91 protein-coding genes, 1 rRNA gene, 1 pseudogene, 1 riboswitch and 1 other annotated feature (1 of these 95 running past the window's edge) are annotated in these 109,281 nt (G+C 45.8%); of the genes and pseudogenes, 20 read left to right on the top strand and 73 right to left on the bottom strand.

Going from position 1 to position 109,281, the window contains the following annotated elements; translation table 11 throughout:
* Both J2Z66_RS12195 and J2Z66_RS12190 read right to left on the bottom strand, forming a co-directional pair.
* Positions 1-180: ribosomal RNA gene (locus J2Z66_RS12195) — 16S ribosomal RNA — on the bottom strand; the annotation flags it as partial.
* A 1,197-nt stretch (positions 181-1,377) separates the two neighbouring features.
* On the bottom strand, positions 1,378-2,247 hold the full coding sequence (locus J2Z66_RS12190; RefSeq protein WP_209971665.1) for a nucleotidyltransferase-like protein: 870 nt from the start codon (positions 2,245-2,247) through the stop codon (positions 1,378-1,380).
* A gap of 128 nt (positions 2,248-2,375) precedes the next feature.
* On the opposite strand from J2Z66_RS12190, the gene J2Z66_RS12185 reads away from it, so the two are divergent.
* Entirely contained in the window at positions 2,376-2,780 is a 405-nt protein-coding gene (locus tag J2Z66_RS12185; RefSeq protein ID WP_209971664.1) for a DUF2614 family zinc ribbon-containing protein, read from the top strand.
* Positions 2,781-2,867: 87 nt separating this feature from the next.
* Here the strand turns inward: J2Z66_RS12185 and J2Z66_RS12180 are convergent, their stop codons facing one another.
* The 28 genes and pseudogenes from J2Z66_RS12180 to uptA all read right to left on the bottom strand — a co-directional run.
* Complete coding sequence (locus J2Z66_RS12180; RefSeq protein WP_245375477.1) at positions 2,868-4,601, bottom strand: glycosyl hydrolase family 18 protein; 1,734 nt, start codon at positions 4,599-4,601, stop codon at positions 2,868-2,870.
* Between the two features lie 81 nt (positions 4,602-4,682).
* On the bottom strand, positions 4,683-5,117 hold the full coding sequence (gene perR / locus J2Z66_RS12175; protein ID WP_209971663.1) for a peroxide-responsive transcriptional repressor PerR: 435 nt from the start codon (positions 5,115-5,117) through the stop codon (positions 4,683-4,685).
* Between the two features lie 111 nt (positions 5,118-5,228).
* Positions 5,229-5,852: a hypothetical protein gene (locus J2Z66_RS12170; RefSeq protein WP_209971662.1), complete on the bottom strand. Its 624-nt coding sequence runs from the start codon at positions 5,850-5,852 to the stop codon at positions 5,229-5,231.
* Between the two features lie 33 nt (positions 5,853-5,885).
* Positions 5,886-6,209, bottom strand: a complete 324-nt coding sequence (locus tag J2Z66_RS12165) for a hypothetical protein (RefSeq protein ID WP_209971661.1) — start codon at positions 6,207-6,209, stop codon at positions 5,886-5,888.
* A complete protein-coding gene (locus J2Z66_RS12160) occupies positions 6,160-6,762 on the bottom strand; it encodes an RNA polymerase sigma factor (protein ID WP_209971660.1) in 603 nt (200 codons plus the stop codon). The genes J2Z66_RS12165 and J2Z66_RS12160 overlap by 50 nt, the downstream gene beginning before the upstream one ends.
* 87 nt (positions 6,763-6,849) lie before the next feature.
* Complete coding sequence (locus tag J2Z66_RS12155) at positions 6,850-7,542, bottom strand: MgtC/SapB family protein (RefSeq protein WP_209971659.1); 693 nt, start codon at positions 7,540-7,542, stop codon at positions 6,850-6,852.
* 201 nt (positions 7,543-7,743) lie between these two features.
* On the bottom strand, positions 7,744-8,226 hold the full coding sequence (locus J2Z66_RS12150) for a GNAT family N-acetyltransferase (RefSeq protein ID WP_209971658.1): 483 nt from the start codon (positions 8,224-8,226) through the stop codon (positions 7,744-7,746).
* A gap of 174 nt (positions 8,227-8,400) precedes the next feature.
* Positions 8,401-8,619 carry a hypothetical protein gene (locus J2Z66_RS12145; RefSeq protein WP_209971657.1) on the bottom strand — a complete coding sequence of 73 codons (219 nt, stop codon included), beginning with the start codon at positions 8,617-8,619 and terminating at the stop codon, positions 8,401-8,403.
* A gap of 192 nt (positions 8,620-8,811) precedes the next feature.
* Complete coding sequence (gene gatB / locus J2Z66_RS12140; protein WP_209971656.1) at positions 8,812-10,263, bottom strand: Asp-tRNA(Asn)/Glu-tRNA(Gln) amidotransferase subunit GatB; 1,452 nt, start codon at positions 10,261-10,263, stop codon at positions 8,812-8,814.
* 63 nt (positions 10,264-10,326) lie between these two features.
* Positions 10,327-11,784: an Asp-tRNA(Asn)/Glu-tRNA(Gln) amidotransferase subunit GatA gene (gene gatA / locus J2Z66_RS12135; RefSeq protein WP_209971655.1), complete on the bottom strand. Its 1,458-nt coding sequence runs from the start codon at positions 11,782-11,784 to the stop codon at positions 10,327-10,329.
* Positions 11,785-11,814: 30 nt separating this feature from the next.
* Positions 11,815-12,102, bottom strand: a complete 288-nt coding sequence (gene gatC, locus J2Z66_RS12130) for an Asp-tRNA(Asn)/Glu-tRNA(Gln) amidotransferase subunit GatC (RefSeq protein WP_209971654.1) — start codon at positions 12,100-12,102, stop codon at positions 11,815-11,817.
* A gap of 243 nt (positions 12,103-12,345) precedes the next feature.
* Positions 12,346-12,726, bottom strand: coding sequence for an ATPase (locus J2Z66_RS12125; RefSeq protein ID WP_209971653.1), 381 nt, complete (start codon positions 12,724-12,726; stop codon positions 12,346-12,348).
* Between the two features lie 125 nt (positions 12,727-12,851).
* Complete coding sequence (locus J2Z66_RS12120) at positions 12,852-14,114, bottom strand: M24 family metallopeptidase (RefSeq protein WP_209971652.1); 1,263 nt, start codon at positions 14,112-14,114, stop codon at positions 12,852-12,854.
* A gap of 243 nt (positions 14,115-14,357) precedes the next feature.
* A complete protein-coding gene (locus tag J2Z66_RS12115; protein ID WP_209971651.1) occupies positions 14,358-14,840 on the bottom strand; it encodes a hypothetical protein in 483 nt (160 codons plus the stop codon).
* Between the two features lie 9 nt (positions 14,841-14,849).
* Positions 14,850-15,275: a hypothetical protein gene (locus J2Z66_RS12110; RefSeq protein ID WP_209971650.1), complete on the bottom strand. Its 426-nt coding sequence runs from the start codon at positions 15,273-15,275 to the stop codon at positions 14,850-14,852.
* Entirely contained in the window at positions 15,272-15,418 is a 147-nt protein-coding gene (locus tag J2Z66_RS12105) for a hypothetical protein (RefSeq protein ID WP_209971649.1), read from the bottom strand. The genes J2Z66_RS12110 and J2Z66_RS12105 overlap by 4 nt, the downstream gene beginning before the upstream one ends.
* A gap of 24 nt (positions 15,419-15,442) precedes the next feature.
* Complete coding sequence (locus tag J2Z66_RS12100; RefSeq protein ID WP_209971648.1) at positions 15,443-15,592, bottom strand: hypothetical protein; 150 nt, start codon at positions 15,590-15,592, stop codon at positions 15,443-15,445.
* A gap of 15 nt (positions 15,593-15,607) precedes the next feature.
* Entirely contained in the window at positions 15,608-16,513 is a 906-nt protein-coding gene (locus J2Z66_RS12095) for a hypothetical protein (RefSeq protein WP_209971647.1), read from the bottom strand.
* Between the two features lie 12 nt (positions 16,514-16,525).
* The gene (locus tag J2Z66_RS12090; protein ID WP_209971646.1) at positions 16,526-17,455 is read right to left on the bottom strand and encodes a hypothetical protein; all 930 of its coding nucleotides are present in this window, start codon (positions 17,453-17,455) and stop codon (positions 16,526-16,528) included.
* Complete coding sequence (locus J2Z66_RS12085) at positions 17,455-18,879, bottom strand: ATPase, T2SS/T4P/T4SS family (protein ID WP_312894513.1); 1,425 nt, start codon at positions 18,877-18,879, stop codon at positions 17,455-17,457. The genes J2Z66_RS12090 and J2Z66_RS12085 overlap by 1 nt, the downstream gene beginning before the upstream one ends.
* 22 nt (positions 18,880-18,901) lie before the next feature.
* The gene (locus tag J2Z66_RS12080; protein WP_209971645.1) at positions 18,902-20,089 is read right to left on the bottom strand and encodes a CpaE/TadZ family protein; all 1,188 of its coding nucleotides are present in this window, start codon (positions 20,087-20,089) and stop codon (positions 18,902-18,904) included.
* A gap of 59 nt (positions 20,090-20,148) precedes the next feature.
* Positions 20,149-20,850 (bottom strand): CpaB family protein, encoded by a 702-nt coding sequence (locus tag J2Z66_RS12075; protein ID WP_209971644.1) that lies wholly within the window; start codon positions 20,848-20,850, stop codon positions 20,149-20,151.
* 615 nt (positions 20,851-21,465) lie between these two features.
* Positions 21,466-22,431, bottom strand: coding sequence for a PfkB family carbohydrate kinase (locus J2Z66_RS12070; RefSeq protein WP_209971643.1), 966 nt, complete (start codon positions 22,429-22,431; stop codon positions 21,466-21,468).
* 217 nt (positions 22,432-22,648) lie between these two features.
* Positions 22,649-23,017: a hypothetical protein gene (locus J2Z66_RS12065; RefSeq protein WP_209971642.1), complete on the bottom strand. Its 369-nt coding sequence runs from the start codon at positions 23,015-23,017 to the stop codon at positions 22,649-22,651.
* Between the two features lie 250 nt (positions 23,018-23,267).
* Complete coding sequence (locus tag J2Z66_RS12060) at positions 23,268-23,891, bottom strand: MBL fold metallo-hydrolase (protein ID WP_209971641.1); 624 nt, start codon at positions 23,889-23,891, stop codon at positions 23,268-23,270.
* A gap of 25 nt (positions 23,892-23,916) precedes the next feature.
* Positions 23,917-24,483 (bottom strand): thioredoxin family protein, encoded by a 567-nt coding sequence (locus tag J2Z66_RS12055; protein ID WP_209971640.1) that lies wholly within the window; start codon positions 24,481-24,483, stop codon positions 23,917-23,919.
* Positions 24,484-24,548: 65 nt separating this feature from the next.
* On the bottom strand, positions 24,549-25,037 hold the full coding sequence (locus J2Z66_RS42605; RefSeq protein WP_281068828.1) for a nuclease-related domain-containing protein: 489 nt from the start codon (positions 25,035-25,037) through the stop codon (positions 24,549-24,551).
* Positions 25,038-25,046: 9 nt separating this feature from the next.
* Positions 25,047-25,646: pseudogene (gene uptA, locus J2Z66_RS42600) on the bottom strand (undecaprenyl phosphate transporter UptA); the annotation flags it as partial.
* A gap of 289 nt (positions 25,647-25,935) precedes the next feature.
* Here uptA and J2Z66_RS12045 point away from each other — a divergent pair.
* Together J2Z66_RS12045 and J2Z66_RS12040 are read left to right on the top strand one after the other, a co-directional pair.
* Entirely contained in the window at positions 25,936-26,382 is a 447-nt protein-coding gene (locus J2Z66_RS12045; protein ID WP_209971638.1) for a cupredoxin domain-containing protein, read from the top strand.
* Positions 26,383-26,458: 76 nt separating this feature from the next.
* Positions 26,459-26,773, top strand: coding sequence for a dehydrogenase (locus J2Z66_RS12040; RefSeq protein WP_209971637.1), 315 nt, complete (start codon positions 26,459-26,461; stop codon positions 26,771-26,773).
* Positions 26,774-26,868: 95 nt separating this feature from the next.
* Here the strand turns inward: J2Z66_RS12040 and J2Z66_RS12035 are convergent, their stop codons facing one another.
* The 3 genes from J2Z66_RS12035 to J2Z66_RS12025 all read right to left on the bottom strand — a co-directional run bounded on the left by J2Z66_RS12035 (position 26,869) and on the right by J2Z66_RS12025 (position 29,679).
* Positions 26,869-27,888, bottom strand: a complete 1,020-nt coding sequence (locus J2Z66_RS12035; RefSeq protein WP_209971636.1) for a Gfo/Idh/MocA family protein — start codon at positions 27,886-27,888, stop codon at positions 26,869-26,871.
* 229 nt (positions 27,889-28,117) lie between these two features.
* Positions 28,118-28,831, bottom strand: a complete 714-nt coding sequence (locus tag J2Z66_RS12030; protein ID WP_245375476.1) for a Rossmann-fold NAD(P)-binding domain-containing protein — start codon at positions 28,829-28,831, stop codon at positions 28,118-28,120.
* Between the two features lie 50 nt (positions 28,832-28,881).
* Positions 28,882-29,679, bottom strand: coding sequence for an RDD family protein (locus J2Z66_RS12025; RefSeq protein WP_209971635.1), 798 nt, complete (start codon positions 29,677-29,679; stop codon positions 28,882-28,884).
* A 140-nt stretch (positions 29,680-29,819) separates the two neighbouring features.
* Between J2Z66_RS12025 and J2Z66_RS12020 the strand changes: the two genes are divergently transcribed.
* Positions 29,820-30,821: a stage II sporulation protein M gene (locus tag J2Z66_RS12020; RefSeq protein WP_209971634.1), complete on the top strand. Its 1,002-nt coding sequence runs from the start codon at positions 29,820-29,822 to the stop codon at positions 30,819-30,821.
* Here the strand turns inward: J2Z66_RS12020 and J2Z66_RS12015 are convergent.
* The 6 genes from J2Z66_RS12015 to J2Z66_RS11990 all read right to left on the bottom strand — a co-directional run bounded on the left by J2Z66_RS12015 (position 30,788) and on the right by J2Z66_RS11990 (position 37,859).
* Positions 30,788-32,230: a DUF58 domain-containing protein gene (locus tag J2Z66_RS12015; protein ID WP_209971633.1), complete on the bottom strand. Its 1,443-nt coding sequence runs from the start codon at positions 32,228-32,230 to the stop codon at positions 30,788-30,790. The genes J2Z66_RS12020 and J2Z66_RS12015 overlap by 34 nt on opposite strands.
* Complete coding sequence (locus tag J2Z66_RS12010) at positions 32,181-33,101, bottom strand: AAA family ATPase (protein ID WP_209971632.1); 921 nt, start codon at positions 33,099-33,101, stop codon at positions 32,181-32,183. Before J2Z66_RS12010 ends, J2Z66_RS12015 begins: the two co-directional genes overlap by 50 nt.
* 5 nt (positions 33,102-33,106) lie before the next feature.
* Positions 33,107-34,486, bottom strand: coding sequence for a DUF4350 domain-containing protein (locus J2Z66_RS12005; protein WP_209971631.1), 1,380 nt, complete (start codon positions 34,484-34,486; stop codon positions 33,107-33,109).
* Positions 34,404-35,045, bottom strand: a complete 642-nt coding sequence (locus J2Z66_RS12000) for a DUF4129 domain-containing protein (protein WP_209971630.1) — start codon at positions 35,043-35,045, stop codon at positions 34,404-34,406. The genes J2Z66_RS12005 and J2Z66_RS12000 overlap by 83 nt, the downstream gene beginning before the upstream one ends.
* A complete protein-coding gene (locus tag J2Z66_RS11995) occupies positions 35,038-36,156 on the bottom strand; it encodes a glycerophosphoryl diester phosphodiesterase membrane domain-containing protein (RefSeq protein ID WP_209971629.1) in 1,119 nt (372 codons plus the stop codon). The genes J2Z66_RS12000 and J2Z66_RS11995 overlap by 8 nt, the downstream gene beginning before the upstream one ends.
* Positions 36,157-36,230: 74 nt before the next feature.
* On the bottom strand, positions 36,231-37,859 hold the full coding sequence (locus J2Z66_RS11990; protein ID WP_209971628.1) for a sensor domain-containing diguanylate cyclase: 1,629 nt from the start codon (positions 37,857-37,859) through the stop codon (positions 36,231-36,233).
* Between the two features lie 723 nt (positions 37,860-38,582).
* Between J2Z66_RS11990 and J2Z66_RS11985 the strand changes: the two genes are divergently transcribed.
* From J2Z66_RS11985 to J2Z66_RS11975, 3 genes are all read left to right on the top strand, one after another.
* Positions 38,583-39,104 carry a CcdC protein domain-containing protein gene (locus J2Z66_RS11985; RefSeq protein ID WP_209971627.1) on the top strand — a complete coding sequence of 174 codons (522 nt, stop codon included), beginning with the start codon at positions 38,583-38,585 and terminating at the stop codon, positions 39,102-39,104.
* Between the two features lie 347 nt (positions 39,105-39,451).
* The gene (locus J2Z66_RS11980) at positions 39,452-40,006 is read left to right on the top strand and encodes an SMI1/KNR4 family protein (protein ID WP_209971626.1); all 555 of its coding nucleotides are present in this window, start codon (positions 39,452-39,454) and stop codon (positions 40,004-40,006) included.
* Between the two features lie 170 nt (positions 40,007-40,176).
* A complete protein-coding gene (locus J2Z66_RS11975) occupies positions 40,177-40,338 on the top strand; it encodes a hypothetical protein (RefSeq protein ID WP_209971625.1) in 162 nt (53 codons plus the stop codon).
* Here the strand turns inward: J2Z66_RS11975 and yyaC are convergent.
* Positions 40,335-40,865 (bottom strand): spore protease YyaC, encoded by a 531-nt coding sequence (yyaC, locus tag J2Z66_RS11970; protein ID WP_209971624.1) that lies wholly within the window; start codon positions 40,863-40,865, stop codon positions 40,335-40,337. The genes J2Z66_RS11975 and yyaC overlap by 4 nt on opposite strands.
* Positions 40,866-41,004: 139 nt before the next feature.
* Between yyaC and J2Z66_RS11965 the strand changes: the two genes are divergently transcribed.
* A complete protein-coding gene (locus J2Z66_RS11965; RefSeq protein WP_209971623.1) occupies positions 41,005-42,516 on the top strand; it encodes a phosphodiester glycosidase family protein in 1,512 nt (503 codons plus the stop codon).
* Between the two features lie 222 nt (positions 42,517-42,738).
* Here J2Z66_RS11965 and J2Z66_RS11960 read toward each other — a convergent pair whose 3' ends face one another.
* The 10 genes from J2Z66_RS11960 to J2Z66_RS11915 form a co-directional block, all read right to left on the bottom strand.
* Entirely contained in the window at positions 42,739-43,614 is an 876-nt protein-coding gene (locus J2Z66_RS11960) for a C40 family peptidase (RefSeq protein ID WP_245375475.1), read from the bottom strand.
* A gap of 1 nt (position 43,615) precedes the next feature.
* A riboswitch (cyclic di-AMP (ydaO/yuaA leader) is annotated at positions 43,616-43,770 on the bottom strand.
* A 212-nt stretch (positions 43,771-43,982) separates the two neighbouring features.
* Positions 43,983-45,842 carry an ABC transporter ATP-binding protein gene (locus J2Z66_RS11955; protein ID WP_209971622.1) on the bottom strand — a complete coding sequence of 620 codons (1,860 nt, stop codon included), beginning with the start codon at positions 45,840-45,842 and terminating at the stop codon, positions 43,983-43,985.
* A 13-nt stretch (positions 45,843-45,855) separates the two neighbouring features.
* On the bottom strand, positions 45,856-47,622 hold the full coding sequence (locus J2Z66_RS11950; RefSeq protein WP_245375474.1) for an ATP-binding cassette domain-containing protein: 1,767 nt from the start codon (positions 47,620-47,622) through the stop codon (positions 45,856-45,858).
* A gap of 860 nt (positions 47,623-48,482) precedes the next feature.
* Positions 48,483-51,575, bottom strand: a complete 3,093-nt coding sequence (gene ileS, locus J2Z66_RS11945) for an isoleucine--tRNA ligase (RefSeq protein ID WP_209971621.1) — start codon at positions 51,573-51,575, stop codon at positions 48,483-48,485.
* 46 nt (positions 51,576-51,621) lie between these two features.
* Positions 51,622-51,883, bottom strand: a binding site (T-box leader).
* A gap of 86 nt (positions 51,884-51,969) precedes the next feature.
* Complete coding sequence (locus J2Z66_RS11940) at positions 51,970-52,701, bottom strand: AIM24 family protein (protein ID WP_245375473.1); 732 nt, start codon at positions 52,699-52,701, stop codon at positions 51,970-51,972.
* 91 nt (positions 52,702-52,792) lie between these two features.
* Entirely contained in the window at positions 52,793-53,311 is a 519-nt protein-coding gene (locus J2Z66_RS11935) for a DUF3450 family protein (protein WP_209971620.1), read from the bottom strand.
* Positions 53,312-53,392: 81 nt separating this feature from the next.
* On the bottom strand, positions 53,393-56,440 hold the full coding sequence (locus J2Z66_RS11930) for a DEAD/DEAH box helicase (RefSeq protein ID WP_209971619.1): 3,048 nt from the start codon (positions 56,438-56,440) through the stop codon (positions 53,393-53,395).
* Positions 56,437-58,164, bottom strand: a complete 1,728-nt coding sequence (locus J2Z66_RS11925; protein ID WP_209971618.1) for a hypothetical protein — start codon at positions 58,162-58,164, stop codon at positions 56,437-56,439. Before J2Z66_RS11925 ends, J2Z66_RS11930 begins: the two co-directional genes overlap by 4 nt.
* A gap of 51 nt (positions 58,165-58,215) precedes the next feature.
* Positions 58,216-59,223 carry a hypothetical protein gene (locus J2Z66_RS11920; protein ID WP_209971617.1) on the bottom strand — a complete coding sequence of 336 codons (1,008 nt, stop codon included), beginning with the start codon at positions 59,221-59,223 and terminating at the stop codon, positions 58,216-58,218.
* 180 nt (positions 59,224-59,403) lie between these two features.
* Positions 59,404-60,690 carry an adenylosuccinate synthase gene (locus J2Z66_RS11915; RefSeq protein ID WP_209971616.1) on the bottom strand — a complete coding sequence of 429 codons (1,287 nt, stop codon included), beginning with the start codon at positions 60,688-60,690 and terminating at the stop codon, positions 59,404-59,406.
* 122 nt (positions 60,691-60,812) lie between these two features.
* Between J2Z66_RS11915 and J2Z66_RS11910 the strand changes: the two genes are divergently transcribed.
* Positions 60,813-61,721 carry a LysR family transcriptional regulator gene (locus tag J2Z66_RS11910; protein WP_209971615.1) on the top strand — a complete coding sequence of 303 codons (909 nt, stop codon included), beginning with the start codon at positions 60,813-60,815 and terminating at the stop codon, positions 61,719-61,721.
* A gap of 17 nt (positions 61,722-61,738) precedes the next feature.
* Here J2Z66_RS11910 and J2Z66_RS11905 read toward each other — a convergent pair whose 3' ends face one another.
* From J2Z66_RS11905 to J2Z66_RS11895, 3 genes are read right to left on the bottom strand one after another with little or no spacing between them, the layout of a single operon-like run.
* Complete coding sequence (locus J2Z66_RS11905) at positions 61,739-63,103, bottom strand: ABC transporter substrate-binding protein (protein WP_209971614.1); 1,365 nt, start codon at positions 63,101-63,103, stop codon at positions 61,739-61,741.
* Between the two features lie 20 nt (positions 63,104-63,123).
* On the bottom strand, positions 63,124-63,978 hold the full coding sequence (locus tag J2Z66_RS11900) for a hypothetical protein (RefSeq protein ID WP_209971613.1): 855 nt from the start codon (positions 63,976-63,978) through the stop codon (positions 63,124-63,126).
* Positions 63,911-64,510 carry an RNA polymerase sigma factor gene (locus tag J2Z66_RS11895; protein WP_209971612.1) on the bottom strand — a complete coding sequence of 200 codons (600 nt, stop codon included), beginning with the start codon at positions 64,508-64,510 and terminating at the stop codon, positions 63,911-63,913. The genes J2Z66_RS11900 and J2Z66_RS11895 overlap by 68 nt, the downstream gene beginning before the upstream one ends.
* Positions 64,511-64,796: 286 nt before the next feature.
* Between J2Z66_RS11895 and J2Z66_RS11890 the strand changes: the two genes are divergently transcribed.
* The 4 genes from J2Z66_RS11890 (at position 64,797) to J2Z66_RS11875 (ending at position 70,170) form a co-directional block, all read left to right on the top strand.
* Entirely contained in the window at positions 64,797-65,456 is a 660-nt protein-coding gene (locus J2Z66_RS11890; RefSeq protein WP_209971611.1) for a hypothetical protein, read from the top strand.
* 16 nt (positions 65,457-65,472) lie between these two features.
* Positions 65,473-66,576: a toxic anion resistance protein gene (locus J2Z66_RS11885; RefSeq protein ID WP_209971610.1), complete on the top strand. Its 1,104-nt coding sequence runs from the start codon at positions 65,473-65,475 to the stop codon at positions 66,574-66,576.
* Between the two features lie 216 nt (positions 66,577-66,792).
* The gene (locus J2Z66_RS11880; RefSeq protein WP_209971609.1) at positions 66,793-68,922 is read left to right on the top strand and encodes a S8 family peptidase; all 2,130 of its coding nucleotides are present in this window, start codon (positions 66,793-66,795) and stop codon (positions 68,920-68,922) included.
* A gap of 18 nt (positions 68,923-68,940) precedes the next feature.
* Positions 68,941-70,170, top strand: coding sequence for an LCP family protein (locus J2Z66_RS11875; RefSeq protein WP_312894509.1), 1,230 nt, complete (start codon positions 68,941-68,943; stop codon positions 70,168-70,170).
* Positions 70,171-70,224: 54 nt separating this feature from the next.
* Here the strand turns inward: J2Z66_RS11875 and J2Z66_RS43415 are convergent, their stop codons facing one another.
* Both J2Z66_RS43415 and J2Z66_RS42590 read right to left on the bottom strand, forming a co-directional pair.
* Positions 70,225-71,385, bottom strand: a complete 1,161-nt coding sequence (locus J2Z66_RS43415) for an anti sigma factor C-terminal domain-containing protein (RefSeq protein WP_209971608.1) — start codon at positions 71,383-71,385, stop codon at positions 70,225-70,227.
* The gene (locus J2Z66_RS42590; protein ID WP_245375472.1) at positions 71,375-72,301 is read right to left on the bottom strand and encodes an RNA polymerase sigma factor; all 927 of its coding nucleotides are present in this window, start codon (positions 72,299-72,301) and stop codon (positions 71,375-71,377) included. The genes J2Z66_RS43415 and J2Z66_RS42590 overlap by 11 nt, the downstream gene beginning before the upstream one ends.
* A 743-nt stretch (positions 72,302-73,044) precedes the next feature.
* Between J2Z66_RS42590 and J2Z66_RS11860 the strand changes: the two genes are divergently transcribed.
* On the top strand, positions 73,045-73,284 hold the full coding sequence (locus J2Z66_RS11860) for a hypothetical protein (protein WP_209971607.1): 240 nt from the start codon (positions 73,045-73,047) through the stop codon (positions 73,282-73,284).
* Between the two features lie 195 nt (positions 73,285-73,479).
* Here J2Z66_RS11860 and J2Z66_RS11855 read toward each other — a convergent pair whose 3' ends face one another.
* Entirely contained in the window at positions 73,480-74,553 is a 1,074-nt protein-coding gene (locus tag J2Z66_RS11855) for an AI-2E family transporter (RefSeq protein WP_209971681.1), read from the bottom strand.
* Between the two features lie 277 nt (positions 74,554-74,830).
* Here J2Z66_RS11855 and J2Z66_RS11850 point away from each other — a divergent pair, with 277 nt between their 5' ends.
* The 4 genes from J2Z66_RS11850 to J2Z66_RS11835 are packed head-to-tail and all read left to right on the top strand — an operon-like array spanning position 74,831 to position 79,084.
* Positions 74,831-75,937 (top strand): tetratricopeptide repeat-containing glycosyltransferase family 2 protein, encoded by a 1,107-nt coding sequence (locus tag J2Z66_RS11850; protein WP_209971606.1) that lies wholly within the window; start codon positions 74,831-74,833, stop codon positions 75,935-75,937.
* Positions 75,921-77,456: a glycosyltransferase gene (locus J2Z66_RS11845; protein ID WP_209971605.1), complete on the top strand. Its 1,536-nt coding sequence runs from the start codon at positions 75,921-75,923 to the stop codon at positions 77,454-77,456. The genes J2Z66_RS11850 and J2Z66_RS11845 overlap by 17 nt, the downstream gene beginning before the upstream one ends.
* 22 nt (positions 77,457-77,478) lie before the next feature.
* Entirely contained in the window at positions 77,479-78,333 is an 855-nt protein-coding gene (locus J2Z66_RS11840; protein ID WP_209971604.1) for a glycosyltransferase family protein, read from the top strand.
* A gap of 25 nt (positions 78,334-78,358) precedes the next feature.
* Complete coding sequence (locus tag J2Z66_RS11835) at positions 78,359-79,084, top strand: class I SAM-dependent methyltransferase (protein WP_209971603.1); 726 nt, start codon at positions 78,359-78,361, stop codon at positions 79,082-79,084.
* Between the two features lie 114 nt (positions 79,085-79,198).
* On the opposite strand, the gene J2Z66_RS11830 is transcribed toward J2Z66_RS11835, so the two are convergent.
* From J2Z66_RS11830 to J2Z66_RS11765, 13 genes are all read right to left on the bottom strand, one after another.
* Complete coding sequence (locus tag J2Z66_RS11830; RefSeq protein WP_209971602.1) at positions 79,199-80,290, bottom strand: S-layer homology domain-containing protein; 1,092 nt, start codon at positions 80,288-80,290, stop codon at positions 79,199-79,201.
* A gap of 373 nt (positions 80,291-80,663) precedes the next feature.
* Complete coding sequence (locus J2Z66_RS11825) at positions 80,664-84,653, bottom strand: DUF4838 domain-containing protein (protein ID WP_209971601.1); 3,990 nt, start codon at positions 84,651-84,653, stop codon at positions 80,664-80,666.
* Positions 84,654-85,503: 850 nt separating this feature from the next.
* Positions 85,504-87,000 carry a tagaturonate epimerase family protein gene (locus J2Z66_RS11820; protein WP_376774389.1) on the bottom strand — a complete coding sequence of 499 codons (1,497 nt, stop codon included), beginning with the start codon at positions 86,998-87,000 and terminating at the stop codon, positions 85,504-85,506.
* 30 nt (positions 87,001-87,030) lie between these two features.
* Positions 87,031-87,771 (bottom strand): 6-phosphogluconolactonase, encoded by a 741-nt coding sequence (locus tag J2Z66_RS11815; protein ID WP_209971599.1) that lies wholly within the window; start codon positions 87,769-87,771, stop codon positions 87,031-87,033.
* 49 nt (positions 87,772-87,820) lie between these two features.
* Positions 87,821-89,035, bottom strand: a complete 1,215-nt coding sequence (locus J2Z66_RS11810; RefSeq protein WP_209971598.1) for a Gfo/Idh/MocA family protein — start codon at positions 89,033-89,035, stop codon at positions 87,821-87,823.
* A gap of 137 nt (positions 89,036-89,172) precedes the next feature.
* Positions 89,173-90,333: an N-acetylglucosamine-6-phosphate deacetylase gene (locus J2Z66_RS11805; RefSeq protein ID WP_209971597.1), complete on the bottom strand. Its 1,161-nt coding sequence runs from the start codon at positions 90,331-90,333 to the stop codon at positions 89,173-89,175.
* A gap of 48 nt (positions 90,334-90,381) precedes the next feature.
* Positions 90,382-92,370, bottom strand: a complete 1,989-nt coding sequence (locus J2Z66_RS11800) for an alpha/beta hydrolase family protein (RefSeq protein WP_209971596.1) — start codon at positions 92,368-92,370, stop codon at positions 90,382-90,384.
* A 145-nt stretch (positions 92,371-92,515) separates the two neighbouring features.
* Positions 92,516-93,553, bottom strand: a complete 1,038-nt coding sequence (locus J2Z66_RS11795) for a LacI family DNA-binding transcriptional regulator (RefSeq protein ID WP_209971595.1) — start codon at positions 93,551-93,553, stop codon at positions 92,516-92,518.
* Between the two features lie 584 nt (positions 93,554-94,137).
* Complete coding sequence (locus tag J2Z66_RS11790) at positions 94,138-95,391, bottom strand: N-acetylglucosamine-6-phosphate deacetylase (protein ID WP_209971594.1); 1,254 nt, start codon at positions 95,389-95,391, stop codon at positions 94,138-94,140.
* Positions 95,384-97,060, bottom strand: a complete 1,677-nt coding sequence (locus J2Z66_RS43785) for a TIM barrel protein (RefSeq protein WP_312894506.1) — start codon at positions 97,058-97,060, stop codon at positions 95,384-95,386. Before J2Z66_RS43785 ends, J2Z66_RS11790 begins: the two co-directional genes overlap by 8 nt.
* Entirely contained in the window at positions 97,053-98,099 is a 1,047-nt protein-coding gene (locus tag J2Z66_RS11775) for a Gfo/Idh/MocA family protein (RefSeq protein WP_209971593.1), read from the bottom strand. The genes J2Z66_RS43785 and J2Z66_RS11775 overlap by 8 nt, the downstream gene beginning before the upstream one ends.
* 797 nt (positions 98,100-98,896) lie before the next feature.
* Positions 98,897-100,759 (bottom strand): leucine-rich repeat domain-containing protein, encoded by a 1,863-nt coding sequence (locus J2Z66_RS11770; RefSeq protein WP_209971592.1) that lies wholly within the window; start codon positions 100,757-100,759, stop codon positions 98,897-98,899.
* Between the two features lie 109 nt (positions 100,760-100,868).
* On the bottom strand, positions 100,869-101,717 hold the full coding sequence (locus tag J2Z66_RS11765) for a helix-turn-helix domain-containing protein (RefSeq protein ID WP_209971591.1): 849 nt from the start codon (positions 101,715-101,717) through the stop codon (positions 100,869-100,871).
* Positions 101,718-102,472: 755 nt separating this feature from the next.
* Between J2Z66_RS11765 and J2Z66_RS11760 the strand changes: the two genes are divergently transcribed.
* Together J2Z66_RS11760 and J2Z66_RS11755 are read left to right on the top strand one after the other, a co-directional pair.
* Positions 102,473-102,691, top strand: coding sequence for a hypothetical protein (locus J2Z66_RS11760; RefSeq protein WP_209971590.1), 219 nt, complete (start codon positions 102,473-102,475; stop codon positions 102,689-102,691).
* A gap of 466 nt (positions 102,692-103,157) precedes the next feature.
* Entirely contained in the window at positions 103,158-103,952 is a 795-nt protein-coding gene (locus tag J2Z66_RS11755) for a DeoR/GlpR family DNA-binding transcription regulator (protein WP_209971589.1), read from the top strand.
* Between the two features lie 189 nt (positions 103,953-104,141).
* Here the strand turns inward: J2Z66_RS11755 and J2Z66_RS11750 are convergent, their stop codons facing one another.
* The 4 genes from J2Z66_RS11750 to J2Z66_RS11735 all read right to left on the bottom strand — a co-directional run.
* On the bottom strand, positions 104,142-104,594 hold the full coding sequence (locus tag J2Z66_RS11750) for a hypothetical protein (protein ID WP_209971588.1): 453 nt from the start codon (positions 104,592-104,594) through the stop codon (positions 104,142-104,144).
* A gap of 128 nt (positions 104,595-104,722) precedes the next feature.
* Complete coding sequence (locus J2Z66_RS11745) at positions 104,723-106,867, bottom strand: hypothetical protein (protein ID WP_209971587.1); 2,145 nt, start codon at positions 106,865-106,867, stop codon at positions 104,723-104,725.
* Positions 106,868-106,905: 38 nt separating this feature from the next.
* Complete coding sequence (locus tag J2Z66_RS11740; protein WP_209971586.1) at positions 106,906-109,050, bottom strand: alpha-galactosidase; 2,145 nt, start codon at positions 109,048-109,050, stop codon at positions 106,906-106,908.
* A 118-nt stretch (positions 109,051-109,168) separates the two neighbouring features.
* Positions 109,169-109,281, bottom strand: the end of a protein-coding gene (locus tag J2Z66_RS11735; RefSeq protein ID WP_209971585.1) for a family 10 glycosylhydrolase. Its footprint extends 1,108 nt past the window's final position; 113 of the gene's 1,221 nt are visible here — the last part of the coding sequence; its start codon lies off the right edge, out of view; its stop codon occupies positions 109,169-109,171.

Raw genomic sequence — 109,281 nt, 5'->3', positions numbered from 1 at the left:
GCCAATTATCCGGTCTTAGCTATCGTTTCCGATAGTTATCCCAGTCTTAAAGGCAGGTTACCTACGTGTTACTCACCCGTCCGCCGCTAACTTGTCCCCGAAGGAACAAATCCGCTCGACTTGCATGTATTAGGCACGCCGCCAGCGTTCGTCCTGAGCCAGGATCAAACTCTCCAATAAAGTTGCGCATAGGACCGAGGTCTTACACGACTTTTTATTCTCAAGCTTAACAGCTCAAAATTCGAAACTGACGAGATTTACATCTCATTTTAAAACTTTTGTGATCACATGTGCGCTTCATTTCCGTTAGGATTTGAGGCCTCATCAGGCGATCTCTTCTTCACTCGTTATTCAGTTTTCAAAGAACAATTTCTCTTCTTATTTGCTCACCGCTTGTTTAGCGGCGACTTTTATAATATAACACATTCGAATCATTTGAGTCAAGCTTTTTTTAAAATTCTTTTTTTCATTTCTTTCAGTGCTTTTTTCTAGCTTGTCCTACACGCCACTGTTTTTAGCGGCGAAAACTAATTTATCACAGAATCATGTTTAAAGTCAAGCATATTACTACATAAATTTTCAAAAGTTTTTAATAGGGGTATTTGGCCGTGGAGATTTACTATAAGAACAAAGCTTTAACACTTAAAAATCCTTTTGAATACAAGGACACTTAACCCGAAAATTCCCCTTTCAACTTATTTAAAGACCGCATAAGACTACAAAAGACTGCATCGCTTCATCAAAAACTCCTCCTCTCATTTGGTCAGTAAAGATAAACGCCTTGTGGCGCCCTCTGAGGAGCGTGTTAGCGTCCTTGGTGCTAGGGAGGGAATGACTGTGGGCTCCAGCCTCCAACCGCTGTTAAGATTTGTTCCCTTGAATGGTATAGATGAGGAGGTAGAAACAAATATATAAAGGCTGACGCTATCGCTCTTCCTCCCATAACAACTCCCTCTCTTTAGCTACAATCGCACGAACAGCAAGCTCAAAAGGACAGCAAGCAAAGGCTTTTCCCTTGATTAGAGGAGATTTAATAGCAGGCGCAGCCCTAGAAATGAAGAAAACGCAGCTTTAACGATGATTTTCATCGTTAAAAGCACTGGGTCCTCTTCTAATACTTGCTTTAACAATGAAAAACATCGTTAAAATCCCTTTTATCCACCCTGAGAGGCCATCCGTCCTCTTTTAACGATGAAAATCATCATTAACGTGACCGATTGGCCAGGAACTCTTACTTTAACGATGAAAAAATTCATTAAGTGATTAGCACGCTCAAAAAGACTGCCTATAGAGGTTGGTTTCTGAGAGAAGGGGATAATGGCTTACTTTCTATCTAGGTTCAAAAAAAGAACCAGCTATTAGCTGATTCTTGCATCCTTATGTAGAAGTATATTTAAGCTCTATTTCCGTAATTTCATCATCTATAGGTATGGCCACTTCTTTTATGAGTGATTTTTTCACCAACTTATTAAGCAGCAGCGGCAGCTCCACTTTGATCTCCGCCAGCTGGGGGTGATTCTGAAGTTCGTCCGGGCTCCATGGCAGCTCCCTTAAGCCCATGATGTCGATGAGCGCAATACAGCATCGTTCCATCTTGGACATCACTGAGAACTCGCAGGCAAGCAATACAAGCTGTACACGCTGCTTTAGAGTTTCTTTGCTTGTGGTCAGCTCCTCATAGAGCTTGTATATCCCGGGATTAATCGCACGAATTTGTCTCCACACCGTAATTTCGGGATGAAAGCCCTCTTCAATAATAACAATTCGCGCCCAATGATGAAGAGCTTCGAGAATATTGTTATAAGCATCGAGAAGATGATCATCCAACAGATGTTCCTTGCTCTGCAAATATTTGCGAAGAAACAAGGAGAACTCAATGAGCAATTTTTGCTCCCTCAGATCTCCAGGAAACTCTAACATTCTATGACGAAGCCCTTCTAAATAAGTGTTCTGGTCCAGAAGAATCTCCCCTTTTAAGAGCCAATGAATGATGTTCCGGTTATCCCCGTTACGAATCCATTGCTCCAGTGCCGACGGGTCCACCCATCTTTCTTGTATACGCACATCGTCTTTTATATAATTAGTGATATGATTGTTTAGGCGCAGGTCATTAGTTACGATTAAAAGTAGGATATCGAATCCGTCGGTAAGTGCCGGAAGCTGTTTGGGATTCTCCACCAGAGTAATACTTATTATTTTCGGATCGTCTCGGTACTTGTTAGCTAGTCGGTCTTTTGCGATTTCCATGGCACCTGCTGCCTCCGTCTTCATTATGGATATCTAAGTATTTCTACACGGCCGTTCGAGTTTCCTGCTGATCCTGCGACAATTCTTACAAAAGGTTTAATCCATTATAAGGGAAGGAAGCGAAGCAATTGCGTTACAAATCAAGCAAGGTAAATGAGTTCCGTTTGTGGGGACTGTTGATGACTATGGGAGGCATGCTGCTAATGATTTTAGGGCTTGCCGGCGTTGTTTTTGATTGGGGGACTATCGGTAGAGTCATTGCTGTGACTTGTATGATAATCGGTATGCTCGCGATGCTCGTCAGCATGGGCATTTATTTCTGGGCTGGGATGCTATCCACCTCTTCGACTGTAATCGAATGCCCGGAATGCGGAAAAGTTACGAAGATTTTAGGAAAAACTGATCGCTGCATGTATTGCAAAACGATTCTTACTCTGGATCCAAAGCAGGAGAAAAATGTTGTTCATGCACAGAATGCATCTCAAACGGACACTTCCATTCATAAAGCTGAAGCAGATCACAAGTCTCATTAAGGCTTAACAGCCTGCTTAGGTTTGATAAGAACAAGCAAAAGCCGATCCGGCTGTGATGTATAAGCGGATCGGCTTTTATTGATTTGTCTACGGCATTTTTTGCAAAGATTCCTCAATGGTACCCCAAATATTCGGTGTCTCAAAGCCTCTTCTCCACGACGCAACTCCTGCCAAATCATACTTCTTAACAAGCTCTATACGGGCTTTAACAGATGTATCATCCTCCAGCCAAATTCGCTTTAGCTGCTTATCTTCTTTGTACTCAACATAGTTTTGTCCACTTTCAGGTGAGAAAACAGGCGTTAATTGCTTCTCTTTAATGATAGACTGCACAGTTTCCATGGAAAGAGCCTTAGAGCTAACGTCGGTTTTCCCGTCTATAACCTCTTCTGTCCATAGCCTTGTATAGAAAGGAATACCAAGCACCAGCTTAGAGGCAGGCACCTTATCTTCCTCCAGAAGCCGTAATACAGCCTTTTCTACCCAAGGGAGGGAACCGACAGAGCCAGAAACCGGGCTTGTTGCCCAATGCTCGTCATAACCCATTAGCATCATGTAATCAGCAATTCCTGAAAGAGCAGGACGGTCATAGAAAAGAGACCACATCTCGCTGTTCGATTTAGGTGTGACGTCCAAAGAAACAACAAGGTTCTGCTCATGCATAAGAGGGGTCATTTCTCTGAAAAATTGCACGAGATTTTCCTTTTCCGTTGTCCGGACATTCTCAAAATCAACATTGAACCCATTAAGCTGATACATTTGTGCAAAAACAAGCAGTTGCTTAATGATTTTCATCCGTGAGTCATAGCTGGCCAGCGCCTTCGCTGTTCGATCAGGATCGAAGCCATTGCTGAAAATAGGCCAAATTTGATACCCCCGGTCTTGCGCCCACTTTACATATTCCATATCAGCTATGTTTCTGATCTTTCCTTCGCCATCAGCTATAGAAAACCAAGTAGGACTAATTACATTCAATCCCGGCATAGCCGTAATTTGAGATGTGTTCGGATTTTTAGATATAACATGCTCCCATGTCATATTGATTTTGCCGCCGATGGGCTTCCACGGAATGAAAGGAGCGACTATTTCTTGCTCAGGAACAGCTTCAACATGATCAAGCACTACATCAGCTTTGGATACATAGCCTGTAAATCCAGAAGTTTGCTGAACCTTATACCACCCCGCCTCTTCTCCCCAAATCATTAACTGTTCGCCTGGGGTTACTTCGGAAACGATCGGATAACGAATAGCGGCTCCAGTGCGGAGCGGAATTTCCTTCTTCTCATCCATCCGGCCCCACTCCACGGAATCTCCCTGCTTGACCAAAATAACAGCCCCGCTCTGCTCAGAAACTCTCAGGTCAATTTGATATAATTGAAGCAGAGGTGCTATCGGAACATAGACAGCTTCATCCTTTTTCTCTACAGGAAAATCAAGCGTGTAAGGCCTCTCATTCATCATTGCTGATAATTGGCTGGTTTTAAATCTTAGTACTTTATCTTTAGTAGTAATAATGACGGAATCGCTAGATTGCTCATAGATAATAGATGGATCTATCCATTCCTGTACAAGGGAAAGTGGAAGCTTAAGTCCTTCTCCCTCACCGAGGGCACTTACAGGAAAATAAGAGCCTTTATAAAAGACGGGCTTCTCGAGCTCATGAAACTCTGCCTCCACATGCTCACGGTTTGGGACAAGCTTGTCCCAGAAGAAAAATGCAGAAGCTCCGCAAGCTATTAAAAACAGAGCAAAACAAAGCATTAAAAAACGGGCGAAGCAGCCCCTTCGGGCTTTACGGCTTACCTGATTGTTTTTGTCCAAGTTGTCACTTCCTTTGCAAAAAGAAAAACGCGCTCAACTTCCTGTACAAGAAGCCTGGAACGCGTTTATTGTACTTTACTGCTAATGTTTGGTTATTCCAATGCATTCTGGACATGTTCCATATATTTCGAGCCGGTGGCCACGTACCTGAAAGCCCGTTTGTTCCGCGGCAATTGCTTCTACATTGGTCAGCGGGGAATACTCAAAATCAACGATTTTGCCACAGATCTCGCATAATGCATGATAATGATCCGTCATGTCGGCATCGAAACGACTGGATCCATCTCCATAAGCAAGCTCTTTGACCAAGCCTACTTCGATAAATACCTTAAGATTATTGTACACAGTTGCAACACTCATATTAGGAAACTTGGCTTCCAAGGATTTATATATATCGTCAGCAGTAGGATGAGTCATCGAGTCCAGCAAGTACGATAGAATCGCGTGCCTTTGCGGTGTCATACGAACGCCTGTCATTTTCAATTTTGCCAAAGCCTGCTCCAAATGTAATGCCATGATTCTCACCACCTGACTGAATGATCATTCCTTCTCCTTTCATTGTACGTTTTAAGATTCAATTTTGTCAATTACTACACCAGCCTTGATTTCCTCTTCAGACCAGTGCTTTTATTTTTTACGGGCTTCCAGAAAGAATATAACTGCCCCCGCCGCGATAAGCAGAATAGATCCTACATATGATCCCATCAGATCAAAGATACTTACGAACCATTTCGGCTTCGTGCTGACCATAAAAATAATTACGCCTACGGCAATTAGAATCGTGCCCAAATTATTTCCACGCACCAGTTTTTGCAGCGGGTCCTTAAATCCGTCTGGGCTGCCAGGCATAAGATCCCCTAGCTCGTAGCGCCTGTTAATATAATCGGTGGACTGCAGAGCATCAAAAATACTGTAAAAATAAATAATAGGAAGAAAGAGAATGAACAATGTCATTAGCGGCACGCTGACTTCGTCTGCTGTTCCGAAATTAACGATAATAAAAATATCGAGAATAATCGGCAGCATAATCCATAGGCCTCGTTCCATAAGCCCCAGGTAAAATTGGCCGGTGCCGGGCACAAAAATAGAAAACAAGCCTGCTATCCATTTTCTTTTTCTTGGAATACGTGAATAGGGCTGGTGCTGCAGCCGCTGATAAGGATCTGAATGCATCGAACCGAACGGTTCTCCGATCAAGTCTTCATGGCGGGTAAACTCGGGCCTATACTGCGCTTCATTTGATTGGCTCATTTGGAAACTCCTCCTAGTTTGTTTGAAAGCTGATTACGAGCTCAGCAAGTGGGACAGCTTCTCGATATAAGCGGAAAGCTGCACAATTCCTGAATCGATCGTTAGTATTTTGTGGAAAACCCCGGAATGGATAAGCAAAAAGGTAGCTGCCATCGCAACAACGCCATGAATATACGGCTGCCTCCGGCTGACTGTCCCAGCTCCGGCTTCGTTGTGTGAGGATTCCCTATTCGGCTGCTGAATACTTTTCATGACCTCATCAGTCAATCCTGAGTTCGCCTCCAACAGCGGCATATCATCCAAAAGCTTATTTAAGTACTGCTGAAGTTGGTTGTCTTCCTGTCCGTTCTTTTTCATGAGGTACCTCCTTCAACCACTTTTCTTTGAGCAAAGCCCTTCCGCGGTACAGCCTGGTTTCCAGTGTTTTGACCGGTAATCCTGTCACTTGCGACATTTCCTGGTAAGTAAGCTGCTTATAATGATGCAAATATAGAATGAGCCGGTATTTATCAGGCAGATCGGCCAGCAGCCGCTGCATTTGCTCCTGCTCCTCTTTTATAAGTATCGCTGCCTCCGGCTGCTCCTTGGACTCGCTAAACCAGCTTTTCATTTTATCCAGAAGAGCTTCATAAGGCTTGCGCTGCTGAGAGCGGCGATAATCCGTAACTAAATTTATCGTCATTCGGTACAGCCAGGTCGTAAACTTGGAATCTCCACGAAAATGGGCAAGCGAGCGAAAAAGCTTCACGAAAACTTCTTGGGTCAAGTCTTCAGCCGTTTCCGGATGCTGAACCATGCGGTAAGCAAGTGTGTAAATATAATTTTTATGTCGATCTACTAGTTCCCTGTAGGCTTCGGTCCTGCCTTGACGGATCTGTTCAATCAACTGCTCATCCGTCAATTGCTCCATGGCTCAGCTTCCCCCCTCTCTTTTGACTCCTAATGTTAGACGACTGTTCTGGTAATATCCCTTCATTATTTAATAAATTATTTTCCGCTATTCCAAAGTAACCCCAATAATGCCCGGGAGCTTGCTGATTTCTTCCAACAAAGTATGAAGCAGTGCAGGCTTGGATAAGGTAACGGTGAAAGTCATTTGAACCGTCTTTACGTCCTCCCCGCGCACTTCCTCTATCGCTATTTTGCGGATATCAATGCTATTTTTTCCAAGCAATGCCGAAATAAGTCCTAAGCTGCCTGGCTGATCAAGCGCATGGATTTTGAGAAACTGGGTCTTTTTGGCACCAAAATATTTATGCTCTGCCTTGTTGAGGACCCATAGACTGGCCAGAACCATCACACAGCAAAGTGCTGCCGCATAGTAAAACCCGGCTCCAACAGCGAGCCCAATCCCGGCAACAACCCAAAGTGAAGCTGCTGTCGTCAGTCCCGTTATGGATCTGCCATTGAAAAGTATCGTACCGGCACCAAGAAAACCGATCCCGCTAATAACCTGCGCCGCGAGCCTTGATGGGTCTATCCTTACATTTATTTCATTCACAAAAGCGCTGAATCCATACATGGATAACAGCATGATCAGGGTGGAGCCCAAGCAAACCAATATATGAGTGCGCAAACCTGCCGCATGACTGCTAACCTCTCTTTCGACGCCAATCAAGCCGCCAAGCAGAAGTGAAAGAAATAATCGGATGCTGATTTGCAGCTCGTCAATAACCCATGGACTCTCCATCGAACCATCGCCCCTCTCTAAGTTGTTTCATATTGTACCACGCTTTTTCACTGAGAAAAGTACTTTCTAAAAATTTTGTAGAGAAGCTGTGAGCATGGTTTAAGGGACATTCCAGGTAGGACAAAAAGCTGTAGCGAAACTGGTGATCGCTACAGCCCAGACTTACTTCTATTAGATTACTCAAGAGCTTATAACACTATGCTAACTGTCAGCAGAACGCTCAAAGGTGGTCAGTGTAATGTTTGACTTTATGGTGATTGTTCTACGTTCTACAAAGCCACTGCTTGTATAAAGTTGAACCGCTGGCAAATTCGCCGCACAAGCAGACACAACGAAACGGGAGGCTCTCTTGGCTCTTTGATCAGCAAGCACATAATCGAGCAAGCTTCTGGCAATGCCTTGGCGGAAATGCTCAGGGTGAACCATCAGACGACAGATGGTGACTACACTCCCGTCACGGGAGTAGGAAATAGCCCCGCAAATCACTTTCTTGCCTCCTGTAAGCTTGAAAAAGCCTAGGAAGGATTCTTTGGCGGCGCGGAGTGACTGAATGCCATCAGGCAGCATCTGAGCTTGGCTGGCGCCGGTTAGCTTCGCTTCTATTTGGTATGAGGCCAGCTGGAGCGAAAGCAATTGCAGGACTTCTTCATTACTTTTCAAAGAAAGACGCTTGATCCCCATCATCTACTCCGTTTCACAAAAGTAATCGGCTTGAGAAAGCGCCTTATGGCGCCCTTTGAGGTGCGTGTTGTTGACGTGGGTGCGTTGGGAGAGAGTCAGCCATGTGATTCCACCGCTGTTCAAGATGTGTTCCCTTGAATCGATCAGGTGGTAGGAACACATCTTGAAAGGCGGACGCTAACGCTCTCCATCCCATAGCTGACTCTCCGTAGCATCTGCAAGAGCAAAAACTCCAAGCACAAGCACAAACACCAAGTTCAAACGGACTGTCAGCAAGGTTTTTTCTCTTGGTTGGAAGAGAACCCTATTTCTTAACGGGTAGAGGCGCTGGGTATGAAGAGTGATGAAGATTGATGAGGACTGATAAGGAGCTGCTACTTTAACGATGTTTTTCATCGCTAAAAGCACCAGGTCGTCCCCACATCCTTACTTTAACGATCAAAAACATCGTTAAAGGAAGCACGTACTCTTCTCGGGGGAGGCGAGCTGCTTACTATCGCTCTTCCTCCAACTTTCCAGTAACACTTCCCAGTAACTCTGCCAAAAAAGCAAAAGTGGTGCCCCGCTGTACAGGTCACCACTTTGCGGTTATTTCTTGTTCAAGCTTTCAATGATCAGCTTGTTAACAAGACCAGGGTTAGCTTTCCCTTTGGTTTCTTTCATAATTTGACCTACTAAAAACCCGACGGCCTTTTCTTTGCCAGCTTTGAAATCTGCAACCGACTGTGGATTGGCATCGATAACTTGCTCAACCACCGCCTGAATCGCACCTTCGTCACTGATTTGCACAAGCCCCTTCTCCTCAACGATCGTTTTCGGATCTTTGCCTGTTTCCAGCAGTTCTTTGAAGACAGTCTTGGCGATTTTATTGGAGATCGTTCCTTTTTCAATAAGACCGATCATTTCACCCAGTCCTTGACCAGTGAGCTTCACGTCAGCAGGCTCTAAATTGTTCGCATTTAAATAGCCTAGCAAATCTCCCATAATCCAATTGGATACAGCCTTGGCATCACTTGTATAAGATAAGCTCTCTTCAAACAAATCAGCAAGCTTCTTAGAGGCCGTAATCACGGCTGCATCATAATCAGGCAAGCCAAGCTCACCTGCATACCTTGCCTTACGGGCGTCCGGCAGCTCCGGTATCGTAGCGCTGACCTTGTCCTTCCATGCTTGATCGATATACAAGCTTACCAAATCCGGGTCCGGAAAGTAACGGTAATCATGCGCCTGTTCTTTGCTCCGCATCGTTACAGTCCTACCCTGAGCTTCGTCCCAGCGAAGTGTTTCTTGGATAATGCTGCCTCCACTGCGAAGCACCTCTGCTTGGCGCAGCTCCTCGTATTCAAGCCCCTTCTGAACGCCGCGGAAGGAGTTCATATTCTTCAGCTCAGTCCTAGTGCCAAATTCCTGCTGGCCATAGGGACGCAAGCTGATGTTGGCATCACAGCGCAGCGAGCCTTCCTCCATCTTCACATCGGAGACATCGCAATATTGCATAATTGCTTTGATCTTCTCCAAATATGCTCTCGCTTCCTCTGGAGAACGCAGATCAGGCTCGGAAACAATCTCGATCAGCGGTGTTCCTACCCGGTTGAAATCAACCAGTGAAGCAAAGCCCCCGTCAACATGCGTCAGCTTGCCTGCATCTTCTTCAAGATGGACACGGGTAATCCCGATCCGTTTCGTTGTTCCATTCACTTCAATATCAATCCAGCCGTTTTCGCCAATTGGCTTGTCAAATTGGGAAATTTGATAAGCTTTCGGTGAATCTGGATAAAAGTAATTTTTGCGGTCAAACTTACTGTCTGTTGCGATTTTGCAATTCAGCGCCATTGACGCTTTCATCGCATATTCTACCGCTTGCCGGTTAAGTACAGGCAGTACGCCGGGATGTCCCAGACAAACAGGACATGTATGCGAATTCGGAGGAGCTCCGAAAGACGTCGAACAACCGCAAAATATTTTGGATGCGGTATGCAGCTCGACATGGACCTCCAGCCCGACAACCGTTTCATATTGGGTATCCGTTGCTGCTGTCACAGTTGAAAGCCTCCTTGTAAATACTGTTCATTGGGCTAATGTTTATTGGGTCCATTCCTCCGTCTAGAGCTGTGGACGCTGCTTATGGTGTTCCGTATGCTGCTCGAAAGCGTGAGCTACACGAAGGATTGTCGCTTCATCGAGAGCTTTGCCAATCACTTGCAACCCTACCGGAAGACCTTCCACCAAGCCACATGGCACGCTAATTGCCGGTAACCCCGCCAAATTGACAGGAATGGTCAAAATATCGTTTAAATACATCGTTAAAGGATCATTGGTCTGCTCGCCAATCTTAAAGGCAGTCGTAGGAGCTGTTGGACCGATTATAACATCAAAATCAGCTAATGCCTGATCAAAATCCTGTTTAATCAAGGTCCGTACTTTTTGTGCTTTAAGGTAATATGCATCATAATAACCTGAGCTGAGCGCATATGTTCCGAGCATGATCCTCCGCTTCACTTCGGCTCCAAAGCCGTCGCTGCGGGATTTCTGATATACCTCCAGCAAATTGCGGGCATCGGAAGAACGGACTCCGTAACGAACCCCATCAAACCTTGCAAGGTTGGAAGAAGCCTCAGAAGATGCAAGTAAATAGTAAGCAGCAACGGCATATTCCGTATGCGGCATCGATACTTCCTCCCATTTGGCACCCAGTCCTTCAAGCACCTTAAGCGCTTCAAGCACCTTCGCTTTAACGGCAGGATCAATCCCCTCGCCAATATACTCCTTCGGTACAGCGATACGGAGCCCTTTAATGTCTCCTGTCAGTGAACTGATGTAGTCGGGAATATCCACATTTGCTGATGTTGAATCCTGAGGATCATAGCCGCTTATTGCTTGAAGCAAATAGGCAGAGTCCTCCACGTTCTTCGTGAGCGGACCAATTTGATCCAGCGAGGATGCGAAGGCAACCAAGCCATAACGAGATACAAGCCCATAGGTCGGCTTCATGCCGACAATACCACAATACGCGGCTGGCTGGCGTATCGATCCGCCTGTATCGGAGCCAAGTGAAAAGTACACTTCACCAGCAGCAACAGCTGCTGCCGAGCCACCACTTGATCCACCAGGAACATGCTGTAAATTCCAAGGATTATAAGTGGGATGAAAAGCCGAGTTTTCATTAGAGCCGCCCATCGCGAATTCATCCATATTCAGCTTTCCTACTGTGACAGTTTGAGCTTCCTTAAGCTTTCTAACCACAGTTGCATCGTAGATCGGATTATAATTAGACAGGAACCGACTCGCACAAGTCGTGGTAATTCCTTCTGTGACGATATTATCTTTAATCCCTATAGGCAGGCCAAAAAGAAGCCCCCTCGATCCCCCTTGCCCGAGCTGCTCGTCCAATTGCTTGGCACTGCTTCTGGCATCTTCCTCATTGAGGGCAAGAAAAGCTTGGACCTTAGAGTCCACCTCTCCGATTCTTGTAAATGAAGCATCTACCAGGTCTGATACGGAAAGTTCCTTGGCATAAAGCTTATTGTGTAATTCCTGTAAGCTCAAATCAAACAAAGACAAAAGTAAGCCCTCCTTTCTTATGCATAATTACTACTCCAGCACGGCAGGTACTTTGAACTGCCCAACCTCATCATCCGGTGCATTTAGTAAAACCTTGTCCAGCGGCAGCGACGGCTTGGCTGTATCTTCCCGCATTACGTTAACAAGCGGCATCGCATGGCTGGTCGGCAGTACATCATCCGTGTTCAGTTCATTAAGCTGTTCGGCATATTTCAAGATCGCGTTCAATTGCTCCGCGAACTGTGCTTTCTCCGCTTCGTTCAAATCCAAACGGGCAAGTCCCGCTACATGCTCAACATCCTTACCAGTAATGGTCATCCTCCCACACCTTTCTTTAGGTCTAATCATGCATTTCATTATATCTTAGATATTTTTGGAACTCAATCGCTTCAAAAAATCTTCCCTCAAAAAATCGCGCGGGAGAACGATAGCTGTTTCGATAGCTGCTACTATTCCTGCCTGGCGAACTCTACTACAAGATATGAACGGCAAAAAGCATCCGACCCACATGGATTCGGACGCTATTCTACTATTTTCCAACATCCTAGTACTCTCGCCTTCCTAGATCCAAGCCTTCAAATTAATTTGCTTGACAAAGTCTTCACGAGATTGAACCTCATCCTTAGACTTCTCTACAGCTGTATCCTGTTCTTCACCATTAATGATTTTCTTGAACAGCTCTTCGTTTCTAGTAGCTAGCGCAAAATCAATTAAGGATTCTCTTTCTATACGGCTTGCTTCCTGCTGAAATAGAATTTCTTCTAACTCTATATCATCTGATGGAACGTAGAAATGCTTATTTGCCTTAGGAACTCGAACCACATAATCAAAAGCATTGTCGGAATTACGGTCATAAGCAATGATAAAACCATATTCTCCTACTGGTAGATTTTGTTCGAATCTATCAGCTATGATGTACACTTTTTGACCAAGTTTATGCATCAGGATCTCCCCCTGTCTGAATGAAGCCGCTTTATTATAGTATGTTACTAAAAAAATAGTGCACTGTCCAATGAAACTGAAAAATTGAACATTTTTCCATTAAGCCTGTTCCATTTAACCTATTCTCATTTCACATATATAATGCCTTCGCGAGAAATGGTAAGCTTCTCAAATCCGTCTTCGGTAATGAGGTAACTGTTCTCAACTCCAACTACCCCTCTTCCCGGGTAAGTGAATTTGGGCTCGATGGCAATAACCATGCCTGGCGCCAGCGGGGTCTTGAAGCCTTTGGCGAGAACGGGCAGCTCATCGATCTCAAGGCCAATGCCATGACCAAGGAATTTCACTTGGTCAGCGCCGTACCCCATGAAGTGGTCGCTAAGACCCGCTTCATGCACTTGATCCAGAGCGAGCAGATACAAATGCTCGCTAATCGTACCAGGCTGCAGCCTGGCCTCAGTGGCGCGGAGCACCTGCTCCGCCACCTCGTAAGCGCGCTGCAGCTCCTGGTCTAATTCACCGATCACTAGCGTACGCGTCTGATCGATCAAATAGCCGTCGATGCAGCAGCCGAGATCGACGAGAATCGGTTCGCCGCGGCGGATCAGCGCGCGGCCGGAGCTTTGCGGGCTGGACGGGTGAAGACCTTGCCCCCCGGCCGGCCCGTCGAAATAAGTGGGCACCGCCGCTGAAGCGCCTGCCGCTACCATTCCGGTGATTAACTCGGAATTGTAAGCCCGCATGCGCATAAGCCCCTGGTGCCCTTGAATTCTAAGCTGATGCTCAATGAAAGCCATCAGCTCGAACTCAGCCATGCCGGCATGCACATGCCGGATGGCCGCTTCAAGCGCTGCGTCGACAACGGCCGCAGCCCTGCGGATCGCCGCGACCTCGTCAGGCGATTTAAGCATACGCTGCTCCCGCACCAGCTGGGAGCCATCCTCCCAGACCACACCTGGAAAAACGGCTTCGAGACGTTGAAACTGCTGAACCGGCAGAACGTCGAGCTCCGTAGCCAGCTTTATCGGCTGATCTTCCAACACTTCCTGCACTTCCTGCGCTTCCTGCGCTTCCCGCCCCTCAGCAGCAGAGACAGCAGCGCCAGGCACTTTATGGAACAGCTCGGGATAACGAGCAGCAATTCTATCTTTAATTGTTTTCATAGAGCCGATAGGCTCGATGATACAACTCGCTTCCTCTTCAGCACGGGTTATACTTCTGCGGACAAAATAAACAGCTTCTCCTGCTGCTGGAATAAACATATAGCCCGTCTGCATAGTTCCCGAATAATAATACAAATCAACATTATGGTTGACTAGAAATCCTGAGATCCCTTTTACCTTCATTACCTGCTGCAGTTGATGCTGCCTTTGCACAAAAACATTCATACACGAATTCCTCCTTTTTTATACCTTAAACTTTCCCTGACCAAAAGGCAAAGCATGTTTACCAGACAAACGGAAAAACAGCTGTTCACTTGGAAATTTCCAATGCAAACAGCTGTTTAGGTAAGGGGACAAGGAGTGCTCTCATCACTCACTTGCTCTATTTGGAAAATGATTTGAAGAACGATTTAAAGAACGGGGACTTGGAGATTTATCTTATCGTTTACATATACCGCAATTAACCCATTAGATAACTAGCTCCGCAGCTGCTTTAATCGTCCAGCTGATCGGTTGAAGAACGGAATAAGTTCTTGGAAATTCAAGACGAATGATCATAATAACTCCCGGCTGTTCCAATGTCGTCATATAACCGTAAAGAGGATGGATGAACGTATAAGGAAAAGCTTCATTTTCGTTGACTACTTGGAAGTAAAGCACTTCTACTCGGGACTGGTAAAAAGTATCTGGCAAAGGATCATTGTTTCCATCCAGCCGAAGATTACTTCTCAAATAGGTAAGTGCAGCTTTTTCCGCTTCCGTCTCATCAATAGAATGGATTCCCTCAGCTAGCTTTTGCTGATCGATTTGCTGGGCTGCTGCATGAACGGCAGCATTCAGTCCGTGCTTTCCTTGAAATAATGTGTGCAAAGCTATTTCCTCATCAGTTTGCAGAGCATAGAGGGTCATGTACAGCAAACTCATTAAAATTAGAAGCAATAATTTATACATCGCTCAGGCTCAGGGGACATATTCACTCATTTTCATCCCTGATGCCCCCATTCTCGCTGAAGTGGGAGGACCTGTTATACCGATTAATCGATCAATCACAAACATCCGATGGTAAGGATACGTCATCTTCAGCCCAATGCCTGTCCCTCTTGGTACCGGCTCACTTGCATCCATACCATCCACCCCGGAAGTCGTGGTCACATCATACAGCAAATCTTCAGGTTCAAATCCTCTTTCCTCTAACCGCTCCCTGGAAGCAATCAGCATCGTTTGATCTATGTACCCATACATACCGCTTGCACCTACTTCAAGCAGGTAATCGACCTCCTTTTGCAAAAATGCCTGTCGAACAATAATGACATGCTTGTAGACAGGGGCAAACATAAACCAGCAAAGCATTCCGGCGAATAGCACAAATACAAGAATCTGCTTCATGGATCAATACTTTGAATCGTTCCGTTGATCCTTCCTCCGCTGTCTTTTACTTGCTGTCTCGTACCATTATTCCCCCCTACAGCATTGTTATAGATGGCTATGACAACAATGACGAGCATGGCCGTAATTAAAATCGATCTCAATCACGAATCCCCTTTCATCCGTTGTTAAGGCGTTAATGATGTGATATTGGTATTTGCCGTATTACCATGTGTCTGGATGTTATGTCTCATACCGGTTGTACCGTTATTCACTATCGAAGTGAATAGCAGAGCTACTACTACCAGCATCATCACAGTTATTAGAATATTTCTCATTTGTGCTTCCTTTCATTAATTAATGGAATTAAATAATTGTTGTCCTTCCAAAATCCAAGGATACATAAAAACGCGAAATGTATTAAGAATCGGCAAGCCTGCCAAAACAAAAAGCATGTAGGAAACAGCTTCTTTTTTGCTTTCCCGGGTCAGCTCAATTTGCTCCTTATAGTCTGTAATTCTTTGCTGCAAAAGGTGATAGTAATCTTCGTGCTCGTTTTGCCGCAAAGCGTTTAACGTTTCTCCAAAGCTGTAAGCTTCATCCGTTCCAAGCCTGAGCTTAAAGCTGCGGATTGCAGCTTCTGCATCCTGATACCAATCATTGAGCAGCAGCTCGAAGCTTGAACGCAGTGTGCGGGTCTGTGAATGACAGCGGCTAAGCTTGGCATGCAAATTCATACGTGATCCGGAATAATAGAGAAGTTGCTGGCTGATTGTATAAATCTCCTTAACTATACGATGTCTCCTACGCTCCTTTAGCTGGACAAGCACCTTTCGGTCAAACAATACGAAAAGCAACAAAGAAACGGATATAAGGAGTACATAAACCGGATTGAGGAACAAAGCTAAACCCGGATTACGAAAGCTGGCATAAGCCAGCAAAGTTAACCCTGCTAATAACAAAACAAACATTCTTCTTATTGCTTCATAAATAACTGGCTCCAGAAACATGCCGCATCCTAGGAGCAACTGTTTGCGCTCTTCCATCCCCTTGCTGCCTTTTTGAATAAACAATAACTTAAAATAGAACGGTGGAAGCTCATTTCCCCTCTTCAAAACAGAAAGCTGCAGGATCCTCCATCTTTTCTTGCGCCTAGGCATACTGAGCAGCGCATAATAAAAAGCAATAGCCACCATGAGAAGCAGGAGCAGATTCGAAATAACCTGCATCCCATACATTTGAGTCGATTCGATAACCACTAAGCGCTTACCTCACATTCTTCTCAAGGATAAATATATCCCCATCAAAAAAGAAATAAAAATAAACAATAAAGCATCAAGCAGCAGGTTGCGGCCGGCTGAGTCTAGTACATAGTATTGATAGGAATTGGCATAGTTCACTTTGAAATTGATGCCTAAAAACAATGCCAGAAACCCAATTGGTGTAAAGTTAGCAATACGTATTTCCAAAAGCTTGTTTCTGTCCAGCTGATCCAGTCTCTGCGCTTTTCTCATATCCAAAATCAAGTCTTTGAGGTTCGGGCCTACGGCGCTGCCTTCTGTTAAGGCTACCCTGAGAATTCCGATAAAATAATCGGCCCAGTTATGGCCCAGCGTCATGGCAAAAATCCGCAGGCTCTCCTCCATATTCCTCTGTGTCATCAAGTTACGATAAAGCTGTTCAAAAACTGGCTTGATTGGATAAAGCATTCTATTTTCCTCTAAACAAGTTTTCAAAGCTGTTTTTACATTTTTATGACCACTCAGCATATAGTACTGATAAAACACTTCCACAGCCGGTAAAAACTCAAGCCGGGTCTTAAGCCTGACACTGACAAGCTTCATACGAAGCATCAAATAAGGAAGTGTTGAGCCAATTAATGTAATCACAAGCACACCCTTTAAGCTTTGAAAAAACAGAGCTCCAAACATAAACCCGCTAATGAAAAGCAAAAAGGTTACGGTCAGGATTTGATTTATTGTAGCCTTTGATTCGACAGCTTCCAGCAGCTCCTGGAGATGCTTGTATCCTAAATTCATTTTTGATAAATAGGCAGATAGCTGATTGCTTATTTGGGAATCACGAACATGCTGAAGCCTGTAGCGGGCTTTCTTCTGCCGGAAAAAAGAGAGCAAAAGATTTCTAACAAATAAATAAATGAGGGCGAAAAGCAGGATGATAAAGCTGGTTATTGCATACATCAGCACTGAATCCACCCCAGCTGCTGAAGCTTAATAAACCCTTGCGGATCAAAATGCTTGATTTTTGTCGATGCGTATTCCGACAATTTCCCGGGAAATGTCCATTGATCCGCAGTAGCGTCGAAATACGCAAGTACTGTAACCCGTATCTCCCCTTTCTCATAGCTATATTCACCGATGCGCATCACCTTCCTTTTCCCATTCACAACAGCCATCTCAAGGCCGATCTGTGTGACGTACTGTGTAATCCGTTTAGTCAATCGAGTTGGGTCCACCCCCCTTCCATCCAGCAAGCACATATCAGCAATTGCATCAGGAACATCCTCCAAAGTATTTACATGCACCGATGTTATGCTTCCTTCATGTCCCCTCGTGCAAGCCCTTACATATAAATTAGCGTCCTCGTCCCTTATTTCGGCCTGACATATTCGTTTGGGTGATTGTCGCAGGGCCAGCTTAAAAGCCTGCTTTCCTGAATGTCTTGAATCCTCTTCATCCACCTCGTATTCGATAATATTTTTATGAGGAAAATCCCTTTTTAAATTCAGTTCAAATCTCGACTCCATCGTGATGATGCGCTCATTATCGTCCATTTCAGCAATGCAGGCTTTAAGTAAATTTGTTTTGCCCGAGTTTGTCGGACCTATCACCACCATATTAAAGTAGGCACGAATCACACATAGAATAAGAACCTTCATACTTGGATCTATGGTACTTTGTTCAGGATGTGCCAAACTATCCAGCTCAAAACGCTTCATCGTATAAAAGCGGATTGTCAAAGTTGGCTCAGCCGTGAATCCAAATCCCGTCATTGTTACCCTTGATCCATCGCGAAGCATAACTTCCGCCCACTTTTTACGCGGGTTCAAGGAATCGTTGTTAAAAAGCACCAAATTCTGCTGAATTCGCTCTAAATCCCTTAGCGAGGGCAACCGATGCACTGAAGGCAGTGCATACCCATTACGCACTTCAAAGATGTTCTGTCCCACCACCTGGATCTCTTCAAGTCCCTCCTTCTGCTTCAGCACAAGTTCAAGCACATTTAGGCCGATAATTTCAGCAAAAATAGCTTCTGGCAGCGACTCATAATTACGTGTTCCAGGTGGTAAATCCTTCAATCTTCGCTTAACTACAAGATCATGAATCAGTGCAAGCAGCTTGCCTCTATCTTCCTCATAGCCTAAAATTGCGCGGTTTAACGTTTCATTGTACCGCTGCTTTTCTTCTTCATTCCTCCCTTTTGCTGCTGCCAGCTCACTGCGGATTTCCTCTACCCATTGATTAAAGGAGTGGTTTTCTTCTGAATGCTCTATGTCACTCGACACCAGCACCTCTGTATGCTTTTCTGCCAATGACCTTGGAGCTGCATATCCCCCTTTGCGTGTATGCACATAGGACGATATCGAAAACTTCTCGTTTTTCACTGCCACCCTCACTTTCTGTAGATTAAGTTGCTGCTGTACCGGCAAGCATCTTTTTGAACCAAGGTATTTTGCGCGAGGAGCCTATGCGAGGAAGTCTGTGAAAGTCAATCAGCTTTTGGGTGATTAAAGAAATTTCCTCCTGTGCAGGGTGTCCTGATTGAAGAAGTTCACTCAGCTTCCCACGATTCAATACAGCAGTAATATCAGAATACCTGGAGACTTGGCCAATTAAATGCATTTGGGTCTCCTTGCGGATGTCCTTTACAGAAAGACTGTCACTCTTGCTTTGCTTCTCTATTTGTACGGCAATCAGATCGAAGGCATGCGATTGTACACCAAACACCGAGCCTACCTGTCCAACCCATCTATTCATATCCTCTTGAAAATGAGACATATCTCCTGTAGTAACTGCAATTCGCATATCTGCTTCAACAATACCGCAAATCGTAGCAGCATTATCCCAGTAAGCATTTACTTCAACAATGCACACGTCAAAGGTTAATTTTGCAATACATAATAAATGTTCAATTTCCGAGGGTGTGAAAAATTCAGCTTGCTCCCTCAGCATATTTCCATACAACAGATGAAGCCTTGGTGCCTCACGCATAGATTCGCATACCTGCAATAGTCTTTTTTCACTCAAGCTCCTGGCTTTTAACTCGGCTCTAAGTCCATCTAAAGTGAATACTCGCTCATCACGCCCTAAATACTTATGAAGCTTGGAGCTTTTAAGATTGAGACAGATATATCCTATGCGTGCATTTGTCTCCAACGCCAGACGAAAGGCTATCCCGAAGGAAGTAACGGTCGTTCCCACATTAGGGGTTGATCCGACAAAAGTGATCAGTTTACCTGAGCCGGTCTGATGCTCCTTCCCATGCTCGGTTTGATCCACCCACGCTCGTATGCGGTCTGCAATTGCAGCAGTTCCATGGCCCGGCAAAACAAATTGCACTTGCTTGATTTTGCACATTTTAACGTACTTCTCATTGATTGAGGCTTCATGATAATTGGACAGCAGGAGAATCAGCTTAGCTTCAGGAGAAAGCTCCTTGAAACGAGCAATCCATTCCTCCAGACTCATAAAGTCCATGTATCTGTCTGAGATTACAATATAGGAAATGTCCCCATCCTGGCACTCCTCCTCCAAGCTTGTAGGAGCAGCGCAAATGACCCAATTTAAAGGCTGCCTATATATCACGTTAGTCAATTCATCTATCAATCTTTCGTCTGTAGATAACAGTGCAATTTTAATCGTATTCCCTCCTCTCAATTTGATTTCGTTATCGAAGCAGAGCTAAAGGCAATAACCAGCTTCGTTTTCTTAGTGCTGCAAAGCCTATCCAATAAGAGCCACTCGTCCTCAGTCAGATTTAAATTAATCTGATCTATAGCACCATTTGCTTCCAGACGGGATAAATACATTTTCTCTGCATCTCCATTTGCTTTGGAAAGCAGGTTGGAATTTTTCGGATTATCAACTTCAATGTTTGCTGAGGATTTTACTGACGCCACCATAATATCTTTATCCAGCAGCTTGTGGGATTCTCCTTCCGCCGAAGCGTATATCCGCACCTGGTCCCCGGCACGAATTCCATTCGAGACACTTAATATGTATTCCTTGGGAATTTGAAAGGTAGACTGGTCACCTCCTGGCAGCAAATGAAAGCGATTGATTTTCCATTTCAATATGGGCTCGTTCGTTCCAAGCGGAGTCAGTGTTTCCTGACCAATTATTTCTTTAAGGTCTGATACCATATTTTCGTTGTAGCTCCCTTTCAATACAGGCCTTAGCTCCACTAGCTGCTCTTGAATGAGCGTACCTGCACGAATGAAATCTTTGGGGACAACCACTTGAATCGTTTGCTGCAAAGCAATCTGTTTGACCTGTAAAATGTAAACGCCATAAACCAGAAGACCCGACAGCATAGCTGCTGTAAAGCTGATCACCAGGCTTCTTCTGCGGTTCAATCAACAACCACCCCCTTTCCATCATCATGTAGTTAATAAAATAAAAGAACGCAAATCAACGGGGTTACTCCCGATAATTTGCGTTCTTCGCAAACAAGATAAGTGTTAAGCTTTGTTTTTATATTACCATATTTGTTTAATTATGTAAATATATTTTATTGTTTGTTTTTGTATTAATTATTTATGGCACTACGTCAAAATTAGTGCTTGAAAATTGCTAGCGGACATTACAGCCGTTATTTGTGACAAAATCGCATGATTTGAAAGGCTTACGGACATAGCAGGTTAACTCACTCTTAATTCATGAAATTTGTTATCGTCAAAACTTTCCCATATCTTTCTCCCACTTTTCCTGAACTAAAAAAACCGCTCACCTTTGCTAAATAACAGCAACTAGGCGAGCGGTTCTTCCGCATCGATATCTCAGTAGTAATAAATTACCACATATTTGATTTTCTTGCAATGATTTTCGTTGAATTATAGTGAAATTAAATGAACTTAAGTAAATCTCAGTTATTTCAAGTGAATTATAGTAAACAATAGTAAACAATAGTGGTCTAAGTCCATCTAAGTCAATTTCAGTGAATTATCTTTTCGCTGAAATCTATACAAGTGCTATTCCTCCATCGCCTCAGCAAATGTCGGCAGCGCCGGAATGGCCCCCCTGCGGGTCGTCGTAATCGCCCCTACGCGGTTGGCGAACGCGAACACCCGCTCCGTCGCTCCAGCTTCGCTGAGCGCGTCCGCGATCGTCGCTGGCGTAACGCCCAGCGACGCCAGCTGAAACAGCATGCCGCCGACGAAGCCATCGCCGGCCCCGGTCGTGTCCACGGCCTCTGCCGGCCTGCCGCGCACGACCGTATCCTGCCGCGCGGTCACGACGCGGCAGCCCTGCGCCCCCAAAGTGATGATGACCACTTTGGGTCCGTGTTCCAGCAGCTGCTGCGCCCCAGTGGTCGGATCGGTGCCGAGGAGGAAGTCTACCTCCTCCTCACTCACCTTGACCACATCCGCAAGCGGAAGCTGCTGCAGAATCTCTTGCCGTGCGGCATCCGCACTCGGCCACAGCGCCAGGCGCACATTGGGGTCATAGGACACCAATGCGCCCAATGCTCTTGCCTGCCGCGCTGCTTCCAGAGTAGCGCTGCGGCAGGGCTCACTGATCAGCGACACCGAGCCAAAATGGAAGATCGCGGCATCAGACAGCCATGCGGCTTCGATTTCATCAGCCCGGAGCAGCATATCGGCCGCGGGATCACGAAAGAATAGGAAGTCCCGTTCTCCGTCCTTGCGCAAAGAAACAAATGCAAGACCAGTTTTGGCCTCGTCCGACTCAATGACCGCAGTCTCAACGCCCACTTCTTCAAGTGTTTGCTTCAAAAAAGTGCCGAAAGGATCGCGTCCTATTTTACCAATAAACCTGCTTTTTCCACCTAGCTTGGCTACTGCAGCAGCCACATTCGCCGGAGCTCCGCCAGCAGCCTTGCGAAAGGAACTTACTTCCGAAAGAGCCAGCCCATTTTCTTCTGGCACAAAATCTATTAGGAGTTCCCCTAAACAAACTACGCATTTGCTATCCATATATTCCTGTCTCCCTTTTTCAAAAAATTGATCTTATTGATTTTCCCAATATTACTCTTTCTATGTACTCTGTATTCGAGCCAAGAAGGCTGCTCACCTCTTCAACCCAACATATTCCTCTACACGCATTTATCATAAGCCTTATAAAACCATTATACAGCAAACCATCCCTTCCCTTCGTCTCCGAAGGAAAGGAATGGTTCTCTTTACTCACAAATTAGCATCTGCGGAAGCTGCGGGTAATGATGACCAACAAAATAAACAATACAAGAATGGCTCCCATATTGTTGCAATTGCTAACAGCTACGGGCTTATGATGATGCATAGGCTTATGCATCGGCGGCTTCGGAGGAGGAAAAATGAATGCTGTCTGTTGGTAGGATGCATGCAGATGGATATCATTGTGAACCGGTTTCTCATGCATCGGCATAGGTACATGCTCTACAACGGTCTTATGGTGGTGATGAACAGGTGCTGGCATTGGCATAGGCTGGTAGATCGGCTGCACAATCGGCTTTGGCTGAGGCATAGGCGGTATCGCTTGCTGCTGAACGGGCGCAGTATAACTTGGCTTCACGTGCTCCATAGAAAGGCACCTCCTAAAATAGTGGGCAGGCATTTTGAAATACCAGAAAGCATCGTTTATTGCGCTCTGATATTTCCCGGTAAACGCACGCCTCTTTTAAAGACGGGATAGCCGTTTACCCTTAGCTTACACCATAGTCTATGGGGGACCACCTATGAGGAACACGGTAAATACCCATGGTCCGCAAAATTAGTCGGGTGCCATGGGCGAACAAGCCAATTAAAAAGATTATTCTTCAAAGAACTGACGTTTAGACGTAAGGGTTATTCTCACGCTCAAAGCCAATGGTCGTCCGTGGCCCATGGCCGGGATATACAATGACTTCGTCATCCAGGTCGAACAGCTTGCCTTGAATGGAGTCCAGAAGCGTATTCGAATCACCGCCAGGCAAATCCGTACGTCCAACTGAAAGCTTAAACAAAACATCCCCGCCGAATAAATGCTTTTCATAAAGGAAGCTTACACTACCTGGAGAATGTCCTGGTGTATGGAACACCCGCAGCTTCACACCGAGAAATTCGAGCACCTGACCTTCATCCAAGGCATATTCTGCAGGATCGGTCACAATCGGCGCACCTAGTTCCGGGTAACGGGAAGAGCCATTCTTCTTGGGATTGGTCAGCCAATCGGCTTCCAAATCATGAATGTACACAGGGCAGCCCTTCAGCTTGCGAATTTCCTCAACGCCACCGATATGGTCAAAATGAGCATGGGTTAGCAGAATAGCTTCAATGTCAATATTGGCAATTCGTTTGATCAGCGCCTGTGGATTCATACCCGGATCGATAATAATGCCTTTGCCAGTATCCGGATCTGATAGCAAATAAGCATTTGTGCTTAATGGTCCTAAAGCTAAAGCTTCTATTTTAATCATGATGTACACTCGCAATCTCTTAGGCTTAGAATGAAGAAATCAATTCGCGAAGCTCTTTCACTATAACAGAATGGTAGTCTTTGCCTTCACCATATTGGCGTCCCATCTCGGCACGGGCAATCTGAATCTTGTCATTATAATCGGCTGCTTCACGATCAGGGTTTTCCTGTTTGAACTTTGTCATAACCGCTTGCACTTTCTCCGGACGTGGTCCCCATTGTCCAAGCACAAAGCCACCAGTATCTGTAAAGATCACGATCGGAATCGCACGTCCACCCATCGTCAGAAATTGGTCCATAACGTCCAGATGCTGCTCCATCACGAGCACCTCTACAGGGATACCACTGTCCTCAAGCGCACGGAAAACGACTGGAACATTGCGTACTACATCACCACACCATTCTGCCGCTATAATTAAACAGCGCAGATCATCACGGTTATTCAGAGATTCGAAGAAAGTCTTATCATCTTCATTCTCCCATTCAAAGCTGTTGTACCATTCCAGAAATTGTTCCTTGTTCTTCTCAAGACTATCAATGAATTGCTGGGGCTTCAGCCCTTTGCGAAGCTTGTCGGCAAGATTCGTACTCATATTCATTCGCCCTCCTATTAATTTGACTCCTCTTATTGTAGCAAATGAACAGGAAAGCTCCAAATTTATTTAACGTTATTACTGTTTTTCTTAATTACCTTTTCAATTTCGCGTACCTGGGTGCTGTTCAGCTTGTTTTTGGGCTTATAGCTTTTGATCGCATAGATCAGCCGGTCCAGCTTCATTGTATTAAAGCCAGAGCTCGAACCGCTAAGCTGACAATCCGGATGGGTAAAACAAAGCAGGCCGACAACATCGGTTTCCGGGTGGCTTTTTTTCAAAAGCTCTCTCATCACAAAATTATGCCGGTGCAGCTCCGAGGTCGGATCCTCCGTATACGCCTCCTTACTGCGCTCTACCCCTTCATCAGTGAATTTGATATCTCCGTTCCAATACCTGGAGTCGATGTGAAATACCCCGTTAGGCCCAATAACAATATGGTCAAACTCTTGTATTCCCCCGCCACCCTGTATGTTTCGGTAGTGCAGCACCCGGTATTCCTTGCCTATGTATTTCAATTTTTCAATCGTATTTTTTTTACCTTCGTCGTTCAATGTTTTACCAGCTGCACCCTCGCTTTTTTTGCGATAAACCTTGAACAAAATATAGAGCACGGTAATAACTACCGCCGCTAGTATAATAGGTTTGATATAGGGTCCTGCGTATTCGTCAATTTTCCCCCAATTATTTTTTAGTGTCATTCCCAGTGAAATGTATAAAATAGAATAAGGTATTAAAGCTAATGCCGTATAGATTGAAAAGCGCGAAAGCGGCATTCTGGCCATTCCGCCCGGTATGGAAATAGCATGCCGGACAATCGGGATAAATCTCGCTGTAAATATCATTCCCGTGCCATACTTGTGAAACCAGGCTTCTGCGACATTAATATGTTTACTGTGAATAAGCAGATATTTCCCGTACCTTTCAATAAAGGGTCTGCCGCCGTAGCGTCCGATCCAATAGAGCACAATTTGCGCCAAGGTTCCGCCTAATACAGAGCAAATAAGTGCACCAACAAAAGTGATTTGTCCATTTGAAACCAAATACCCCGCATACGCTAATAAAAGTTCATTTGGAATCACTTCCATCATAAGCCCCAAGAAGATGCCCCAGTAGCCTAAGCCTTCAATATAATCTAATACAGTATGAATTATTTCACTCATGCCCAGCCCACTTTCTCAATATTCGAAGGATCTTTACATAAAAGTTGGCATAAACCACCCCTTTACTATCCTATTCTACCATATCTAGGCACATGACAACCAGTTATACCAATTATTTTCCATTAAAATAGTTTTCAATCCCCTCTTTCCATAGAGCAGCAGCCGAAGTTAACTCCCGTCCCTTAGCATAAACGATTCCATGCTTTAAGGAAATGGGCTTTTAATCATGAGTTGACAAGCCTCCGCATATAGTTGTACAAGACCATTTTGTACAGGAGGGGAACTTATCATGTCCAGGGTATTTATCATTCAAAGAAAGCATATCATTCTTACCTCTCTAGCCATTGTAATTATTGCTGCAGCCGTCTTTTATTTGAGCAGGGATAACGCTCTACCCACAATGGCGGAGTCAAGCTCAGGCAGAACCATTCATATGGTTACAGGCGAATTCTCAACGAAAACAGCAGATGGCAAAGAAATTGAGGCCTACCGCTGGGATCCGGGAACTATTTTCGTGCAAAAAGGTGAAAAAATCAATCTCAGCATTTATGGGGTGAATGGAGACAGTCATCCTTTCATTATCGAAGGCTTAAACTTGAAGGGTGAAGTTAAAAAAGGCAAGGAAACCATCGTTTCTTTCGTTGCCAACAAAAAAGGCGTTTTCCGGATTATATGTCTGACTCATCCCGACATTGCCCACAGCGGCCCCATGATAGGGTACTTAGTTGTAAATTAACACGCTTGCTATAGCGGTTTGTGTCGCCTTCCTCCTTCTTTGTGCATACAAATAGCAGAGAGGGAGGAGGTGCAGCATGCCGAATAAAACGAACGAAAAGCATAAGCCCCATTACCCCAGCGCCCGCGGCATCCGCAGGGCTTGCGGCAAGGAGCTGTACCGTGCGGCAAAGCGGCTAAAAACCCATATTACCCCCGAACAAATGAAACAAGCGGAGACTCTATATGCCAAGGAAGTGCTTCTGAATCTTGCTTTTATAGTTGAAACAGGGAGCAACCGCAAGGTATTGGCCGATTGGTGGGAGGAGCATATCAGCGCTCAAATTGCAGCCATTTGGAATGTTGAAATCCCTGCACTGAATCGTGCCTTCCGCGAATCCTTTGGTGGGTAAGGGTGGGTTACTGCCTTTATCTCCAGCAGTATAAATGAATAAAGAGACGCTGACATGACATCAGCGCCTCTTTATTCATTTATACTGCCAAAACCTTAACTACCCAAAGGCAGTATGACCTTCTTGCCAGTTTCTATGGATTCATCAATGGCGAACGAAGCTTCCATTGAGCGATAAGCATCGGAGAAATCACAAAGTGTGCTTGTGCCATTCTTAACGCTTTGTACAAAATCATCGATTTCCGCCACAAATGGATGATGGGATACGTCACCACTGTCCGGTAAAACGGTTGGCACTGTTGCATAGTCAGTTTGTCCAGGCAGCTTATGGCTAAATAGCTGATTATTCATAATTGCCCCTTTTTCACCAAGCAAATGCACGTTGAATTTGTAGGGGGTTACACATTCCAGTGAGGAGGATACCTTAGCGATTCCGCCGTTTTTCAGCTTGCAGATAGCCAGAGCATTCGAATCAAATTCGTATTCGGAATTAGCCCATGTTCCACAGCTGTAAGCCGTTACTTCTTCAATTTCACCCGCAAAATAACGCACAGCATCGACAGCGTGACATCCGGCAGACAGCATGCTGCTTCCGCCTTGCGCCTTTGTCTTGCTCCAACGATACTGCGGATATTTAGGTCCAATATTATGCCAGTAATCGATCTGAGCCATATAAATTCGGCCAATGGCATCATCATCAATTAATGCCTTTGTATTCAAAAAGGATGGGTTCCACCGTAAAACAAAGCTTACTACGGCTTTTACCGGATTTTTCTCCAAAGCTTCCGCTATGCTCCATAATTCCTCGCGATTCATAGCGACAGGCTTTTCGATCACTAAATGTTTACCGTGCTGTGCGGCAAGAACCGCTTGCCCAGGGCGTTGATCCGGCATAGAGCAAAGTACGATTGCATCCACCTGCGGATCCTTGACTACATCTTCATACTCGGAATACAACCGAGCCTCGATACCGAGCTCTGTCATCCGCTGCTGGGCATATTCTTTATGCTGGCTGAGGACAGCGTACACCTCGGCATCAGGACGGGCAGCAATCGCTTTCATATATTCCCCGGCAACCCAACCGGTTCCAGCTACTGCAATACGAATTTTTGACATGTTTGGTTCCTCCTCGATTGACATAATAGCGTAAAGCGTTATCATGGGGTTCTTTTCCAAATACCCTAACCTCAACTATAGTACAAACCAATGATTTTATGTTTATTGAAATCGCAATAATATTTACACAAAACAAACAAGATTATATAATTTTGATCAAACTTCCCATTTCTTTTTCTATGGAATCCATCAAATATGGAATAAAATGTAATCCATAATCAAAAACACTTTATTTCATAACAGATTTCATAACCGATTTCTTAGCTAAATTATGAATCGCTGACGATGGATACACATGAACCCCAGGGGCATGCTCCAGGGTCGAGGCAACCATAGCGAGGGCCACCGTTTTCCCATAAATGGGCTTGTACCTGGCCAATGGACCTATCCAGGCAAACGATGTTGCCTTCGCAATCACACTGGCTATTTGTTCGCCTGCCCGCTTCTCTTCACGCTCCCCTAACAGCAGGGAAGGTCTGAATATATGTAAGGACTGCAAGCCTGCTGTTTGCAAAGTATCTTCAACCTGGCCCTTCACCTTATTATAAAAGATGCCCGACCGTGAGCTCGCACCCATGGCTGTGACGATGCAGAATTGTGCTGCGCCAGCTTTTGCGCTTATACGTCCGAGGCTCAGCGGATATTCATAATCAACTTTGCGAAAAGCTTCCTGCGAGCCTGCCTTTTTGATCGTAGTACCTAAGGTACAGAACACGTAGGAGCCAGACATGCAATCGGCTACCGCTGCTTCTATATGGGCAAAATCGATCACCCGCTGCTCCAGCTTGTGCTTCGAATGCGGCAGATGCTTGACATCCAACATTTTTCTTACCAAAATAATGATTTTGCCGTAGCTCTCGTCATGAAGTAGTACGCGGAGCAGTTCCTTGCCAATCAAGCCCGATGCTCCTGCGATAACCGCTGTTTTTGTGATCTCTGTCATCTTGTCCGTGCCCCCCTTCTAAATAAAGCTTTGCTTAAAGCGCGTACCAGCTATATCTCCCAATCCTCACGCAGAGCAAGATACAATGCTATTAAATAAGCAGAAGCATCATATAATCCTTCAGATTCATGCTGCAGCTTTACTACAAAGTGCCGGAAAATAGGCTGACTAAACTCCTCTCTCCTCGCCGCAGACATGCCTGACAGACGTTCCATCCAAGCCGCAATCAGCTGCCAATCCTCAGGCGTAACCCTTCTCCTGGCTGCATCATCCAGATTAAGGTCCGGCAACCGTCCTTCCCAGGCGGCTACTGATTTATCAATCCCTTTTTTACGCTGCAGCCTTTCCCTTCCCGGCTCTGTAACAACAATCGTTCCTGCTACCATATCACCTATACGCTTATCCTTGGAGCTAAAGAGCATAATAAGAGCGCCAAGAAAATAGAAAGAAGGGAGGAAATCAAGGATGCGAAACAGATTGCGGATAATAATTGACAGAAAGGTTGCTGACTGGCCATTGTCCTGCAGCACACGAAGCCCCATGATTTTTTTGCCGGGAGTCTGCCCCCCCATATACATTTCCGTTGCCAAAAAGTACCCTACATTTAGCAGTATAAACAATATAATGAGAGCAGCCCCTGCATAATCCGCCACTCCATCAAGTATATTCAGCCATTCCAGTCTGCTTGCAAAAATAATCAGGGCGAGCAGCAGCCCATTCACAACTAGCAAAATAAGCCCATCCCACAGGTGTGCGATAGCCCTGCTGCCGACTCCGGCAGTCCGGAACTTCAGCTGCACTTGCTCAGGAGTGATGATCGTCAATTCTTTCTCTAAGGACTCGTTCATAACATCTCCTCGGCTCTTTAATAGTATGGTAAGATATACAAATGAAAACTGCTGTAAAGCGATGGCATTAGCCGCTAATGGAACACAACCTGCAAGAGACAATTTCTCATGAGAATAAATTTATTTTCCAGGAGGACAGCATGGACATCTCACGCTTCATCAAAGAGCATAAATCCGCGTGGACGGAGCTGGAGCAGCTTTGCGGACAAATGGATAAAAGAAAATCCGGACTTCAGGCTTCGCAGCTGGATCGTTTCGCTGAGCTCTACAAAATCGTTTCTGCCCACCTCGCCACACTCCAGACGCACCGGGCCGCGGACGAAATGACCTTATATCTGAACCAGCTTGTATCGAAAGCTCATAATTTGTTATACAAAGAAAATAACAAAAGCAGCCAGCAGCTCAGCACCTTTTTCCTGCACCACTTCCCTGCCTTGATTCGCAAACGAAAATGGTTCGTAGTTTTTGCCTTCGCTTTATTTGTGATCGGCGGGCTCTCCGGCTATTTGGCCGTATGGAAGGATCCGCTGAATCTGTACCAGATCCTGCCTCCCTCGATGGCTGGAAGCATTGATCCTGCCCAGACGGACCAGCCACGCGGTGATCTGCACAGTCCCTTGATATCGACAACTATCATGACCAACAATATTCGGGTTGCCGTACTCGCTTTCATTAGCGGTATTACCCTAGGCATAGGCACTGTTTATTTGCTTATAACAAATGGACTCCTCATCGGGGCGCTAGCGGCGGTCTTTATGCAATCAGGCAAAAGCTATGTCTTCTGGGCCTATATTTTGCCGCATGGTGTCATTGAGCTCGCTGCAATTTTCATTGCTGGTGGAGCAGGCTTATATATGGGCTACCGCATTTTCGTCCCGGGTCCATACTCACGCAAGCGGCTTTTTCTAGAATCGGCCAAGGAGTCGGCCCAGCTTCTGCTGGGGACCCTTCCGTTATTCGTAATCGCCGGAATTATCGAGGGCTATATTACCCCCTCAACGCTGTCTCTTGAAGTCAAATATATCGTGGCCGGAGCAACTTTAGTGCTGCTTGGCGTTTATTATGGATACGGCTCAAGAAAGCTAGTGAAAAAGAAAGAGGAAGCTCCTCAGAGCGCCTCTCTGGCTTTAAGCTCCAAATAAGTATTCACGGCACTAAGTGTCAATTGGTCAGCAGAAACATCAAGCACAGGGATGCCCATACCAGCCATAGTGTGAACATAAGCCTTGCGGTCCGTCGTAAATTTATGCGCTAAGCTTTGAATAAATGCTGTCCTGCTGCTATCTGCATGGATTCGTGCCCATTCGTGAAGTAGCGGATCCTGCAGCGATAGCAGCAGCAAATAATTGCTTCTACGCAGCCTGCTTAAGTAGGGAAGCAGTTCCTGATCATTCAGGTAGCTTTCCATATCTGAGAAAAGAACAATCAGGGAGCGCTTCTTCTGGACGCGCAGAAGATAACTAAGTGCTACTCCGTAGGCCGACTCTACAAAATCACTTTTTAGATCATAGACCGCACGGGTCAGCTCCTGCAAATGAGACAGCCCTCTGCCTGGAGGCACATAGACTTTAACCTCGGTAGAATAGGCCAGCAGTGCAACCTGATCGCCCTGCTTGAGCGCTACGGCAGCGAGTGTTAATGCTGCTTCAAGCGCTCTGTCCAGCTTCACCTGCCCCTCAAGCTCAATCCCCATCATCCTTCCGCAATCCAGCAGCAGCGTTAGAAGCTTCCCTTTTTCCGGCTGAAACATATTGGTCATTAGCTTGGCTGTACGGGCAGATGCCTTCCAGTTAATATGCCTCGGATCGTCACCCTGCGCATAATCGCGGATATAATGAAAATCCGAACCGCTCCGCTGCTTTTTATAGAGCCTGCTGCCATCCAGAATAAGCGCATTCTGCACAGAGGCAAGAACCCCGCGTACACCCGACAAATCAGGGTAAATCTCTATAGCATTTGACTGCTCCAGACGTATTTGTTTTTTCCATAACCCAATAACTCCGTAATATCTGAGAAATACGTTCCTTAACTGATACAAGCCTCTCTCGCTTGATTTCGTTGAATAGGAAAACTCTGCAGAATCTCCATCAAACCGGCCGCCTGCCAACATTTGGCCTCCAGCGAAATCACCATCCGGAGCCTGCACCATCCCTGCTTGCGTACCCCATTTAAGCCCTCCGGCAGAACCCTCAAACTCTGCAGGCAGATCATCATTTAACTCTACTCGAAGAAGCTGCGGTCTGGTAAGTTTCAACTGCAGCTTAACTTCGAAGGGCTGATTGACATCAACCCGTTCAGGCAAGATCCGCTGCACCGACCATTCTTTCCGCTTCGGAAGAAGCACAAGATCAATAACACTAAAGAGCAGCAATAAAGCATTACAGCTCCAGAAAAGTAAAGAGCCCAGCTGCAGGGCAAAGCTGATTCCGCTGAGCACAACTGCCAGCAAAATAAGTAGAATCAATCGTTTCGTCGGTACGATGAAATCCTGCAGCAGCAGCTTACCGAGGAACCGGAATAGACCCGAGCGTCTCTTGGATGATGTGGTCACTTGTTCCGCCCTCCAATTCCGCTTGCGGGGTCAGCAGCAGCCTGTGTCTCAGAGCCGGTCGCGCTACCAGCTTAATATCATCAGGAGTCACATAGGTTCTGCCTTCCAGCAGCGCCCATGCCTTGGCAGCCATTAGCACGGCAATTCCTGCACGGGGACTGGCTCCAAGCTGTATTCGCTTCGAATCCCTGGTTTTGCGTACCAGCGTAGCTATGTAGGTCAGCAGCGATTCCTCGGCAACTACCTGGGAAAGCTGCTTTTGCAGTTCTCTGATCCGCTCCGGTCCCATAACGGGTGCAAGCACCTGCTCGCGTTCCTCGAAGAAAGGGACATGCTCGCGAAGAATTTGCTTCTCCGCTTCCTCTCCCGGATATTCCAGCACCAGCTTAAAAAGAAAACGGTCTAGCTGAGCTTCGGGCAGCGGATACGTCCCATCATACTCTACAGGATTCTGTGTCGCTATGACGAAGAAAGGATCAGGCAGCCGGTGAGTGTCGCCTTGAATGGTAACCTGGCGCTCCTCCATTGCCTCCAGCAAAGCGGATTGTGTCTTTGGCCCGGAGCGGTTAATTTCATCAGCCAGCAGCACGTTCGTAAAGACGGGACCACGTACAGTTGTAAAGTCATTTTCTTTCATATTAAACACGACGCTGCCGGTAATATCGCCAGGCATCAAGTCAGGCGTAAATTGAATGCGCCTGTACTCGCCTCCGGCTAATGTGGCTAACGTACGGGCCATTTTGGTTTTGCCAAGGCCGGGAACCCCTTCGAGCAGCACATGCCCTCCGGCCAGCATCGCTGCGACCAGCAAGCGAATGTTCAGCTTCTGTCCGTAGAGCTTTTGTTCCATAGCTTCTAATAATCTTTCCATGCCGATCACTCCTTTTCCAGGTATGCTATGATTTCACCCAGCTCGCGCGTTTGCTCCACAAACGCTTTCGCGCTCACCTGCCCGCGCTGCGCTCCGGACTGCACATCCTCGCCGCCTGCGGCGTCGTTCTGCGCACTATTGTGCGGCGCCGCCTCCAGCAGGCGGGCTAGCCGCTCCGCCTGCGCCTCCGGCCAGCGCACGCGTGCCGCTTGTGCGGCCTGCTGCGCAGTTGCGCTGGGGCTGAGCCCCCAGCGCTCATACAGCAGCTGCCGCAAATGCAGCTGCTGGTGGGATAGCGCCTCGCTGCGATAGCCGAGGCGTTCGTACCAGCCGGCGACGGCGAGCAGCGTCTCGTCGCCGCGGCGTACCGTCCACGCCCGCGGCGTGTAGACGGGGCCGAAGCGCTTGCCGCGCAGCCATAGCCAGCAAAGCAGCGCAATGCCAAGCTGCACTCCAGCGAGCTTCAGCCAAGCCGGGTAGATCGATGGCAAGCCTCTCGCCGTGCCATATCCATGATAAGTCTCGTCGATCCACACCGTGTCCCACGAGTCCATAAAAAGCGTCCAAACCAATTCAAAATGGGAGTCGCTCAAAATAGTTCCATTCATTAACCACTCTGGTGTCAACACCATCGTTATACTGCCAGAACCAACCTCAACCCGGCTTGCCAGCACACCCTGCTCATCTGAGAGGAGTATCTGCTGTGGAAACTGTGTTTGTTGAGATTGTTGTGATTGTTGTAATTGCTCTGTCGGCAGGGTGTCCGCTGGCTGAAGCCGAAATGATGTCTGAACCACACCCTTCAGTGCTTCCTGCCCATTAGTAATTCCCTCTTGAGTGATGACCCTAACTTGTCCGGCAGCCAAGCCTGTCTCGGCTTGCTCCTGATTATGAGTCTCATTATTTATCTCATTCTGGTTCTTATTCCCGCTCTCATTTTCATTCTGGGGAATTGCAATCGGGAACCTTTCGGCCCATTCATAGGGCTGCTGATCCCAAACCATAAGATCATTTCCCTGACGGACCCATTCCGTGATTTCCGCCAATTGTTCCTGGGCAATTTCACCCGGTTGAACAGCCACCAGCAATTGACCGCCCCCTGGAGGCAGCTCGCCCCAACCAAGACGCCATTCGCGAACCTTGCCCGGCTTGCTTTCCAACAGCTCTCTCCAGGCCTTAACACCATCTGCATCCGGAGAAAAAGAGAGATAAGGCGGATTATTCTCACGTTCCGGCTTAACGATCAGATAGCCCAGACAAAGAAACAGCACGATGCTGACAGCAAGCCCGATATGAAGCTTGTTAAGCTTGCGCATCCTGATCATCCGCTCCCTTCTCCAGCAGTTGTGCCGCCCGCTCATATATAGCAGCAAAAATCGCTTCATTCGCTTCTTGCTTCCCATACCAGACACGCTCGAATAAGAGCGAGCAATCATGGAGCAAAGGGACGAGCGACGGCTCAGCGCCAGCCAGCTCATCGGCATACTCCCAATTTGTTTTCCATTTCTCTACACGGATGTGCTTCTGTGCTTCCAAATAAAACAACAGGCTCAGGAAAACAGAACGAATTCCTTCACGCCAGTTTCCCGCTGCCCCATACTCAGCCGCTTGCTGCCAATAATATGAATAGGAGCGGCTGAGCTCTCCTTCCGGCAAATAGGATCGCATCCGAACACGGCCTTGCCTTAGCAGCTGCTTGGAGAACCAATAGATCGCAAAAACAATCACAGCAAGGACTATCAGCAGCAAACCATAGGTGAGCAGCGACCCGACACCCTTAGACATTTGCAAGTCAGGAAACAGGCCAAGGAACTTGCGCCATAACCACCGGAGCAATTCCCGGAAAGACCATCCTTCTGAACGCGTATAAGCCGTATATTCATCTTTGGACAGTATTTGTTTCAGCTTTTCCTTATCTTCAGACAGCTGCTGCAAGCTACTCATCTTTCTTTAACAGCTCCTCAGATCGATGGGCTTCAGTTGAGGCATCTGGTGCAGACGGAGTTTTCTCAAATCTGGAGGCATAGTGGAACTGGTCTGCTTCAGGGTTATCCTGCCATACACCTGAGCTTGCTTTTCCTTCTCCGTACACCGTATTTTGAATCAAATCCTCAAGGCCCATTCCTTCATTACGTACTTTCAAATCAAAAAAACTGACGGCATAAGGCAATAAAATGAGTGGCGAAATCAGAACTGTAAGCAAACTCTGCAGCACTTGACTAAACAATCCATTTCCAAGTACAGCAATGAGTGCCAAATTAATTACGAACATAATAATATAAATTACGATACTGAGCACTGCATACATCAGGAACAGCCGCCAGAAGCTTCGCTTCGTCAAGTTCCAGCTTCTCCCGAGAGCAGGCGCATCACCATTCGTCGCGACAATTGGCAAATAATAGCCCCAGCGTATGAAAAAATAACTAAATCCGATTAATACACCAAGCAGCAGCAAAACAAATAAAACAATCGCGGAAACAGCTGCTCCTACTCCTGCATTTGAGCCGGCAATGGTCCCTGTAATCCCTGCACCAAAAGCAAACAGTAAAGCAACAACAAGAATAATGATCATAAAACCTATGTACATGGCACCCATAATAACAGTCATAAGCAGCGTGCTTCCAGCCATAGGCCAAAACCTGCGCAGCCCACTCTTTAACAGCGAGCCGATTGTCGGCGTCTCTTCACCCAGTAAAGCGGCTCTCGTAAGAAAAACAATTGCAGCCACTGCCAATGGCACTAAGCCAAGAAAAAATATAGGCAGCAAAAGAAATATATAGGCTAGGATCTTTCCTAGACCCAGATCATCGGTTAACTCTGTTTCAATACCGGAATTCACGAAATCTTCCAACGAAGAAAAGTTTCTGAGCTGCTCCAGAAATGAATTCGTAGCCGCTGCATTCTGATCTACTAGAATTAAGTTTTGAACCAAATAAAAAGGCCCAAAAAGCAGCAGCATCAAAAAGGTCAGCTTAACAAAATGCTTGCGGTATAGTTGGAAACTGCGATCCAGTATCCTTCCAATACCCATTGGTCTTAACTGCATTTGTGACATTAAAATCCCCCTAAAAGTTGGTATACGCATTTATTCTCTGCCTATTATACACTATGCCTTCCACCTACAGCAGATTATAGGAGATCAGGAGAAACCTTCAAATGAACATCAATACGGTTTCTTCCTCTGGATTTGGCCCAGTACAGCGCTTGATCCGCTCTTGAGATCATATCCTCCAAATGTGTGGTTCCATATTCCAAATGCTGCAAGTAGTCAGCTACTCCCATACTTACGGTAACGCCAACTGTTTGAGAACCATCCGTATAGGGGTGTTCGATCATCCATATTCTCAGCTCTTCGGCAAGCAGCAGGCTGCCGGAAGCATCCATATTAATGGCCAAAATAATAAACTCCTCACCACCATATCTCCCAGCAACTATACTGCGATCGGTATGCTGGCTCAATTGCCTGGCAATATGCTTGAGGACCCTATCACCGATAATATGACCGTAAGTATCATTAATTTTCTTGAAAAAGTCGACATCCACCATAATGACTGAGCAAGGCTGCCCCAATTGAATCGCGCTTTCTATGAGTGCGCTGCCTTCCGTCATAATATATCTCCGATTATGAATTCCCGTCAGATGATCCTTAAGAGCAGAATATTCTAAAAGCTCCACCGTACTCTTTAACTTGCTCGACATCACATTATAAGTCTCACAAAGCTCTCTAAGCTCAATTGGTGCATGCTTCATTTCTTCTGAAGCAATTTGATAATCATAATTCCCATCCTTCACAATCTTCGTGCCCTTGAGTAAATGATGAATGGGACGCTCGACCCATGAAGTCAGAATGAAAACAGCATACAAGCTTACAAGAAGAACAACGAGAGTAATCACAATAAGTAAAAGCAAAATACGATTTAGATTTTCGAACACTTCACTTGTGGTAATTTCTCCAACAATAATCCACTTATGCTCATTAGCCCATTGATAGCCTCCATATACGGCTCTATCTCTATATCCTTGATAAGGGGAAAAATCTTTTTTATCCTGAAGCGCTCTTTGCACGATCTCCGTCTTCATCTCGCCATTCCCTATCTGGGAATTCGTCTCCTTGGATTTGGTGATGACCGCACCCTTCTCATCTATAACAAAAAGCTCACCGGTTTTACCGAAATTCAAATTTGTCATAACTGCATCCAGAGTTTGAAGCTTCACGGTCCCTACAATTGCGCCAATAAATTCGTTGCTAGGACTCAGTATAGGAGAGGAGAACGTAATCATAGGGTGGCCTGTTGCCTTGGAAATCAGTACACCTGATATAAAATCCTGTTTGTTAGAGGCAGCAATAAAATAGTCCCTGTCTCCTACAAAAACATTATTGGATATCGGACTCTCTGTAGAGGAGTACCCCGTAGCCGAAACAAAAAATATATTGTTATACTCCGAATCCACGCTGAAGTAAGATTTCAAATCGCGAAACAATCGCTCCATATTCAGCTGCCTGGCATTATCCGAGTTAGCAATCCGTTTGATATCAGCCGCCCGCTCTCCTGTCCACCGCTCAATATAAAGGCTTTGCAGTGTGATGACCTGCTGCAATTGCTGCTTAATTTCATTAACTCTGTCATTTTTGCCAAGCAAATAAAAAGAAGTCATAATAGACAGGCCAAGCATCAGGATAATCGTTCCTACCCATAATCGAACTCTAAATTTTAATGTTTGTTTTCCCGCAAACGTCTTTATTCTCGAGAACAACATGATTCCCCATTTTCCACGACTTAATGATTATATTATACTATACAATTCGACCAGAGTCTTCGTACAGCCGCTGAAAGCTTTATAAACAAAAATAAGCGTGCATGCGGGCTGCATGACGCCGGGGAGCCGTTAGTAAAGGAATAATCAACTTGTGAAAACTAGCATGGACGGACCCTTCAAGCGCACCTGCCTGATTTGATTACTGGAAAATTCCGCATGCGGATTAGTAACCAGGTGTGGGTTGTTAATATTCCTTGCATCCTCCCAAGCGCAGGCAACACCTCTTCCTCCGCAGTCGCCCTCGTACATTTTACAGCTCTTACAAAACTGTTCGGATTGCTTGCTATCGAGGAGAACGACTCTATTTCGCAGACAGCAGTAGATTTCGTTAGAAGAATTTCGAAAATTAAAGTGGGTAATCATGGGCATTGTCCCATCAGCTCCTTACGCTATGATTTCCAGGCAGCAGCACATGCGTGCGTTTATAACTTTTGTACATAAAATGCAGCTGTAACTTTTAAATGACTAAGTACATATACTTTTGTACAAGTTCACAAACACACTTGCATATACTAATACGTGTAATAGTAAGTTTATCGTGCCTATATGAAATGTATGCTTTATATTTGTAAACGGAAAAATAATTTTTAAAACATGCCGCATGTTTGTTAGAATGAAATTTCAATGAATTATCACCAGTAAGCTGCAGCGGGAGGAACGCAAATGGAAGGGACTTATCACTATTTATTTACTGCTCTATTAATCGGATTTATCGTGTACCGCCGCACCAAAAGATCGATCGGGTTTCAGAAGCTCAGTCGTAGACGCCTGCTCTTCCGGACACTTTTTTTCGGCATTCTGGGACTGCTGATTTTGGCGCTTGGCATTCTTCATCCTATTTATTTTGTTGCTGATGGTATTGGACTGGCCGCAGGGGCTGCGCTGGGTTTCGTAGCAATCCGCCATACCCGTTTCGAGAAACGGGAACAGGGCTGGTATTACCGTACCCATCTATGGATAGAGGTGACCGTGCTTGTTCTCTTCCTTGGCCGCATTGCCTATCGGCTTATTTTTCTTCTTGGCAGTACGGAACCAGGCAGCATAAATATGGCTGATCCGTCTCAATTTACTAAGGATCCGCTGACAGCGGGAGTGTTTTTTGTAATCGTCTCTTATTATGTGCTGTATTTCTGTTATTTGCTAAGAGAAGAAGTGAAGCTGAAAGCAAATTTAAATGCTGTATAAACCTTGAATCTAAAAAGGGATGGTTAGCACATAAAAAGGCGCTTTGCGGCGTCCTTTGAGTGCGCTTATGACGGGTTACTTAATGTTACCTAGTTCCGGGTCTTATGGACGTATAGCTTACGGACATGAGGTACGTTATTTTGCCATTTATCTCTTTTTCACGAGAGTTACGGACATAGGTTCCGTTATTTACCCTAAACTCATTGGTTTCGGGGCGGTTTGAGCATAAATAACGTCTTTCAGGTCCGTAAGCGCCGCAAAAACCTTTGAATTACTAAAATAACGGATCTGAGGTCCGTAAGGGCGCATTGGGTTTATAAAACTCTTTTTATTGGGAGGCTCCGCCTATGAATTGGAATGCGGTGTTCGAGAAGGAGTACATGAAGATTGATGGTTTGTCGAAAGACGACTTGCAACGCTTCCTATGTGCGTGGAATATGCCAATGTCTGAAGAAGAGATCGCGGAAATCGTTGAGCGGCAGCAAAATCCTTTTCCCGTTACAGATCCGCTCTATAGTCAATATAAGCCGTTCGACCCCTCCCGGTGGACCCTGCCCCAAAAAAAGCTGCCAATCAGCTATATCGACTTTCTCCAGTATTCTAACGGCGGAGAGTTCGTGAATGGTGAGAGGTACTTTCAGTTTTTCAGTGCGGCCGATTTCAGGGTGATGAATTTAGCTTACGAATTTCCAGAGTATATGCGGGGAGCAGTTTCTCTTGGTATGGACGGCTGCGGCAATCATTATATTTTTGATATGCGAGAAGACATGATGGACGGGGAATACCCGATTGTTGCCGCACACTCCGGTAATCTGGGCTACGAAGATTGCAAGAAGATCGCGGATTCTTTGGCTGATCTATGCAGGGGTACGACATCGGTGGAAGACGAACTGAACGATTAAAAGGTAGGAATCGAGGGTGCTGATCGTGCAGCCGGGGCTTGCGGCACTTCCTGATTCAGTCTGACAGCCTAGATGTCGGAAGGCTTTCGCTTGCCAATAGTTGCTGGGGAGCGGGAGCGTTAGCACGGCACCTGCTCCACTAGCGCGTGCACGACTTCACGAAGCAATCGGTGATCGAAGCCAGGGTAGAAGTTCAATCTGTGCCGGACCGATGTGAAGGACAAGCGGTGCGCTTTCCCTCGTCGGCAGCGGCTAGCGGTACAAAGCGTGTCGCCGGGACTGGCGTGGAGGAGCCTGCCGAGTTGGAAGGCCTTTGCTTTGGGGATTTTTAGAGAAACACCTGCTTTACCGCTTCAGCAATCTCCTTCGACATCTTCATAACGAGATGCAGGGAGGTTGTTTGTAAAATTGCATACTGTTTCGGCCCCGAAGCGTTTACGATAGCAGCAATCGTGTAATCACCCACCTGTGGAAGCATTTTCCCAACCGATTTTCCCGGATAGACGGGCTGGTTTGATACTTGAAACAGGCCTACAGATGCATGCTGTCCGAGACAAGCATCAATTGCGATAATGGTTGCCCCTTGAGGAATTTCAAGCAGTCTTTGCGGTAAATTGCTGGCATCGCAGGGCGCTTCAAGCGTGCCTATAACATGGGGATATCCTGCTTCCTGCAGAAGGGTCCCAACTAATGGTCCCAGGGCATCGCCAGACGAACGGTCTGTTCCGATACAGACGAAAACCACGGGGCCTGCGGCCCGCCCGCTCTCTTGGGCGACAGTATCCAGAAAAGCAGGGAGCTGGCCTCCCTTTATTTTTTTCCAATATCGTTCACGGGGTGCATTACCCTCTGTTAGCATTCAACGGCATCCTTTCTTTATTCGCAGGTTTTTACTTATTCTTTCATAAGGGGATGGATCGTGTCTATACTTTGCTGCTATTCTTTATTTTAGCTTCCTTGTAGGCGATAATAGAAAAATAACAGAAAGGTGTGATGACATGATGCTCCGTATGCTCCATAAATTCAAAGTAAGACGTCAAGCTCCAGCAAATAAAATGACAGGAATCTGGCTGCTCTGCTGCATCCTCGGTCTTGCTTCCGGTGTGCCTGCAGCTCATGCTGCTGCTCAGACTGCCCCTTCTGTCCAACAGCAAAGTAAGACAATCAGCTATAACGGTCAAGCTTATACTGTGAAATGGATAACTGTGGATCTGGAGGATCCTTTTTTGCGAATAAAGCCGGTCACAGCGAAGGCGGGAATTGGACATGTGGAAGCCTTTGATTCCATGATGAAAAACAATCAGGCTGTGGCAGGAGTTAACGGCGCTTTCTTTGATGCCTATGTAAGTGACGATTCTGCAAGATATCCGAATGGCTTGATGATTAACTCAGGAAACATTGTCCATTCTGGTGTGAATCAGGCCTTCAGCGTATTACCGGATAAAACAGCCATCATACAACAAATAAAAACGGCGCTTAAAGTCCGTGTAGATCACAATGGAAGTGTATATACTTTTGAACCGTGGGCGGTTAATAAATATTACGGCGCGGCACAAACCGATCAGGTAGTCTGGTACACCAGAGAATTTGGCCAAAAAATTGATTTTCCCAACACAACGAAAATTGTGATCCGGGATGGATTCATCACAGCAATTACCCAGTCCGCCGTTTCTATTCCCGAAGACGGTCAGGTTTGCATGGTTGGGAACAGCTCCAATAACAGCACTCATTTACTGCCTCATCTCCACGTCGGGGATAAGGTGACATTTGAGCCTTCCTTGCTTAATACGGCCACCAATGCGGTTACAAAGCTTCCACAAATCGATGCGGCGGTCGGCGCTGGTCCCCTGCTTCTAAAAAATGGGGTTGTCGATATCGACTACAAGCGCGATGGCTTTACAGATGCCAAAATCGTAACAAATGCCAATGCCCGAAGCTTTATCGGTGTGGACAAAACTAAGCGCCTCGTTATGGGTACGATGTCTGCCGCAACGATGAACAATATGGCGCAGGTTCTGCTTAAGCTGGGACTTACTGATGCTATGAATCTGGATGGCGGAGCCAGCTCAGCGCTTTATTACAACGGTACCGTACTAACAAAGCCTGGCCGTCTGCTAAGCAACGCATTTATTGTGGAACGAATGAGTCAAGCTCAAATTCAGCTAGTAGTCAACGGCAGCTTAGTCAATGAATTCCGCGGCTATCTGTTGTCCGAGACGACCATGGTGCCTTTCCGTGGCATTCTGGAGCGTATCGGCGCTGATTTTAAATGGGATGGAGCCGCTAGAACTTTAAGTCTAAAATACGGAAATCAAGCGCTGCTGCTTAGGCCAGACAGCAAGGTCCTTGAAGTGAATGGAGAAACCAAAATGCTAGATATAGCTCCAACCATAAAAGATGGTCATATTTACTTGCCTCTACGCGCAGTCATCGAAACACTTGGCGGTCAAGTAAGTTGGGATGCGCGCTTATATCGGGCTTCACTTACTTTTCCATCTTCAGCTAATTAAGATTTAATGCTGCAAGAAAACCTCTTTTCGGCATCTTCACACACATTAGAAAAAAAGTTGCTCCTTCAAGCGAAAAATTGGCTTGAGCGAGCAACTTTTTATGTTGTTGATCCGTTTATATATATAACTCCTGAAATTCTGATTCAAAACAAAATATCACGGGTAATAGTAAGCAATAAATTTTACATCACTTGGAAAGCTTAAGCACTAGTTTCATTCATTTTACAGCACTCTTTTAGCGCCAACGTATCTTGCACCCCAGTAGCCACTAAGCAGTTTATCTACTCGAACTCCATTAGAGCTGGTTGATGAAATGAACTTGCCATCACCAATATAAATACCTACATGATCGACACTGCTATTAGCAAAGAACACCAGGTCTCCTGCTTGTAAGTCTTTCACAGGTGTGCCAACTTGGCTGTGCATCTGTGCAGAGGTTCTAGGCAGCGATATGCCTTTATTTTGGAAAACATAACGAACAAAGCCCGAGCAATCGAAGCCTTGCGGAGAGGTTCCACCCCAAACGTAAGGAACTCCAATAAACGTATTGGCCGTTTGAATAATTTGCTGCTTTTTATCTGGTTGTACCGGTTTCTCTGATTCAACAGGTTTAGGAGCGATCCAAGCAGGCTTGTGTGTCTTCCCATCTGTTTCTATAATAGCGATTTGATTGTCGGAATCCCAACGAACGGGAGATCCAAAGGTTTCTGCGATAAAGCGCAGCGGTACATACGTTCTTCCTTCAGAGAAGATCGCCATTCCATCCAGACTTTCCGGGCTGCCATTCACTATTGCGTGATTGCCGCCTGTAGAGAGATCAATGGTCTGCTCCTTGTTCTTAAGCTTTATGCTCACCTGATCCGTACCTATCATGCTCCATTCTACCTCATACCCTAATTTCTCGGATAAAAAACGCAGAGGAACCTGCAGCACACTATCTTTTTCCAGGAACGGCTGTGCATCAGGGAATGAAACAAGCTCATCGTTCACCTGAACCTTAACCTCATCCGCTGGAGACGCATATGAAACTGCGGCAACGACCAGACTTGCACAAAATAAAGCGCATGACAAAATAAACCTTTTGACAAAAATTTTCAATTTTTGGCCTCCTGATAGCCTCCGAGGTTAGTTGTCGGGTTCGGGAAGAGGTTTCCCTAGTTCAGATATCCATATTGGAATCTTTTCATTCACCCCAAATAAAGCGGTCCCCCGTACCGATGCTTTTGCTGCAATCGGACTCGGCATTTTTTCTCTTGGATAGACTACCATAGTTTGCTAGAAGATTTCAAGTTTTAATTTATGGAAATCTCGCCCAATTAACGATATTTGTAGAGCTGACGCGGCAAAATTAATATTTTTCACCTGAACAAATTACCCCCAAGTGATCATGCTATTCATGAACTTCCCGCAAAAAAAAGAGTGCTCCTTAGCACCCTTTTTTTTGCGTACATGCATATTAATTTTATCTAGGCTCCTCGATACCATTGTGCTTGTGCCCGAAACATGGCAGCGTATTGGCCGTCTGCCGCCAGTAAAGTCTCATGTGTGCCTTCCTCCACGATTTGCCCAGCCTTGAGTACAACGATACGATTGGCGAAACGCGCCCAGCCAAGCCGATGCGAGACGAACAGCACAGTCTTTCCTTCCGCCATTTCCCGAAAAGATTGATATAGCTCGGTCTCATGCTGCGGATCCAGGGCAGCGGTCGGTTCGTCAAGTACTAACAGCTGTGGATTGCGCAATGCCGCCCTTGCGATCGCTAGTCGCTGCCACTGCCCGCCGCTCAGTTCACGGCCGCCGGCTGAAAGCAGCCCTATTTTAGCATCAAGTCCATCGGATGTTTCCTCCAGAGAAGCTGCTCCACTCACCTGCAGTGCCCTGCGTATCGCGATGTCGTTATGGATATGATCAGGTAATCCAAAGCCAACATTATCGCGTAAGGTTGTTTCATACCGGACATAGTCCTGAAATACTGCGGACATGGAACCGCGAATCAGGTCTGGGTCCAACTGCCTATAATCAGTGCCATCCCAAGTCATTCTACCAGAAGTCGGGCTATACAAGCCGAGCAGCAGCCGTACCAAGGTAGATTTGCCTGCTCCATTCTCACCGACCAGCGCTACCGTTTCTCCAGGGTTCAAACTAAGACAAATATTACTCAGAGCTGGTTTAAACCCGCTGGAATACTGATAATGAACATTTTCAAATACGATTTTGCCGTTCTTTTTTAGTGCTTGAGAAGTACCGCCAAGAATCAATTCTTTAACCATATGATAGTCGGAACATGTCGTATCTTCTGCTTCGGCTCCCGACTCCTGGGGCTTCATACTTAGGAACTCCACCAAATCGAAGACTTTGGAGCTCTGGATGTATATTTTACTTATCGGGTGCGCCATCCTGGACGAAATGCTGTGTGCTTGCCGCATTGCCAGAAATACAATGACAAACGTGCCTGCAGTAAATCCGCCTGCCTTCATCTGCATCACCATCCATGTGACAGCTCCAATTAAACTCGTAATTTGCACAGAGGATACGACTATTCCGTGTTTTATTTCTCTTCTTCGCGCGTTCATGCGCAGTGCCAGAGAGTCACCCATGATCCCGTTCCATTTACCGATCAGATAGCCCATGGAACCAAAAATCCGCATTTCTTTCACCGTCTCAGGTTTGGTCAAGACAGCCCGTAAATAGTCCGACTGCCGACCCGATTGGGTTAAATCACGATTCAGCCGCCGTACGACAATATCAGATTCCAGTCTGATGGCGAACGATAAGGAAAATACAATGACCAGCAAAACTCCGAGAATTGGATCGGCTAACCACATCACGATAAAAAGTCCGATAAACTCGAAAAACAAACGAAGAAAGGCGATCACATTTTGCAGCACTCCGAACAAATCCGTACCAGCTGTGTCCTTTGACCTCTGCAGCCGATTGTAGTATTCTGCTTCTTCCATCTGCTCAAGCGGTACATTAACCGCCTTCTGATGAACTTCTGCTTGAATTTGCATCGTTGCCCGATCTCGAAATCTGGCATCGGTAATGTTATGCAAGGCTGAAAGTGCTGCACGGAGCAACGATATACCGGTAAAAACCGCAAGAGGCGGCCAAGCAAGCCGCACCATCTCGTTCCATAATAGCCCGGTACCCCCGCCAACGAACAAATCGACGAGTTCACGCTGCGCAGAGAAGCCTGGCACGATAAGCACACCAAGCAATAAAGGAATGCCGAGCCATACCAATGACAAAATGGGCATGCTTCTCCATACCCGGTAAATTAGCTGAAAGATGCTGCTTCTCACCATAGTAAGGGCATTGTTCTTCATTCGTTACCCCCTCCTAAAGATACCAAGATGCCTGTAAATTGAACATGTGGCTGTATGGACCACTTCTCTGCATTAACTCGTCATGCGTTCCTTGTTCTACGAGCCGGCCATCCTTCATTACGATTATCAAATCCGCTAGCTTGGCAGCTCCGAGCCTATGGGTAACTAGAAGCGCTGACCGGCCCTTTGTCACACGTAAGAACAACTCAAAAGCTTCTTTCTCGGCTTGAGGATCCAGTGCAGCAGTCGGTTCATCGAAAAACACAAAGTTTGCATCTCTAAGCATTGCACGGGCAGTGGCTATCTTTTGCCATTCTCCACCGGACGGCTCTATGCCTCCAAATGGAGCACCAAACTGTATGTTCAAATCAGAGAAACTGCTGCCTGCAGACTGAAGCGAACTCTGTAAGAGAGCATCCTGCCCGATTGCTGTTAATTTGCCAAGCGCCACATTTTCCCTGAGATTCAAATACAAACGGGTAAAATCCTGAAACACTACTGATATAGGACCATCAGTAGCCATTGCTTTTGTGACTTGGCCATTTTTCGAACCTCTCCAGATGATCTCCCCTTCGTTCGGCGGATACAAGCCTAATAGAAGTTTGATCAGAGTGGATTTTCCTGAACCATTTTCACCAACCAATGCGGCACGACATCCGGGAGGAATCGTAAAGCTGACCCCACTTAAAGTGTCCCGGCTAGCACCCGGATAACGGAATGAAAGTTCGCTAACCTGTAATTGTAAGCTGTCCAAGGATTCTTCAGAATTTAGGCTATCTGCTCGCGTAAGATTCTCTTCTTCAAGGTCCAGATAAGCCCGGAAATCCTCCCACTTCATGTATTGTTTGCGCATGGCAACAATCTGTCCGATCAAATCCGGCAGTTGGGACAACAGCATAGTTAAAGCCATAAACAATAGAGCAAAATCTCCAGCAGTCAGCTTATTCGCGCCAGGCATTAGGACAACCAATGCCAAGAGGAGCCCACCGATTAACGCCATTAGCAGCTCAGGCCCAATTTTGCGTAGTTCGGAAGAACGAACTGCCTTTGTCGTTTCACTCGATTGCTGCTCAAGTATTCGCGTCCACCTTTCAGTTAATAAACGACCTAAGCCAAACAAGCGGATCTCTTTGGCTCCGTTCCGTTCCGTCATCAGCTCAGCATAATGACGAAGCAGTCTGCGGTCGGGAGTTTGTATGCGTGCCAGATTTTCGAGACTTTTCGATGTTTTACTGGAGACAACAGATAACAGCACTGCAGCTAACATAACGGCAGTTACCGGAATCCATTGGCCAAATATCAGCATGACTGCAATCAATATGCCTAACTGAAGTGACATCTGCAAGACTTGGACGCCAGTACTGTAAATATCATAAAGTGAAATCTGTAGTGCTCGTTCACGAAGATCCTTCATCTCTGGAGATTCGACAGCGGCTATTGGAAGCAAAGAGGTTTTTTTTAACAGCATACGTTGTTCCTCCAGCGTACCCAATTCCATTAATCTCGTCATAGCGAGCGGGATCTGCACACCTAGAGCAATATTGCTAACAAGCATAATTACGCCTAACCAAGCAGCTACAACCAGAATCTGTCCAACCGGATCAGTAGCGGTCCACACCTGAATCCGATCGATCAAGCTTTTGACCAGCCATAGCTCAGCCGGCATGACCGGAACGGATGCCAATAGCGCAACAGCCAAGATTATGACAGGCCGCTTATCAACCCGGTAAAGAATAGAGAAGGCATCCTGAAAACATGTAAAGTAATTGTTTTTCTTCAATTTCAGCCTATCCACATATGTAATTAGGTTTCACCACCATTTCAGCTATTTTTCATTTACTTCTGCTTCTACATCTCTAAGATATAGAAATTTTTACAAAAAATATAGACTTATAATTATCCGCAGGTTATACTAATATTATAGGGAGCCGGGATCGACATGCCCTGCTTGAAGACACCCAAAAATAATCAAAGACACCTTGAAGGTGTCTTTTTTATTGTTTTATTAGAATGTAAAAGTTGTTTGGAGTGAATCAGAAAGAAAGCGCAGTTTTCCATATCACTACAACATATCCCTGAGCGTGTGTTTCACTTAACGATGTTTTTCATCGTTAAAGTACGGTTTCCAGGTCAAGTAGTCACGTTAATGATGTTTTTCATCGTTAAAAGAGGACGGCTGGCCTCTCTGGTTGGTGAAAGGGGACGATGTTTTTCATTGTTAAAGTAAGTATTGGAGACGACCTAGGGTTTTTAACGATGAAAAACATCGCTAAAGTAGCTCAAAGTAGCACCTACTCTACTCTCAGCTCATCCCCCAAGACATGCCCTCCCGTAGCGCTCCTAAGTTTCGAACACGCACCTAAAGGACGCCCAATGCGTTTTTTCGACACTAATATATGTATAAATTTTACATAATTCCCGTAATTCAAGACAGTAAAAAAGAAGTAGTACATAACGATTAATTCGTTATGCTCTACTTCTTTTTACGTATGATAAGGTCAACTGCGGTCAACGTTAGTCAACGTCAACATTTGGCCAATATTCAACTCCAATATTTAGTCAATATTTAGTCAATATTTAGTCAATATTTAGTCAATATCATGTCAACAACAGTCAATAATTTTCACATGTACACCCTCATTATCTAATCAAAATGCCAATCGACTGATCGCCAATTTCAGCCTGCTCCATATCCGCTGCTTCTTCAAACGACAAGCTATTGAGCAGTACGTTCTCGAATAGTACCTCTTCAAACCGTTCGAGCGCCTCTTTCACTTCTCCGTCTACCTTGAGCACAAGATCGACGCGTTTGTCGATAGGCAGGTCCAGCTTTTTCCGGTAATCCTGTACGACGCGGACGACTTCACGGACAAGACCTTCCTGTTCCAGCTCTTTCGTCAGCTGCGTGTTCAGTGTCACTGTAATTTGATAGCCGGAAGCCGATGCGAACCCTGGCTTAGCTTTGGTTTCAACCAGCAGCTCATCGACAGGAATATCGAGCTGTTCCCCGGAAGCGGCAGTGTGCTGGTATACGCCCTGCTGCACGACGGAACGGGCCTCCTCAGCACTCATTGAGCGTAGAGCATTCTGAATGCTGCCCACGTTTTTACCGTATTTAGGGCCTGCAATCTTCAAATTCAGCTTCAATGAAACATCGACCAGATCGTTTTCTCCGACCTCGATCCGGATCGATTTCACATTCATTTCATCTTGAATGATGTCTGTATACGCAGCGATCTCGAAGGAACGATCGAGCGAGACAATCAATTCTGACAGCGGCTGCCTTGTTTTGAGACCTGTTTCATTGCGGATATTGCGTGCCAGCTCAACGATATTTCGGACATTTTCCATTTCCTCTTCAAGCTGTACATCCACGAGCTGCTCATCTGCTTGCGGATAAAGCGCCAAATGTACGCTTCCTCCATCACCTAGGTTCCTATACAGATCCTCGGCTAAGAAAGGCATGTAAGGGGCAATCATCCTGGACAAACTGAGCAGCACGGTTTGCAAGGTGCCATACGCCGCTAGCTTGTCTTCCGTTAATCCGCTGCCCCAGAAGCGGTCACGCGACCGACGAATGTACCAATTGCTGATTTCGTCAACAAAAATCGCAATTTCCTTGGCAGGGTTAAGGAAATCATTTACCTTCAAAGCTTTATTCACCTTGCCCAGCAGACTGTTCAGGCGTGAAATAATCCAACGGTCCAGCTTGTTGTCCGAAGCCTTCTGATTGGGGTAAGCCTGCGGATCATAACCATCAATTGAAGCATACAGAACAAAGAAAGCGTGAGTGTTCACAATCGTATCGACAATTTTCGATTTGGCTTCAGCCACAATCGATTTGGAAAACCGCTTGCTGTTCCAGGGAGCGCTGTCCGCGAGCAATGCCCAACGGAACGCATCGCTGCCGTACTCTTCGATGATCTCCCACGGATCGATCACATTTCCTTTGCTCTTGGACATTTTTTGACCGTTCTCATCGAGGATATGACCTGTAGAAAGAACTGCCTTATATGGAGCTTTGCCATTGAACAGTGTAGAAACCGCCAGCAGGCTAAAGAACCAGCCGCGCGTCTGATCAATGCCTTCACAAATAATATCTGCCGGATACTGCTGCTCAAACGCCTCTCGATTCTCAAAAGGAGCATGATGTTGGGCAAAAGGCATCGAGCCGCTGTCAAACCAGACGTCGATTACCTCAGAGGTACGGTCCATGGTACCTGTCTTGCAGTGTGGACAGCTCAGCTTTACCTCATCCACATAAGGCTTATGAAGCTCAAGCTCTGGTGATACAGGGCCAATAGCATGATTACGCAAATCCTCATGGCTGCTAGGCGAATATTCTCCGCCACAGTCTTGGCATATCCATACATTAAGAGGAGTTCCCCAATAACGGTTGCGGCTGATATTCCAGTCGACAAGCTCTTCCAGAAACTTTCCAAAGCGGCCTTCACGCAAATGCGATGGATACCATTCAACCTGCGCGTTGTTTGCAATCAATTGATCTTTAACAGCGGTCGTTTTAATGAACCAGCTTTCCATTGCATAATAGATCAGCGGCGATTTGCAGCGCCAGCAGAACGGGTAGCTATGCTCATATTTTTCTTTGGCGAACAAAAGCCCGCGCTCAGAAAGCAGTCTTACAATGTCAACGTCGCAATCCTTAACAAAACGTCCAACGAAATCTGTAACTTCAGAAGTGTAACGTCCTGCCAAATCTACAACATTCAGCATACCAATGCCCTGTTGACGGGCCACTTTATAATCGTCCTCACCATGAGCGGGAGCAATGTGGACAATTCCTGTTCCGCTGGAATCACTGACAAAGTCTCCTTCAATCACGACATGACCGCCCTCAACCTTGGCATATTCCAGAGGTGCTTCATAAGGCAGGCCAACCAGCTCGGAGCCCTTCATTAAGCCGACAATTTCATATTCGTCTTTCATTACCTTTTCAACCAGGTTCTGTGCCACGATATAAACGGAGTCTGCCTGCTTCACTTTAGCGTAATCAATATCTTTATTTACAGCGAGCGCCACATTGGCCGGCAAAGTCCAAGGCGTAGTTGTCCAAGCCAAAATAAATTCACTGCGACCCTTTAATTTAAACTTTACCGTTGCGCTTAAATCCTTAACATCCTCGTAGCCCTGAGCAACCTCATGAGAGCTAAGCGTCGTCTGACAGCAAGGACAGTATGGGCTTACTCTATGTCCCTTGAACAATAAGCCCTTCTTATGAATTTCAGAAAGCAAGTACCATACGCTCTCAATGTAATTATTAGTCAATGTAACATAAGGATGGTCCATATCAGTCCAGTAGCCGATTGCTTCTGTCAGCTCGCGCCACTGCTTTTCGTATACGAACACACTGGCTTTACAACGCTCTACAAATTCCGCAACGCCGTATTTTTCAATCTCTTGTTTTCCTGAGATGCCCAGCTGCTTCTCAACACCAAGCTCAACAGGAAGTCCATGTGTGTCCCAGCCGGCTTTGCGGATTACTTTGTAGCCAGCCATCGTCTGATAGCGGCAAATAAAGTCCTTGATCACACGTCCAAGCACATGCCCGATATGCGGAGATCCATTAGCGGTAGGCGGGCCTTCATAGAATACGAAGTTGCCTTTGTCCCCCCGCTCGTCGATCGATTTACGGAAAGTATCATTCTCCTTCCAATAAGAGAGCACCTGCAGCTCGCGTGTTCTTGCCCGTTCCTTCACATCAACCTTACGCATGTCCATCATTCCTTTTCTGTAAAATAAACAACAAAAAAACCCGCCCGTAAGGGACGAGTTTATACTCGCGTTACCACCCTTGTTCCGCAAATGATCTGAATTCGATCCTCGCAGCACTCCGCTACGTACCAGCATACGTGTTCCTTGTAACGGCGGAATCCCGGCCGCGCTTAGTAGTCCTGCAAACTGGACGTTCGGCTTGGCATCTCCGAGCTGATTTTGGGCTTTGAACTGAACACCGGCTTTCAGCTTGCGTCGGCTCTCTGCAGATCAGTAGATAGCTTACTCTTGCTCGTCATTGATTTTGATTTTTGAATTCGAAAAGTTCCTATGATTATATATATACAGGGTTCCCTGTTTGGTGTCAAGTATGCGAAGCCTACATTCGCCGCAGCTAGCGTATAAAAATACCGCCAAAAGGGATCACTTCCCGCAAAATCCGGCGAATAAAGCTATCATTTTCCATCTGCTCGTCTAGTGCTTTGTTAGGCTTGCAGGGCTGTAGAAGCACAGAACCATGTCCGGTCATCTCCCACTGGTAATTCATATTTTGACTGGCCAGTGTATTTCCATAGACACACAGTCGTATGTCAGCTTTCTGAGGAAAAGCAACCAGACAAGCCATATCAATATAAACGGGCTTCACAGGATGGAGCTCCATAGTATACAGGGGACCGGCTGTCAGCAGGCCCAAAGTACCAGGCCCTTCGAAGCGCATTTTAACCAGATCCCGCGTTATAACCGCATTGCGCACACTTTGCACATGAGCATGATATTTGATGCCTTCCGTATAAAACAACACATTTTTGAATTCAAAAAGAAGATCATCCTCAGCCTCAATCGGCAAGGTTGTAATACAATATTGATCCGGAAGCCCAATCATTAAGCTGGCTGGACCACGAATACGGGAATGCAGAAACTTCTTTTTCCTGTACATATTAGGGATTCTCATAAAGGAGTCTTCCCTCTGGTAGGAGGCTCCCTGAAAAACGACGATCTGACTGGGATGCAGCACATACAAAGACTCGTTCTTCTCGACGGATAAGGTTGCCATGAAGTTCCGCTGCTGCGCCTGTTCAAACGAAATATCTATGCTGCTTCCCTCCCCGGAGTTTTGCTTCAGCAAAACTTAAACTTACTTTATAACTTAACTTCATAACTTACTTCATAAATTACGTCAAAACTAAACTCCTAGTCCACAAAATGTGCTTGTCAATTTAACGGACCCTGCCCTTTTGACGGCGCCAAACGATGACCCGAAACAGCCTTCCGGCGACAAAATAAAACAAAATCAGCGCCACTGCCGTGCCTATCATCACCGCAATTTTGCGATTCCGCGCCGCTTTATCTGCAGCATTCTGCTCCATCAGCTTCAGCCGCTCCTGCAGGCTCTCATTTTGCTCCTGCAGTTGACGGTTTTGCGCATTTAGCCGCTCTTCCGCCTCTTTAGAGCTTTGCAGCACCTGCTCCAAATTCTCCGCCTGCTCCACTAATTTATCTTTCTGATCCTGCAGCTCTTGCTTCGTATCCAAATATTCCTGCTGTAAATCCTGAAAATTATCCGGCAGCTGGTAGATGTCTTTAACCCGGTCAAAGAAACCGGCATTTGCCTCAGGGGCAGTGCTCTGCACCAGGAAAAGCAGCATAGTTAAACAGATTAAGGCACGCCCTGCTCTAAGCTTGCGTTTACGTACCCTTAACTTCTTAGGTGCTAATGATTCCTTGTTTGCCTGCATGCTTCTCCCCCCTTGCCAAATAAATACCCTTTCCACCATTTTACCGCAAATTTCGCTATAAACCAATGAAAGGATTTGCTATCACAACTCTATCCAATCTCTCCGCAATGTGAGCAGATCACGCAAATGATCCGTAGACAGCTCAGTGATCCATTTGTCTCCAGTTCCGACAATGTCCTCGGCAAGCTCCAGCTTTCGTGCAAGCATTTCATCGATCCGCTCCTCCAGTGTGCCCAGTGAGACAAACTTATGAACCTGCACATGCTTATGCTGTCCGATGCGATATACACGATCCGTAGCCTGATTCTCAACGGCAGGATTCCACCAGCGGTCGAAATGGAATACATGATTGGCTGCTGTTAAATTAAGTCCAACCCCGCCTGTCTTCAGCGAAAGGATGAACACTGCACTTTCCTTATGCTGCGGTGAACGAATTGGCTGGGATGACTGAAGAGACTGAGGATGCTGTCCCTGGAAACGCGAAATCATCTCATCCCTTTGCAGCTTGGAGGATCCGCCGTGCATGAACATTACTTTTTCCCCAAGCTCTCGCTCAATAGTGCTCTGCAGCAGCTTGCCCATTTCCACAAACTGGGTAAATATGAGGCAGCGGTCCCCTTCCATGCGCAGTTCGCCGATCATCTCCAGCAGTCTGATCATTTTGGCAGAGCGCTGCGGTGAACCGTGTGAATAAGCATCCTTCAACACAAGAGACGGGTGATTGCATATCTGCTTCAGCCTCGTTAACGAAGAAAGAATCAGTCCCCTGCGCTCCATTGGACTCAGCTTCTCAACCTTGGCAAGCATGTCGTTAACGACACTTTCATACAAAGTCCCCTGCTCCAAGGTTAATGGCACATATACCTTAGACTCTGTTTTCTCAGGAAGATCGAGCTCTATGGATGGATCATTCTTAAGCCTGCGCAGAAGAAAAGGTTGAATATACTGCTGCATGTTCCCGACAAGAACGGGATCCTTGGTTTTCTCAATTCCATGCACAAAGCGCTTGTTGAAGCCATTTCGTTTACCCAAATAACCAGGATTGATAAAATCATAGATCGACCATAATTCTGTCAGCCGATTTTCTATGGGCGTGCCGGTCAATGCAATACGGTGTTGGCCGTTCAAGCGCCGGATCGCTGCAGATTGCTTCGTATAAGCATTCTTGATATTCTGGGCTTCATCCAGGCAAATGCAGTTCCATCGCACGGAAGAAAGCTCATGCTCATCTAAATAAGCCAAATGATAAGATGTCATAACCAGATCGCAGCCTTGTATAGCTGCTGTAAAAGCTTCTCCTTTTTTACGATCCGGACCGTAATGGAGGTAAATGCGCATGCTTGGGGCAAACCGCTCCAGCTCTTTCTGCCAGTTGCCCAGCACGGAGGTAGGACAAATCAGCAGTGAGGCTGTCTGCAAAGGTTCGGATTCCTTGATATGGAGCAAATAAGCGATCCACTGAATCGTCTTCCCCAGTCCCATATCGTCGGCCAGACAACCGCCAAGCCCGAAGCTCCGCAGAAAAAGCAGCCACGATGTCCCCTCCTGCTGATACTTTCGCATTTTACCTTGAAAGGAAGCCGGAGCCTGAATTTGAGGAAGAAAAGCCGAGTGCTGCAGCTGCTCAATCAACCCTGTCAGGTGTCTGTTCAGCTCCACCTCTATGTGCAGACGGTCTGAAGCTCCTTCTGCCAGATCCCCAAGCTCCTGTTCATGATCCATATCCTGCAATAAATGAAGCTCAAGCACATCCTTAAAAGATAACCCCTGCTTCTTCGCTACCTCTTTCATTACCTGCTGAACCCGATCGATAAATGCAGGATCCAATTGAATCCAGTTCCCCCGGATTTGGATAAGATGCTGGTTCTTCCTGGCTATATGCCGAAATTCCTCCTCAGACAGCTCCAGATCACCAACAGCTACCTTCCAATCAAACTTAATCATCTGATTCAAACCAAACATGGACTGTTGGGAAGAACCTACAGAAGATTTGACCGCTGCTTTGAGCTTGGGCTTGGCACGTACGAGCTGCTCCCACCATGCAGGCAGAAATACGGGATAACCCGCTTCTACCAAACGGATGCTGCCGCTGCTCATAAATTCCCAGGCCTGCTCACTACTTATTTCTTGCATCAGTTGTTCCTGGCTTTCCGCTTGAAGCCCAGGATGCAGCAGCAGCCATCTTTTTATAGCCCTGAATACCTGCTCTTCATGCCCTCTCCAATGATCAGGGTAAGCTGCCTCAGCATCATCATCTTCATGCGTCTCCAACTGAGCTAATCCAAAGCCTGCGCCGCCAGATGACCACGGGTCATAGTAACGCAAAAGATCAGGATGATTCCGATCCTCAAGAAGAACCCGGAAATGCCATTCTTCCTCGCCAGTTTCAGGATCTACCAGCTGAAGGCAGACGCGAAAGGGCGTACCATCGTCCTTCCAGCCGATTTCTGTAAGCCAATCTTCCTCATCCATCCAAATGTTCAGATCGCTGCCGCCCTGCACACGTTTCTTTTCCAGCCATCCCTGCACATCAGATATTCGTTTCAAGCCGCTGTAAGTCTCCAGCAGTTCTTCTATGCTAGTGCTGAGAATTACATTCAACAGCTTTTCCAAAAAATCACGGTGCTCTTCTATAGATAAACACACAGCCTCTACTGATTCCTGCTGATCTTCGGGAAGCTGCAGCCTCCAGCTATTCGCATTCATCTTCCATCCCTCGAAGTCCGGCGAAAGCCAGCCGTTGTCCAACACTTGCTTGAATAAAGGAGCAACTTGCTGAAGCTTTACCATTTCTTCGTCCCACTGAAAAAAAACATGCTTCACAGGGAGTGGATTCGAGAAGTAGTCCAGCGCCTGCAGAGGGGTTAACAAAAGCGCAGACTTCCCGGCATTTTTATGCAGTTCAATAAATGCGCCGTAATAGGATTTTTTGTGCCATGCAAACAAGTATCGCTTTAGCTTGGCCGCATCCATCGTTCCTCTATCTGCAACTTCTGCAACTTCTGCAACTTCAGCACCTTCAGCACCAGCAGTCTCAGCAGTTTCATCTGGATTTTCATCTCCCCATATGGATAGCCCGGCAGGAAGGCTCCATTCCCCATAAACCTGAACCTTTGCCGCGGTAATCATTCAATCAGCCCCCTCTCTCTCAATCCTTCGCGAAATGTCCGGAATCTACTGTATTGCTGTACAAGACGATAGATATAGTCGGTAAAACGGGGCATTTGCTTCATTCGACCGTAGAGCTTTTTCAGATCAACCAGCAGCTCGGCTGCAGTCTCATAGGAGGAGCGGCCCCTCGATAAGATATTCCGCTCTATTTCTTGATGGTACACGGGAAGCAGCAGCTCTGCGTCCTTCTTTTCTATTTCTTCTAATAAAGTTGAATTTATGTAGACGAGAGAAAAACCGTTGTCTAAGAAAAGCATAAAATCTGCCCATTCCTCATATCTCTTAACCTTCAATAAGTATTCCATATAATAATACTTTGTCCCTGGCATCATGGAAGCAAGCAGCCCTAACCATTCTTCATCAGAAGCTGCATAATCGACTACTTCCAGCCACTGCTCGTATAAAGTATCGAACGCTTGTTCATCGTTCATACCTTGGACCTGCTGGAAGCATCTGAAAACCCATTTCAACTGCCGAGGCCGATCCTGAAGCCGTGAGCAATATTGGGGGAATTCGAGAAGCTCGGCAAGCCCGATATGTTCCATACAGTCAAGCCCTTGCTCAGCTTCCTGGTCATTCCCCAGCAGCAAATACAAATGAGCAAGGGAAAAAAGCAAGGAATCCCCTGCCAGAGACGATGCCCCCTTTTTCTGCAATTCACTTTGCAGTCGGAGCATCTCCTTTTCTATTCCTGGCTGGTGCAGCGGAGCACTCGACCAAAATAAGCGGTAAGCCTTTTGCATGGACGCAGAAGGCTTACCACTTTCAAAAGCTGCGCTCCAAAGAAAAGCCGTCGTTTCCTCCAGTTGCGCTGCGTACTGCTCTGCTTCAGTAGTCCAATCTACCATGCCTGCGTGTATGGCCAATTTGTTCAAGCAGAGGTCAAGAACATCTGAATTGGGAGACAGATTGTGATTGTGATTGTGATTGTGATTGTGATTGTGATTATGATCCAAATCACCTCTCACCCTCATCCTGCTCTCCGAAGAAAAATCGAGCTTTTCAAACATAAAAAAAATAACATGAAGCTCATATAATGCTTTGACCTGCGGGGACCATCCATTGGCAAGGCGATTAAGCACACTATGGGTTGTATGATAAAATACTTCCTTATTGAAATGATGACCCAGCTGATTACGATCATACATCCATTGAAAATATTGCCGCCATTCCGACACCAGATCACCCTCGCCGGGCTCCTCTTGCATTTGCTGTCTTGTTTGTTCGGCATGTGCTGAAACAGCCATCGATGCTCTTCTGAACTGATCATCCGCCCTCTGAATCCTGGAACGCTTGGCCTCAACAGCTTGCTTCTGCCGCGTTTCCTTGTTCCTGGACGCTTCGGACAATGCCTTCATATCCCCAATTTCCCTAAGCAGCAGCTCTGGGCGATAATACACTGCATACAAATGAAAGCACACAGCCGCTAAATGCATACAGGGTCCTACCGCTACGCAGCTGCACTCGCTGACACCAAAAAAATCAAGATCAAGCCTGACGCTAAAAATCCCATCAGCCTGCACCTTGGCTTGTACAACATTGTTCGCTACAACCTCTATATTGTACACATTTCCCTTATGATTACAGTTGAATCCCTTTTCCAGCACCAGTATTCCAAAGTGGACGAACATCTCTTCACGTAAATAGTTGATCTGATCCTTGTGAATTTGTTTATTTAACATCGCAGCTCGAAATATTCCACCTTCCTGAATGATTTCTCAATCTGCATTATATCATTTGTTTGACGGCTCCAAAAGCTCAAAAGCCTCTCCCGTCCACGAAAAAGACTGCTCCACATCCTGCCCTTTGGAATTGTCATAGAAGCTTGTCTTTATTGTCGTGTCATTGACCTTTGTAAATAAAGGGGAATAGGTCCGCTGCGAACTGAATAGATCAGGCACTCCCTTAATAGGAAGCTGCGAAATACCATCCTTAGTCACTGTAAACAACAGGTATGTATAAAGATTACTGGAAGCATATTGACCGATAGAGAAATCGGGATTTCCGTCCCCATTATAATCTGCAAAAGTAATATCGAATTTATCATGAAACGATAAGAGCTCTTCCTGAAAGCCCTTATTCAAATCAAGTCCAGCCACCAGCTTCGTCTGCTCATCCAGCACATCCAATTGAAACTTGCCTTCCCATCTTCCTCCCTCATAAGGACCGGGCTCCTGCTCCTCTCTATACACCCCATCTGTCATTCGAAGCAGCAGCTTTCGGCCCTTGGAAGTGCCTTCCCCTATCGTTGCTTCAGCTAAAACAACATCCTCCAGCTGTTCAGGCTTCACTTGAATTTTAATCGCATAGACCGCATTCCCTTTTTCCCATTTCGCATGGATCGCATACATATAAATCCCTTCCACCTTGGGAAGGCTGAGCGTATGATCTTGAACCTCGAGCGTCTTCCCCTCTGCATCGCCTTCCCACAAGCTTGCCCAAATGACTTCCGGACTGTCCTCGAAATCAATATTCAGCTTGGATGAAGGCTTCACAGTAAAGGGCACATCGTCCTTGACCAGCTGATAGGGTGATGGAGCATCCGCTATCACACTTTTATTTTTGCCTTTCCATTCGTATCCGCCACGCTTATACAACAAGCTTGCTCCGTCTACACTGAGCTTTATTGCAGGTGGTTCTAATTCCGCCGCGCTGCTTCTGGGCGTGCAGCCTGTAAGCAGCGCCATCAGCAATAAATCTGCAATAACGAATAAGCCTGCCCATTTTTTTATCCCTCGCATCGCCAGCACCCCTTAATCAGCTATCCGTGGGTATCCATAGCTATCCGTACCCATCCATAGCTACTCACATTCATGCACGATTTCGCATTTTTTCTCACTATGTCTATAGACGAGAATAATTGGAAAAAAGTTCTCGGGGGCAGCTCTTTATTTTTGGGGTGAAATACGGTCATACGTTGCTTAGCTAAGCTCTATATAATCCTCACGTCGCGGACCATTGGAGATCATTCGGATTGGAACACCAATCTGTTTTTCAATAAACTGCACATATTGTTTAGCTTCTTCAGGCAGCTTGGAGAATTCCCGAATTCCGGAAATGTCACACTGCCAGCCCGGAAGCAATTCATACACGGGATAGGCCCGTTCCAGCAGCGGGGTAGGAGGAAAATGGCTCAATCGCTTGCCATCGATTTCATATGCCGTGCATACAGGGATTCGCTCCAGATAGCTCAGCACATCCAGCAGTGATAAAGCTACCTCGGTTGCTCCTTGCAGCATACAACCATATCGTGTTGCGACGGCATCGAACCAGCCCATGCGCCGCGGCCTTCCCGTCTTGGAGCCGTATTCACCAGCATCCCCGCCCCGTTTGCGCAGCTCGTCGCCTTCAGGCCCATGAAGTTCAGTAACGAACGGGCCTGCGCCTACACAGCTGGAATAGGCTTTGGCCACAGCTACAATTCGCCTAATGGCATGGGGTGGAACACCGGCGCCAACGGCTGCGAAGCCAGCTAATGTAGATGACGAGGTGGAAAAGGGATAGATCCCATGATCCGGATCGCGCAGTGCTCCAAGCTGTCCCTCGACAACAATCGATTTACCATCCTGCAGCGCTTGATGCAGGAGTAATGTCGTATCGCTGACAAAAGGCAGAATAGCCTGCCCGCTAAGCCATAACTGCTCAAGAATCTCATCGAGGACTAGCTTTTCCTTCTTATATAAGTGCTCAAGCAGCGTATTTTTGAAAACAAGTGCCTTCTCCAGCTTCATTCTCAGTCTTTCCTTATCATACAAATCAGCGACCTGAATGCCTATCTTGCTATATTTGTCTGCATAGAAAGGAGCAATTCCGGATTTAGTAGAACCGAACTGGCCGCTTCCCAGCCGCTCTTCTTCCAGCATGTCAAATAAGGGATGATAAGCTACAATGACCTGACTGCGGTCTGAGATAGCCAGCTTCGGCTTCGGCACACCGCGGGCTGCCAGCTGATCCAGCTCTTTCATTAAACCTTCTATATTCAGCGCGGTCCCCGGTCCAATTACATTAAGAACCGTTTCGTGAAATACTCCCGATGGCAGCATTTGCAGCACGAACTTTCCGTACGCATTGATTATCGTGTGTCCAGCATTATTCCCACCCTGAAAACGGATTACGATATCCGCTTTATCTCCCAGCAAATCTGTGATTTTCCCTTTACCCTCATCGCCCCAATTAGCTCCTACAATAGCCGTAACACCTTGATTCATTATTAATCACTCCTTGGCGGTTTATTACTAACCACTTCATTATATTTCATGTTATGATATAAAAAAAATGAATATAATGAATATCTAGTATAAATAAAATTGATATATAATGAGGTTAAGGAATGGACATTCATTTGGATGGATACCGTGTATTTGTCGTAACAGCCAGAGAGCGGAGCTTCTCGAAAGCCGCTGAGGCTTTGTTTATTACCCAGCCCGCAGTAAGCCATGCGATCAAGCAGTTGGAGGAGCGTTTGGGCGGAGCGTTATTTTTTCGGACCTCACGGGGAGTCAAGCTGACTGTGGAAGGCGAGATGTTGTACCGCTACTTGGAGCAAGCCTTTCAACTGGTAAGTGAAGCTGAGCAGAAGCTCACAGAAATGCACAGCCTGCAGAGCGGCGTCGTGCGTGTTGGAGCAAGCGATACACTCTGCAGGTATTACCTGCTGCCTTATCTGGAGTCCTTTCACCTGCACTACCCGGAGGTTAAGCTGCATGTTACGAACCGCACCTCACAAGAAACCGTGAAGCTGCTGAAAGATGGAAAAATCGATTTCGGCATCATCAATTTGCCTTATGAGGATTCACAGCTTACGGTTTGGCAGGGCAGCAAGCTGCAGGAAGTTTTTATAGCGGGAAGCAAATATGCGGCTTTAAAGGATCAGCAAGTAACCCCCAAGCAGCTTGCTGCTTATCCCCTTATTTTGCTGGAGAAAGGAAGCAATATGCGGAGGTTGATTGATGCCTACTTTCAAAGCCATAAAATAAGGCTCGAGCCTGAATTTGAACTTGGGAGCATGGATCTGCTCATCCAATTTGCCAAAGCCGGGCTCGGGATTGCCTGTGTGACAGCAGAATTTGCCACGGAGGAGCTCGCTTCCGGCGGACTGTTTGCTCTACAGCTGGCACCCAAGCCCCCTCACAGGCATATTGGGATTGTCACATTAAAGGATGTACCGCTGTCTCATGCCGCCCAAACGATGCTGAACACTTTGCTGCAGCCTATATCCGAAGCACCTAAACTACCATAGCCAGGTGTCTTTATATGTTACTGGCTATTCATTTCGGCTTGCAGCAGCGCCTGCCCCTTTTGCTGGATATTCGCCAGCGCTGTCTCAAGTGACTGCTCTCCCTTGTAAGCTAACTTCGTCTCCTGTTCAGCCATGGCACCAAAAGCTAAAAAGAACGACTGTGGCACCTCACCACTCCCTTTTTGAATGTTCGGATTAGGCTTCAAAGCTGTGAAAGCTTCCAGATTGTGGCCTTCATCATCTTTCAGAAAAGCTGCTCTTGCCGGCATGGTCCCGTTGATCTGTGCTTTCGCTGTCACCCGGGCAAAGGTGTCGCTGTTTATGTAAGAAACGAAAGCCCAAGCAGCCTCTACATTCGCGGACTGTGCATGAATAGTGAATATATCTCTGATCCACAGCACGTTGCCAACGTCCGGATTTTGTTGATCAACGGGAACACTCACGATATCCCATTCCGGCATCCGGTCCTTCAGATAGCTTTTCGCTCTTTTCAGCTGGGCCATAAAATCATTGGCGCTAATCATCATCGCCGTTTTACCTCCAAAAAACGGGTCCTGCTCCATCTCTTCCTTTTGTCCCATGCCAGGGATAAATCCATTTTGCTCCGGAGGTTCATATACAGCTCCAGATTGAATAACATCGAAGGCGAGCTGAAATACTTTTTTCCATTCTTCTGTATCGATTGTCATCTGCATTGTGTCCAGATCAAAATAAGAAAGCCCTTTGCCGAAGCCGATGGTTAATGCCGAGTTGTAGGGGTTGGCATCATATCTATTAAACATAAATCCGTACGTACGCTCACCGGCATCGTCCTCTCTGGGAAAACGCTGTGCAAGCTCAAGCACCTCTTCCCAGCTCATCTTATCTTTTGGGTAAGGGACGCTGTACCTGTCAAATGAATCCTTGTTATAATATAACGCCTGACTGGAAAAGCGCGGAGCAAGTCCGTACAATTTCCCACCACTCATATCTTTAATGGAATCCGTCACTGCGGGTAAAATCCCAGCCAGATCAAATTGCCCCTGTCTGATTGCAGCATCCAGATCGTACAGATAACCACCATTTGCATATTTCTCGTATTGCGAAGTGTCGAGGATCAGTACATCCGGTTTCTCTGCTTCAATTATTGCGTCAATATCCTGCGAGGGATTTCCTGCTGTTGAAATGACCTGAACCTCAATATTCGGATATTCCGCCAAAAACAAGGAGCCATATTGCGAATAAAATTCACTCTCATCCTGGCAAAGAACTTTGATCATTGCCTTTTCATTTTCCCCAACGGCCTTGAACACTTTCCCTTCTTCTTCTCTGCATCCGGCAGCTGTTACAACAATCAACATTACTAATACCAGCCCTATCGTGGACCTCAACCACTTGTTCATTTATGGTGCTCCTTTACCGTTTACTTCTCTTTGCCAATGTAAGCTTCTGCTAATTGAATCAATTCATTTTTTGAGACGTTTCCGCTTAATTCGAGTGAAAGAACTAGATCAGCATCCGTTTTCACTTTCAGTCTCAATGATTTCGATTGCCCGTTTGCATCATACACAGCTAAGATGTGGTCGCTAACCTGCACAATCTCCCAGTCCGCCGGATAATATTGCTTCATCGTAGTCTTTCCCTGCAGAACGTCAGTTGACATTGGATCCAAATTTTGCCTGACGACGATCCACTTTTTCCCTTCCTCATAGAAATCGTAGAAGCCACCTATCCATAGCGGCAGGTCGTCTATCGACTTAGATTTGAGAAATTTAATGCCCACTTCCGTCACCACTACTCCAAAGGCTCTTGAAGGAGTTCTGCCTACATTGTCTGGGCGCAGAATCGGGAACTGAAGTTCTTTCTCCGCCTCCGCGAACGTTAGCGTTCTCCAAACCGTCTCATTCTTAAGCTCTTCTTCCAATCTTTCGATAAAGGGTAACCCTGCCCTGCTACTGACATTGTCAGCCCCCTTCTCCTCGATCCGGTAAGTGGACAGCTGGATTCCATTCCACACAGAAGGTAAAGCCATCATCGCGGCACTAACAGAAACTGCCACGGCAAAAAAGCATAGGATCGCCACAGCCCAAACCGGGCGCACCATCCATGACCTTCGCCACGTCCTTCGCCATGTACTCCGCTTAGGCTTTTCGGAATTTTCGCCATTAAGCTTGTAGTTGTGAATCTTCTCCATGACGATCCGGGAAACATCAATTTCTGGCAGATCCGTTTGCTTCAGTCGCTTGACTGCCTTGTCGTAATTCGTATCGCTGCTCATGATGGATATCGTCCCTCCTCTTAGTTTGCTGAAGCTTCTTCTTAATCCGTTCAAACCGCTTGCGGACAGCAGCAGGCTTAGCCTCCAAGGCTTGGGCAATCTCATCGAAGGATAGATCCTCAAGCACCCGCAAAAGCAGAATCTGCTTTTCAACCGCCGACAAATCCTTGAGCCAATCCACAATTTCAGTACTCATCTGTTCGGAAAATATTTGCTCAGCACTTTTTTCTTGAATGACAGGCCGGAACATCGGCAGCAACAGCCGCCACTTCCTCTTTCGTTTTAATAAATTATTACAATGATTGTGCGCAATCCTGTGCAGCCACGCATAGAACGAATGCTCATGCCGATAAGAGGATAAATGCTTGTAAGCTTTTAGAAAAATATCCTGCACAGCATCTTCCGCCTCCTGTTGGTTTCCCAGCATATAGTAACAGAAGGTAAATATTCGCTGCTGGTACATGCGTATAACCATTTCATAGGCGTTGGAGTCGCCTTGGCGGACTTTCTCCATGATCTCTTGTATATCCAAAGCAAGCCTCCTCTCCAAACCATTCTTCACGTATATAAACAATCGAACTGGAAGTAATGTGACATCGTCATCATTTTATTTAACAATAAATCCCTTTGCCTAATTATTACGCCAACTTTATACTGGATGTATCACGACATTTATCATGACTTCAGCCTGCTGGCAAGTAACTTTATTTGACATCATATAACCAACTACTTACACTTAAAGAATAGGCATAGTAAGGGCATCATAAGAGCAAAGTAAAACGCTGTTGAAGTATATACAGAATTTGAGGTGATCCGGCATGCTTAAAAATCGTACCGTACTAGGGGCAGTTATCGGTTATGGCATCGCTATCGCTACAACCTGGCTGATCCCCGAATTTATATCTTTGCTGCTGCCTGTATTAGGAATTGCCGTTGGTGCTACTCTGGACAGGCGGCGCAAGCCCAATATATCTGAACGCGTTTTTGCGGAAATGCAATTACCTGCTATAGAACCGGGACAAAGTGAGCCAACTGCCGCAAGTAATGAGCGTGTGCTTCCACCTGTTGAGGTCAATCCTTTATTTCATCCGGCTCTGGAATATTTAGAGGTTCTTGAAGATATGATTATTTCCGAAGGTCAGAAGAACAATTTGGATAATGAACTCGTTGAGAAATCGTTGTCTGTGTTTACCCGTCTGCAGCGGGTGATCCCGCTTGTAAGCGAACTGAACAATGATGATGTCAATCATCGCTTAAGGCGCCTTGTCCTAAAAGATTTAAACAGCTTTATCTCGCCATTCTTGCGGCTAAGCGGGGAAGCCAAAACTCAAAACAGGCGGATGCTGTTAAATGGTTTGAAAGATATTGATTCGGATATTTCCTCAATCGTTACTACCATAGAACATAAGGATTTAGTCGAACTGCAAACAAGAGCCGAATTGATTCACCGCAGATACAGTGGCTCCGAGAGATTCTAGCTAAGGAGGAGACAATATGTCTACACAAATGATTGAATTAAAAAAAGATGACGAGCAGAAATTGGCACAAGAGGCTTCCGCTATTTTCAGGCAGGTTGCTCAGGCTGACACGCTTACTCTTGATGGCTTAATGGACGATGTGGGCAAGCTCGGCATGAAAACACAGGAAAGAGCAGGACAAACTCTACGACAATTAGAACGTCCGGTGAATGACCTCATGAACGGCAAGACTGCCCAGGTCTCTAACTTAATTCTTAGTCTACGCAATGAATGTGAATCCCTTCAACAGAGCAAAAATGTTGGTATTTTCGGAAAGCTTCTGCGCAAATCGCCATTGAAAAATTATGTATACAAATACCAATCTGTGAAAACGAATATTGATGCTATAGTAAGCGGCTTACGTGACGGAAAAGACACGCTGGAGGACCATATTGTCAGTATGCGGACACTTAAGAGAAACTCTCTGGAAGAGATCTATGCGCTGCAGTATAACATCTCCAAGGGAACCCAGCTGAAGTCTCTCTTTGAAGCTGAAATATCCAAGCCTGAGAATGCCCAGCGCAAAACTTATCTGGAGCGCGGCTTAAGGAAAGTCGTCACCCGCGTTCAATCTATGACTGAAGATATTATGCTGTACAATCAGGCCATTGCCGCCACTGATATTATAAATGATACGAATGATAAACTAATCGATTCTGTTAACAACTCCATCTATAAGGCTTCGAATTTGATTACGGTTTCGGCGATGATTACCCTTGCTATTGAAGATGCAAACCGGGTAGCTAGTGCAGTGCAAAAGGTTAATCAAACGATCGAAGACCAGTTTAAAAGAAACGCGGAAATGCTCAAGGTATCCTCCCAGCAGTCCGCTGAACTGCTTAAGAATCCAGCGATGTCATTAGAAGCGGTCAATCAAGCTATGTCCGATCTTATGATCGCCCTGGACAATGCCGAGAAATCGAACCGCGAAATTATTGCCAGCTGCGAATCAACTACCAAAACTTACTCCGCTTTAAATCAGCAAATGTCCAAACGGCTTGGTTTGGAAACCGGAGCTCAGCCTTCTGCTCTCAAAGATCCTGCCGCGGCGTCTCAGCTAGATAATTTACTCAATTCCTAAAAAAACGTGAGGATTTGCGGCAAAATTCCGGGTACAGCCTACCTTTTACTCCATTATAATACGCAGCCAATGAAGGTTCCTATTGCATGCCTGACAGGAACCTTCGTTGGTTTTTTTGTGTGCAAATAAATTTCGCTATATTCCGAACAAATTTGCTTCTTTTTGCGTCTAATATACATGCATGGAAATAAGCGATAAGGCAGGGATCCGCGGACCATGAAAAAGAAAACGCTGTATCTCCTCATATTATTAAGCACACTGCTGCTCGTTGCTTCTTATTCTGCTTATGGCGAAGCTCCTAACCCCTATTATTTGCAGCAAATTCATGCCCAAGCAGCTTGGGATTATGCTAAAAACAACAAGCAGGATATTGTCATAGCTGTGCTTGATACCGGCGTGGACTTGACACATCCGGATCTCAAAGATACCCTTACAAATGGCATCAATTTAATCGATACGAAAGCCAGCTATGCCGACGACCATGGTCACGGCACGAATGTTGCGGGTATTATTTCCGCAGTGGCTAATAATAAAAGCAGAACGTCCGGTAAGATTAGCATCATGCCGGTCAAGGTGCTGGATTCCAAGGGGAGCGGCGATGAGGCCAGCTTAGCAAGTGGAATTCGTTATGCAGTGAAAAATGGCGCCAAAATCGTGCTTTGCTCACTAGGCTTAAATCGCTTCTCTACTGATTTGAATGACGCACTGCTGCAGGCGGAAAACGAGGGCGTACTCGTTGTTGCTGCGGTTGGAAACGAAAAGCAAAGCATTCGTTATCCTGCCGCTTATCCCAGCGTTCTGGCTGTAGGTGGCGTAACCTCGGACAATAAGGCCCACCCGCAATCTAATGTAGGCCCGGAAATAGATTTGATCGCTCCGTGGTATGTGTCGACAACTAAATTAGGCGGTGGGTATCAAAATGCTGAAGGAACTTCTTTAGCTGCTCCTCAGGTTGCTGCGGCGGCGGCATTGGTCTGGGGCAAGCATCCCGATATGAAGCCTTACCAAATCCGCAGCCTCATTCTTCAAACGGCGGAAAGCATTGATCCCATAGGCTGGAATCCGCAATCTGGCTTCGGCATACTTAGAATGGACAAGCTGCTCTCAGCTCCTTATAAAGAAAAGCTGTATGCCGCGAACAATTCCAGGAGCCTGGCTAAGCCTCTTTCCGTTTCGACAATAGTGTCTTCAGAGCTTCAGGGCTCCGCTGATGAAAGCTGGTATTATATCGATCCTTCGTACGCAGGCTCAGTAAGCATCCAAATCCGTGGCAGCAACAATGAGCTTATACCTGCAGTGATTACACACTTTAATGGAAATGAAGCAAAAGGAACTACCTACAACACAGCATCATCCAAGTCAATCGAGCTTCCGGTAACGAAGGGGCGCAGCTATATTCAAATTAAAACCCCGAATACCGAGCCGCTTGTCTATAAGCTGACGATGCAGTTCAACATATATCCTAACCCCTTCGGTGATAATAGTCGTATGTACAAAGCGTTCGTTCTCCCTTTTCGCAATCAGGAAATAACCGGAACCTTTGATAAGAGCAATCAGGAAAGCTGGTTTATGCTGCCTGTTTCCCAGCCAGGTACTTTGCGTTTACGTGTTTCTTCGGACACTGCCAGAATCGATTTAGCTTTAACCTTTGCGAAAAAAGAAGGAAAAGTAACTTTAATTGACGACAAGGAAGAGGCCGAGCCGGAAATTATGCCCGCCACCAAGCTAACTTCCGGAGAGTATTACATCATGGTCAAAAATGTGATATCCGCCAACACCTTCCCTACTGTAGGAGAGTACACAATCTCTGTTGACTTCACACCCGATGCCTTCTGGGATATTGATAAGCATTGGGCGCAGCAGGCCATTGCTGAGCTGAAAGCCAACCAAATCATTAGTGGTTATGTGGATCATACGTTTAAACCGGATATAAGCATTTCTCGTGGAGAAGCCACTGTGATGCTGGCACGTACGTTAAACTTGACCAAGCAGGCCAGCATTCGCTTTTCAGATGTGCCGCTTACTCATTGGGCCTATGCGGCCATAGCCAAAGCGGTACAAGCAGGAATTGTCAGCGGCTATCCAAGTGGCCTCTTCCTTCCGGATAAGCCGCTCGGACGAGCGGAAGCGGCTGCTTTAATCGCCAGTGCAAGGAGCATGAAAGGCATAAATAAGGGTAGCAACCCCTTTACAGATATTCCAGATGACTATTGGGCGCTGCCCATCTTGCGGCAATTAAGCGCCGCGGGATGGATAAGCGGGTTTAGCGACAACAGCTTTCGACCACTGCAAGCAGCGACCAGGGCCGAGTTTGCCGTCCTTCTTGCTAAATTGCTAAGTAAATGAATTGTGAGGTAACACAACGTGCGAAAAAAAATCAAATGGATTCTTTTATCTTTAATGGTTCCAATCGTTATTATTTTTGGCTATTATGGCTATTCAATCATTCAATTTGGGATCAACATTCAGAAAAAATCCCCTCAAACGGCTGCACCTCCGAATGAAAATGTGAATGCAGGCCCGGGTGCGACCCCGGTGGAATACAAGCCTCCCGTCTATGAAGCACCCGAATGGGAAGGCAAGGAGCGAGTAAACATTCTGCTGCTTGGCGGAGATGGCAGAGATGCAGATGACTCAGGCCGTTCGGATACAACACTTGTTGTGTCCATCGATCCCGTGAGCAAGCAATCCCATATTTTTTCGATTCTGCGTGATACCTATACAGACATTCCTGATCACGGTAAAAATAAAATCAACGCCGCACTCGCCTTTGGAGGTCCGGAGCTTGCTATGAAGGCCGTTGGGAATTTCATGGGGCTTCCGATACACTACTATTTTTACCTTGACCTGGAAAGCTTTATTAAGCTCGTCGATGTCGTAGGCGGAGTAGATCTAGAAGTCGAGAAGGATATGAAATATACGGATACACAAGATAAAGAGGAATTTCAAATCGATCTGAAAAAGGGCATGCAGCATCTAGACGGCAATAAGGCGCTGCAATATGTAAGGTTCCGTCATGATGCTTTATCGGATTTCACCCGGACCGAGCGCCAGCGTAAATTCCTTAAAGCTCTCGCGGAGAAAATGCAAACGACCTCCTCACTGATCCATCTGCCTGGTATTTTAAAGGAAATGGAGCCTTATATGGATACGAATATGGATTTGGGGGACATGGTCAAGCTCGCCACACTCGGCTACAAGATCAGAGCCCAAACCGTAGAAACGGTCCAGCTTCCTCCTATGGAATTGGTAAGGGAAGAAATGATCAATGGCTCATCCGTCCTTACAGTGAACAAAAACAAGTTACTTAAGTATGTCGAAAATCAATTAAGTCCTGATGATGAAAATGATGTCAATAGTGATCGTACAAATAGTATTGATAACAGTACTGACTCTAATAACAGTAATAACAGTAACAGTAACAGTAACAATAGTAATAACGGCTATAACAGTTATAACAGTAATAACAGTAATATGAGCGGGAATACTTATTATCGTGGAAACAGTAGTAGCAGCAATATTAGTGAAAGCAGTAATAGCAGTAATAGTGACATTAAAAATAACAGCAGTAGCAGCATCAGACAAAAAGAATAGCCGCCTAAACTGAGTTAAGCAGAAAGAAAGAGAATGAGTAGGGCTTTAGAAGCCCTACTCGTTCTCTTTCCAATTCCATATTTCGACGCGGCCTAATTGAAAATTAATGAAATCCGGCTCCTGCTGCAGCTTCTCAAGCTCCCTGACTGGTCCGGTTACTATGGCTCCGTAAATTTGAACACCATGCTCCTTAAGGTAGCTCAGCCTCTTCTCATCATCCCCCACTCCCCAGTAATTACCTGCAGCAGTCAACCATTCCAGATCCTTGATCAGCTGTTCCTGAGATTCCTGCAGTTCGCTTTCTTGGGAGATATATCGTAGTGAGTGCATACTTTTCCCGTCATCTCCATATTTAACAAAAGGCATAAGCATCACAGGGGATACGAAAGTATCTGCACCAGCCGTGGAAAAATTCCCAGGCCTCCACACCTTCAATTCTCCTGCAAAGACCGGCATGCCTGTAATATGCAGTTGGTATGAAGCAAGCCTGGTCCGCAGCTGCTCCGGAATCATACCAGCCTTGGTGGAGAAGGCCAACTCAGCCACATTGCCGTCATCGATATGCCTCAATTGATCCCACACTTCATTTTTAGCGCCGCTTGCTGTGGAGTCACTTGTGCTTGTGCTTGTGCTTGAGCCTGTGCCTATGCTTGCACCTGTGCCTGTACCGTTCCCTGTACCGTCCTCGCCGTTTGTAATCAAACCAGGGGGAACAATGAAGGCATAATGCTGATTGGATCGAAGATACTTTTCTGTCTTATTAATCGTATAGGTGATACTGCCGAATATTTTTTTTCTGGCGGTTATTTCTCCAGTGACAACCTCCCAATCCCCCACTAACCGATAAAGCTTCAGCTTAACACTTTGCGTTAGAAAAGTAGACAGCTTCACAGGCGAAGAAGACATTTGTTCAAGCCGCTCGCCAGCTTCATGCGTTTCAACCAGCTTACTGACATACTGGACAAATTTCGTGTTTCGGCCAGATGACTCAAAGTAAATTTGTGTTGCTATCGAATAAACAGAATAGATCAATACAAGAATCAACAGCGTCCCCACCACGCTGCGCGCAATGGAAAGCCGGGTGCGCCAGATCATCCGTTTAAATTTCTTTTCGTCCCAGGCAGGAGCCTCCTGCTCCTTCTCCTTCTCTTTCTCCTTATGATCCTGCTCAGCCCACTTTGCTAAAACCATTTCCTCTTCATCTTCATCCCTCACCCGAGTCTCCCCTTTCCCACTGCTGCGCGAGCAGCTTGAATTTTTCCCTGGCACGGTGAAGATTCACCTTCACCTGGCTCATAGTTATTTCCAAGGTTGCAACAAGCTCTTGATACGTGAAGCCCTCCATTTCACGTAAATAAAGGAGGGTCCGATAATGCTCCGGCAGCTTTTTCATAACATCAGTAATTTTACGTTTCTCTTCCAGCATGCGAAGAGCTTCTTCGGGGCGGCCCAAAGTACTGATTCCCGAGGAGCGCTGCTCTACGGCCTCGAACATGTTCTTCTCAGCGTTTTGCTTACGCAGCCAATCTACGAACAAATGCCGTGCGACCTTGTACAGCCAGGCACGAGCCATCTTCGTATCTTCCAGTCTGAGGGACAGCATCGCCCGATAGAACGTCTCCTGCAGCAGCTCTTCAGCAACCTCCCTCGTGCCGCACATTCGATACAAGTATAAATACAAAGAAGGCTGAAACGTTCGAAACAGCTCTGCATAAGTATCCTCTTTCACTCTGTCCCCCCTCTCCCTTAGATTAGAACGAAGAAAGCTCTTATTTGTTACAAAATTAAGAAAGAACGCCTTGTCGTTACTTTGATGTGCGTGTTCATGGCTTGGGTGCGTTACGAGGGAATGGCTGTGGGCTCCAGCCGCTGTTATAGATTTGTTCCCTTGAACGGAATGGATGATTAGGTTGGAACAAATCTTTAAAGGCGGACGCTTCCGCTCTTCCGCCCACAGCCATTCCCTCTCTCTAGCTACAATCGCACGAACACCAAGCTCAAACAGACAACCAGCAAGGGTTTTTCTCTGGGTTGGAGGAGATTTCTTAGCGGTCAAAGGCGCTGTTGAAGAAACGCGGCGCAGATGAAAAGGAACTACTACTTTAACGATGTTTTTCATCGTTAAAAGCATCAGTTCCTCTCCACATCCTTACTTTAACGATGAAAATCATCGTTAAAGTCCCTTTTATCACTCATTGAGAGGGTAGCCGTCCTCTTTTAGCGATGTTTTTCATCGTTAACGTGACGGATTGACCTGGAATACTTACTTTAACGATGAAAACATCGCTAAGTGAAGCACAGGAGGTCGGGCTGCTACTAACTCTCTTCCTCCCACGTCCCTCCCTCTCAGCTACCCACAGCCTTCCCAACCCTTCCCTCTCTCAGCTAGCGAACTATAGGTTACGGACATGAGATCCGCTATTTTACCATATATCTCATTTTAGCGAGAGTTACGGACATGCGTTCCGTTATTTGCCCTAAATTCACGATTTTGGCGCGTTTTCAGCATCAATAAAGGCTTTCATGTCCGTAAGGTTCGCACCAATTCATTAGCGTCATACGGCAAGTCAATCAAGTCAACAAAGTAGATTTCTGCCGTTGATATGTGAATCTTTTAGAATTTGTATGTATCTTTTGGTGTTGGTATGTGATTATTTGGGCGTCGGCATGTGAATATTTTACCGTTGGTAAGTAAATATTTTGGTCTTGATATGTGATTATTTGAGCGTTTATATGTATCTTGGCAAAATCGCAATATCAAACAAGTCTGACCAGTGGCCAGACCTAATCCAAGTATGACTTGTATTTTCTGCATAGCGCCTATAGAATTAACAAAATGAATAAATAATGATGAAAAGAAAATGGTGGAATTGTATGAGTAAAAACAGAGTATGGAATAAAGGTAAAAGGAACGGCGGAGGCGGCCCCCCTGCAGGCAGTAAAAGTAGGACGGCAGCAAATAGCCCAAGTGGAGAACAAGCTCAGCAAGCCGGCTCCAGTGCAGCTCAGCCCAGTCAGACCAATGTGGATAGCCGCGTCGAGAGAGTGGAACGAATGAACCGCGAGAATTGGGTGGTCCGTCCGGCACGTGTCAAGCCCGAGAAGAAAGATTAACCTTCCTGGTATAGAGGTACTATGTCCAAAAAATCTCTATACCCGGCTCTTGCCTTGCTCTTGCCCAGCTTCCCTAGCTCTATCCCCAGTTCTTCCCTTGCTTTTCCCCGACACTTGCCCTGCTCTAGCCCTTGCCCTTGCCCTAACTCTTCCCTTGCTCTTTTGCTCTTCCTCCTACAACTTAGTCCTCCGAGCTCACAGCTTAGTGAGCGGCGGCCTGCTGTTCCCCAGTTCATCCCTATTTGCATCCAGCGCCTCATCAGGAGAATCCTTCATAACATTCAGAACATCAAGCAGGAAGACAAACACCGGAATACCAATGATCAATCCCCAAACCCCGAAAAAATGCTCAGAGAATACCAGCACAACGAAGGTGTAAAAGACTGGCAAATTCGTTTTGCTCGACATCAGCTTGGGATTCAAAACGTAACTCTCCAATGCATGAATAACTGCTACCAAAATAAGAACCCATACAACCTTTGTGATGCCGCCAATGCTAAAGGCGATCGTACATAAAGGTATAAGCGAAATGACAACTCCAGCAACCGGAATTAGACCCAGCAAGAAGATCAATAAAGCAAGGCCAAGCAATTGCGGAAAGCCGAGTATCCAAAGCATAATCGTAGAAAGCAAACAATTGACTGTAGCAATAATAAACTGCACTTCAAGCACCTTACCGAAAGAGCGGACAAACCTGGAACCGAAATACTCCATCTCTGTGTAAAAAGGGGATATTTTGCTGTGTTTAAATTTTGCTGTGAATTCTTGAATTCTTGGCTTTTCCAGCAAAAAAATCAAGCTCAGGATCAAAGCTAAGAAAATTTGAAGGCCCCATTTGCCAATATTCCCGATGTATATGTACAGAATGTCAAACCCCTGCTTCACATAACCTGTCAAATCATTACTCTTGATGGAATTCAGCACATAATTCAGAAATGCACTGTCCATAGGCTCCTGGGGTTCGGTGTAAAATTCGCCGATTTGCTTGATCAGCAGCGAGATCTGACTGATAATTCCCGGCAAATATTTATAGATACAATAGGTTAAAGAAAACACCAAGGCACTATACAGCACAGCTATCATTACTTTTCTATTGATATTGATTTTCTTGTTTAATGAAGTTGTCACCCGATTCATTAAATATGTAATGATAAAAGTGATGAGGATAATATTGATCATACTTCTGATCGCGTAGAAAACCAAGATCAGCAAAATAATGATGATTACTTTTTGGACGGTTCTGTTTTGAAAAAAAGAATTTGTCAACATGCGGGCCAATGCATCTCCTTCTTGAAAATAACCGATTTCTTCACTATTTAATAATACTATTGCAGAACTCATCTGGCAAATCAGCGGCTTCAAAAAAAATCCAATTGTCCAATCGCATAGGCCTGACGGAACATATAGTATTACATGTTTGGCAAGCAGCCGTATTCATCCACCAAATCAACTAGCAAATTGCGGAAATGTTCCGTTCATTTAAGCATTTTTCATGAATATACTTTTGTTATCATGACTTTATTCTTTGATGTTGGGAGCGGTGATTTTGATAACTGTAAGTCTTTGCTTAATTGTAAAAAATGAGGAAGATACGATCGGTCGCTGCCTATCTTCCGTAGCGGATCTTGTCGATGAAATCATAATTGTGGATACAGGATCTGATGACAAGACAAAACCCATAGTCCGCAAATTTACCAGAAATATTTTCGACTTTAAGTGGATTGATGATTTTGCTGCCGCCCGCAATCATGCGTTTAGCTTAGCTCATAAGGATTATATTCTTTGGCTTGATGCTGACGATGTATTGAAAGAGGAGGACCGGAAAAAATTTGCTGCTTTAAAACAATCTTTAGACCCTTCGGTCGATTCCGTCACCATGAATTACCACCTTGCTTTCGACGCATTTGGTAATGTGACTTCTACCCTGAGACGTAACCGCCTTGTCAGAAGGGAGCGGAATTTCAAATGGATTGGTGCTATTCACGAATACCTCGAAGTGTGGGGGAATATTCAACATAGTGATATAGCCGTTACTCATAGCAGTATTCATCATGATAGCGACAGAAATATCCGCATTTACGAAAAACGGCTGTCTCGTGGGGAAGAGTTTTCACCGCGGGATTTATACTACTTTGCGAATGAATGTATGGATCATCGTATGTATGAGGGGGCAATTGAGTATTACGAGAAATTTCTCGCAACCGGCAAAGGCTGGGTGGAAGATAATGTTTCCTCCTGTGGCAAGCTTGCCGATTGCTACAATCAGCTTAACAATCCCAGTAAAGAACTGGAAGCTTCACTGCGGTCATTTCGATACGATAGTCCGCGTGCGGAATATTGCTGCCGGCTGGGCTATTACTTTTTGCATCGGGAACAAATACAGACCGCTATTTTTTGGTACAAATTGGCTACAGAGCTGAAGCCACCCAACGTCCAGATGGGATTTCAAAATGCGGCCTGCTCAACCTGGCTGCCTCATCTGCAGCTTTGTGTATGCTATGACAGGGCTGGTGAGCATCTTCTAGCCTATCAGCATAATGAAAAAGCCCGCCATTTCCGGCCAACGGATGCAAGTGTACTTCAGAACAAAGCGTATTTGGAATCCGTCCTGGGCATTACTGAAGGGGGAGGAGGCAATGAGCGTATTGAATGAAGGCAGGAAACGGGTGCTGATTGGAAGTCCCATTCATCAGAAACCCGCCATTTTGCGTGAGTTTCTGGCTTCCTTGCTTGCTTTAAAGCATGACCAATTCGAAATCAATTACTTTTTCATAGACGATAATGAGGACCCGCAATCATCTGAGCTTATTGAGAATTTCCTGCAGACTGTTCCCCAGGTTTTTATCCAATATTCGAACAAAGCTGACAGCTATGTCCGTAACGAAACTACCCATTTCTGGAATGAGCATCTCGTTTGGAAGGTTGCTGCATTTAAGGATTCAATCATTCAATATGCGATCCAGCTGCAGTATGATTATTTATTTTTAGTCGATTCCGATTTACTGCTGCATCCGAACACGGTTGGACAGCTAATCGCTGCTGACAAGGATATTATTTCCGAGATTTTCTGGACCAAATGGCAGCCTGATGCCGCACTTCAGCCCCAGGTATGGCTTAGAGACGAATATACACAATGGGTTCAACAGCGTGGAGAACAGCTAAGCGACGAAGAGCTTATGGCCCGATACCGGCAATTCATTTCTCAACTGGAAAAACCTGGAATTCATGAGGTTGGAGGCTTGGGTGCCTGTACCCTGCTAAGCCGTCATGCCCTGACTTCAGGGGTCAGCTTCAAGCAAATCAGCAATCTCTCCTTCTGGGGAGAAGACCGGCATTTTTGCATTCGGGCTGCTGCGCTTGGTTTTCAACTGTATGTTGACACTCATTTTCCAGCTTACCACATTTATCGTGATTCTGATTTAGAGGGCGTTGACGCATTTAAACAAAAGAACATTCATCCTCCAGCCGCGCCTAAGCGCAAAAAACTGACGCTTTCTATGGTCGTTAAAAACGAGGGAAGCCGCTATCTAAAGCAGGTATTAGAGGAACATCGCAAGTATATCGATGAAGCAGTGATCATTGATGATGGAAGCACAGATAATACTGTGGACATTTGCAAAGAAGTGCTGCAAGGTATTCCGCTCCGCCTCATAACGAATACTTTATCGAAGTTTAACAATGAAATCGACTTGCGCAAGCAACAATGGCAGGAAACCATCGCGACCGAGCCGGATTGGATCTTAAATCTGGATGCCGACGAAATGTTCGAAACCCGCTTTGCCGATGAAATTCAAAACCTGTTGCAGCAAACTGAATTCGACCTGTTTTGCTTCAGGCTTTATGATTTTTGGAGTGAAACTCAGTATAGAGAAGATTCGTTCTGGCATTCACATTTTAATTACCGCCCTTTTCTGATTCATTACCGCAAGGATTTCGATTTTAAATGGAAGGAAACCCCTCAGCACTGCGGCCGATTTCCAGAAAACATATTCGAGCTGCCTCACACACTCTCCGATCTCCGGCTGAAGCATTTCGGGTGGGCGAATCCCGAGCACCGTCTGGAAAAATACAAGCGCTACATGCTGCTCGACCCGGATGCCAAATACGGCTGGATGGAACAATATGTATCGATTCTCGATGAGCATCCCCAATTGATCACATGGATCGAATGAATAGGGAACGGGGGGAGTAACCATGAAAATTATTCATTCCATGCCTTTGCTAATAAGAGATGAAGCTTCACTTGCAGAAGATTTGATTATGGCTAAACAATGCTTTCAGAGCTTGCTGGCTTCTGAGGATCATCTTGTTGTTATATACAATCAAGGCTGCTTAAGCAATGAAGAATGGCAGAATATATTATCTGCTATAGGCTTATCAGCAGTCATTCTCGGCAACGGCGAGAACATCGGTATTGCCCAGGCCAGGCAGGCCTGCTTTCAATATATATGGGATCATCATAGTGAGGTCGACTATATATCTGAAATTCATGTCGATATGATATTCCCCGCAAATTGGTATGTGCCGTTAATCGACTTTCTCGCCGGTTCCGATGAGCCCATGATCTCACCTGGAATTGTAACGCAGTATGGTGAGCTTCAGCCTATCCAGCTTGGAACTCCCGTTCCTGCCACTCCTCAAGAGATGATTGCCCTCCTGGAAAGCTTATCCCGTGATGAATGCCATCCGGGCTTTGTTCATCCAGTTGTTCATAAAGCCCATATCTTAAAGGAGATTGGCGGATACGATGTCCGTTTTTTCAAAGGTAAGCAAGGCTATGAAGACGACAGCCTGCTCTTAGGCTATTTATATTATTTGGGCACCCGCACCCATTGGCGGCCTAAATGCTATTTAAAATCGTGGGTTTATCACGCCACTATGGCGCAACGAATGTCTCTGGCAAACAAACATCTGGATTTCGACTTAAATGAGGCCGGACTCTTTTATCAATACGGGGCAAAGGGCATGCAGCAGCTATCAATAATCCATCCAACCTCTCCCACCTTCGATTTGATGATTGATAAATTTACCCAAAGGGGTCCAAATTAACGCACAATACAAGGAGGATTAAGCAGTGACAGATCAGCAAAAAGACGTGTGGGATCGTCTATGGTCAGGAGGAGTGTCCTATGCCTGGGACCCGCTCAGCGATGCGCTCCTAAAAAGTATTCAAACCGTAGCCGAAAACGTCAAGGGCAAAAAGCTGCTGGAAGCAGGCTCCGGCACTGGTAAAATTTCTTTGCATCTGGCCAGGCTGGGCGCCGACGTAACATTAGTCGATTATTCGGAGAATGCCTTGGTCAACAGCCGTGGGGCCTTTCTCCAAGCAGGCTGTGAGGCCAACTTTCATTTGGCTGATATCCGGCAAATTCCGGTTCCTGATAACGAATACGATCTGACCTGGAACGCAGGTGTCCTTGAGCATTTTACCTTCGAAGAAAAAGTATCGATCCTTAAAGAAATGGCGAGAATCACCAAGCCCGAAGGTACAGTTCTGGTTTATACACCGTATGCGAAGTGTCTGCCCTATCAAATCGGAAAAGCATATGCTGAAAAGCAAGGAACGTGGATGTATGGCGTCGAAGAGCCCGTTCTAAGCTTAAAGAAAGAATTTAAGAAGAGTAAAATTACACTGGTTAAAGAAACCCATCTTGGCTTTCTAAACAGTCTGGATTTCCTTGATTTCCTCCCGGGTTCAGGAGCTATGAAGCAATGGATGCACAACTGGTATGAAGGCTTAAGCGCTGAAGAGCAAAGTCACTTTCCCGGATACTTGCTTGTGAGCGTGGGGCGGCTTTGAATTTGGCTATTGTCTCAAACTGAAACGACAGCGGTGACTATCCGCTGTCGTTTGTTTATAACATCATTTTCGAATGTTTGAAGATTAAAGAAGAATTACGAAATCAAAGAAAAGTCACAGAAGATTTATTGCGGATAGTAACCTTTGAATTACTGCGGCTGCTTCTGCTCTGGTTGCTGGAGTCTTAGGCACAAAACTATCTATCGTTCTTCCATTTATGATGCCTAAACGCACGGCTATTTGAATCCCCTCTCTAGCCCACTCGCTTATCGAATCGTTATCTGCAAATTTTATTGCCTCAACATCATGCTTCTCACTTTTCTCACTTCCTGTAGCACCGGACGCATAAGTGTTCGCTCTGACAATCATCACGGCCATTTCTTCTCTTGTGATATCTTTTTCCGGATCAAAGCTGGTTTCTGTCATGCCTTGAATTATGCCCGCTGCATAGGCGCTATTTACTTCTTCCGCATACCAGGAACCAGGCACAACATCGGTGAAGGGGATTTGCTTCGTATTTATTTTCAAATTCAATGCCCGAGAAATTAACGCGGCAAACTGCGCTCTATTTACATGAGCCTGTGGTACAAAATGATCCTCATCCATACCCTCAATGATGCCTTTCGAAGCGAGCTGCTCTATAATTTCCTTCGCCCAATGTCCCTCCAGATCTATAAAACCTTTTTTCACTGAAGTGACGGACACGCTCTTTCCTATTGAATAAGTTTGATCAGACAAATTGTGATCTACCGCTTTGATCGATTCCCACTTTACGGTGGAGGTTCCGTGCTTCTTGATCTTAAATGTCAGGGTGCCAATGGTAATACTTCCACTTTCACCGGTTATACTGCCAATTTTGGTGTGAGCTAGGATGATCTCTTTGTTCTTGATAATAGGCGATACGGAAAAACCGTCCAAACTGGACTTGGCCTCCACTAGCTCAAGTTGATTGGGATCAAACGTGATCCTTGCCTCATAGCCATATAAATCCTTCACATTTGTACCACTCATAGTTATGGTAATTTTCCCATCAGTAGGCTTATTAGCCGTTAAAAGAAAGGAGGAAGCCGTCTCCGCATAGGCGATTGCTGCTGGCTGTAAGGACAGGCAAAGCAGAGCAATTAATAAATACCTGGTCATGAAAGTGACCATGGAATTGATCATTTTGTGTTTTTTTCGATGCAGTTGATTTCGTTGCAGTTGCATAAAATCATCCTTCCCGTAAGTTAACCGATTCTTCTGAGTTTAGGGGATAGTGACAACAGGAATTTTAAGCTTCAGGTAGGCTCCTGTTTCTTTAACGATGTTTTTCATCACTAAGTCAGATTTCCGCGGGAGTTTCTGCCCTTTAATGATGTTTTACATCGTTAAAGATGCGAAAAGTTGCACTTTGGGGTGGCTTAGCTCCTTTTAATGATGTTTTTCATCGCTATCAGTCTGATTTTAGGTAAACTCTGCTCGTTAGTGATGTTTTATATCGTTAAAAGCCGGGCTTCCGCTTCCATATTTAAAAAACAGGAAGGGGAATTCCCTCCCTGTCACATGCCATTCATTTACTCAATCGCCTATCATTCATCCGCTACTCCAATATCTTCCTGGCAACAGCTGCAAGATCTAGAATATCGATTTTGCCATCTCCATTGATATCTGCTTTCTTCACTTGCTGCCAATCCGGACTGCTGCTATCTTTGCCGTAATGAGCAGCTACGATGGACAAATCACCTACCGTCACTCTTCCATCCTGATTAATGTCCTCCACGTCGTTGCCACCGCCTGGGTTTTCTACCGTTACTAACATACTGACGGAAGACAATTCCGCTTGTGTTTCGTTTCCTAGCTCATCTCCCAAAGTAACATCCGTAATCTCGATCACGCCTGCAGTCGTTTGCGCAATATGCTTCGCTCTAAAGGTGAGCTCTACGATTTGTGCATTACCGCTAAAGCCATGCTCTGAACCTTCACTGGCCACAATCAAACGAAGCTTACCTGCGGGCTCCTTAACCGTCTCAACCAGGGAAATTCCATCAATCAAGGATTTGGCAGATACAAATTCCATGACAGCAGGATCATAATCTAGCTTGATGTCCTGCCCATAAACAGACCCGGTAACATCGCTGAGTCCATAGCTAACTTTAAATTCAGTCCCTGTCGGGATTGAGCTTGCACTTGCAGTTAATTCACTTTTTTGAACTTGTGCACTAAACGTCACGACTTCGGTGCTTAAATCCGCACTAGCTCCCGCTAAATTGACAGCCCTAATAACAACCGAATAAGACGTGTTTGCTCTAAGATTATTAAAACTGTAAGTATGAATATTGCCGGGAAGCTCGGCTATCGTTTCTCCATCCAGCAAAACTTGGTAGGAACTAGCCTCTTCCATATTTGTTGCTGATGGCCATGCAACATCAAAGCCGCTGGATGTAACAAGGCTGTATTCAGCTTGACTTCCTGCTGGCCATTCAGGTAATGCCATCTTTTTGTAAGGTGAAAGTTTGTATAAGGCTACATCATCGATATATACTTTCTCACCAGGTTTAAAATCCCAATGGGTAACCGCAAGCTGCACATGATGAGGAATCCCGCCCGAATACTCCTCTTTAACCTCAAAGACAAACTCTAGGCTTGCCCATTTCCCTTTTGTCTGAATGACCGGCTTCGTTAAGGACTTGACTCTGTCAATTGTTTCTCCTGCGATGTTTTTAATGTTGGTCCACCATTGGATTGTGCCCTCTGTTATGGAATCCCCAGGCGTATAATAATATAGGACAGCTTTATATTTACCAGGCGTTGCCAGAATTGATGTATAGGGTCCTGCCCCATTTTGAAGTCCTTCCCCAAAGAAGCTATAGCTGCCTGTATGAGCCATTTCATTGGTACGTTTCGTAATTTGTGTAACCGGGTCGTTAGATCCATGTCCCCAAGGAAGGAACAAGGTTTCAGTTCCACTTTCAAAGGATGGGTTGCCGACCATGTTTTTCTGATCTACTAAATAAACCGGTTGAAAATGCTGCGGCAACCACGGTGCTCCGCCGCCCCAGCCCAGAAATGCATCTTGACCATGGTAATTTCGGAAGAAAAATCCTTTCAGCTCCCGAGTCTCATTTGTATTAACTCCAATGCTGGCGAATGGAATGACCTGGATCACATTCCAGCGGTCGCTACCGGTATTAGCATTAGCTTCCCAATTCGCATCGGTTGAAGGCGACACTCCCAATTGTGCGGATTTTGCATACACTAACTTCACAGCTTTCGGATTTGTAAAGTAACCCTTATAGGTGCCGTTCGGATCCGTTGTAATATAGGTTTCAACCGAATCGTCACCACCGCTTCTCCACCAGTTCCCCGGTGCGTCATTACTAACAATCATTTCTGATGGATTTTGATCGAAGTTCTCATAGCCGACATACAGATTTTCATGATCCCACAGCAGACGCACCTTGGTTTCAGCCGGCGCTTCCCCCAGGGTATTCATAATGAGGAAGTTAGAGAATGGCTCTGCATCCGCCCAAGGCCCAGCACTGAAATCAAGCGATTGCAAAATATCGGCTTTGTTTGCTGTCGTTTTGACAGCGATCGCCGAGGAAAACGCAAAGCCTGGAAGCTGAGTCAGAAATTGATTGAGCTGTTCACGGACAGTACCGTTTGCCGGCTCAGTGTCAGTATATATCTGCAGAGCGTTAATCATCTTTCTTTGGATTCCATCCCATACGCCTGCATACTGCAGCAGTGGCAAATACAGTGTCGGATGTCCACCGAACTCAGCCGCGAGTTCCTTCCGTTTCTCCACCAATTCATAGCTTTGAATAACTTCATCCAGCATAGCCAGCGCTTCTTGTTCACTCACTGGAGGCTCGACTGGTGTTTCGCGCGGATAACTCAAAGCGGATGCTTCGTAATACTCAAAGGAGCGCATGAGCAATTGAGCACGAGCCTGTTGACTGCCTGTACCTGCATGAGCAACTACAAGCTCCATTAAACGTCTGCTCTCAGCGATATCCTCCCTTGTTACTTCTTTCAAATAAGTGTGATCCAATAGATTCAAGTAATTCGTTCGGCTAGCCTTATTCTTCCAATCCAAATACCAGCTCGATTGGAACATGCGTGTGGTCCAGAAAACCTCCCAATAGTCATAATATTGCTTTAAATAAAGTGCCGCATCTGCACCAACAGCACGGGTATACCATTCATTCAGCAGCTGATCGACATCTTGAGACGAATCCCACTGAAGCTTTGCGGATAACCAAGGTTTAGGTCCTTCGCCAAAATTCGGATAAAGTTCTGCCACATGGCCGATCACACCTTGCTCTTGTGCGTATTTATAATTGTCTGCCATCTTATGATTGTATACTCGTGGTACGTTATAAGGTGTACCATATAAATATTCGTACCATCCCAAGTTAACTGCGACCTGACGCCAGCTTTCCATATGTTGCTCGGCTACTTCGCCGATTGACTCATCCAGCCAAGTCAGCCGGTCATCTGTTATATAAGGAATAACTTGGGGATTAAGCATATACGGTGTTCCGTCCTCATTCATTGGCGGATCATACATTTCTCTGTAAACCAGCAAGCCGAAATATTTACCCGGGTGTTTCTCCAATACACCTTCAACAACCTTATTCACCCACGGATAATAGTAATCCGATCGATTCCAGAAACCAAGGGAGTTTTTCGTAGTTGGGGTGAGGGGATCAGAGGGTTCCACTTCGCAATATTTCGTGCCGTCATTGATCCCAAGTGAATAGGATATTTCATCTGGATGCGTATCAAAGTATGTAATAATACGCTGAATCGCTACAACTGCAGTCGTATCGTTGTAGCATGGCTGCCAACTGTCCCGAACTTTAGCCGGTACAACTCCGCCTGCGTAGTATTCCGGATGATCCGCAAATACGGTAGGATCGAACAATGTATCCATATTGTGATGGAACTTAATGTTATCATGCATCCGATTTTTATCTGCCCACTCTTGAAAGGATGGCGTATAATTGGCACCGAAGAAATGACGCGAAATCGTTTCTGGCTGCTCCTGCACCAGCTCATTGGGAACACTTAAAGTGTCATGCTGAGGCACATCCTCCCCGTCAGGACCAGGCATCAGCCATATAACGCCGACATAACGTTCCAGAAATTCAATCACACCGAATTCAGTGGCGCGTTTTGTCGTTCCCATGATGGTTATCGCATCAGCTTGAGGATCAATAATAAATCCATGCTCGTTCAGACCTTGCAGCAAGCTCTGATGATGAGCTGCGTCCGCTGCACGTCCACTCCCGATAAATATTTTCACGCCATCGAAATTGGCAGGCTCACTAGTCACGATCGACAGCTGAGCTCCCGTTGACTTTTTCACATAATCGGCTAGTTCATTGGCAATTTGCGTATACCCGCTTACCGGAGTAATAATGATAGCATTAGCCGCTCCATCTTCGACGATCGTTAGCGACTCCTCTTGATTGAGCACACTTTGTCCGGCACCAGCATTTGCTTCTGCGAAGTGACCTGCACCGAGCAAATGTGTAAGCGCTATCATTACAATTAGAGTCCATATTTGCATTCTTCTTTTCATTGAATCTGCCTCCTTAAATGAATAGCATTTTATAACTGCAAGAGCTTACTTCTAATTCTAATTCTAGTTCCAGTTCTAGCGCGTCACCTCCTTCTCTAGAATAAGTCTTAAATGCTTTGAATTGTATTTCGGCTCGCTTGGAAAAAGGAAAGATTGTATGCTCAAAACCTCCTCTGAGAGAGCCAGAGATGCTGCGACAAAAAGCGGAATCAATTGGAAAAGATTTAAGAAAACGATTACTTGAAAACGCTTACCGTCTTTAATTAAGGAACTATACCGTCCTTCAAATTAATAATAACGAGAACAAGTGAAAGTTAAAATGGAATTTCGTAAGGAAAATCCGGAAATAAATCAGTTTCTTGGCGACATGTATTGGGCAGCAGGAGAGCTGGGGCACCTGGGAAGAACATTAGCGAGTCGATATGAACCATTCAGGTTGTGTTATACTGTGCCCCCGCTTCGTATACAGTCCGGCATACTTAAGTAAAGGTTACGGACATGAGGTACGCTATTTTACCATTTTATCTCTTTTTCGCAGATGTTACGGACATACGTTCCGCTATTTGCCCTGAATTCATGCTTTTGGTGCTGTTTCAGCATCAATAACGGCTTTCAGGTCCGTAAGCGCTGCAAAAACCTTTGAATTTCGAAAATAACGGCTCTGAGGTCCGCAAAGATCAAAGGCCAGCACCACTTAATTAAGGACATACAGCAAGCTGCCGCTGGCACTATCAAGCACTTGCACTACAAAGTACCTGCACTACAAAGTAATTGATAACCCTACTTAAGCTTCCACCACAAACGTGGCAAATAAAAAAAGGAACAACGCCAAAGGGCATTGTTCCTTTTTTTATTTACCAAGCAGCGAAAGATGCTTGCCTATATGTGTAACGAGCGATTGTCCGAAGGCTTCTTCCTGCTCGCTTAAGGTTTGATAGAATTCATCGCGGAACAAGGATTTCCCCTGTTCATCTACCGCCTGCAGCAAAATTCCATAAGTAATATGAATGAGCTGTCGGGCATTATTTTCGTTTAAATAGGTGTCTGCCAAATCCGCATCCTGAACCTCATCGATGGGCACAATTTTGCTGATATCCGTAGTCACATGGTAGTATGCTTTCGCCTCTTCGAAATGGGCTAATGCGTAGCTGTGCATCCTCCTATATAAGGATGGATTCGTTCCCGCGACTGTACGAACGGCTTCCAGCCAGTTGGTTCCTGCGGTTTTGATATGAAACCTGCCTTTGGTATACTGGCCAATAAGGGCAAATACACTGAACTTATCGCTGCCAGAATGAATACTCAGCTTATAGCCGAATTTATCGGCAATGCTGGCATGAATCGCCAGTTCTTGCTCGAATTGATGCAAATCGCCGATGTAATCAATCCCCTTCTGGAACTCGCCGCAGAACCGGGGGGCCATACTATAGATGGCCACACCACGCTCATACAGCTCATTAGCAACAAAATAATGCGATTCCGGGGCCGTAGGCGTCATTGTTTCATCGATTGAAATTTCAAAATCTACTGCACGTGAAGCTTGACGGATATAGGTTTGATAGATGTGCTCCATGTAATCGATCGCCTGACTGTAGATCAACACATTTTTGATTAAAGTTTGACGGTCAAAGGGAACAGATACATCTGCAACCGTAAACGTTTGGTCTAAATAACGGGTTTCATAATGCGAACGAACGGATTCCGGAAGGCTGCGGTACTTCTCCTCCAATTCCTGAAGAGACGCCCCTTCAATCGTGTTATCGATTTTCTCCGAGCAATCCAGCGTAAGCATTGTAAAGCCCAGCTCCAGCGCCATCTGGATGTCTGCCTCTACCTTCAGATGGTCCCCATCCGCACCAAACCCATCCTTATACCCTTCCTGAAAAACAGCAAAAGCAGCGGCATCCATAACCTGCTTATAGTCCCGCCCTGTTAAAGCCAGCTCACGAATGCTCTGCTGCGCAAGAATTGGACGAATATCACGGCCGCGAACGGCTTGAATATGGCCTGGCGAAGCAATCCCAAGCCGATCCCCAAGGCCAATCGTGGCGATTTCCGTTCCGAACGCCCGGGGAACCATATAGTCGAAATATCGATTCATAACGAGACGGTTCGTATGGGTCAAAGGACATTTTTTAACGCTGCCAATGACCGTTCCTTCCAAGTCCCGATACAGGGAGTCCTCACCTATCGCTAGCAGAAACTTCGTATTCGCTTCTTTGATCATTACTAGAGTCGTATTCCCATGTGCAGAAACCGACTTCTCATATACCTTCACACCTTCACCGCCTGATTGGCTGATAGGGCCTTCTTTGATCGATTGGGCGATCGCTTCGTAATTGTCCAAATCCATGACCTCCTAAATCATTTTCCCTTGTTACACGTTGGAACGATCTATTCCCGAGGCAGAGGCTTCGTCCAAGTAAAGCTCCCAATCCTCATGAGATTTCAAAATGGATGCCGGAATCAGATTCGTGATGCCTTCCTGCAGTGTTTTTTGGATCGCATTCGCCTTCACCTGATGAGGGACGCAAGAGATGATCGTCTTGCTTTTCAGTATTTGCTGTACAGACATTGTAATCGCTTGGGTAGGAACGGTAGCCAGTGATTCAAACCAGCCCTCGCGCACCTGCTGTGCTTTACACTCATCGTCCAGATCAACTACCTTGTAAGCAACTGTTGTATCGAAATCAGCCGGTGGATCGTTGAAGGCAATATGTGCATTTTCGCCAATACCAATAAGTGCGAGATCTATCGGTGCTTTCCCGATTTCCTCAGTGAGCTCGGCAATATGAGCAGCAACGTCTCCTTCGCCATTGACAAGGTGTGCTTTCCGAACAGGGGCATAGGATAAAAAGCGTTCCCGAAGATACAGGCGGAAGCTCGCGGGATGAGATTCGGCAAGATCCACATACTCATCTAAATGAAACATTTCCACTTTGCTCCAGTCTACCTTTTTCTGAGCCAGTGCTTCCAGGAAAGTAAATTGTGATGCACCTGTGGAAAGTACAATTCTTGCGTGTCCTTGTTTTGCTATACAATCATTAATAATAATAGCTGCTTTGTCCGCAGCCGCAATTCCCAGCTCTTCTGCTGTTTTGGCAATATGAATGTTCACGATATATGTCCTCCAATATTTGATGAAATACGTGTATAGCTCTCTTTTATTAATTGGCTAATAAATCCGCAATAACAACTGCCTTTTGTTCAGCGATAGAAATGTTTGCCGCGGCACCGATTAGAAGTGACATCGCTCCGGAAAAACTGCCAGCCTGCTGACCAAGCGGGTCTGCCACATCGCCTACGAACACCATTCGACGCAGCAGCTCATCGCCTCCGCCATGACCTCCCGCTCTTTCAGGAATCGAATATTGGAGAGACTCGCCGTTCGGTTTGTATACGTTAATTGAGGTTGATGTAGTGTTGGCATACGGTCCATTGTAATAATGACTCACTTCCAGTCGTCCATCAGTACCATGAAGAGTAGCCTTAAAGCCTTCAAATGGGCTGTAAGCTACAAGCGAATAAGTAAGCAGTGCCCCGCTGTTGTACTGAACATTGACCGACATATTGTCGTAAATATTAATTCTTTCACCGAAGACGCATTGATCGCGGATATATCCGTCCTCTTGCTCTGCCTGCAAATAATAGCGGTTCGTAAAATTGTCCTTGGAAACATCAAAATAAAACTCACATGATTCCGTGTAGTTGCAAGTGGAGCAGCGCTCTCCCCGTTCTTCACGGGTAGGCCCATAAAATCTCCGCGACCCAAATGCATGAACCTGCTCAGGATGGCTGTCCAGCCACCAATTCATAACATCGAAGTGATGCGTTGATTTGTGCACCAGCAATCCGCCGCTATGTTCCAGCTCGGCATGCCATCTGCGGAAATAATCAGCTCCATGAGAACGGTCCAGGCACCAGTCCAGAGAAACATGATGAATATCGCCGATAGCCCCCTGCATAAGCAGTTCCTTCACTCTGGCTACGAAAGGCATGAAGCGCATATTGAAAGTGACCTTCAATGAACGGCCGGTCCGCTTCTCCGTCTCCAGAATAGCGTTGCACTTATCACTATCAATCGTCATTGGCTTCTCGGAGATAACATCACACCCGGCTTCCATGGCAGCGATAATATAAGTGTGATGGGTATCATCAGTTGTCGCAACAACCACAATATCAGGTTGAGTTGTTTGAATCATCTGATCAAAATCGCTGAATACCGGAACGTTCCCGCATTCTTCACTAAGGTGCTTGGCGCGAACAGGATTAATGTCGAAAACACCACAAAATTCAATCTTTTCCTGCAGCTCGCTGGCAAATGGCTGAGCAAACATATAGAGTGCACGCCCGCCAGCGCCAACCAAGGCAATTTTTTTCATAGCTATTAGCCCCTTTGTCTCCTAAGAATGATTAGATGATGAATTATGATTCATGAAAGATGAATATAGAAATAAAGAAAAGTAATCGATTTCTTTTTCTTATTTTAGCACAACAATCCAGGGATGTCATTTATTTTTTAAACCCATGTTTCTTTTGCTGCATACACACTGCGGCCTGACAGCACCGTTTCACTTATGGTAAGCTCTTTGCTCTCATCGAACTCGAACAGCGTTAAATTCCCCGCGGCCCCAAGCTCGAGCTTACCAAGCTGATCCAGCCCCATAGCCTTGGTAGGCCGGACAGTTACGGCATCAACAGCTTCCTTCAGGCTAATGCCTACCTGCACCACCGCATTCGCTACACTACGCTCCAAGGATTGTGCCGAGCCGGATAAAATCGCCGGATTCGCCACAGTGTGCAGCCTGCCGTTAGCCAGCAGCTCAACCTCATTGCCGATTGCACTTTTGTACCGCCCCGGCGCCATGCCGCCGAATTTGACGCAATCGCTCACCAGAATGAACTGGTCCCTCTTTGCCCGGAACATAGATTTCAATACATTCGGAGGCACGTGATGCCCGTCAGCAATAAACATCGCCTGCAGATCATCATCAGCCAGTTGATCCCAAATGTAATTCGGATGCCTCGGCAGCAACGGATGCGAACCATTGCCCAAATGCGTAGACAACGAAGCACCAGCGGCGACAGCTTCTTGGAGCTGCTCTGTACTTGCCATGGTATGTCCCAGGCTCACTTTGATGCCTTGCTCCACAAGCCAGCGTATAAATGCAATCGCCCCCTCCCGTTCGGGAGCAATCGTGACAAGCGTAATATCCCCGCCGGCAGCCTGCTGCCAGGCTTCAAATTCAGCTATATCCGGATTGCGGATAAAGGCTCTGTCATGCGCCCCCCGCGGACCGTCCTCGGATGACAAGTACGGTCCCTCTACATGAATCCCGCATATAGCCTTCCTGACATCAGCATCCTGCTCGCAGCCCCTATGAATCATCTCCAGAGCCTGCTTCGTCCGCTCGAAGCTGCCTGTTACAATCGTCGGGCAGTAGCTTGTTACCCCACAGGAGAACATCGATTTACTAAGCCCAATAACATCCTCAAGTGTTGTCTGCTCTCCATTCACATCAAATCCGCTAAAGCCATTTACTTGCAAATCAATCCAGCCTGGAGATATCCATGGCACTCCCGGTTGTTCCTGAACAGGCTCGATAGACCGAATAATTCCGTCTAGTACGGTAATTTCTACACAAGCTCCGGTATCATACCTTTTTCCTATCCATTTCATATTTTGATGCCTCCTAAATTCTAATTGGCTATTGCTATCTTTATGCTGCTAAGCTTCTTGCTTCGCAAGGATAGTGGCATCCGTCCAACGAACAAGATCGGGAATATCGCAATATTTTAGTATCCCTGGCAAAATCGTCGCCATTACATTGTAATTATCATAATAACGGGATTTCACCCATTCTCCGATACTTCCGCTTTCCTTCCCGACAGTTACCTTGCTAATACGTTTACTCGGGTCCACCAATTTAGCAAGCAGCGCATACAGAGCAAATTTCCCTTCGGCATACACCTCTACCTGAATATCTTGCTGGTCCAAGCTCATGAAAGTCGCCGCCATTTCGGCTGCTCTAAGCAGGTCATAGCTGCGAAGCGCCGCTATACTGTCATCCAGCCATATCAAATCTGTTGTCAGCTTATGAATCGTGCCGAACCGCTCATACAACCCAATCCCGCTTATCGCAGCTGGCTCCAGGTTTCCTTCTCCGCTCACGTCGAGCACCATAACTGTATGCCCCGCTGAGCAGGTCTCACGTATCCAGGATAGATGTGCTTCGAGCTGCTTCGTCCCTTTTTCCCAAACAGCAATCGTAATCTGCTGCCCGCTCTGGTTCAATTGCCCTTCCACTGCATTCCGAAATAAATAAGCATGATTGAACAGCTTCTCCTGGCTCCACCACAGACAAGTCCGCACTTCAAGCCCCTCCATAGTTCCTAAATCAGCAAACCGCGGATTAAAATCAAAAGGCTTGCGCTCGTCCATAATCTTTTTCTCCAACCATGCTTTTGCCGCTTCTATACGTTCCACTTCGCTGATTGATCCCCGGCTGGACTCAAGTATATTCAATCGTTCATTATTCTCTTCATAAGCAGCCCGGGCAGCCGTATAGTCTCCACGCACCTGACCTGAAGCCGTACTCCATAACGCAGATTCTTCCTGAGGCGAGATGATCACATCATCTAAATGCACAACTTTATCCAATAAATGCTTCGCAAAAAAAGACGCAGCCGCTTTCGCCATAGGTACGGAATACTGATGCTCACAGGCATCCTCGAAAAGTTCAATATTAGCTGAATGACCCAGCTCTTCCCAGAATCGTCTTGTTCTCTCTACCGTACGGCGGGCACCTTCAATTGGAAAAAAGTCATATTGAGCAGCCAAAATAAGCACCGGTTTCGGTACCATCGCCAGCAGCAAATCCTCATGATCAAAGCCAAGACGGGACATGCCCGGCCAAATCTGCTCTGCATCCTGGGCCTGCCCTGAGAAAATATAGGTTTCGCGGCTCATAATGAACGTAGTCGGGGCAGCGGCGGCAATCCGCGGTTCACAAAGCATCGCCATGCTCGTCTGCAGTCCGCCACCTGAATTACCAGTAATTCCGATTTTGGCAGGATCCACCTCCGGGCGTGAAATTAAATAGTCAACTGACCGCATGATGTCATGCAGGAAATAACGGGCAAGCCCATCACCAAGCGGCCAGCTTTGTGCTCCTGCCATTTCATGCTCGGCCACTGCCGGATCGACAAGCGTCGTCTTAAGCTCTGAATCGTAGTAGCTCCAACGTTCACCTTGGCCGATAGGGTCCATAGCCAAAACAACCAAACCAGCCTCTACCATATACTGACATACCCTTTGATAGTTAGGATGCAGCCTGCCTTCAGAATAATGTCCGCACACGAACACAACAGCCCCCCGCGGCGAACTGGCATCGTCAGGCACATATACGCTTCCAGTCACATAGGTTTCCTGCCGCGATTGGAAAATAACATTCTCAATCCGGTAGCCCTCACAACGAATAGTTCCAGTTATTTCAGGAAGCAGGGGCGTGTCCATCGAGGGGAGCCCGCCAACCTTCTCGATAAACTGCTCCCGCAGCCAATTTTTTCGTTCCTCCAGCTGACTGGCGTTTATAGCATCTCTAGCTTGATCACCAGCAGCAAAAGCTTCCACCGAACGCGCATACACCAATTGTTTAAGTTGATCCCTGACATCGTGTATCCCAATTCCCATATTTTCAAGATCCTGCAGATTCATTTTCCTTCATCTCCCTTAGATTAAGTAATCGATTACTATTAATGTATAAAATCAGCCCGACACCTCTTTATTTTGGAGAAGTGTCTGGAGCTGTGACTGAAACGCTGCCTGTAACTTTCGCTAGCTACTTTTGCTATCAACTCTGCTAAAGCTTTCCCACTGAATCGCGGACGATCAACTTGGGCTGAAGCAGCACATCCATGCTGTCCCCGGCTTCGTCATTCAGCTTATCCAGCAGCATCGTACAAGCGAGCTTACCCATTTCATAATTCGGCTGCTTAACCGTAGTCAAGGCAGGTGTAAACATTCTCGCGTATTCAATATTATCAAAACCTACGACAGAAACATCATCTGGCACCTTCAAACCACGCGCCACCAATTCATTCATAACTCCAAAGGCCGTTAAATCATTACAAGCAAAAATAGCAGTAGGCGGCTGATCGAGATCCATCAAGTTAGCGGTAAGCGCCTTCCCATTCTCGAACTCGTAAATACCATCGTAAATTTCTTTCTCTTCGTTAGCGATTTGCACCAATACTTCATCGTCCTGGGCACCAGCTTGCTGCATGGCATCCAGAAATCCTTCATAGATGCTTTGCCGGCTCGGCCGATTAAGAGGGGCAGATACATACGCGATTCTCCGATGCCCTTGCTCTAGCAAATGGCTGGTAGCTATAAAGCCCCCGCGACGGTAATCAAACTCAATTTGCTGTACCTCAGGAAGATCAATCTTCTGATCTATTGCGATAACCTGCAAGCCTAGATCAATCAAGTTCATCAACAATTTCTTATTATCGGAAATCGAGGAAATGATAAAGCCTTTTACCTGCTTTTCAAACAAAGTTGTCAAATACGCTTCTTCAATCTTGCCATCCTGGAGCGAATTCCCCAGCAGTACGTGATACCCCTTCTTCCGCGCTACTTCCTCAATGCCAAGCATAACGGATGCATAGAAAGGATTGCTGATAGTTGGAATGATAACCCCGATGGTCATATTGTTATTCGTCTTCAACTGCTTCCCGATCATATTGGGAATATAGTGCATCTCTTCTGCCAGCTTGACAATTTTATCGCGGAGCTTTGCGCTTACCGGATACGTACTGTTGCCCAGCACTCTCGAAACCGTTGCCGAGGAAACCCCTGCCATTTTGGCAATATCATGAATGGTAATTCTTTTCTTCATAAGCTAATCATCCTAAAATAGTAATCGGTCTCATTCGAACTTAATATATCATAAAACAGAGGAATAGGAAACAAAAATAAGGGGTAGAAAACATGGCGGGAGAAGGCGGACCAGGGCTGAGTGGACATGCCTGTTTCTTCAACATTGGCCCCCACGCATCTCTGACAATCAGTCGAAATAGAGGAGGTTCTGGGGAACCGCCATTTGCGTCCAAAAACCTGCAGAAGTAACAGAAGCGAGTAGAGGAGATTTCCTAGCGATCAATGGCGCCGCGGATCATGATAAAGGAAAAACTGAAAGGATCTGCTGCTTTAACGATGTTTTTCATCGTTAAAAGCACCAGGTCATCTCCACATCCTTACTTTAACAATGAAAAACATCGTTAAAATCCCCTTTAACCATCCTGAAGAGGCCATCCGTCCACTTTTAGCGATGAAAATCATCGTTAAAGCGACTGACTGCCTGGAGACTCTTACTTTAACGATTAAAAACATCGTCAAGCACTGCGAAGCGCTTTAATTTTCTATAAATCAAAAAAATCAAATAAATCAAAAAAGAGTGCTCAAGAGCACTCTTTTTAATATTTATTGTCCGTACACCTTGCATCCACGCTTATAGGTTTCTAAGATTTGAAGCTTCTCGTCTTCTCCTTGCTTGAAGACGACTAGATCTGCGGGTGCCCCTACGGCAAGCCCGGCCTGTGCAGTCAGTCCCATCGCTTCGGAGGGACCTATCGAAGAGGCATCCCAGGCTTCGGCCAGCGTGCAAATGCGCTGCTTGACGAGATGGGCGATGCCATGTGTCAGCATCTGCGCCGAGCCAGCCAGAAGCCGCTCGTCACGCTGCAGATGGAGCCGGCCATCCGGCTCCAGGACGACTGTGCCCATAACCGGGTTATTGTACACGCCCGGGCTCATACCGCTGTAAAGCACAGCGTCGCTAACCAGCAGGAATTTGCCCTGCTTAACCTTACGCGCCACCTGCAGGAAGGAGCTTGGAACATGAAAGCCGTCAGCAATGACGCAGCTCCACAGATTTTCCTGGGCAAGCTGCTCCCATATATAATTGGGATGCCGCGGCAGCATCAAATGCGCCCCGTTGCCCAGATGCGTCGACATGGTCGCCCCGGCAGCAACCGCCGCGGCAATCTGTTCAGACGTTGCTGCGGTATGCCCGATGGAAACGACAATGCCGTGCTCCACGCAGCGGGCAATAAATGCAGGAGCATCGGGCCATTCCGGCGACATCGTCAGCAGCGTGATACGGCCTTCGGCGGCCTCCTGCCAGCGCTGCACCAAATCCCAATCGGGTGCTTTTACGTATGCCAGATCATGGGCGCCACGAGCGCCGTCCTCAGGTGAAATAAACGGGCCTTCCAGATGAATACCAGCAATCGAGTTTGCCGTTCTCTCATCCTGATGGCAAGCCTCAGCAATAATGCGGACTGCTAGCTCGATATTATCAGAGTCATGAGTAATAATCGTCGGCAAGTACGCAGTAACGCCCTCCTGCCACAAAGCCGCTGTCAAATCAGTCACCTGCTGTACAGATAAGGGATGCGTATTTAAATCGAAGCCGCCATGTCCATTCACCTGCAGGTCAACAAGACCAGGACCAATCCAGTTGAGCTTAGCACTGTCCGGATCAGCCGCAATGGAACCTTCAGCGTCCTCAGATAGCGATTCAATTTGCTGAATCACGCCATCCACCAGACGTACCCGAATCGCCTCACCCGTAACATAATGCCTACCTTCCAGCAGCAATTCTCTTTGATCTTGCCGATCTTGTTGCTCTACCTGTCCGCTTTGATTTTCGCTGAGATCTCTTGGATTAACCATTTGCTTGATCAGCTCCTTGACTGTCCAAAAGATTCAAACCTCCATAGCTTTCCCGGTCAAGATACAGCGTGCAGTCGCCATGTGTCCGCAGAATAGTAGCCGGACAAGCAGTAGCGATCGGCCCAGTTAGCGTCTGCTCTACAGCCTCGCGCTTTGTTGGCCCAGGCACGATACAGATCATCGTTTTTGCAGAAGTCAGGGCAGGTATCGTCAGCGTAATGGCATGTGTGGGAACGTCAGCCAATGAAGCAAAGCAGCCATCATTAACCTGTTGCTGGCGGCATGGCAGATCCAGCTCAACCATTTTCACAGGTGCCGGATCGTTAAAATCAGCAACCGGCGGATCATTAAAAGCAATATGCCCATTTTCGCCAATACCAAGAAAGACGATATCGATCGGTGCTTCTGTAAGCAGCTTGCCGTAACGAACAGCCTCTTCCGCCGCATCGTTTCCGCTATTAATTAAATGTACGCCACCCGGCCGCACAATATCAAATATGCCTTCTTCCAAGAAACGGCTAAACTTCTGCGGAGCATCCTCTGCTAAGCCGATATATTCATCCATATGGAAAACAGTAATCCGGGACCAGTCAATATTAGGCGCCTGTGAGAGTGCAGCCAGAAATTCATTTTGCGATGGTGCCGCCGCGAATATAAGACGCAGCTGTTCTTTCTGCCCCTGAAGCGCACGAATGCTGTCTGCGGCCTGTTTGGCAGCGGCCTGCCCCATAAGAGCACGGTTCTCGTAAACGTTCACCTTTAATTGCTCAACATTTCCCGAGCTGAACGGCCTCGATGCCGCCGCAGATGCTGCTTCCGCCAGCTTCTGCTGCTCACGCACACCCTCTAGACAGCGCGCCGCACCGTCAACAGGCTTGCCGCCTTCTGGAACATAATGCGGTTCAATCGTAAACAAGCCAGTGTATCCATCATGCTCCAGCGCAACAAGCTGCCCTACATAATCTACGGCTCCCGTTCCCGGCGGGACACATTTCCCCCGGCCATCCGCATCACATACAGCATCTTTCAGATGTACATGAGCCAGTACGTGCTTGACCGCTTCGTAGCCATCCGGAAATGCTGGACGCCCTGCATAAGCTTCGTTGCCCGGATCCCAAAGTACCCGAAGCGCTGGCGATCCCACTGCTGCCGTCATGCTGCCAACTTCTTCGGCGTATCCGCCATTGCAAGAGGGCTCGTTCTCCAGCAGCAGCAGCTTGCCGCTGCGCTCAGCAAGCTCAGCTGCCCTGCGCAAATGCGCGACGATTTCCGCTTCGTATTTCGCCGGTTCAATCTCCCTCCAGAACGAAAAGATCCGGATACTTTTGGTGCCGAGCAGATCGGTGATAGCCAAAGCCCGCTCCAGCAGCTTGAAGTGGCTCGCCACATCTTCTCCAGAAGCTTGACCGAACGTATCTCCACCAGCAACCGGACGGGACGGATCAAGCGGACACTTGAAAACAGGGGATGCAACTGCAGATACATAAAGTCCGCGGCTCTCCACCTGCTGCCTTACGCGGGCCAGCTCAGCGTCATCCAGGGTTATTACATTTTTGCCGTCAACCATACGAATTTCAACATGCTTAAAGCCTTGCTCCTGAATCCAGTCCAGCGCCTCTTCCAATCGTGGCGACACTTCATCTGTTAAAATACCTAATCGTTCAAACATGGTCTGCCCCCTCATTTCCTTGCAATATAATTTCCTTACCTGACAGCGAGGACGCGCTAATAGCTTGGATCAGCTCTACCGCTTGCTTCCCTTCTGCCCCTCCTACCAATGAAGGTCTTCCGTTATTCAGAGCATCCATAATTTCCGCAAGCTGCGCTTTATGGTAAACGTGAGAAATAGCTAGCGGATTAGAGGATCCGTCACTAACCTGAGCCTCCGGGGAATCCGGCGCTTCCACGCCTTCTACCGTCCAATGCTCGATGGACTGACCAGAAATTTTGATCGTTCCTTTTTCTCCATACAAATGGATATAAGGTGCAAAGCCCGGCTTAATGCTTGTGGACGACATAATCGTTCCCATAGCACCTCCAGCAAACTTGACGATGGCCACGCCCATATCCTCGGCTTCCATCTGATGTGTCATCGTCGCTGTCTTGCCGTATACAGAGTGAACAGGCCCGCCAAGCCAAAGCAGCAGATCGATCTGATGAATTCCTTGATTCATTAAAGCGCCGCCATCTTCGGCAATCGTCCCGCGCCAATCTGCGGAATCATAGTATTCCTGTGTGCGTAAATAAGGTGTGCCTGATTCGACCAGCAGCAGCCTGCCCAGCTTCCCTTCATCAAGCAGCTGTTTGACGTGCTGAGTTACCGGCTCAAAACGGCGCTGTGAAATAACCGATAGCGTCACTCCTTGTGCTTCCGCCAAATCTATCAATTCCTGTGCTTCCTTGGCGTCAATCGCAATTGGCTTCTCAATAACCAGATGCTTTCCAGCCTGCAGTACATCCCGCCCAATTTGCGCATGGCTGCCCGTGCTTGAAGTGACACATATGATATCTATATCAGACCGCTCCAGTAGGCTGAGGTAATCCGTTGTCCAGTCGCAGCCATACTCCTCCGCAAAAGCCTTCGTCTTTTCAGCAGAACGGCTTGCTACGCTAACCAGCTCAGCTGCTTCCAGCTCACGAAGTGAATCTGCATGAAATTTCGCTATGCCACCACAGCCAATAATTCCGAAACGCCAAACGGTACCCACACGATCTCCACCTTTCAATAATTAAAATTCTTCACTAACCAAGTTACTACCACTTACAATTTCCATCCTCATTTAGCAAGCTAATTTGGAAAGACTAATTTACCAGCAAATTTACTAAACAAATCAAGTAACATTTCACTAAGTTAATTCTAGCAAAAAACAGCGCATTTATCTTCAATAACGTTAGCTTTTTAGGCCAACTATTTTGCTGTGGTTGACCTCGATCCAACATGCAAGGAATCGATGGTAATACACGTTCCTTTTACAAAAACAAAACGCAACTTCATTAAATGTAGGTTCCTAAGCTAACGGGCATTTGTACTTTATTTTGCATATAAGGACACTCGTACTCCTTGGTATGCAAAAGTATTTGCTATATGCTAGTGCTTGCGGTAGCCGATGAAAAATTTGTTCTGGTTCGCCTTCGTTCGCTGCACGCCGATCGTCGCATCCGGATCGGAATACGTCTTCTCGCAAGCGCACGTGCTCTGATCCGGACATGAACAACGTTTGTGCTTATATCCGTTCACGTTGGCCCAAACCGGTCTTCAGTCGATGCCTGTAGGCGTTGGCAGGAGAAAGTCTTTTAGCTTCAATACCTGAGCAATGAGATCAAAGAGATTGGCATTATAAATCCAAAAAAAACAAGGAGATTGAGCCGTCGCGCTCAATCCCCTTTTCTTTATCTCCACTACTATATAGAAGTCAATAAAAATTCGGCATCAAGGCATTTTACAGCATCGTCTGTACTGCGACAAGATCGATCAACCAGCCACTTCCAGCCTCTACTCCGCTTGCTAATAAACGGAAACTCCCTTATCTAATACGGTTTTGTTGTGCACCTGATTTCCTAGTATAAACAATTTTTTCAGTTTCGGCATTCCAACCAAAGGTTCAATATCCACGATCGCATTATTCTCCAGATGAAGCTCCTCAATTTGTTGCCACTTTTTCATAAACTGCAGAGATTGCAGCATGCTGTCCTGCATCGTAAAGGTACGAAGCGCGGACATATTAGAAAAATACGGCATCACCTTTTCAACTTCTTTCGAAAAATCATCGCCCAATTTGAAAGTTACTTTTTCCAAAGCCAGATGCTCTAGCACATCATTTTCAAATGGTGTCACCTTATTTAAATCAATTCTGCATTCCTTGCACGTCAAATTTGTGACATGGCTCAAACTAAACAAGGCATCTATTTCATTATCGATATATATATCGTGAATAGACAAGTTTTTTAAACTTGGTACTTTATTTAGAGCGCGAATTTCACTCAGTTGTCCAGACTCTTCTATAGAAAGCTCCTCCAATTGCGGAAACTCTACAATCTTTTCTCCACTCAAAGTCATGCCGCTAATATCAGCAGATAAGGACATTAAAGCGGGTGCAGTTAACTTCTGTACAAAAGCTCCCGGCAGCTCGGCTTTTCTTAAATTTGGCAATGTTAATGTCGGTACAGAGCCATAATAGCTAGAAATGGATAACTCTGTCAGTGAAGTTAAGCTGTTGACGAAATCTAATGAATCCAGACTGCTAAGAGTCAGATACAGCTTTGTTAACGATGCTTTATCTTTTAATATGTTTAAATTAGAAATTTCAGCAAAATCCATCTTTAGAACTTGCAGTTGCGGCATATTCTGTATAAAATCCATTGTTTTTAAATTTTTCACAAATTTCAAATCCAACTCTTGCAATTGATTTAAAGAATAAAATGAGGTGAAGTCTGTCGCTTCACTATATTGCAGCTTCAAAGATTTAAGATTTGTTAACACTGATAACCATTGCAGATCATTGCAGCCACGTAATCCCAGCGATTGCAAATTCAGCTGCCCTAACAATTTAAAATCAGTAACCGATTCACCAATATACGTAATCTCCAAATTTTTTAAGTTGGGAAATTGTAATACTACAGCTAGCTCATCATCACTTCTGATTTGTAATATAAGCTCTTCAATCTTATCTTTATCCGCAAAATATTCAGCAAACTGGGAAAATGACTCATTAAACCCGCCAGAATAACTTTTTAGTCCCTGCATATGTTGAAAAGTTACTTTTTCATTTTTTAAAATTTCATAGGTATTCCTCAAGTCTAAAGCAGTCAATCCGCTAAATGCTTCAAAATCCTTCTGTTCCAGCCTTTTAGTGTTTAGTATCTTATCCATTACAACATAGTCGTGCATCTTAGCTTGTTTAGTATTAAAGGGATCATCAAAGCTGTATGTAAAACGCCATTGATTGTCTTCGTAGCCAACAGACAAATAGCGGATACTTGCTAATTCCTCTTCCGTTGGCATTACTTCTCCTTTATTAAAAATATCTCTCAAAAAGAACAAGACTACTTCACTTTCCGGCATTGTGCGAATTTCAACTTTACTTACAATACCTTTCTGCTGTTGATTGTTTGTTAAATAAAAATACCCAACTGCCGCGAAAGCAAGTATAACAAAGGTTAAAAGCAATGTCCCCGCCTTAGTCTGCGTAGGAGTTTTGCGAGCAGCTGGAGCAGCTCCATAGTAATTGTTAATTGTCTGATCCACATAATAAACTTTATTTTCATTGAGCAATAATTCTGTCCCACAATACGGGCACTTAAACGTCTTCTCGTCTTTATGTTCAATTTTCCCATTACAATTTGGACAATTTAATTTAATTAATCCCACAAAGTGCCCCTCCAACAATCCGTCTCTAAGCTGAAAAAACATACATTATATAGAAAAAAATAATACAGACAACAAATAATCCATACTGCGCAAGTGGGCTTCAATAACACTAATGCTCAAGCGGATTGATCAATCTCCTGCGCTTGTATTCATCCGGTGTACAGCCCACCCGCTGCTTGAACATCCGGCTAAAGTGCGATAAATTGTTGAAGCCTACCCGGTAGCAAACCTCCGTTACGGAAACCTGGTCCTGCAGCAGAAAAATAATTTTAGCTTCATTAATTCGCCTTTGGTATAAATAATCGAACACCGTTAGCCCGGTAAGCTCGCGAAACACTCTCGATAAATAATGCTTGTTCAGGTCCATATGAGCCGCAATGTCATCAAAACTGACCTGTTCGGCAAAATGGCCTTCCACCCACGTGACTACCTTCTGAACCGTTTGCTCTTTTGGAGTGAGCGCCTCTGACTTCCGCATACTTGGCTTGGCACATAGTCCATAAAGATCCAACAGCATCTCAAGAAATACGAGACGAAAACGGTTATGAGCAATAGGATCCTTATGATGAAAGCAATCATTCATTTCCGCGAGGCGGGACTCCACCCGCTGCTGATCTTCCCCATGAAGCTGCAGCCTTATGTTTTTATGCCGTTCAAAGGGCTCCAGAGGATCAATTGTAAAAAGCTTCCCTGAAATCGCCCTTACATAAGCGGGATCAAAGCTGACGACAGTGCGCACATATTTATTTTTTTCATCCATATTTGGACAATGAAGGGTCATCCCGTGCATCAGAATCAGATCTCCAGGCGACAAAGAGTAAATATGGTCTCCGATTAAATAGTTGCCGCCGCCCTCATGAAAATAAAACAGCTCATAGTTCGGATGTGAATGCAGCACCGCAGGCATCGGCAGCTCCTTCAAATATTCAATATTTACGAGATAAGTACCTTCAATCATATGCCGCCACCTCTATTTTCACAATGATCCGCCGCTGCTGTGTCTCTAGCATATCTAGTATGCATAGTATCACCGTATATGGACGCAACCATTTCTTCAAACTTGTGATATCTGCTTGAATACAACGCCTGCAGTTGTTCTCAGAATACCACTTAATGGTAGAAATAGAAAGTGAGTTTAACTTGCTTAGATCAATTTTAATAATACTGCTGCTGCATGCAATCTTCCCCGCAAGTCGTATGTATATAATCCGTATACACTTCGTAAGGTTTCAGATTGCTATTCAAGCAACCTTCGATATATAACTTACACATGCATCCTGATCACTTGTCGTCCAATAACGTGTAACGAATCCTGCCCAACCGCACTCCATTAACTGTTTAAGTAAATCCTCAAGCGGTCTCATGTTGATCTGCGGCAGAACACCTTCATTGTCATCGTTCAGAGTCTAATTCACTGTAGATGGAATGATGTGGGTATCCATGTCTCTGAGAACATGATTCCTTCACAAAATTGATGGTGTATAACGCACAGAGCTGATCTGCAGCAAATTGCTCGAGTCTGTCACAATGTTCCCCGACCACAACGGTAACCTTTGTTTGAATAGAATTCATCAGATATCCCCTCCCCCTTAACCTACTTTATTTTGTTCTTAGATAACACTCCTACATTTATAGACAACTACAAAAAAGTAATGTATGCTAAAAATTATAATATAATTTTATTTTTTAACAATACATGTGATTTGGATGACGATGTTTAAAAAGCAAGATGCTATACAGTTAAGTATAGGGCAAGCCCATTTTGTACAGGAACGGATAGGCAAACAGAAGCCATTTTTGGGGCTAAGATCGGATAAAGCCAATGATTATGGAAATACGCTTCCCAGCTATCTTTATAGCCAGCTTTTTGAAGGAATTGTCGAACAAGCCAGAGACTTCCTCATCAATGCATCCGGAATATTACAGTCTTAACAATGCAATGCGATAAATATGGAATGCCATTAATGATTGAACCGCTTGTTATGCTGTCGAATGATAAAGCAGGCGGCTATATGGTAGATGGTGACATTGATAAAAAGTCTGGATGGCTGTGGAGTTAGGAGCCGATTTAATTATAACGGCTCCTTGCGACCATACTCAGGAATATCATCGTGTCATTGAAATAGCTTCCGGTACACCACTTATTGTTCGTGGTGGCGGACTGGCATCAGATGAAGAAGTGTTATTAAGAACATGCGAAATTAATGAAGCAAGGTGCATCAGGTATCGTATACGGCCGTAATATCGTTCAGCACCATAACCCAGCCGGTATCACGCGGGCATTAATGGCCATTGTTCACGATGGTGCCGACTGCGACCAGGCTTTGGTTACTCTTCATAAGAGGAATGTCTAGAATCCAACTAACAAATTAACGAATAAATATAAGGAGATTGGACAATGGAGTTTTCGACTACAGGAGCAAACAAAAGTAACAAAAAGCTCACTAGCAACGAACGAAAAGAACGGTTATACGACATTATTTCCAAACAGGGAGAAATTAAATTTTCGGAAATGAGCAGTTATTTCGGTATTACGGAAATGACTATCAGGCGAGATTTGGAAAGTTTGGAGCAAGAGGGACTCATTCGCAAAACGCTAGGCGGCGCCATCTTGGTGTCTTCTGTAGATCTTTCCATGGCTGAACGCGTTGGCATCAGAACTGCTGAGAAAATGCGGATTGGACGAGCAGCAGCAGAGTTGGTCCGCCCACGTGAAGTCATCTTTATTGATTCAGGCACAACAACCATCCAAATCGTGCATCACCTGCTCCCGAAAAATGTTCATACGGTAGTAACCAATGCTTTGAACATTGCCATTGAATTGCAAAATAAGAATATACAGACCATATTAATCGGGGGGCATCTATGGGGAGGCTCGTCTTCCTTAGTTGGCCCTATGGCCGAGGAAGCAATAGGTAAAATTTTTTTTGATCGAGCCTTTATTGCAGCAACAGCTTTATCCGTGGAACATGGGTTAAGCAACTCCAATATATTTGAGATCCCGATCAAACGCCTTGCTATGAAGCAGTCCCAGGAAGTTAATGTAGTTATTGATCATAGCAAGTTTGGTATGAAATCATTGGGATCTTTCTCCTCCCTGGATAACGTTAACCGAATCATTACAGATCAACTTCCTGTCGATGAATTACAGGAACTATGCAGTCAGAACGAGGTTGAACTCATGATCAGCTAATAAATAATTCTAGCGGAATTCCAAGTAGGGGGATGAATATGAGCAAACAGACCCAAAAATCCACATTGGGCGTGATTGTGGGGAATCGCGGTTTTTTCCAGGCCATCTATGTAAATCGGGGCGTCAAACGATATTAAAGGTTTTGGAAGAGCAAAGTATCGATGCCGTCATTCTTGACGTCAACGTAACTCAATATGGGCAGTTGAAACCCAGGATGACGCGATCATTTGTGCAAATTATTTTAAGGAACATCGTAACGTGATCGATGGCATTCTCTTTATTGAAGGACCATGACCGCCAGCGGGAGCTGGCATGCCGGCCTGCCAGCTCCCTGACCTCACGCATGAATTGTGTCACCGGCTCGGCCCAACAGCGGATCCAATGTTCGTCCCCGTTACTTACATCGAAAGGATCTTCACCATACAATTCCTTGAACCTCGCCATATTGGGCTGTTCGCAGCCGTAATCGACTACAGTGGCGCGTCCCGCGTCGAATGCACGCCAATAAATTTTGCTAGGCCCAAAATCTTTGCATCGCGACAGTACTTGATAAATGCCTTCCGGACCGTTATCAAGCGATCGATCCCGCAGCAGCCAATCCGTAAATGTTAGTGGCAACGAAAAAATCAATGGCGTGCCCATGCTTTCAACCTCCCGGTGGTGTCCCCCAAAGAATGCTTTACCCAGTTGAATCACTCAAGGTCAAAGCATTCTCCGACTTGCGCTTCAGCAGGAAAACCGCCTTTACAATAAATTTTTGCAACAGAACCTTAATCCTTGCTAAACTCTGCTTGTTTTTTCATCAAATAACGGTAAACATACTCATTCAAGACGGCGATCCAAGCTCGGTCTGACTGATCCCTAGCAACGCGAGCATAAGCTTCTATCCCTTTCTTGGCTTTTTCTAAGGCAATATCAACAAGTTCACGCGTCCTGTTAACATCATTGATTTCCTGAGCACAGGCCGCAAGCCTCACTGCTTCTATCGTGTTCATATAATGAACGGCGAATTCGAGCCGGCCAATCCAGTAATCGATATAAACAGATTGGACGTTCCGAGTCTTGTCTTTGGCCAAATAAACCCAGCCCAATGCACGTTGATAACAAGAGCTCACTTCGGTATACTGATCCGGTTGCAATTTAGTATCCCAATTGAACGACATCATCCAAGGCAGAGGAAAACTTAATCCAAGCCCATCCCACTCCAAGACTTTGCTGGCTGCCTCAAGTTCGATGAACATGCCAAGCATCTCCTCAAGGCACTCTTCCCCGCAAGTAGTACGTATATAATCCTTGTATGCCGCGTACGGTTTCAGCTCACTATCCCAGGCGGCCTTGGATATATAACTTACACAGGCATCCTGATCGCTTGTGGTCCAATAACGTGTAACAAATCCGGCCCAACCGCACTCCAGAAGCTGCTTAAGTAAATCCTCAAGAGGCCTCATGTTGATCTGCGGCAGAACCCCGACATTGTCATCGTTCAGAGTAAAATTTAAGGTTGAGGGAATTTTGTTGGTGCCCATATCTTTTAATACATGATTTCTCCGTAAAACTCTTGAAGGTGTGTAGTCTATATAGGTTAATAATTCCGATCCTTCGGGAAGAACCTTGGAAAGAATGGGGTATAATTCTTCAGCTACATACATATAAATCCACTTTTTACTCGCTTTGGAGGTATGATCAGCAGCAAATTTATCCGATAGAAGCTTGTCGTAATAATACAAGGAGACTATATCCCCTTTTGCCTCAGTCTTGGCACGCTCTGCTCCTCCCGGATAACTTAACCTCAACTCAGCTTTGGCTATCACATCCGCATACGTACAGATATCGTCAATTCCATATTTCTGGTTCAACATCTTCCATGCGTATTCTGCTTGCCCTGTCCAGTGGCGCCATTCGGGCATCACAAGAGAAAGATAATCGGCTTCGGGATATGTCTTTATAGTCAAGTTAATGATTTGCTCGGCAAACTCTTTCAGGTCCTCGTCTTCCACATCCGTATTCGGTCCCGGTACGATTGTTTCGTTATTGATTGAATCCATCTTCACTGCATCCTTTAAGATGGGCTCGAATTCCAGGGGAAACTCTATAACAGGAGGATTGATGACGCACTCCAATCCTCTTTGATGTGCATAATCCATGATTCTGTGAACATGCAGCTCACCTGCAGCAATAAATTCCTCATAGGAAGCGTTAATCGGCAAGTCAGGATTCCAGAATTCTTCCCTATCATCGAAAAGATCACGTCCGATCATATCCTCGGTAATAGGGTAATGCAAATTAAAAAATAACCCTGCGGACTTACGTTTAATCCCTTTATATTCCAAATGCAAGAATGGATATAGCTGGTAGAATTGTACAGATACCCTGTTGTACTTAAGCTTCGCCAGTTGGTCCATCACCTTGCAGTAATCCTTGAATCCCCATGACTCCGGACCCACAGCCAATCCATGAGGAAACCCCCAAACTCTTAATGGCAGAAGCGGTTCTTGCACAAGATCAACCTCGGGCAAATAAAAAGCGCTTTTCTTCGGTAAAACGTCACCGCTTAGTAAGTAACGGACTCCCCAACGCTCGATAAATTCATAAACGGCCCAGAGAGTGGATTTTGGACTTCCCCCACCCAGAATAATGGAAGGAACTCCATCTATAACTTCCTTTTGTATTAAAATCCCTTCATTACTTACCTTCTTCAACTCAATAGATTCTGTAGTATTCCTGTTAACCGGATTGGTATCGCGATTTCCAATAAAAAAATAGGCAGATGCCTGTTCCTGTATCCGGGTTTGAGAAGAGGTCGCTATATGAAAAAGCTTCTCTATGTACTCACAAAGCTGATCTGCAGCAAAACGCTCAAGTCTGTCACAATGTTCCCCAATCACAACTGAAACCTTTGTCTGAATATGATCCATCAGAAACCCTCCATGCCTAAAGTAGTCTTGTAAAACAATTATATCTGGTTATGATCTGCGATATGTGTATTTGCCTGAATCGACCTTAGTAAAACGGCGGCGGCGTGAAAATCGCCTTTTATTTTGTAAGATAGCACACCCTCGTGCAAAGTGATATCTTTGTGGTCCTCAGCGTAAATAGCCTCTATCTCGTATTTCTTGTCTATAGATACTTGAACATCAATTTGTTCAGGCAAATGACCTCCGAATGTGTGGAAGACAACTAGCGCCTCCAACTGATCAGACCTGACTCTCAGCATGGCTTGCCACCCTTCAGGATGTCTATAGCTGTTGATCACAGGTCCATAACGATAACTCAATCCTTCTTTAATGATTGCCGATATTCGTCTGTAAAAATTAATGCCCTCATCTACAACATTCCATTGTTCTTTGTCCAGATCATAAATCTCCCCGGTCAGGCACACACGTCCTAAAAACGTATTGACCATAGAATAAATCAGCCTTTTCTTGGAATCTTCCTTCCGCAGAACTGCCCATATTTGAGATTGTCTCGGCAATATTGCCCGATGCAGATTAGCGGCAATGATAGGAATCTCCAATTCTTCATGTGCATCTGAAAACGAAGCCAAGGAGGTAAGCCCCATCATGGAAGGCTCAAGCCGATGTCCGCCTGATGAGCAATTCTCAATGACAAGCTCCGGGAGCTCATCACGAATTTTTTGAAGAAAAGCTTGGAATGCCGTAAGCTGCTGCCTTAATCCTTCTCCCAAAGATTCAAAACCATCACATCCAATACCAATGGTTTCATTATAATCAATTTTCAAATAACCGAATCCGTATTTCCGTAGAAATGCAATCACTTTATCAGATAAATATTCAATGACAAAGGGATCCATAAAATTCCAGAATCTTCGCTTTCCAGAGTTGATTGGAATACCGTCACGCTGCAACAAGTGCTCTGTCCATGAGTAGGCTTCTGCTGAAGGAGCACAGGTTTCCAGTTCGAACCAAATCCCTGGAATCATGCCGCATTTACGAATGTCTTGAGTTGCCGCTTCCAAGCCTTGAGGAAATAATTCCGGCGAGATGTTCCAATCTCCAATGTTATCTTCCCAGCCTTTTCCTTCTTCTGCATACCACCCTGCATCAATTACTAAATAAGTGATTCCTTTGCCCTTCAATTTGTTGGAAAGCAGCAATATGTTCTCGTGAGATGGAACGCCCATAGTCGTAAAGTATTCATTAAAGATAATCGGCAAATCCTCCTCCACTTTCGGGAGCTGTGTCAAGGATTTGCCATGCATCGAAGTCAGTCTTTGGGTAGCTCTGTCAATATCCCCTTCAACAACAGTAAGATATGCTGATGGGCTTGTCAGCTCTTCATTAGGTCTCAGTATCATATCCCAGTGGCCAAATTCTCTATCTGCAAGTCCTCCGGACACACTAAGCGCGTCATCCTGTCGATATATTTCCATTTGCCAAGAGCCTGAATGTGCCAACTGAACAGCCCAGATGACATTTCTTTTCGTATCTTCAATAGCAACAAAAGGGAAGAATCCCCTTACCGGCAAGGAGCCTACTTGGCCAAACCGTTCGCTATGCACTCCATGCCTCGACCAGGAAGGCTCCAGTTGAAGATCTTCAGCTGATCTCGTATCCAAACGCCCTTCATTGCTCCATTTGCTTCTCAATCTATGAATCATCAGCGTAAAAGGCGTGTCTCCTTTCTCGAAGGGAGTAATTCCACCTAAGGAAAAACTGGACAACATTTCAAGATGAACTTCCCCTATTCCCTTATTGATGATCGTCGTGTTCACTTCGCAGGCTTCAAATCCTGTACAATAAGAAAGCATATGCTCCATCACTAAGTTTTTCTCATTCCTCAGCACAGTTATAATACGACTGCTCTGTTCATCTTCAATTACGTATTGTTTTTCATATCTAAAATCCTTTACAGACTGAGAGTTTCGCATTGTTCTTCCTTGTGCGAAACCGCCGGGATAATCATCGCCTACCAGCTTAACCTGGATTAGAGGGTCAATCACATACTCCTTGTCAGTGTCAACTTTAGCCGCTAAATTAGCTGGTACCAGCAATAACCCTACTTGATGGCTCGACGGATCTATCCAATATTGGACAATCATATCATTTAACGTGTATTGGGAAAGCAATTCCTTGGTCAAGCTGCTTCTTCCTTTCTAGCTATAGAAATAAAGCCCGCTCCAGCATCTATCGCCCAGATATTGCGAGAATGGTAGACTAACTTACTACGAAAGTCACGAATTTCCGTACGTATTTTAATTAATCAGTGGCTTTTCTACGATATTTTTCAATAGCTTCCATCACCTGTTGGCGCTGCAATGGAGGAATCGAATCAATGTAATCCGCTTCCCAGAACAGAATTTCCTTTGCAC

It is taken from the genome of Paenibacillus eucommiae (assembly GCF_017874215.1).
Classification (GTDB): domain Bacteria; phylum Bacillota; class Bacilli; order Paenibacillales; family NBRC-103111; genus Paenibacillus_AI; species Paenibacillus_AI eucommiae.
Note: the sequence above shows the minus strand (reverse complement) of the source record. Positions and strands in the feature narration are given on the sequence as shown.

What these genes read in the sequence shown, in the direction of transcription:
- J2Z66_RS11845 (WP_209971605.1), top strand. Translation starts at nt 75,921, where the DNA reads ATGAGCGTATTGAATGAAGGCAGGAAACGGGTGCTGATTGGAAGTCCC.
- J2Z66_RS11880 (WP_209971609.1), top strand. Translation starts at nt 66,793, where the DNA reads ATGAAAAAGAAAACGCTGTATCTCCTCATATTATTAAGCACACTGCTG.
- J2Z66_RS12100 (WP_209971648.1), bottom strand. Translation starts at nt 15,592, where the DNA reads ATGAGAAATATTCTAATAACTGTGATGATGCTGGTAGTAGTAGCTCTG.
- J2Z66_RS12090 (WP_209971646.1), bottom strand. Translation starts at nt 17,455, where the DNA reads ATGTATGCAATAACCAGCTTTATCATCCTGCTTTTCGCCCTCATTTAT.
- J2Z66_RS12160 (WP_209971660.1), bottom strand. Translation starts at nt 6,762, where the DNA reads ATGGAGCAATTGACGGATGAGCAGTTGATTGAACAGATCCGTCAAGGC.
- J2Z66_RS12000 (WP_209971630.1), bottom strand. Translation starts at nt 35,045, where the DNA reads ATGAGTAGCTTGCAGCAGCTGTCTGAAGATAAGGAAAAGCTGAAACAA.
- J2Z66_RS12035 (WP_209971636.1), bottom strand. Translation starts at nt 27,888, where the DNA reads ATGTCAAAAATTCGTATTGCAGTAGCTGGAACCGGTTGGGTTGCCGGG.
- J2Z66_RS11955 (WP_209971622.1), bottom strand. Translation starts at nt 45,842, where the DNA reads ATGAAGAACAATGCCCTTACTATGGTGAGAAGCAGCATCTTTCAGCTA.
- J2Z66_RS12115 (WP_209971651.1), bottom strand. Translation starts at nt 14,840, where the DNA reads ATGTATAAATTATTGCTTCTAATTTTAATGAGTTTGCTGTACATGACC.
- J2Z66_RS11985 (WP_209971627.1), top strand. Translation starts at nt 38,583, where the DNA reads ATGGAAGGGACTTATCACTATTTATTTACTGCTCTATTAATCGGATTT.
- J2Z66_RS11925 (WP_209971618.1), bottom strand. Translation starts at nt 58,164, where the DNA reads ATGTTAAATAAACAAATTCACAAGGATCAGATCAACTATTTACGTGAA.
- J2Z66_RS11755 (WP_209971589.1), top strand. Translation starts at nt 103,158, where the DNA reads ATGGAGTTTTCGACTACAGGAGCAAACAAAAGTAACAAAAAGCTCACT.
- J2Z66_RS11860 (WP_209971607.1), top strand. Translation starts at nt 73,045, where the DNA reads ATGAGTAAAAACAGAGTATGGAATAAAGGTAAAAGGAACGGCGGAGGC.
- J2Z66_RS12060 (WP_209971641.1), bottom strand. Translation starts at nt 23,891, where the DNA reads ATGATTAAAATAGAAGCTTTAGCTTTAGGACCATTAAGCACAAATGCT.
- J2Z66_RS12020 (WP_209971634.1), top strand. Translation starts at nt 29,820, where the DNA reads ATGGACATCTCACGCTTCATCAAAGAGCATAAATCCGCGTGGACGGAG.
- J2Z66_RS42590 (WP_245375472.1), bottom strand. Translation starts at nt 72,301, where the DNA reads ATGCTTTTAACGATGAAAAACATCGTTAAAGTAGTAGTTCCTTTTCAT.
- J2Z66_RS12150 (WP_209971658.1), bottom strand. Translation starts at nt 8,226, where the DNA reads ATGATGGGGATCAAGCGTCTTTCTTTGAAAAGTAATGAAGAAGTCCTG.
- J2Z66_RS12045 (WP_209971638.1), top strand. Translation starts at nt 25,936, where the DNA reads ATGTCCAGGGTATTTATCATTCAAAGAAAGCATATCATTCTTACCTCT.
- ileS (WP_209971621.1), bottom strand. Translation starts at nt 51,575, where the DNA reads ATGCGTAAGGTTGATGTGAAGGAACGGGCAAGAACACGCGAGCTGCAG.
- J2Z66_RS12190 (WP_209971665.1), bottom strand. Translation starts at nt 2,247, where the DNA reads ATGGAAATCGCAAAAGACCGACTAGCTAACAAGTACCGAGACGATCCG.
- gatC (WP_209971654.1), bottom strand. Translation starts at nt 12,102, where the DNA reads ATGACCATTACTGGTAAGGATGTTGAGCATGTAGCGGGACTTGCCCGT.
- J2Z66_RS11840 (WP_209971604.1), top strand. Translation starts at nt 77,479, where the DNA reads ATGAAAATTATTCATTCCATGCCTTTGCTAATAAGAGATGAAGCTTCA.
- J2Z66_RS12055 (WP_209971640.1), bottom strand. Translation starts at nt 24,483, where the DNA reads ATGAGTACGAATCTTGCCGACAAGCTTCGCAAAGGGCTGAAGCCCCAG.
- J2Z66_RS11930 (WP_209971619.1), bottom strand. Translation starts at nt 56,440, where the DNA reads ATGATTACCGCGGCAAAGGTTCAGGTTTATGGGGAATGGAGCCTTCCT.
- J2Z66_RS11990 (WP_209971628.1), bottom strand. Translation starts at nt 37,859, where the DNA reads ATGTTGTTCTCGAGAATAAAGACGTTTGCGGGAAAACAAACATTAAAA.
- J2Z66_RS11750 (WP_209971588.1), bottom strand. Translation starts at nt 104,594, where the DNA reads ATGGGCACGCCATTGATTTTTTCGTTGCCACTAACATTTACGGATTGG.
- J2Z66_RS11905 (WP_209971614.1), bottom strand. Translation starts at nt 63,103, where the DNA reads ATGAACAAGTGGTTGAGGTCCACGATAGGGCTGGTATTAGTAATGTTG.
- yyaC (WP_209971624.1), bottom strand. Translation starts at nt 40,865, where the DNA reads ATGCTAACAGAGGGTAATGCACCCCGTGAACGATATTGGAAAAAAATA.
- J2Z66_RS11920 (WP_209971617.1), bottom strand. Translation starts at nt 59,223, where the DNA reads ATGCGAGGGATAAAAAAATGGGCAGGCTTATTCGTTATTGCAGATTTA.
- J2Z66_RS12025 (WP_209971635.1), bottom strand. Translation starts at nt 29,679, where the DNA reads ATGAACGAGTCCTTAGAGAAAGAATTGACGATCATCACTCCTGAGCAA.
- J2Z66_RS11790 (WP_209971594.1), bottom strand. Translation starts at nt 95,391, where the DNA reads ATGGTTAATCCAAGAGATCTCAGCGAAAATCAAAGCGGACAGGTAGAG.
- J2Z66_RS11765 (WP_209971591.1), bottom strand. Translation starts at nt 101,717, where the DNA reads ATGATTGAAGGTACTTATCTCGTAAATATTGAATATTTGAAGGAGCTG.
- J2Z66_RS11800 (WP_209971596.1), bottom strand. Translation starts at nt 92,370, where the DNA reads ATGAATCTGCAGGATCTTGAAAATATGGGAATTGGGATACACGATGTC.
- J2Z66_RS11915 (WP_209971616.1), bottom strand. Translation starts at nt 60,690, where the DNA reads ATGAATCAAGGTGTTACGGCTATTGTAGGAGCTAATTGGGGCGATGAG.
- J2Z66_RS12125 (WP_209971653.1), bottom strand. Translation starts at nt 12,726, where the DNA reads ATGCATAAACTTGGTCAAAAAGTGTACATCATAGCTGATAGATTCGAA.
- J2Z66_RS12005 (WP_209971631.1), bottom strand. Translation starts at nt 34,486, where the DNA reads ATGAAGCGATTTTTGCTGCTATATATGAGCGGGCGGCACAACTGCTGG.
- J2Z66_RS11745 (WP_209971587.1), bottom strand. Translation starts at nt 106,867, where the DNA reads ATGGATCATATTCAGACAAAGGTTTCAGTTGTGATTGGGGAACATTGT.
- J2Z66_RS43785 (WP_312894506.1), bottom strand. Translation starts at nt 97,060, where the DNA reads ATGTTTGAACGATTAGGTATTTTAACAGATGAAGTGTCGCCACGATTG.
- J2Z66_RS12070 (WP_209971643.1), bottom strand. Translation starts at nt 22,431, where the DNA reads ATGGATAGCAAATGCGTAGTTTGTTTAGGGGAACTCCTAATAGATTTT.
- J2Z66_RS11825 (WP_209971601.1), bottom strand. Translation starts at nt 84,653, where the DNA reads ATGAAAAGAAGAATGCAAATATGGACTCTAATTGTAATGATAGCGCTT.
- J2Z66_RS12010 (WP_209971632.1), bottom strand. Translation starts at nt 33,101, where the DNA reads ATGGAAAGATTATTAGAAGCTATGGAACAAAAGCTCTACGGACAGAAG.
- J2Z66_RS11805 (WP_209971597.1), bottom strand. Translation starts at nt 90,333, where the DNA reads ATGAAATGGATAGGAAAAAGGTATGATACCGGAGCTTGTGTAGAAATT.
- J2Z66_RS11995 (WP_209971629.1), bottom strand. Translation starts at nt 36,156, where the DNA reads ATGTCACAAATGCAGTTAAGACCAATGGGTATTGGAAGGATACTGGAT.
- J2Z66_RS12110 (WP_209971650.1), bottom strand. Translation starts at nt 15,275, where the DNA reads ATGAAGCAGATTCTTGTATTTGTGCTATTCGCCGGAATGCTTTGCTGG.
- perR (WP_209971663.1), bottom strand. Translation starts at nt 5,117, where the DNA reads ATGGCATTACATTTGGAGCAGGCTTTGGCAAAATTGAAAATGACAGGC.
- J2Z66_RS12065 (WP_209971642.1), bottom strand. Translation starts at nt 23,017, where the DNA reads ATGGAGCACGTGAAGCCAAGTTATACTGCGCCCGTTCAGCAGCAAGCG.
- J2Z66_RS12120 (WP_209971652.1), bottom strand. Translation starts at nt 14,114, where the DNA reads ATGAATGTTTTTGTGCAAAGGCAGCATCAACTGCAGCAGGTAATGAAG.
- J2Z66_RS11810 (WP_209971598.1), bottom strand. Translation starts at nt 89,035, where the DNA reads ATGAAAAAAATTGCCTTGGTTGGCGCTGGCGGGCGTGCACTCTATATG.
- J2Z66_RS11855 (WP_209971681.1), bottom strand. Translation starts at nt 74,553, where the DNA reads ATGTTGACAAATTCTTTTTTTCAAAACAGAACCGTCCAAAAAGTAATC.
- J2Z66_RS11760 (WP_209971590.1), top strand. Translation starts at nt 102,473, where the DNA reads ATGTTTAAAAAGCAAGATGCTATACAGTTAAGTATAGGGCAAGCCCAT.
- J2Z66_RS11910 (WP_209971615.1), top strand. Translation starts at nt 60,813, where the DNA reads ATGGACATTCATTTGGATGGATACCGTGTATTTGTCGTAACAGCCAGA.
- J2Z66_RS11900 (WP_209971613.1), bottom strand. Translation starts at nt 63,978, where the DNA reads ATGAGCAGCGATACGAATTACGACAAGGCAGTCAAGCGACTGAAGCAA.
- J2Z66_RS11885 (WP_209971610.1), top strand. Translation starts at nt 65,473, where the DNA reads ATGTCTACACAAATGATTGAATTAAAAAAAGATGACGAGCAGAAATTG.
- J2Z66_RS12155 (WP_209971659.1), bottom strand. Translation starts at nt 7,542, where the DNA reads ATGGAGAGTCCATGGGTTATTGACGAGCTGCAAATCAGCATCCGATTA.
- J2Z66_RS12170 (WP_209971662.1), bottom strand. Translation starts at nt 5,852, where the DNA reads ATGAGCCAATCAAATGAAGCGCAGTATAGGCCCGAGTTTACCCGCCAT.
- J2Z66_RS12040 (WP_209971637.1), top strand. Translation starts at nt 26,459, where the DNA reads ATGCCGAATAAAACGAACGAAAAGCATAAGCCCCATTACCCCAGCGCC.
- J2Z66_RS12030 (WP_245375476.1), bottom strand. Translation starts at nt 28,831, where the DNA reads ATGACAGAGATCACAAAAACAGCGGTTATCGCAGGAGCATCGGGCTTG.
- J2Z66_RS11935 (WP_209971620.1), bottom strand. Translation starts at nt 53,311, where the DNA reads ATGCAGGCAAACAAGGAATCATTAGCACCTAAGAAGTTAAGGGTACGT.
- J2Z66_RS11980 (WP_209971626.1), top strand. Translation starts at nt 39,452, where the DNA reads ATGAATTGGAATGCGGTGTTCGAGAAGGAGTACATGAAGATTGATGGT.
- J2Z66_RS11795 (WP_209971595.1), bottom strand. Translation starts at nt 93,553, where the DNA reads ATGAAGAAAAGAATTACCATTCATGATATTGCCAAAATGGCAGGGGTT.
- J2Z66_RS12165 (WP_209971661.1), bottom strand. Translation starts at nt 6,209, where the DNA reads ATGAAAAAGAACGGACAGGAAGACAACCAACTTCAGCAGTACTTAAAT.
- J2Z66_RS11890 (WP_209971611.1), top strand. Translation starts at nt 64,797, where the DNA reads ATGCTTAAAAATCGTACCGTACTAGGGGCAGTTATCGGTTATGGCATC.
- J2Z66_RS11830 (WP_209971602.1), bottom strand. Translation starts at nt 80,290, where the DNA reads ATGCAACTGCAACGAAATCAACTGCATCGAAAAAAACACAAAATGATC.
- J2Z66_RS12145 (WP_209971657.1), bottom strand. Translation starts at nt 8,619, where the DNA reads ATGAAAAACATCGTTAAAGTAGCAGCTCCTTATCAGTCCTCATCAATC.
- J2Z66_RS11965 (WP_209971623.1), top strand. Translation starts at nt 41,005, where the DNA reads ATGATGCTCCGTATGCTCCATAAATTCAAAGTAAGACGTCAAGCTCCA.